The following is a 110945-nucleotide window of genomic DNA, read 5'->3' on the forward strand; positions in this document are numbered from 1 at the left end:
CCCTTTCACCCTTCCCTGCCCCGAGGGGCAGGCGGTTTGCTTTCTGTGGCGCTATCCCTCGGGTCGCCCCGGGCGGGAGTTACCCGCCGCCTTTTCACCGTGGAGCCCGGACTTTCCTCGACGAGGGCATAACCCCAGCCGCGACCGCCCGGCCGTCTGACGGGCGCTAGGTGGGCTTTTCGCCGTCCCACGTCAACGTCGCGGGATCCGCCGGGGCATAGCCGTAGATCCAGAACCCTCGCCCGTCCTCGCGCCACGGCAGGCGCAGGCGGACCAGCAGGTCGCGGAACTGATCACTGCAATCGACGATCTCGGGGGCGACCCGCATTCCGACATGCTTGCGCCAACGCGGGACAACGCGGAGCCATTCGATGCCAAGTACAGGTTCGAGGCTCTCGTCGCTCCAGTCGCCGTGGAAATCGACTTCGTCGCTCTCCCACAGGGCCTGACGGGGGGCCGTCACGTCCTGGAGCTGGTAGGGAGGCGGAAACGGCAGTTCCTCGGCCACGGCCTTGCGCAGCGCGTCCCATCGCGTGCGATTCATGAACGACGCGAGCCCACGGCGATCCAGCTCGGCCTGTATCTGCCGTTTTGCGGTCACTGCAGGACGCCCGTCACGCTTTCCGCCGTCGCCAGTTGCAGCACCCCCATGAGGGTGGCCCGGGTCTCGCCGTCGGCGATCCCGTCCACCTTCGACGGCCGCCAGTGCCTCTGGAACGCCTCGACCGTCAGCTTCGTCGCCTCGTCATAGTCCCCACCCGGCGTCAGGCCATAGCCCAGCCGGTGCAGGCCGGCGCGCAGCACCACCACGCCCAACCCCTCGTCGCCGACGCCCAGTGGCACGCCCAGCGCCGCCGTCCGCTCCGGCGCCGGCTCGAACCACAGGCCATGGCCCACCGAGGCCAGCCGCTTCCACGGGAAGCGCTCGCCGGGATCCTGCTTCCGCTCGGGCGCGAGGTCGGAATGGCCGATGATGCGTGCGTCGGGGATGGTCCAGCGGGTGCGGATGTCGCTGATCAGGCTGATCACCGCGTCGATCTGTGCGTCGGGGAAGTCGCGATAGCCGAACTCGTGCCCCGGATTGACGATCTCTATGCCGATGGAGGCGGCGTTGCAGTCGGTCTCGCCCTGCCAGACGCCCCTGCCCGCATGCCAGGCGCGATGCTCCTCGGCCACCAACCGCAGGATCGCGCCGTCTTCCTCGACGACATAGTGGGCCGAGACCTTGGCTCCGGGATCGAGCAGCCGGGCGACGGCCTCCTCAACCGTCGGCATGCCCGTGTAGTGCAACACCAGCATGTCGGGCGGAGCCCGTCGTTTGTCGAAATTGGGCGACGGCGCGTCCCGAACGACCAGCATCCTAGCGGCCCGGCCGCTCCCAGCCGTAAGCCACCCAGGTCCCGTCGACCTTGTGGGCCTCGATGACGTCGTCGCCGCGCCGGCGGCGAACGGACAGGGTGCGGCGCGCGCGCAGGGCGAGGCCGGCGAGGAAGACCAGCGCGCCGGCGAACAGGGCGATCACCGCCACAGCGGCGGCGGTGAATACGGCCAGCACAGCGCCCACCGCCATGGCGGCCAGGGTGGCGATCAGCCCGCCCAGCCACATCACGGACGCGACGAGCCCGTTGGCGGGTCGTCGGGCGGAGGGGCCGGGGCCGAAGATGAGGCGGTCGGACTGGGTCATGGCTTTACCTCTGTGGCGCTGCGAACAACGCCGAACCCGGAATGTCGGTCCATCGGCATGAACGGTCAATGACCCGCCGCTTCACAGGCGAGTGTCTGATTGTCGCTGATCACCAGGGCTGATCGGCCAGCACCGTGGCGCCTGACGCCCGGGCCCGCTCGGCCTGGAGCTGACGCACGGCGGCCTCGGCCTGGGGATCGTTCATGATCGCGCCGATGCCGACGAGCACCCGCGCCGCCTCGCCCGAGACCCCGAACAGTTCGGACAGGGCCGCGAACGGGGACTTGGATTCCGGGTAGCGTTTGAAGCGGACCGACTCGTCCGTCGGGATGCGGGCCAGCTGACGCGCCTTGGCGATCGCCTCTTCGAGGCCGCCGAGCTGGTCGACGAGGCCGAGCGACTTGGCCTGGGCGCCGGTCCAGACGCGGCCGCGGGCGATCTCGCGCACCCGGGCGACGGGCAGCTTCCGGCCGCGGGCGACCCGGGCGATGAACTCTTCGTAGGTGCGGTCGATAGAGGCCGCGAAGGCACTGCGGTCGGCGGCCTCGAACGGCTCGGACGGCGAGAAGGCGTCAGCATAGTCGCCGCCGACGGTCAGGTTGCGCATGTCGACGCCGAACCGGCCTAGCGCCTCGGCCAGCACCAGCTTGCCGCCGAACACGCCGATCGAGCCGGTCAGGGTCGAGGGCTGGGCCACGATCCAGTCCGCTTCCGAACTGACCCAGTAGCCGCCGGATGCGGCGTAATCGCCCATCGAAACCACCACCGGCTTGCCGGCCGCCCTGGCCGCGCGCACCGCCGCCAGAATCTGCTCCGAGGCGTCAGGCGAGCCGCCCGGCGACGAAACGCGGAACACGATGGCCTTGACCGAGTCGTCGTCGATGGCGTCGTAGATCGCCTCGGCGAGGTCATCGGACATGATCGAGGAGCCGCCGCCGAAGGGATCGGCGTTCCCGCCGGTTCCGGTCATGATGGCCCCTTCGCCGCCAACGATGGCGATGGCGTTGCGCCCCGAGCCGCGGCGTTCGCCGGCCGAGGACGCATAGTCGCCGAACTCGAGGATTTCGGCCCCGCGGCCCGCGCGGCGCTTCGCCTCGGCCTCGGCCTCCTCGACCTGACCAACCTTGTCGATCAGACGGCGCTGCAGCGCTTGCGCCGAGGAATACGGTCCCGCCTCAATGGTCGCGCGCAGGGCCTGCGGCGTCACCCGGCGATCCTGCGCCGCGTTGGCCAGGGCCGAGGTGTAGATCGATGTCATCCAGGCTGACATCGCCTCCCGGTGGGCGGGGGTGAAGTCGCTCTCGGTGAATTCGTTGACGGCGTTCTTGTATTCGTAGCGCTGCTCGAACTGGGCGTTGACGCCGTATTTCTCGAAGGCGCGGCCGAGGAAGATGGAATCGGCCGAGAAGCCCGCCAGCTGGAAGCTGGAGGTGTTCTGCATCCACAGCTCCGACGCCGAGGCCCCGATCATATAGCTGGAGGCGGCGGTCCCGACAGGCTGGAAGCCCTGGGCGTGGGCGATGACCACCTTGCCCGAGCGACGGAAGCGTCGCACGGCCTGACGGATCTCGTCGGCGGCGGCGGGGGTGATCCCGGCTTCCGGCAGCCGGATCAACAGCGCCTTGATCCGGCCGTCGTCCTCGGCCTGGGCCAGGGTGTCGACGATCTGCATGGTGGACAGGCCGCCGCCGCCGAACATGGCGAACGGATTTGTCGGGGCCTGGTCGGACACGCCCTCGCGCAGGTCCAGCTCCAGCACGGTGTGGGACGGCGTCGGCTCCTTCGACGAAGCCGAGCTGACCGCGATGGTGATCAGCACGACCGGCACGATGACGAAGAACACCAGCAAGCCGGCGAACACGCCGAGCATGGTCAGGAAGAACTGCTTCATGGAGAGGGTCGAGGTCCGCGCGGGGCCGGGCGTGGCCGCGTCCGACCATAGGGCGACGGGATTTGCCGTCAAATGAACGTCGCGTAACGGGCGAATGCGCCGCATGGTGCGCCGCAACAGAGACGATTGATGACAAGCGCGCCTGCCCCTATATCAACAGCCTGCGAGCGGGGGCCGATCGCCCCGCGTCATCCCGGACCGCACTCCCCATGCTGGTCACCCTGATGAAGGCCAAGCTGCACCGCGCGACGGTGACCCAGGCCGACCTCGACTACGAAGGCTCGATCGCGATCGATGCCGACCTGCTGGACGCCGCGGGCATCTTTCCGCACGAGCAGGTCGATGTGCTGAACATCACCAACGGCGCGCGTTTCACCACCTACGCCATTGAGGCCCCGCGCGGCTCGAAGGTCATCGGCGTCAACGGCGCCGCCGCCCGCCTGGTGCAGAAGAACGACAAGGTCATCGTCGTCACCTACGGCCAGCTGCCGCAGGAAGAAGCGCGCCAGTGGTCGCCGACCGTCGTGCTGCTGGACGATAACAACGAGATCAAGCGCGCGGCTTGACCCTCCCCCGCCACGATTTGAAAAAGGCCCGCCGTCGCCGGCGGGCCTTTCTTCGTGGATCTATCGGTTCAGATCATACACGCCGGTGATGTCGATCCGCACCGTCAGTTGCCCGGCGGCGACCGGCGTCGAGCCGGCGTCCATAGCCATTTCAGCACGGGCGTACATCGGCTGGGGCGGCTGGGGCGAGTAGCCGCCGCCCTCGGTCAGCGAGCGGATGCCGCCCAGCGGCACGCCGAGGGCTTGGGAATACAGCGCCGCCTTGGCCTGCAAGTTGCGCACCGCGATCTGGCGGGCCTGGTTCTCGGCCGCCGTGGGGTCCTTGAGGCCGAAGCCGATGCCGTCGATCTGGTTGACCCCGGCCGCGACCACGGCGTCGGCCGTCGATCCAACCTTCGTCAGATCGTTGATGATCACCGTGACCCGGTTGTTCGCCTGGTAGCCGCGCAGCCGGGGCGGCTCGTTCTGGACGTAGTCGTACAGGGCTGACAGGTTCAGACCCGAGGTCTGGACGTCTCGCGCCTCGATGCCGGCGCGGCGCAGGGCGGCCATGACCTGATTCATCCGCGCGGCGTTCTGGCTCATGGCTTCGGCGGCGGTGGCGGCCTCTGTGACGACGCCGAAACTGATCGTGGCCATGTCCGGCGCGGTCTTGACCTCGCCATAGGCCGACAGATTCAGCGACGGGCGCTCGGTCACCGCCTGGATGGTCAGCGGCGCGCCGCCGGCGGGCTGGCTCTGGGCGAAGGCGGCCGGCGCGGCGGCCAGGAGGGCGACAGCGGCCATGACGGCTCCACCCATCAGCAGGATGCGGTTCGGCACGGCCGGCAGGGCGGCGGCGCGGGCGATGGCGGCGGGGCGGTTCATGTCAGTAGTCTCCGTGGTGCGAAGGACGATCCATGCGGCGCCGATCGTGTCGGGCGTCCGTGGCCGAACCTTGGCCTTTAACGCCTGAACGGACGAGGGGGCTGCATTGGCAGAAACCGTTCATCGACGTGAAATCGACGACAGGCGACGCCGGCCGCATGACTTGGCAAGCCGTCGCGCCGCCTGCTAGGCCGTGCCCACGGCGGGCGCGTAGCTCAATGGTTAGAGCCGACCGCTCATAACGGTCTGGTTGGGGGTTCGAGTCCCTCCGCGCCTACCGCCGCCAGCCCCCGCCGCGGCTCCAGCGGTCCTCGCCCCGATAGCGGCCGTCCTCGATGTAGCGGCCGTCGCGGTCGTACCAGCCGACCCCGCCTTGGTACCGGTCATAGCCGTCCAGCGAATAGCCGTCGTCCTGGTATTCAAGGCCCAGCAGGCCGTCCTCGCTGTCCCACCAGTCGCGCGGATAGGAACCGAAGGCGCACTCCCAGCCTTGGCCAGGGCGCCAGTAGGGCTCATAGCGGCCACGGTAGCGATCGCGGAACTGCGGCCGGCAGACGTGCTGCGAATAGACCCGGTTGCCGCGCGCTTGAACATTGGCGCGGTCCTCGGCGTAGATCACCTCGCGCACCCCGGCGAACACATTGTTGATCACCACCGCGCTGCCCGAGGCGGCGGCGACGCCGACCGTGGCGGCGCGGATGCGGCTGTCAGTCAGCCGCAGTTCGCCATTGTACAGCACCACCCCCTTGTCGGAGCGGCCGACCCGGCTGCCGGAGATGTCGACCGACGCGCCCTCGATGGCCACCCCCTCGACATAGCCGACGATGGCGGTGTTCTGGATCTCGACCCGGCCATAGTCCCGGCCGGAGCGGACGATGATTCCGATCGAGCGCGGGCCAAAGGCGTTCGGCGCGCCGGTGCCCTTCAGGGTGGTCGAGGCGATGCGCGAGGTCTGGCCGGCTCCGGGGATCAGCTCGAGGCCCGACTGGGCCCCGGTCACGACCATCTCCCAGGCGTTCAGCACGGCGCCGTCGGCGACGATCGCAGGGGCGATGGTCTGGGCCTCAATCACGGCGTTACGCACATCCAGCAGGCCGCCGTCGACATAGATCGCCGCCTCGTCGCCGGCATGGCGGAAGCCGACGCGGTTCATGATGATCTCGGCCCCGTAGCCGACAATGCAGGCCGCGTCGCCGGCGCGCGGCGAGGCGAAGACCATGTCCCGGATCTCAACCCGCACGCCCGGAGCTACGGTGATGCATGGCAGGCCGTCGGGCGCCTGCAGCGTCGGAGTGCCGGTTCTGGCCCAGTCGCGCGGATCGAAGCCGTTCTCGCCGATCAGGGTCATCGGCTTGTCGATGTTCAGCCAGCCGACGCAGGCGCCGGCGCGTGCGCGGATGACCAGGGTCCCGCCGGGACGGACGCGGCGCACGGCGTCCTCGACCGCGCCGCTGCCCGGATTGCCGCCGCAGTCGACCAGCACGATCTCCTCGCCGCCGGGCCGGTAATGGTCCGGCCGCCAGTCGGGGCGATGACGGCGATAGTCATAGCGCCGCTGGTTCGAACCCCGGTTGCGATAGCTGCGCGTCGGCGGGTCCAGCAGGACGCCGAAATTCGGCCGCGTCTGGCTCTCGACCTTGGCGGCGACCTGGGCGTGGGCGGCGTGCCCCGGCGACAGGGAGACGCCGACCACGGCGGCGGCGATGATGGCTATGCCGGCGAGCGTTCCGCACATCCGGCCAAAGGGGAAACGGGTCGACATGGGTCCACGCCCTCCTTAGCGGCGCTGCTGCGAACGGGAGACCTGGGCCAGCACGGCCTGTAGGCGGGCGGCCGAGGGGCCGAAGCCGGACAGGGCCGAATCGATGCGTAGGGCGACCGCCTGGGCCTTGTCCTGATCGGCCACGCCCGCAACGCCGAGCGCGAAATAGCTCGACATCGCGAACTTGGCCTCAGGGCTGCCCTGCCGCGCCGCCTCGTCGAACCATTTGAAGGCGCGGGCGTAGTCGGCCGGCAGGCCGATGCCCTCGGCGTACATCACCGCCAGCACCAGCTGCGCCTCGGACGATCCGTTGACGGCGGCCAGCTGGATGGCCCGGACCCGCTCGAGGTGCGACAGCCGGCTCTCCATGGGATGGCCAAGCATGGCCTCAAGGGTCTCGATCTGGCGCTTGGACAGGTCCTCGGGCCGCATGACGGCGGTCTCGGTGATGCCGAGGTAGCGCAGGGCGCGGCCGACATGGATGAACGGCAGCTCCGTTCCCATCCGGGTCAGCGCGTATTCCCAGGCGTCGCCGCGCGGGCGGCTCTCGTCCGAGAAGGGCACGCCCGAGGCCGGCGCCTCATTGGGATAGAATTCGAACGGCGGCGTCCACTGACGCGCCTTGGCCTCGACGAAGCGGCTGTATTGGTCGCGACTGGGGGCGGACCTCTCAAAATCCTTCATCAGCACATAGGCGCCGACGTCGCCGGTCTGCACCGCCAGGTAGTTGTACAGATAGGCGTCGACGTCGTTCCGGGGGAACAGGCTGGTCGCGGCCCGATAGCCCCGCCGGCGCCGGTCGCGCTCGGCCGCCGGACCGCTGCCGTTGTTTCGGCCCCAGGCTTCGCGGGCCTCGCGATTGTCCTCGGGCTCGCCGAACGGGCCGTACAGACCGTCGTGCAGCCGCGCCAGGGTGCGGAAGCCCTCGGCGTCCTGGGTCGACAGGATGTAGACGACCCGGTCGCGCACCGACTCCTGCTCTTCCCGCGTCATCTGGCCCAGCTGACGGTCCAGCCGCTGATAGGCCATGTGCCGTTCGAAGGCCCGGCAATCGTCGTATTTCGACAGCGGCCGCCAGCCCCCGAACCCGCCGCGGTCGACGCGGTTGATCGGGGCGTAACCCTCGTCGTTTGACAGCGCCATGGCGTACCAGGTGGCGCTCTCGATCGGGTCCTCGATATTCTTGTCCGTGGCCCGGACCGCCGCGTAGCGCGACCCCAGCTCCAGCTGGGCGAAGAAATCCCCACGGAAGGCGGCGCGGCGCAGCGCGCGCAGGCCAGCCTCCTGGGCGTTGAACTCCGCGCCCGTCAGCGAAGCCGGGCGTGGGCAGGCGTTGGAGCTGACGTCGGCGCTTTGCCAGAAACGGACGCCGCTGACGCGATCGCCGCACGAGGCCATGCCGAAGGCAGCCACGGCGAGAACCCCGGCGACCGCCGCGATGGCGACGGGACCCCGCGACCGTTCGAACCGGCCGCGCCCGGTCTTCTTCGCCTCGCCCTCGCCCATGAGTCCTCGCACCACTGGAGCGGGCGTCCCCCCGGCTCGCCCGTTAAGCTTTGCGTTACAGGGACAGTCCGGTCCAGTTAACTGTCTGTCAAGGTTAACGCTGGTTTGCGACAAAGCGTTGCCGCAGCACGGCCATTTTATGTCGGGCCGGAAGTTGTCCACCAGAATCAGCAGTTTGGTATTCCCCTGAGAGGCGAAAACTCTTCGCCTCGCCTCCGGGGGCCAAGGCGCCTATATGGCTCCCGTTGCTCTGGAGCCTGCCCGATGTCCTACGTCGCCCGCGACGACCGCCCCGCCGACAAGGCCGCCCGCTATGCCGAGGTCGAGGAAGAAATTCTGGCTGTTCTGGATGGAGAGGCGAACCTGACGGCGCGGATGGCGACCGTCGCCTCCATGCTGGCCGACGCCTTCCCCGTCTTCTTCTGGACCGGCTTCTACGTCGTCGATCCTGACAAGCCCGGGGAACTGGTGGTCGGGCCGTATCAGGGCACCCTCGGCTGCCTGCGCATCCCCTTCGGCCGCGGTGTCTGCGGCGCGGCGGCCCGCGACCGGGCGACCCAGATCGTCGACGACGTCCACGCCTTCCCCGGCCACATCGCCTGCGACAGCCGCTCGGCGAGCGAGATCGTCGTACCGGTGTTCGACGCCTCGGGCGCCCTGATCGCCGTTTTCGACGTCGACGCTACTGAAACCGCAGCGTTCGACGCAGCCGACGCAGAGGCTCTGGAGCGGCTGATGGCCCGGGTGTTCGCGGCCTGAGCCGGGTCTGCTAAGCCGTCCGCCGAACAGGAGAAGCATCGATGTCGGAACGGGTGATCGCGATTACGGGCGGCCATGGCGCCCTGGGCCGGGCCGTGGTCGAGGCGGCGCTGGCCGATGGGCTCAAGGTCGCCGTCATTGATCACGCCGCCGGCCAGATCGCGTCCGAGGGCGTGCTGGAGCTGGCCGGCGTGGATTTGACCGATCCCGACTCTGCGACCCGCGCCATCAACGCGGTCGTCGCGCATTTCGGCCAGTTGGACGCCCTGCTGAACATCGCCGGCGGCTTCGTCTGGCAGACCGTCGATGACGCCGAGCCCGCGTGGGACCGGATGTTCGCCCTGAACCTGAAGACCGCGCTGCACGCCAGCCGGGCCGCCCTGCCCCATCTGAAGCGCTCTGATGAGGGCCGCATCGTCAATGTCGGGGCCAACGGCGCCTTGAAGAGCGCGGCCGGCATGGGCGCCTACGCCGCTTCGAAATCGGGCGTCCACCGCCTGACCGAAAGCCTCGCCGAAGAACTGAAATCGACCTCGGTGACGGTCAACGCCGTCCTGCCCTCCATTCTGGACACCGAACAGAACCGCAAGGACATGCCCGACGCCGATCCGGCGACGTGGGTCCGGCCCGCCGACCTCGCCCGGGTCATGCTGTTCCTCGCCTCGCCGGCCAGCCGGGCGATCACAGGGGCGCTGATTCCGGTGGTCGGGCGGGTCTGATGGATCTGTTCCGCTCCGTCCTCTACCTGCCAGCCAGCAATCCGCGCGCCATCGAGAAGGCGCGCGGCCTCGACTGCGACGCGGTGATCCTCGACCTCGAGGACGCCGTCGCCCCGGACGCCAAGGCGGAAGCCCGTCAGGCGGCGGTCGAGGCCCTGATTGCCGGTGGCTTCGGCCCCCGCGTGGGCGTCCGCGTCAACGGCCTCGACACGCCTTGGGGCGCGGATGACCTGACCGCCCTCTGCGTTCACAGGCCCGACTTCGTCGTCGCCCCCAAGATCGAGAGCCCCGAGGCCGTGCGCGAGGTCGCCGCGCGCCTGCCCGACGGCGTCGCCCTGTGGATCATGGTCGAGACCCCGCTCTCAGTTCTGCGCCTCGACAGCATCGCCGGGGCTGGCGCCCCGCTCGCGGCCCTTATGCTGGGGATCAATGATTTCGGCGAGCGGATGAACCTGGTGCTCGACGCCGACCGCGAGCCACTGAAGCCATGGCTGGCCGCCGTTGTCGCCGCCGCACGGGGGCACGGCCTTCTGGCCATCGATGGCGTGGTCAACGCTGTCGACGACGCCGACCGCCTCCGCGCCGAATGTCTTCAGGGCCGCGCCTTCGGATTCGACGGCAAGAGCCTGATCCACCCGAACCAGATCGCGGCCGCCAACGCCGCCTTCTCTCCCTCAGCCGGGGAGGTGGCGAAAGCCCGCGAGATCGTCGCCGCCTTCGCCGCCGCCGAAGCCGAAGGCAAGGGGGCGATCCGGGTCGGTTATCGCATGGTCGAGCGCCTGCACCTCGAGGCCGCCCATCGGCTGCTGGCCCGCCACGCCGCCGTCTCGACCTCGCCGCAAGACGGGCCTATCTAGTGCGTCCAGAAACAAGACGGGCGCCCTCCAGCAGCGACGCCGCGCGATAGGGAAAAGCCAGAGTGACCAAAGCCGTCATCGCCGCCACGGGACTGTTCACGCCGGAACAATCCATCTCCAACGAGGAACTGGTCGCCGCCTACAACACCTGGGCCCAGCGCTTCAACGAACAGCACGCAGCGGGCATCGCGGCCGGCGACCTCGAGGCCCTGACCCCCTCCTCGGTGGAATTCATCGAGAAGGCGTCGGGCATCAAGTCCCGCTTCGTGATCGACAAGGCCGGCGTGCTCGATCCTGACCGCATGGCCCCCAATATCCCGGAACGCGCCAATGAGGAGTTGTCGGTGCTGGCCGAGATGGCGGTCCACGCCGCTCGCGACGCCATCGCGGCGTGGGGCAGGCCGGCCAGCGAGATCGGCGCCGTCATCTGCGCCGCCTCGAACATGCAGCGCCCCTACCCCGCCATGGCCATCGAGGTGCAGCAGGCGCTGGGCATCGAGGGCTTCGCCTTCGACATGAACGTGGCCTGCAGCTCGGCCACCTTCGGCCTCAAGACCGCGGCGGACTTCATCACCTCCGGCTCGGTCAAGGCGGTGCTGATGGTCAATCCCGAGATCTGCTCGGCCCATCTCAACTTCAAGGATCGCGACAGCCACTTCATCTTCGGCGACGTCGCCACTGCGGTGATCATCGAGGCCGAGGACGAGGCCGTCGACGGCTGGGAGATCGTCGGGACCCGGCTGAAGACCGTCCTGTCCAACAACATCCGCAACAATTTCGGCTTCCTCAACAAGGCCGCCCTGCCCACGGGTGGGTCCGAACAGGCCTCCCAGACCGGCCAGACCGACAAGCTGTTCAACCAGCAGGGACGCAAGGTCTTCAAGGACGTGGTGCCGATGGTCTCCGACATGATCGTGGACCATGCCGCCGAACTGGGCCTCGACCCGCACGAACTGAAGCGGCTGTGGCTGCATCAGGCCAACATCAACATGAACCAGTTCATCGGCCGCAAGGTGCTGGGCCGCGAACCGACGCCCGAAGAGAACGTCATCATCCTCGACGACTACGCCAACACCTCCTCGGCCGGCTCGATCATCGCCTTCCACCTGCACCACGACGGCTTCCAGCCCGGCGACACCGGCCTGATCTGCAGCTTCGGCGCAGGCTATTCGGCCGGGACGGTGTTCGTGAGGAAGCGCGCCTGATCGACGGCCTCAGGCCGCCGCGACCGCCTCGATCTCGACCAGCCAGGACTCGTCGAAGATTCTGGTGACGATCACGGTCAGGGCCGGCTGCCGCCCGGCCAGCCGCCGCACCCGGACCTCCCGGTTCTCCAGCGCATGGGCCCGGTCGGACAGGAAGGTCGTCACCTTGACCAGATTGTCCAGGGTCATCCCGGCCGCAGCCAGCTGGGTCTCGATATTGTCCCAGACCTGCTCGCACTGGCCCTTGAAGTCAGGCGCCAGCGAGCCGTCCGGCGCGACCGGGATCTGACCGGACAAATAGAGCCAGCGGGTCGGTTCCGTGACCTCGACCGCCTGCGGATACGCGCCCTCGACCGGCGGCGAGGCGTCGCCGGTCAGGGGCCGTATGCCGACGCTCACTGGCGGGCGGCGTCCGAGCGGGCGCGCACTTGAGCGAACTCCGAGGTCGGCTTCCAGCCGGGCCAGTCCTCGCTGTTCGCGAGGCCCAGACCCAGATGGTACAGCAGGGTCAGGTTCTCGGTCGCCGAGGTCAGGTCCCAGTCCGCCGACCATTCGTCCGACGGCTTGTGATAGTCGGCCCCGAACTTGGCGCGCCAGGCGGCCTCGCCCGCCTCCCGACCGCCCTCGACCCAGTCCCAGCCGTGCCATGGCATGATGGCCGGCACGCCCGCCCGGGCGAACGGGAAATGGTCCGAGCGGTAGTAGAAGCCCTGTTCCGGCATGCCGTCGTCCGAGACGTAGCGGCCCAGCGGCTCGGCGAGGGCCTGCAGGCGATCCTCAAGGTCGTTCTGGCCCTTGCCGAAGATCGGCACGTCCCGGGTCGGCCCGGACAGCGGCAGCATGTCGATGTTGATGTCCGCTACGGTGGTCTCCAGCGGATAGACCGGGTCGGCCGCATAGCCGTAGGCGCCCATCAGCCCCATCTCCTCGGCCGCCATATGGGCGAAGACGATGGTGCGCTCGGGTCGTGGCGCCTGGCTGATCTGGCGCGCCATCTCGAGCACGCCAATCGTGCCCGATGCGTTGTCCCAGGCCCCGTTGAAGATCTTGTCGTCGCCGGGCGTCTCCGGATGCTGAGCCTCGCCGCCGACATGGTCCCAGTGGGCCGAATAGATGATCGTCTCGTCCGGTCGCTCGGTCCCGGGCAGGCGGGCAAGCAGGTTGTGGGTGACCAGGGTCTCGCTGGTCTCCTGCGCCTCGGCCGTCAGGGTCACGCCGTTCAGCGCCACGGCCTTGAAGGCCCCGGAGCCGATGCTGCCCAGCTTTTCGATGTCGAGCCCGGCCGCGGTCGCCCACTGCAGCGCCACATCGTGGTTGACGGCCATGGCGAATTCGAGATCTGCGGCGCCGGGCGTCAGAGTGCGCGTCCGCGTCGAAGACTGGGTCGCGCGGGTCCACATCGGCGAGGACGCAGGCTGCGGAATCAGGGTGACGAGGCCGACCGCCCCGCGCCGGAAGGCCTCATCCGCCTTGTAGGCGCCGGACTCGTAGTTGGTGCTGTATTCGCCGTTGAACAGCGCGCCCTCGGGCTCGCCCCCCATCACGATCACGACCTTGCCGCGCACGTCGATGTCGCCGTAGTCGTCCCAGTTCCGCTCGGGCGCGGTGATGCCGTAGCCGGCGAACACCAGCGGCGCGTTGCCGATCGAGGCGCGGCCGTCATTGGTGGCGGCCCGGAGGGTGACGTCGGTCCCGACGGCCAAGGGGTGGCTGACCCCGTCCGGTCCGGTCCAGCTGGCGCTGGCGGCGCCGGCGACGGGCGTGAACCGCTTCAGATGCACCGGCTGCAGCCACTGGCCGTCAGGCCCGCCCGGCTCCAGTCCCATCGCCTCGTACTGCGCCTGCAACCAGGCCAGGGTCATCCGCTCGCCCTCGGTTCCGGGATAGCGGCCCTGAAATTCATCGGCGCTGATGGTGCGGATGTCGTTGCTGATCCGCTCAGCCGAAAAGTCCTGCGACAGGGCCGACCCGGCGGCGAACAGCAGCGCCGCGGCGGCGACGCCGCTGGTGAATGCACGAAACATAGAGGAACGCTCCATCCCGATTTTGGGCGCAGTCTAGGGCGGCCCCGAAAGACCGCCCATTAAGTTTTCGTCATCTGGCTAGCGCCGCGCGCTCGCGCTTGGCGCCCGGGCCGGGCCGAACTCCGAGCCGGGCTTCCAGCCGGGCCAGTCGCGGCTGTTGGCTAGGTCGCGGCCGATCCACAGGGCGACCTCGAGGTCCTCGATCTGACCGGTCAGGTCCCAATCCGCCGACCATTCGTCGTCCGCCTGGTGGTAGCGTTTCGAGCCGTATTCGTCGCGGGCGGCCTCGCGCGGCGCGACCGGCGCATCGCGGAACGCGCCGCCGCCCTCGGCGTAGGCCATGGGAACGCCGCGCTTGGCCAGCGGGAAGTGGTCGCTGCGGAAATAGCTGCCGGCGGCCGGATTGGCGTCGGGAGCCACGGTCCGCCCCTGACGGGCGGCGGCGGCGGCCAGGCGCTCGTCCAGCTCCGACTGGCCGTAACCGATCACGCCCAGGTCGGCGACGCGGCCATAGACGTTCATGGCGTCCATGTTGAAGCCGGCCACCGTCGTCTCCAGCGGCCACACCGGATTGGCGGCGTAGTATTCCGAGCCCAGCAGGCCGCTCTCCTCGGCGGTGAAGCTGATCATCACGATCGACCGTTCCGGCCGCGGACCGGCGCCCCAGAGGCGGGCCAGCTCCAGCAGGCCGGCGGTGCCGGTGGCGTTGTCGACCGCGCCGTTGAAGATGGCGTCGCCGTTGGCGTCGGGCTCGCCCACGCCGATGTGGTCCCAGTGGGCGGTGTAGAGGATGGTCTCGTCCGGATGGGTCGTCCCCGGCAGGCGGGCGAGGACGTTCCTGGTTGTGATCTGGCTGGTGGCCACGTCAAACGACCCGCTGAACGTCGCGCCCGGCAATTCGACCGGGCGGAAGTCGCGGCTGCGCGCCTGGATCTTCAGGGCCTCGAAGTCGAGGCCGGCCCTGCGGAACAGATCAACGGCCACGTCGCGCTGGATCCAGCTCTCCATCTTGACCCGCTCGGCCGCCGCGTTCTGACGCACGATGTCGAACTGCGGTCCCGACCAGCTGTTGGTCACAGTGGGCCAGCCATAGGAAGCCGGGGCGGTCTCGTGGACGATGATGACGCCCGCCGCCCCTCGGCGCGCAGCTTCCTCGTATTTGTAGGTCCAGCGGCCGTAATAGGTCATGGCCCGGCCGTTGAAGGTGTTCAACTCGGGCTGTTCGAAGTCGGCGTCATTGACCAGCACGACGATGACCTTGCCGCGCACGTCGACGTCCTTGAAGTCATCCCAGTTCCGCTCCGGCGCCGTGATGCCGTAGCCGGCGAAGACCAGCGGCGCGTCGGCAAGCATCACATGGTCGCCCGGCAGCCGGGTCGAGACCACGATCTGCTGGCCCTGGGCCAGCGGAAGGGCGTCGCCGCTGACCTTGAAGCTGGCCTGCACGTTCGCGGCGGTGAAACGATTCAGCGTCACGGCCTGGGTCCAGCTCCCGTTCTCGCCGCCCGGCTGGAAGCCCGCCGCGGCGTACTGCTCGCTCAGATAGCGGACGGTCATCTCTTCGGCCGGCGTGCCGATGCCGCGCCCCTGGAAGCTGTCGTCCGACAGCACCCGCGCATGTTCGGACAACCGGGCGGCGTCAAAGGCGGGGGCGGGCGCCGGAGCCTCGCCCTGCACCGTGGCGCAGGCGGAGATCAGGGCGCCGGCGGCGAGCGCGGCGACAGTCGACAGGAGACGCATGAACGGAAACACCCTCAGCCGGAAAGAAACAGACCCGGGCGGACGTTAGGGAGTCAATTCGCCCCTGTCGATGCATCGCCGCGCCACGAAAAACCCGCCAGCGCTGGGCGCCGGCGGGTGGATCGGTCTCGAACAGACTGTTGGAAGCCTAGTGGGCGACGCCCTTCCAGATGCGGCGGTAGCTGACGTAGGTCACGCCGGCGAACAGGAACAGGAAGATCAGAACCCCGAGGCCCGACCGCTTGCGCTGGACCTGCTTGGGATCGGACGCCCAGGCGATGAAGGCGGCGACGTCCTTGGAATACTGATCGACCGTCTCGGCGGAGCCGTCGTCATAGGTCACCTGGCCGTCCATCAGGGGCGGCGGCATGGCGATGAAACCGCCGGGAGGCACGTGGCCCTCGCCGCTCCAGTAGGAGGTCAGGTCGCCCGCCATGTACGGGTTGTAGTACTGGGTCGGACCGATCTTCAGCCCGGCCGGCGCGGCGCGATAGCCCGACAGCAGGGAGTAGATGTAGTTGGCGCCGTCGTGGCGGGCCTTGGCCATGACCGACAGGTCCGGCGGGGCGGCCCCGCCGTTGGCCCCGGCGGCGGCCGTGGCGTTGAGATAGGGGCTCGGGAAACGGTCAGCCGGAACAGCGTCCCGCATCACCGGCTCGCCGGTCTCGGTGTCGATGTCCGGCACCTGCACCTCGGCGGCCAGCACCTTCACGAAGCGATTCTCGGCCGGGTTGACCTGATGGGCGTCGTAGAAGGGACCGCCCGGCTCAGCCAGGGTGCGGAAATGCATCAGGCTCATGCTGTGGCAGGACGCGCAGACCTCGCGGTAGACCTTGTAGCCCCGCTGCAGCTGGCCCTGATCGAAGGTCCCGAACGGGCCCTCGAAGCTGAAGCCGCCCTTGCGCGGGTGCTCGGCGCCCCCGGCCGCCAGGGTCGGCTGCGCCGCCATCGACAGGCCGGCCGCGAGGGCGATCAGGACCAGGGTCTTTTTCATCGACTGGATGTTCGTCTTGAGGGTCATGGTCGATCTCAGCCCTTCTTCTCGGGCGAGGCCGGAGCGGCTTCGGTCATGGCGTCCCCGCCCGAAAGCACCGGCTCGGAAATGGTCGCCGGGATCGGCCGGGGGGTCTCGCGCAGGCCGACCAGCGGCATCAGCACGAGGAAGAACAGGAAGTAGTAGGCCGTCAGCAGCCGGGTCAGCCACAGGTAGCTGTTCAGCTGGCCGTCGAAGAGGGTGAAGCTGGGCATCCCCGGCACCACCGCCGCGTCGGGCAGCTGGGCGCCGCACCACCCCAGGCCCATGCCGACGAGCACGAAGATGATGAAGAAGGTCCGCATCGCCGGGCGGTAGCGCATCGAGCGCACCTTGGACGTATCCAGCCACGGCAGGACGAACAGCACGCCGATGGCGCCGAACATCGCCAGCACGCCGCCGAACTTGTCGGGGATGGCGCGCAGGATCGCGTAGAACGGCAGCATGTACCACTCGGGCACGATGTGCGCCGGGGTCTGCAGGGCGTTGGCCGGGATGTAGTTGTCGGCGTGGCCCAGCGCGTTCGGCATGAAGAAGACGAACAGCGCGAACAGGATCAGGAACAGCACGATCGCGAAGCCGTCCTTGACCGTGAAATACGGATGGAACGGCACGGTGTCCTTGGCGGTCCGATCCTTCGGGATCAGGATGCCGACCGGGTTGTTCTGACCGGCGTGGTGCAGGGCCCACAGGTGCAGGACCACGCAGCCGGCGATCACGAACGGCAGCAGATAGTGCAGCGAGAAGAAGCGGTTCAGCGTGGCGTTGTCGATGGCCGGGCCGCCGCGCAGCCAGATCAGGACCGGCTCGCCGACGACCGGGATGGCCCCGATCAGATTGGTGATCACCTCGGCGCCCCAGAAGGACATCTGGCCCCACGGCAGGACGTAGCCGAGGAAGGCGGTGGCGATCATCAGGAAGAAGATCACGCAGCCGACGATCCAGATCATCTCGCGCGGCGCCTTGTACGAGCCGTAGTACAGCCCGCGCAGCATGTGCAGGTAGACCGCGATGAAGAACATCGAGGCCCCGTTGGCGTGGGTGTAGCGGATGATGTCGCCGCCGTTGACGTCACGCATGATGCGCTCGACCGAGGCGAAGGCCAGTTCGGTGTTCGGCACATAGTGCATGGCCAGGATCACGCCTGTGGCGATCTGGATCACCAGGCAGAGGGCCAGGATGCCGCCGAAGGTCCACCAATAGTTGAGGTTCTTCGGAGTCGGCAGCGACATGTAGTCGGCGCCGAAGCGGACGATCGGGAGACGGGTGTCGAGCCATTTCTCGACGCCGGTCTTGGGGACGTAGGTGGATTCGTGATCGCTCATCGTTTTCTCGCCCGTCCTCAGCCGATTTTCACGCGGGTGTCGGACACATAGTCATAGGTCGGCACGACCAGATTCTTCGGCGCCGGTCCTTTGCGGATGCGGCCCGAGGTGTCGTAGTGCGAGCCGTGGCAGGGGCAGAACCAGCCGCCGAAGTCGCCCGAACCGAACGTCGGCACGCAGCCCAGGTGTGTGCAGGAGCCGATGACGACCAGATATTGCTGGTGGCCCGGCTTGACCCGGTCGGCGTCGGTCTGGGGATCCTTCAGGCTGGCGCGGTCGTCGGCGCGAGCCTGCTCGATCTCCGCCGGGGTGCGATAGCGCACGAACACCGGCTTGCCCTGCCATTTGATGACGACCTGCTGGCCTTCCTGAACCTTGGTCAGGTCGAACTCGATGGTCGACAGCGCCAGGGTGTCGGCCGCCGGGTTCATCGAATTGACCAGCGGCCATGCCGCCATGACTCCGGCGCCCACCGCCGCGGCCCCGGCCGCGATGTGGATGAAGTCTCTACGATTGGGATCCTGATAGGTCAGGTCGCCCTGGTCTGCAGCCACCGATTCGTCTCCTGAGCCGTTGGCGGCGTCGCCTTGGGGCGCGCCGCTGCAACGCTGTCGTTCCTTTAGCGAAATCCCGGATGGCTGGCCCGGCCCGGCTTTGCGGCCCATCGCCGCAAGTCGCTGCCGCCTCTTGAGAAACGGTCGCAATTCGAGCCGCGACAAGCCCCCGGGCCACGCGTATGAGGGCTCTAGAATGCGTCTCGCCCTTTTTCAACCGGCCATTCCGCAGAACGTCGGCGCCTGCATCCGTCTGAGCGCCTGTTTCGGAGTGGAACTGCATATCATCGAGCCCACCGGTTTTCGTTTCGACGACCGGGCGATGAAGCGCGCCGCATTGGATTACGGGCCTTTGGGCCACATGATCCGCCATTCCGGCTGGGAGGCTTTCCAGCGTGATCGCGGTCCCGGCCGGCTGGTTCTGTTCACCACAAAGGGCGCGACGCCGCTCGACGAATTCGCGTTTCGACCGGACGACATCCTGCTTTTCGGCAGCGAGCCCTCGGGCGCCCCGGACTTCGTGCATGAAGCGGCGGACGCCCGGGTGGTGATTCCCCTCCAGCCCGGGGCGCGATCCCTGAACCTCTCGGTCAGCGCCGGCATCGCCTTGTGGGAAGGGCTGAGGCAGGTTCGATTCTGATCGCCTACTCCGGTGCGCCGTCGGCGGGCAGGGCCGCGAGGCTCGGGCGCTCGCCGCGCTTGCCGGCGGCGACCGCCTCGACCGCCCGCATGACCCGCAGCACATTCCCGCCGGCCAGCTTGCGGATGTCGGCCTCGCTCCAGCCCTCGGCCATCAGGGCGGCGAGGATGCGCGGATAGGCGTCCACGCCCTCGACCCCGTCGGGCAGGCTGCCGACGCCGTCGAAGTCGCCGCCGAGGCCGACATGATCAATGCCGGCCACGTCCCGGACATGCCGGATGTGGGCCACGACATCGGCGACCCCGGCGCGGGGGGCGGGGTTGGCCGCCATCCATGCCTGCATCCCGGCCGTCACGGCCCCCGGGTCGCCCGGGTTCAGGGACTTGAGCCGGGCGTCCTCGGCCGAGCGCGCCGCGCCCCAGGCCCGCACCGCCTCGTTGATGAAGCCCGGCACGAAGGTGACCATCACCACCCCGCCGTCCTCGGGCAGCAGCCGCAGCACGCTGTCCGGCACGTTGCGCGGATGCGCCGTCACGGCCCGCGCCGAGGAGTGGGAGAAGATCACCGGCGCCTCGCTGACTCGCATGGCGTCCATCATCGTCTCCTCGGAGACATGGCTCAGGTCGACCATCATGCCGAGACGGTTCATCTCGCGCACCACCGCCTCGCCGAACGGATTCAGCCCGCCCCACTTCGGGGCGTCAGTGGCGCTGTCGGCCCAGCTGGTGGTCGCCGAGTGGGTCAGGGTCATGTAGCGCGCCCCGGCGTCGTGGAATTCGCGCAGCAGGCCCAGGGAGTCGGCGATCGAATAGCCGCCCTCCATGCCGATCAGCGAGGCGATCCGGCCGCGGCGGTGGATGCGCTCGATGTCGTCGGAGGTGGTCGCCAGCTCGAACACATCGGGATGGGCGGCGACGAGGCGCTTGACCGTGTCGATCTGCTCGAAGGTGGCCTTGGCCGCCTCCACCGGGGTCAGACTGGCGGGGACATAGACAGACCAGAACTGGCCGCCCACGCCGCCGGCGCGCAGGCGCGGGATGTCGGTGTGGAGCTCTGTCGAGGCGTCGAGATTGGCCGTCAGATCGACCGCGTGCGGGTCGTTGCCGTGCTGCTGCCGAAGGGCCCAGGGAAGGTCATTGTGCCCGTCGATCAGCGGCGTCCGCTCGAGGATCCGCCGGGCGGCCGCCTCGTCCTGGGCCATGGCCGGAGCGGCGGCGGTCAGCAGGGCGGCGGTGGACAGCAGGACGGCGCGGATCATTACAGACTCCCTCGAAGCTGCCGGGACAGTGGCAGAGGATGGCGGGGCGTCAACCGACGGTGACAGGACGCTGCGGGAGAATCGCCGGAAGGCGGTTTTACCCGGGTAAAACCAAAAAGACAGTCCAAACAGTCCAAACAGTCCTCAGCATCCCGCGGCCGTGATTCAGTTGTCAAAGACCGGCGGCGATCCCGCGACGGGGACGCAAAGCAGCATGCGCCCCTTGTCTCCTCAGGCGGGAAGATAGCCTCGGGAAAAACCTACAGGTCTGATTCCACTACAGATTGTCGGCTGAAGCAGACTATAATTTCCGGGATTGCCACCACAGCGTCACGCGCAGCGTCCTTCTCCCTTCGCAGGGGACGGGATAGGAAGCGCCCCATGACCGACGCCGCCGACCCGCTCGCCCAACAGAAGACCGAAGCCCGCGCCTGGTTCGAGGCCCTGCGCGACCGCATCCAAGCGGCGTTCGAGGCGCTGGAGGATCAGGCCCCCGCCGAGCTGTTTCCCGGCGAGCCCGGCCGCTTCGTGCGCACCCCTTGGGATCGCCCCGAAGGCGGCGGCGGCGTCATGGGCATGATGCACGGCCGGCTGTTCGAGAAGGTCGGGGTCCATGTCTCGACCGTGCACGGGACCTTCCCGGCCGACTACGCCAAGGGCGTGCCGGGCGCGGCGGAGGACCCGCGCTTCTTCGCCACCGGAATCAGCCTGATCGCCCATCCGGCCAGCCCCCGTGTCCCGGCCGTGCACATGAACACCCGCTTCATCGCCACCACCAAGGGCTGGTTCGGCGGCGGCGGCGACCTGACGCCGGTGCTGGAGGCCGACCGACGCCAGGACCACCCGGACACCCTCGCCTTCCACGCCGCCATGAAAGCCGCCTGCGACGCCCACGATCCGGCCTGGCATGCGCAGTTCAAGGCCTGGTGCGACGAATATTTCTTCCTGCCCCACCGCAACGAGCCGCGCGGCACCGGCGGCATCTTCTACGACCACCTCGACAGCGGCGACCGCGCCCGCGACTTCGCCTTCACCCGGGACGTCGGCAAGGCCTTTCTGGACGTCTATCCGCGGATCGTCGCGGGACGGATGGCCGAGGCGTGGACGGCGGAGGAGCGCGAGGAGCAGCTGGTCCGGCGGGGGCGCTATGTCGAGTTCAACCTGCTCTACGACCGCGGCACCATGTTCGGGCTCAAGACCGGCGGCAATGTCGAGTCGATCCTGAGCTCGATGCCGCCCGTGGTGAAGTGGCCCTGAGGGCCGCGGGTCAGGCGAACTCGGCTTCCAGCGGCTGTTCCGGCTCCAACGCCGCGCCGATGGCTTCCAGCAGGCTGGTCATGGTCACCGGCTTGGTCAGGTGACCGTCGGCGCCCGCGGCCCGTCCGGCCTCGATATGCTCGGACATGGCGTTGGCTGTCAGCATCAGCACCGGGGTACGTTTCAGGCCGTGCCCGGCCTCGTGTCGCCGGATCTCGGCCGTCGCCGTCAGGCCGTCCATGACCGGCATCTGCATGTCCATCAGCACGAGGTCGAAGCCGCCCCCGACGAAGGCCTCGACCGCCTTCTGCCCGTCCTCGACGGCGACCAGCTCCATCTCGGTCGCGCCCAGCATGATCTCGACGACCTTGCGGTTGGCGGGGTGGTCGTCGGCCAGCAGGATCCGGAGTGCGGCGCCTTCGACATCGCGCGCCGGCTGGGCCGCCGCCGCGGCCTCGCCAGCGGTCTGTTCGACGCGCGGCAGCGGGATCTCGAACCAGAAGCTTGAGCCCTCGCCCGGCGTGCTTTCGCAATCCAGGGCGCCGCCCATCAGGTCGACCAGGGCGGTGGAGATGGCGAGGCCGAGGCCGGTGCCGCCGTACCGGCGCGTGATCGATCCGTCGGCCTGCTGGAAGCGCCGGAAGATGCGGCTTCGCTGCTCCCGGTCGAAGCCCACCCCGGTGTCGCTGACGCGGAACGTCACGCGGTCATCATCCGCCGCCGTCACGGCCAGCCGGACCGCGCCCGCACTGGTGAATTTCAGCGCATTGTTGACCAGGTTCGTCAGCACCTGACGGAGACGCACGGCGTCGCCCTCGACCAGGCCGGACAATGCCGGGTCGAACGCCACCTCCAGCGCCACGCCCTTGTCCTCGGCCTTGACGCGCCACAGGGCGCCGATGTCGCTGACCGTCTGCTCCAGGTCGAAGGGGGCCGGCTCTATCGCGACCTGACCCGACTCGATCCGGGCGCTGTCGAGGATGTCCGACAGCAGCCGCTCCAGCGTCACGCCGGAGGAGCGGATCAGTTCGACCATCTCCTTTTCCTGCTGGCCGAGCGGCCGCCGGGTCAGGGAATCCGCCATCGACACGACCCCGTTCAGAGGCGTGCGGATTTCGTGGCTCATATTGGCGAGGAATTCGCTCTTGGCCCGGTTCGCATCCTCCGCCCTCCGCTGCGCCATCCGCAGCCGGTCGGCCTGGCGCGATTGCCAAAAAACCATCGCGATGGAGAACAGCAGGAAGATCACGCCAATGGCGATGATCGCGCGCTGCAGGGTGGTGTTGGCCCGCGCCGTCTCCAGCTGCCGACGGCGCTCCGCCAGTTGCTGCTGCATGTCGCCCGTCACCTGGTGGATGCCGGCGCTGAAGCTCTGGGCCGAGGCGATCTCGCCCTCGGCCAGGTGCGCCCGGAGCGCGCGGAAGGCATCTTCCGACCGGCCCTCGGCGAACAGGACTTCGGCCTCGACATGGTCGACCTCGAGATCGACGCCGCCGGCCTCAAGGCGCCGAAGAACCTCAAGATCGCGACGCGCGGCGGCGGCCTGGCCGGTGCGAGCGCGGGCGATGGCCCGCAGCGGCAACACGTCACGAGCGAGGAAGGCCGCGGCTCCGAGCTCTTCGCCATACGGCTCCATGCACGCCAGAACTTCACGCGGGGCGCCCCGGGCGTTGGCCACGGTGGCGCACAGACTGGCGTCGTAGATCGCCAGCGTCGGCAGGTCCGAGCGCGCCGCGAGCCGGTGGTGGGCGGCGTAATATTCGGCGGCCCGGGCCTGGTCGCCGACCTTCACCGCCATCATGGCCAGGTTGTAGAGGCTGTCGAAGTCGGGCCGGGGATAGGCCGGATTGGAATAGTCGATCTCGAATTTGCGGAAGGCGGCGGCGGCGCCCCGGACGTCGTTCAGCTCCTTCAGCCCCATCCCCGCCACCTCCCAGATGCCGCCCTGGGCCGTCGCGGCGAAGGGGTCGCCTTCGGGGATGTCGGCCTGGGCCCGCGCCAGCAGTTCGAGGCCCTCGCCGACCCGGCCTTCGTCGACGCGGGCCAGCGCGGTGAGCCGGGCGGCGTGGGCCCGCACGAACCAGTCGCGGCCCTCGCGCGCGAAGCGGTCCATCTCGACGGCGACGCTCGTGTCCCCTTGGTCGTAGCGGACGGTGAGGTCGTTCAGATGGGCGATGTCGACATAGCGCGCGTCGTTCCGGCGCCGCGCGGCCTCGGCCAGGCGACGGTTCCACACGACCGCGCGCTCGAACTCGCCCTGGTTCAGGATCGTCCAGGTGACATGGTAGAGCCGGTTCAGGCCTTCGCGGTCGCGGCGCTGGAGCGCGGCCTCGCCGAAGGCTTCAAGGGCTGCGAAATTGGTCGACGCCGCCCGCCGCTCCACGAACCGGGCGAGGGCGCGAGAATCCGCAGGCCCCGCGGCGGCAGGCGTCATCCGGGCGACTCCGCTGGTCGCCGCTGCGGAGGCGACGAGCAGAACGAGACTCGCCGCGAAGATGCGAAGAAGCGACATGAGCTTTCCGACGTGGGTCCCCGGTCATCGCACACATATGTTGCGCAAGGTTTAGCGGCCCCCGGCGATGAAGCCCCCCGCATGGGAACCCGCGGATCCGGGATCGGCGTCAGGCGGGACCCGCGCCGGTCATCCACACCTCGGCCCGCGCCCCGGCCTCGCCGAGCCGGTCCGCCACCCAGCCGCAGACCTCGGCGGCGGCGGTCTCCGCCCCCGCCGGCGGGTTCAGCACCACCACGGCGCAACCGTTCATCTTCATCGGATTGGTCAGGGGCCGCAGCCGCGCCTCGGCCACGAGCACCCGCTTGACCCCCGCCTGATCGAGCCGGCGCAGGAAGCCGTCGAAGGTCTCCATGTCCTTCAGCGGGGTCCAGATGACGACCATGGCGCGCGGATCGGCGCGGACGATCGCCGCCCCCGTATCGGCGGCGCGCAGATAGTCGTCCGGACGCTCGAACGGCGGGTCGATCAGGACGAACGCCCCCTGGACATGCGCCGCCTCGGCCCGGGCCTGGTCATAGCCGTCTCCGCCGCGGGCGGTTGCGTGGGCAAAGGGTTCCAGCGCCTGCTGCAGCAGCTCGAGCACCGGGGGGTTCAGCTCGAACCCGAGATAGCGATCGGCCGCGCCCAGACGGTCGGCGATCAGCAGCGGCGAGCCCGGGTACAGATTGGCGCCGCCGTGCGGATTGAGCCGCGCGACCTCTCTCGCCAGGGCCTCGATCGTCGGAGGCCGGTCGGCGGCGGCCATCAGCCGGGCGACGCCCGCCTCGGCCTCCTTCGACCGGGCGCCCTCGCCGCTCAGGTCGTAGACGCCCGCTCCCGCGTGGGTGTCGATCACCGTCACCGGCCCCGAGGCCTGGCGCCGCTCCAGCAGCCACAGCACCAGGGCGTGCTTGACGAGATCGGCGAAATTTCCGGCGTGGAAGCTGTGGCGGTAGTTCATGCCCGGGCATCCCCCTCCCCGCCCCCGGGGTCAAGAGGAACCGTGTCCGGGCGGCGGCGTTGCCCCTCCCCGGCCCCCGAGAGGCCGATCACGGCCCTGCCCTTGGAGCCCGACCCGATGCCGAACGGCTCCGACGCCCCCGCCGCGGACTCCGCCATTCCCCAAGGCCTGACCTGGTGCAGCGACGACCGTCCGGGATTCCGCCGCAGTCCCGCGGGCGACGGCTTCCGCTATCACGACCAGAAGGGGCGGCGGATCACCGACGAGGCGGTGCTTGAGCGCATCCGCATGCTGGCGATCCCGCCCGCGTGGACGGACGTCTGGATCTGCCCCCGCGCATCGGGCCACATCCAGGCCACCGGCCGGGACGTGAAGGGACGGAAGCAGTACCGCTATCACGCCGACTGGCACGCCCACGCGGCCGAGACCAAGTTCGAGCGCCTGCCCGACTTCGCCCGCGCCCTGCCGAAGCTGCGCCGCCGGGTCGAGGCGGACCTCAATCGTCGCGGCGTGTCGCGCGAGAAGGTTCTGGCCACGGCGGTGCGCCTGCTCGAGATCACCCTGATCCGGGTCGGCAACGCCCAGTATGCGAAGCAGAACCGCTCCTACGGCCTGACCACCCTGCACAAACGGCATCTCGACGTCGACGGCGCGGCCCTGACCTTCGCCTTCAAGGGCAAGAGCGGGGTCGAGCACGAGGTGCGGGTCCGCGACCGCCGGCTGGCCGCCATGGTGCGAAACCTGCGCGAACTGCCGGGCCAGCAGCTGTTCAAATACCGCGATGCCAACGGCGACCTGTGCGTCCTCAGTTCGGACGATGTGAACGCCTATATCCGCGAGGCCATGGGCGAGCAGTTCTCGGCCAAGGACTTCCGGACCTGGGCCGGGACGGTGTCGGCGGCGCGGGCGCTGCGCGACGGGGAGCCGCCCGCCTCCCCGACCGAGGCGAAGCGCCGGATCACCGTCTGCGTCAAGGCGGTGGCCGGCCTGCTGGGCAATACGCCGACGGTGTGCCGGACCTCCTACGTCCATCCGCGGGTGTTCGAACTCTTCGAGGCCGGCCGCCTCGGCGAGGCGCTGCCGGGCCCCGAGGCGGCGAGCTTCGAACGCGCCCTGGCGAAGGCGCTCGCGGGCTGAGAACGACGCTGGTTCGACCGCCGCCGGGCGCCGGCCCCCATTGCGCCCGCAAGCTGACTGCGATGTAACTTGCACCCCTTGTGGAACGGCGGTTTACGAGCCGACCATTTCAAGTCGGAGGGACTTTCCAATGTTCGTAGCGAACAATTTTCTGCGCCTAGGCGTGTTGTCGGCCCTGGTCGGCATGACCCTGGGCGTCTGGATGGGCGCGAATCAGGACTTCGTGCTGAGGCCGGTGCACGCCCACATCAATCTGCTGGGCTTCGCCTCGATGATGCTGTTCGGCCTGTTCTACCGGGTCTTTCCGGCGGCCGGCCGCGGCTGGCTGCCGATGGCGCATTTCGCCCTGTCGGTGCTGGGCTTCCTGATCCTGATGCCGTCGCTGACGCTGATGCTCTTGCAGAAGCCGCTGTTCCTGCCGGCGATGATCGCTTCGGAAATCATGCTGGTGCTGTCGATGCTGCTGTTCGTCATCATCGTCTTCATGGCGACGATGAAGAAGGATCAGGCGGTCGCCCAGTAGCCGCGACTGCGGGCGCTGACCGGCGCCCGCGTCGCCTCGACCCGGGACAGGATGGCGGCCTTGAAGGCGTCGGCCGGAGCGTCGCCGGCCAGCAACCGCAACGACCGGATGATCCGCGTGATCCGCAGGTGGTTGTGGTCGTTGGGCATCAGCCAGTCGTGGGTCATCCGGTAGAAGGCCCCCATCCGGTCGGTCGCGGCGGCGAGGGCGATCTGGGCCATGGCCGAAGCGTGGATCGCGTCCACGTCGGCGTCCGTCAGCACCGGGGCGTCCGGCACGGCGCGCGACGGCTCCCGCAGGGGGAACAGCCACTGGATGAAATCGTGCGACCGTTCGAGGGCGTCGTTGTTCATCGCCAGGACGTCGAACAGGGTCCGACCCGCCGCGTCCGGCCCCTCGCCCTGCAGAAAGGCCACGACCGGGCCGACCGTCATGGTCCGCTCCTAGGCCGCCTTGTCCCAGTCCAGCACCACCTTGCCGGACTGGCCGGAGCGCATGGCCTCGAAGCCTTCCTCGAAGCGTTCGTAACCCATCTGGTGGGTGATCAGCGGCCGCAGGTCGAGACCGGCCTTGAGCAGGCCCAGCATCTTGCGCCAGGTGGTGAACATCTCGCGGCCGTAGACGCCCTTGATGGTCAGAGCCTTGAGGATGATGGCGCCCCAGTCGGTCTCCATCGGCTTCGACGGAATGCCGAGCATGGCCATGCCGCCGCCCATGATCAGGGTGTCGACGCACTGTTTGAAGGCGATCGGCGAGCCGGACATCTCCAGCGCCACGTCGAAGCCGACCTTCATGCCGAGTTCGTGGATGACGTCGTGGAGGTCTTCCTTCGTGGTGTTCACCGTCCGCACGCCCGGCGCGACCTTCTGCGCCAGCTCGAGCCGGAAGTCGTTGATGTCGGTCAGGACCACGGTCCGGGCGCCCGCCTGGCGGGCGACGGCGGCGGCCATCATGCCGATCGGCCCCGCGCCGGTAACCAGCACATCCTCGCCGAGCAGGTCGAACTGCTGGGCCGTATGCACGGCGTTGCCGAACGGATCGAGGATGGCCCCGATCTCATAGGGCACGTCGTCCGGCAGCTCGATGACGTTGAAGGCCGGGGCCACGACGAATTCGGCGAAGGCGCCCTGACGGTTCACGCCGATGCCGCGGGTGTCGGGGTCGAGATGGAAATGGCCGGCCCGGGCCGCTTCGGAGTTCAGGTCGATGACATGGCCCTCGGCCGAGACGCGCTGGCCGACCTTGAGACGGCGGTCGACGTCCTTGCCGATGGCGACGATCTCGCCCGAAAACTCATGGCCGGTGATCATCGGGACGGGGACGTTCTTCTGGCTCCACTCGTCCCAGTTCCAGATGTGGATGTCGGTGCCGCAGACGGCGGTGCGGTGAACCTTGATCAGCACATCCTCGTCGCCCGCGACGGGGATGGGAGCGTCGATCAGTTCGAGGCCGACGCCGGGCTTCGTCTTGGCCAGGGCCTTCATGGTGTCCGCCATCAGATAACTCCCAATTCCTTGCCGGCCGTCGTGAACGCCGCAACCGTTTGATCGATTTGTTCGAAGGTGTGGGCCGCCGACATCTGGGTGCGGATGCGGGCCTGGCCGCGCGGCACGACGGGGAACGAAAAGCCGATGACATAGACGCCGAGTTCCAGCGCCCGGGCCGCGAAGTCCTGGGCCAGTTTGGCGTCGCCGAGCATGACCGGGATGATCGGATGCTCGCCCGGCAGCAGGGTGAAGCCCGCCTCGGTCATGGCGGCGCGATAGCGGACGGCGTTGGCGAACAGCTGTTTGCGCAGGGCGTCGCCCTCGTCGCCGGCGGCGATGCGGATGGCCTCGAGGCTGGAGCCGCAGACGGCGGGCGCGAGGGCGTTGGAAAACAGATAGGGCCGGGCGCGCTGCTTCAGCAGGGCCACGACCCCGGAGGTGGCGCAGATGAAGCCGCCCATGGCCCCGCCCAAGGCCTTGCCGAAAGTGCCGGTCAGGAAGTCGATCTCGACGCCATGGTGAGCGTAGGAGCCCCGCCCCTGCGGACCAAGGAAGCCGGTCGCGTGGCAGTCGTCGACCATGATCAGGGCCGAGTATTTGTCGGCCAGGGCCCGGATGTCCTTCAGCTTGGCGATATAGCCGTCCATCGAGAAGGCGCCGTCGGTGGCGATGACGATCTCGCGCGCACCATCGGCCCGAGCCTGTTTCAGCTGGGTCTCGAGGTCGTCCATGTCGGAGTTGGCGAAGCGGTATCGTTTGGCCTTGCACAGCCGGACGCCGTCGATGATGGAGGCATGGTTCAGGCTGTCCGAGACGATGGCGTCCTCGGCTCCGAACAGGGGTTCGAAGATGCCGCCGTTGGCGTCGAAGGCGGCGGCGAACAGAATCGTGTCCTCGAAGCCGAGATAGTCGGCGACCGAGCGCTCCAGCTCCTTGTGGATCTCCAGCGTGCCGCAGATGAAGCGGACGGAAGCCGTCCCGGCTCCCCACTTTTCCTGCGCCCGGATTCCGGCCTGGGTCACCCGCTCGTCGCCGGCGAGGCCGAGATAGTTGTTGGCGCAGAAGTTCAGCACATCGCGGTCGCCGACCTTGATCACCGGGCCCTGCCGGGAGGCGATGACCCGCTCGGGCTTGGTCAGCCCTTGAGCGTCGATGTCGGCGAGTTCCGCGCGTACGCGGTCATAGAAGGTCGCTGTCATGCGCGCTCCGCTACGCCGTTTTGAAGGCGGTTTGAACCCCTAGTTGGTCGGCTGGCTGGAAGACGCCGTCAAAGAGCGGATCGGGCTGACCCGGACCCGGCCGCCGCAGGGGGTGAGGGGCATATCCAGCGAGACCGGCGAGGTGTCGCCAGGCGCCGTGACACGGATGCGGGCCGCCGACGGACAGGTGGTTTCGCCTTCTCCCTCGTGCGGCATCACGTTCCACGCCAGTTCGAACGCCGCCTTTTCGCGCGGTTTCAGGGTGACCGGCGCGGGAGCCTCGCCTTGGGTGAAATAGCTCGCCGTGCTCTGCTCGGCGCGGACGCCGGTCAGGGCGCGGCCCTGCCGATCCTGAACCGTCACGCCGGGATAGCCGGTCAGACTGCAGGCCTGGGCCCCGATGTTCTGGACCCCGATATTGGCGACGCGGTTGCCGGCCCCAGCGTCAGCGCCTTCGCTCGACAGCTTCAGCTGCGGCCCCTTGCAGGGCGGTGCTGCGGAGGCCGCCGGAGCGGGAGCCGCCGGCGCCGCTGCGCCCGGCGCCGGCGCGACGGCGGGCGCAGGTCGGCTGCATTGCTCAAGAACGACCGGCGCGTCTTCAGCCACCAGACGGCTGAGCGTGGCGTGCTCGACCCCGTCGCGCGTCAGCGACCGCCACTCGACCTCGGCGTTGACGAAACGGGCCCCCGAGGCGGCCGGGGCGCTGCGCAGGACCCAGGTTCTGTCCCGGTAGCTGACCTGCGCCGACTGTGGATCAGGGTAGGCCACGGCCACGGTCAGGCCGCTGTCGCAGACCCAGGTGGCGGAGACGGGAGCGGGCTCCGCGATCGGCGCCGTCGGTTCGGGCGGCGGCGTCACAGGTTCTTCGGGCTGGCCGCAGCCGGCGGATGCCGCCAGGGCGAGGGCCGCGAGGCCGAGGCCGACAATCTGATTCCGACGCATGGACGTCCCCCTGACACACGGCACCATCAACGTCAGCCAACGGCAAAGGCTCCCCCGGCGCAAGGACGGGAACCGGCCGTCAGGTCGTCAGCACGCGCGGCAGCTTGAAGGTGACGGTCTCGCGTTCGCCGGCGTCCTCGATCACCTCGGCGTCGAAACGGGCGCGAACGGCGTCGACCAGGGCCTCGATCAACGGTTCCGGCGCCGAGGCCCCCGCGGTGATCCCCAGCGTGGACACGCCATCGAGCCACGACCAGTCAACCTGGGTCGCGTCATCGACCAACCGGGCGTCGCGGGCCCCGGCCCGCAGCGCCACCTCGACCAGCCGCACCGAGTTGGAGGAATTCTTCGAGCCCACCACGAGGACGAGGTCGCACCCCTCGCCCAATCGTTTGACCGCCTCCTGGCGGTTGGTGGTCGCGTAGCAGATGTCTTCCTTGTGCGGGTCGGGCAGTTCGGGGAAGCGCCGCTTGAGGACCGACAGAATCTCACTGGTGTCGTCGACCGACAGCGTCGTTTGCGTCGCATAGGCCAGCGGCGCGTCGCCCGGCCGCTGGAAGACCTCGGCGTCCTCGACCGTCTCGACCAGACTGATCGCGCCCGGCGGCAGCTGGCCCATGGTGCCGACCACCTCGGGGTGGCCGGCGTGGCCGATCAGGATGATGTGGCGGCCGGCGGCGTGGTGGCGCTCGGCCTCGACATGGACCTTGGAGACCAGCGGGCAGGTGGCGTCGAGATACAGCATCTCGCGCGCCCGGGCGCCTTCGGGCACCGACTTGGGCACGCCATGGGCGGAGAAGACCACCGGCCGGTCGTCAGGGCATTCGTCTAATTCCCTGACGAAGACCGCGCCCATGGCCTTGAGCCGGTCGACCACGTGGCGGTTGTGAACGATCTCGTGGCGCACATAGACGGGCGCGCCGTATTTGCCGATCGCGCGTTCGACGATCTGGATGGCCCGGTCGACCCCGGCGCAGAAGCCGCGGGGCGTGGCCAGACGCACGGTTAGCGGACGCTTTTCGGGAGCCGGGATCGGCGCGTGCAGGGTCATGCGCGGAACCTAGTCGTTCAACCCCCGCGCCGCCACCTCGCTTTGCCCCAGCGCGCGTTTGCCGCGCCTCGCTTTAGCCGCTATCAGCAACGAGCGTGCGCCCGGCGTCGGGATATGGCGCGCCTCCTCGTTTGTGGAAGAGCTTTCGATGCGTCGCGTCTTCAAGATTTCTCTGGCCTCGGCCGCCGCGGCCGCCGCGCTTTCGGCCCTGCTTGTACCGCTCGCGGCCCAGGCGCAGGTGCGTCCGGGCCAGCAGCAGCCGGGAGGCTCCGAGCGCGGCGAGAACGCCGACGGTTCGCAGCAGAATGAGCGTGCCCGTGCGCCCCGCATCGCGCCGCTGCGCCGCAGCGCAGCAGCGGGTCCGTGCCCCTATGTGAAGATCCTCTATGACGCCGCCCGCTACGTCGAACTGACCGGCGACCGGGTCGCGGCCTCCAATGTCGGCTACACCGGCGAGATCGAGGGCCTGACTTCGGACTGCGCCTATCAGTCCGACGAGCCGATCACCGTGCACACCCGGGTTCTGTTCAACCTGGGCCGCGGGCCGCAGGCCCAGGGCGACGCTCGCACCTATCGCTACTGGATCGCGGTCACAGAGCGGAACAAGGCGGTGCTGGCCAAGGAGTATTTCGACCTTCCGGTCGATTTCGACGGCGCGTCGACCGCGTCGGTGAGCCAGGATCAGGTCGTCGTCATTCCCCGCGCCGATGCAACGACCAGCGGCGACAATTTCGAGATTCTCGTCGGCTTCGACGTGACCCCGCAGATGGCCGAGTTCAACCGCACGGGCAGCCGGTTCCGCGTCAATGCGGGGACCGCGGCTCCGACGACCAACCAGTAAATGACCGATCTCAGAACTGTCCTGGGCGAAGCGGTCGGGGCCGCCTTCGCCGCCGAAGGCGTGGACCCCGCCCTCGCCCGCGTGACCCCGTCCGACCGGCCCGACCTGGCCGACTTCCAGTCGAACGGCGCCCTGGCGGCGGCCAAGGCGCTGAAGGCCAATCCGCGCGACCTCGCGACCCGGGTGGCCGAGCGGCTGAAGGGCGATGACCGGCTGGCGTCGGTCGAGGTGGCCGGACCGGGGTTCATCAATCTCAAGGTCGCCGACGATGCATTGGCGGTCCGGGCGGCCGAAGTCGCGGGCGACGCGGAGCACGCGGGAGCCTCGACAGTCGCCGCGCCGCGCAAGGTGGTGATCGACTACGCCGGGCCGAACGTGGCCAAGCCGATGCACGTCGGCCACCTGCGCAGCTCGATCATCGGCGAGAGCCTGAAGCGGCTGTTCCGGTTCCGGGGCGATCAGGTGTGGGGCGACGCCCATTTCGGCGACTGGGGCTTCCAGATGGGGCTGCTGATCGTGGCCGTGGCCGAGGAGGGCGGGGCTGACGCCTTCATGGCCGGCGGCGACGGGCCGTTTCCTCCGGAAAGCCCGGTGACCCTCGAGGATCTCGAGCGGCTGTACCCGGCGGCCGCCGCCCGGGCCAAGGAAGACGCGGACTTCCGCGACCGCGCCCGCAGGGCGACGGCGGAGCTGCAGGCCGGGCGCGCCGGCTACCGCGCCCTGTGGCGTCACATGCATGACGTCTCGATGAGCGGGCTGCAGCGCGAGTTCGGGGCCCTGGGCGTGACCTTCGACCTGTGGAACGGCGAGAGCGACGCCGATCCCCTGATGCCCGAGATGATCGCCCATCTCGAACAGACCGGCCTGCTGGTCGAGGACGATGGCGCCCGGGTGGTCCACGTGGCCCGGCCCGGCGAGACGCGGAAGCGGAAACTGGCCGACGGCACCGTCATCGAGGCGCCGAGCCCGCCGCCGCTGCTGGTGATCTCGTCGGAAGGCTCGGCCATGTACGGCACGACCGACCTGGCGACCATTCTCGACCGGCGCAAGGCTATCGACCCCGATCTGATCCTGTACGTCGTGGACGAGCGGCAGGCCGAGCATTTCGAACAGGTGTTCCGGGCGGCCGTCCTGGCTGGATACGCCGCCGAGGGGTCGCTGGAGCATCTCGGCTTCGGCACCATGAACGGGCCGGACGGCAAGCCCTTCAAGACCCGCGCCGGCGGGGTGCTGAAGTTGCACGACCTGATCACCATGGCGGTCGACAAGGCGCGTGAGCGGCTGCGCGAGGCGAAGCTGGGGGCCGACCTGCCCGAGGCCGAGTTCGACGACATCGCCCGCAAGGTGGCCGTGGCGGCGCTGAAATTCGCCGACCTGTCGAACAGCCGGACGACCAGCTACATCTTCGACCTCGACCGCTTCATGAGCTTCGAGGGCAAGACCGGGCCGTATCTGCTGTACCAGGCGGTGCGGATCAAATCCCTGCTGCGCAAGGCGGCGGACCAGGGCGCGGCGGCGGGGCCGGTGGCCATCGCCGAGCCGGCCGAGCGCGATCTGGCCCTGACGCTGGACGCCTTCTCCCAGGCCGTGGCCGAGGCCTACGACAAGCGGATGCCGCACCTGATCTCGGAGCACGCCTACCGGCTGGCCCAGTCGTTCTCGAAATTCTACGCCGCCTGCCCGGTGCTGGTCGCGCCGGACGAGGCGACCAAGGGTTCGCGGCTGACGCTGTCGAAGGCGGTGCTGGACCAGCTGGAGCGGGCCCTGGACCTTCTGGGCATCGACACGCCGGAGCGGATGTAGGCTAGACTGGCGGGCCTCAGGAGGGAGCCCGTCCATGTCGCTCGACGCCTATATCGCCGGCCTGCCAAAGGCCGAACTGCACCTGCACATCGAGGGCTCGCTTGAGCCTGAGTTGATGTTCGAACTGGCGCAGCGCAACGGCGTGGCCATTCCGTTCGACAGCGTCGAGGCGGTGCGGGCGGCCTATGATTTTTCGAACCTGCAAGACTTCCTCGACATCTATTACGCCGGCGCCAACGTCCTGCTGACGCGCCGCGATTTCGAGGATCTGGCCTTCGCCTATTTCCAGCGGGCGGCGGCGGACAATGTGCGCCACGCCGAAATCTTCTTCGATCCGCAGACCCATACCGATCGGGGCGTGCCTTTCGCCGTGGTGGTGGAGGGGCTGATCGCCGGCATGGACCGGGCCAGGGCCGAACTGGGCGTGACCTCGGGCCTGATCCTGAGCTTCCTGCGCCACCTGTCGGAAGAGGCGGCCTTCGCCACACTGGAGATGGCGAAGCCGTACCTGCATCATTTCATCGGCGTTGGCCTCGACTCGTCCGAGGTCGGCCATCCGCCTTCGAAATTCGTGCGCGTGTTCGCCGCCGCCGGCGAGCTGGGCCTGAAGCTGTGCGCCCATGCCGGCGAGGAGGGCCCTCCGGAGTATGTCCGCGAGGCGCTGGACCTGCTGCATATCGACCGGATGGACCACGGCAACCGCTCGATGGAGGACGAGGCGCTGATCGAACGGCTGGCGGCGTCGCAGATGACGCTGACGGTGTGCCCACTGTCGAACCTGAAGCTCTGCGTGGTGAAGGACCTGAAGGACCATCCCGTGCCGGAAATGCTGCGCCGGGGCCTGCACGTGACGCTGAACTCGGACGACCCGGCCTATTTCGGCGGCTATGTGAACGACAACTACCGCCGGCTCGCCGCAGCGGTGGGCCTTACGCGCGAACAGGTGACGCAGATTGCGCGGAACAGCTTCGAGGGGTCGTTCCTCGGCGAGGCGGAGAAGGCGGCGCGGATCGCGGAAGTGGAGGCCTACGCCGCCCGCGCTTGACTTGGGCGCTGAGTCGGGGCCTAGGTCGCGGCGCTCTCGCGGGAGAGATCGGGGCCGTTTCGCCAAATCTGAAACGCACCCCGGAGCCGAAGGCGCAACCGCCCCGGAAACGCTCAGGCAAACGGACCGCGAAGGCATACGGACGCTGGAAAGTCGCTCCTTGCGAGCGCGCCGACGGAGCAAGACGCCGCACTATCGGCGCCGGAATCTCTCAGGCTTCAGGACAGCGGGGGCGCGAGGACGGCGGAGCTTTCCGCCCCGGAACGCGACTCTGAAGGCCGACATGACCGACGAAGCTTTGAAGACCACCCCTCTCAACGCCGCGCATCGCGCCCTGAGCGCCCGCATGGTTGGCTTCGGCGGCTATGACATGCCCGTGCAGTACGAGGGCGTGCTGGCCGAGCACCGCTGGACCCGCGAGCACGCCGGCCTGTTCGACGTGTCGCACATGGGCCAGTGCAAGATCACCGGCGCGGACGCCACCGCCCAGTTCGAACGCTTCGTGCCCGGCGACTATGCGGTCCTGAAGGCCGGGCGGCAGAAATACAGCCTGCTGCTGAACGCCGAGGGCGGGATCATGGACGACCTGATGGCGGGTCGTCCCGACCACGACGGCCTCTATGTCGTGGTCAACGCCGGCAACAAGGACGCCGACTTCGCCTTCCTGGAAGCCAACCTTCAGGGCGACGCCAAACTGACCGTGCTGGACGACCGCGCCCTGATCGCGATCCAGGGGCCGGAGGCGGCCGAGGTGATGGCGAAGCACGAGCCGGTGCTGGCCGAGTTCGGCTTCATGGACTGCGCCCGGCTGGTGCTGTTCGGGGTCGACTGCTTTGTGTCGCGCTCAGGCTACACGGGCGAGGACGGCTACGAGATCTCGGTTCCCGCCACCGACGCGGAGCGCATCTGGAACGAGATTCTGAAAGACGCCCGGGTCAAGCCGATCGGCCTCGGGGCCCGCGACAGCCTGCGGCTGGAGGCCGGCCTGCCGCTGCACGGCCACGACATCGACGCCACGACCAGCCCGGTCGAGGGCGCCCTGACCTTCGCCCTGTCGAAGTCGCGCAAGGAACGCGCCGACTTCAACGGCGCCGACCGCGTCCTGAAGGAACTGGCGGAAGGCCCGTCACGGGTGCGCGTCGGCCTCAGCGTCAAGGAAGGCGCCCCGGCCCGTGAAGGCGCGGAAATCGCTGACATGGACGGGACCGTCATCGGCAAGGTCACCTCGGGCGGCCCGTCGCCGACGCTGGGCCGCAACATCGCCATGGGCTATGTGCCGCCGAAGTTTTCCGAACTGGGTACGGAGCTGAAGGTCCTCGTGCGCGGCAAGCCCGCCGCCGCCGAGGTCGTCGCCACGCCCTTCGTCGCCCAACGCTACTATCGCAAACCCAAGGCCGTCTGAGCCTTTCGGAGAGAAACCGATGCATTTCACCAAGGATCACGAGTGGGTTCGCCTCGACGGCGACGTCGCCACCGTCGGCATCAGCAAGCACGCCGCGGAAGCCCTCGGCGACGTGGTGTTCGTCGAGACGCCGGAAGCCGGCAAGGCCGTCTCCAAGGGCGACAGCTTCGCCGTCGTCGAGAGCGTCAAGGCGGCCTCGGACGTCTACGCCCCGGTGTCGGGCGAAGTGATCGAGGGCAACGCCGCCCTCGCCTCGGCCCCCGAGACGGTCAACGCCGATCCCGAAGGCGAAGGCTGGTTCGCCAAGATCAAGGTGTCCGACGCCTCGCAGTTGGACGCCCTGATGGACCGCGCCGCCTACGACGCCTTCCTCTCCACGCTCTAAGCCCTTCCCTCCCGCACGGATCTCCCCGCCATGCGCTACCTCCCCCTGACGCCCGACGACCGGTCGGCCATGCTGGCCGCCATCGGGGCCAAGTCGATCGACGATCTGTTCGTGGACGTGCCGCAGGCGGCGCGCCGCGAGGGCTTCGTCGACCTGCCGCGCGTGGCCGGCGAGCTTGAGGTCGAGCGGGCGCTCGGCGCCATGGCGGCGAAGAACGCCTCGGCGGGAACGGTCCCCTTCTTCTGCGGCGCCGGGGCCTACAAGCACCACGTCCCGGCGACGGTGGACCATGTGATCCAGCGGTCGGAGTTCCTGACCAGCTACACGCCCTACCAGCCCGAGATCGCCCAGGGCACGCTGCAGTATCTGTACGAGTTCCAGACCCAGGTCGCGAACCTGACCGGCATGCCGGTGGCCAACGCCTCGCTCTATGACGGCTCGACCGCCATGGCCGAGGGCGTGCTGATGGCCACCCGCGTGACCCGCCGCAACAAGGCGGTGATCTCGGGCGGGGTGCATCCGCACTATGTCGCCGCGACCGAGACCGTGGTCCACGCCGTCGGCGTCGAGACCCAGGTGCTGGCCGCCGCGGTGGACGCCGAGGCGGACGTCATCGCGCAGATCGGGCCGGACACGGCCTGCGTCGTCGTCCAGACCCCGAACGTGTTCGGTACGGCCACGGACGTGACGAAGATCGCCGAGGCGGCCCACGCCGCCGGCGCCCTGCTCATCGTCGTGGTGACCGAGGCAGTGTCGATGGGTCTGCTGAAGTCGCCCGGCGAGATGGGGGCCGACATCGTCGCCGCCGAGGGCCAGTCGATTGGCAATGCGCTGAACTACGGCGGCCCTTACGTCGGCCTGTTCGCCTGCCGCGAAAAGCTGGTCCGCCAGATGCCGGGCCGCCTGACCGGCGAGACCGTCGACGCCGACGGAACGCGCGGCTTCGTCCTGACCCTGTCGACGCGCGAGCAGCACATCCGCCGCGACAAGGCGACGTCGAACATCTGCACCAACTCGGGCCTGTGCACCCTGGCCTTCACGATCCATCTGAGCCTGCTGGGCGAGACGGGGCTGCGCAAGCTGGCCCTGCTGAACCACGAGAAGGCGCTGGCAACCCGCGATGCGCTGGCCGCCATTCCCGGCGTGGAGGTGCTGACGCCGCGCTTCTTCAACGAGTTCGCCGTTCGCCTGCCGAAGCCCGCCGCCGAAGTGGTCGAGGCCCTGGCCGCCCATCGCATCCTCGCGGGCGTGCCCTACAGCCGACTGGCCCCCGAGGCGGGCATGGACGATGTGCTGCTGGTCGCGGCGACGGAGACCACGCTGGAGGCCGACATCAAGATCCTGGCGGGTTCGCTCGCCAAGGTTCTGGCGAACTGAGGAGCGGAACGATGAGCACCATGAACACAGTCGGCCGCCCGACCACCCCGAACGCCGTCGAGAGCAAGCCCGCCACCCTGACCGGCGGGCGCGGCCTGCTGCAGGACGAGCACCTGATTTTCGAGAGCGATGGCTGGGGCAAGACCGGCGTCGACTTGCCGGAGCCGAAGACCACGGGCTCCGCTCTGGGCGATCTGGTCCGCAAGGATCCGATCGGCCTGCCGGGGCTGAGCGAGCCCGAGGCCATGCGCCACTATGTGCGGCTGAGCCAGAAGAACCACGCCATCGACCTGGCCATCTATCCGCTGGGCTCGTGCACGATGAAGCACAATCCGCGCCTGAACGAGAAGATGGCGCGCCTGCCGGGCTTCGCCGACATCCACCCGCTGCAGCCCACCTCGACGGTGCAGGGCGCGCTGGAGCTGATGGATACGCTGGCGCACTGGCTGAAGACCCTGACCGGCATGCCCGCGGTGGCGATGAGCCCCAAGGCGGGCGCCCATGGCGAGCTGTGCGGCCTGATGGCCATCCGCGCGGCCCACGAAGCGTCGGGCGAGCACCTGAAGCGCCGCAAGGTGCTGGTGCCGACCTCGGCCCACGGCACCAACCCGGCCACCGCCGCCTTCGTCGGCTACACCGTCGTCGAGGTCGCCCAGACCGAAGACGGCCGCGTCGATGTCGCCGATCTGGCCGCCAAGCTGGGCGACGACGTCGCCGCCATCATGGTGACCAATCCCAACACCTGCGGCCTGTTCGAGCGCGACATCCTCGAGATCAGCCGGCTGACGCACGAGGCCGGGGCGTATTTCTACTGCGACGGGGCCAACTTCAACGCCATCGTCGGGCGGGTGCGGCCGGGCGACCTCGGCGTCGATGCGATGCACATCAACCTGCACAAGACCTTCTCGACGCCGCACGGCGGCGGCGGGCCGGGCGCGGGTCCGGTGGTGCTGTCGGAGGCCCTCGCCCCGTTCGCCCCGGCCCCGTGGGTCGTCTCGGACGGCGACGGCTTCAAGCTGATCGAGCGGCAGGAAGATGAGGCCGCGCAGGCCTTCGGCCGGCTGTGCGCCTTCCAGGGCCAGATGGGGATGTACACCCGGGCCCTCAGCTACATGATGAGCCACGGTTCGGACGGCCTGCGGCAGGTGGCCGAGGATGCGGTGCTGAACGCCAACTACATCAAGGCGCGGCTGCAGGACCTGATGAGCCCCGCCTTCCCGGAGGGGCCGTGCATGCACGAGGCCCTGTTCGACGACGAATGGCTGAAGGGCACGGACGTCACCACGCTCGACTTCGCCAAGGCGATGATCGACGAGGGCTTCCACCCGATGACCATGTATTTCCCGCTGGTCGTCCACGGCGCCATGCTGATCGAACCGACCGAGACGGAGTCGAAGCAGGAGCTGGATCGCTTCATCGAGGCGATGCGGGCCCTGGCCACGGCGGCGAAGGCCGGCGACGTCGACCGCTTCAAGGGCGCGCCCTTCCACGCGCCGCTGAAACGCCTCGACGAGACCCGGGCCGCGCGTCAGCCGGTGCTGCGCTGGACCGCCCCGGAAGGCTCGAACATCGCCGCCGAATAGGCGGCTCCCCTTCGCAACCGCGAAGCACGGCAATGTGAACCCCGCCTGTTGGAACAGGCGTATGCTCTCCCTTGCGTAATCTGAGCCACAGCAAGCGTTTGGGAGGCGCTAAGGTCATGATGTCACGCGTACAGAAGGGCCTGGTCGCGGGTTTGGCGGCCACGGTCGTGGTCTCGGTGATCGAGGCCATCAATGTCACGGTCGGCCACTGGGCGGTCGCATTCCCGCAGCTGCTGGCCGTCATCCTGCAGACGCCGGACGTCCCCGCCGTCGGCTGGGTCGCCCACCTTGTCGCCGGGCTGGGCCTCGGCGCGGCGTTCGGCGTCCTGTGCCCCCGGCTGCCGACGGACACGGCCGAGTCCAAAGGCATAGTGTTCGCCGTCGGGGCCTTCATCCTGATGGGCCTGGTTATCGCGCCGATCGGCGGTGCGGGCCTGTTCTTCATGCGGGCCGGCTTCGGCACCCTGGCGTGGATGATCGCCAGCCATGCGATCTTCGGCATCGTGCTGGGCAATGTCTATGGACGGCTGGTGGGTCGCGGCCGGGAAGCCCAGCACATGATCCACGGCAATCACATCCACCGTCACGGCCCCTATCACGCCTAGAAGACGGGACGAAAACGAAAGGGCCCCGCTGGCGACAGCGGGGCCCTTGTGCGTTTCGGCGATGCAGCCCGGTCAGTTCAGGCGCGCGCCGATCTGGGCGATGGCGGCGTCGAGCAGCGGATCGGTCGTCTGGCCGGCCAGACGGGCGGCGAGGATCTGTTCAGCGGCGCGGGCGGCGAGGTCGGCCGCGGCGGCCTTGACCTCGGCCGTGGCCTGGACCTCGGCCTGGGCGATGCGACGCTCGGCCAGGGCCTGACGGCGGGCCAGGGACTCTTCCAGCTTGACCTTGGCTTCGGCCTCCATGACGCGGGCGTCGGCCTCGGCGGCCTTCAGCATGGCGGCGGCCTGGGCTTCAGCCTCGGCCTTCTCGGCGCGGATCTGGGCCAGCAGGGCCTCGGCCTCAGCGCGCAGACGGGCGGCCTCGTCGAGCTCGGACTGGATCTTGGCGGCCTTGGCGTCGAGCGCCCCGCCGACCAGCTTGAAGGCGCCGGTGAACAGGCAGATGGCCAGGAACAGCACCAGGCCGACGCCGACCCACAGTTCGGCGCTTTCGAGGGCGAAGAAGCCCGGCTCGAAGAACATGTTCATGTCAGGCGGCTCCCTTGACGGCGGCGGCGGCCTCGGCGGCCGTCGGGGACTTGCCGGTCAGGCGCTCGACGATGGCGGCGGCCGTGTCGGAGGCGATGGCGGCGACATTGGTCATGGCGGCGTCACGCGTCTTGCCGATGGCGGTCTCGGCCTCGGCGATGCGGGCGTTGACCACGGCTTCCTCGGCGGCGGCGCGGGCGTTGGCCTCGTCGGCGACGCGGGCCTTGGCGGCGGCGGCGGTGGCGCGCGAGGAGGCGCGGGCGGCCTCGACCTCGGCCTTGGCCGCCTCGGCCTGGCCGGCGGCTTCGGACTGCACCTGGCGGGCGGTGGCGATCGCGGTGGCGATGGTCTGCTCACGCTCGTCGAACACCCGGCGCAGGCGCGGGGCGAAGACCTTCGCGATCAGGAAATACAGGATGGCGAACAGGAAGATCAGATAGACGATCTGCCCGAACCAGTGCTGGAACTCGAACTGCGGCAGGCCGCCGGACTCGTGTTCGCCGCCGTGGGCGGCTTCGGTCGTGGCGTGCGTGTCCTCGATCGCGACCGGGTGGGCCGCGTCTGCGGGCAGAACGGGATGGGCTGTCGTGGTCATCTGTCGCCTGGTCTAAAACGCTGGCCCATTTCCTGGAGCCCGGTCGCGGGACCGGAGGCGGAAATGGTCTGGAGCTGCGGCCGGTCCGTCAACCGACGACGGCGCGGTCCGCGCGAGGCGGGCCGCGCCGCAGCCGGAAGGACGAAATCAGGCCGAGTACAGCAGGATGCCGAGCACGAACGACAGAATGCCCAGGGCTTCGGCCAGAGCCGCGCCCACGAACAGGTTGCCGATCTGCGAGCCGGCGGCCGACGGGTTGCGCAGGGCGCCCGTCAGGAACGAGCCGAAGATGTTGCCGACGCCGATGCCGGCGCCGATCATGCCGGTCATCGCGAGGCCGGCGCCGATGAGCTTGGCGGCTTCTGCTTCCATGGTTCTCTAGTCCTAGTCTGGGGTTGGTTGGTTGTAGACGAAACTGGTCCCGGCCTAGTGGCCGTGGCCCAGGTTGACCACGTCGTTGAGATAGATCGTGGTCAGAACAGCGAAGACGAAGGCCTGCAGGAAGGCCACGAGGAACTCGAGCGCGGTCAGGCCGACCGTCATTCCGAGCGACAGGATGAACACCGGCACGCCGAGCCAGCCGATGGCGCCGCTGACGGCGACGACGACGAAGCCGGCGAAGACCTTGAGGGCCACGTGGCCGCCCATCATGTTGCCGAACAGACGAAGCGTCAGGGTGACCGGCCGCAGCAGGAAGGAGACGAACTCGATAATCACCACGAACGGCAGGACCAGCCACGGCACGCCCGACGGCACGAACAGGGTGAAGAATTTCAGGCCGTGCTTCACGAAGCCGATGGCCAGCACCATCAGGATGGTGATGACGCCGAAGGTGGCGGTGACGGCGATCTGCGAGGTGGCGGTGAAGCTGAGGAACAGCCCCAGGAAATTCATCGCCAGGATGAAGAGGAAGATGGTGAAGACGAACGGGAACAGCTTGCGGCCGTCATGACCGATGATCGAGTCGACGAGGCCGTCGATCATGCCGAACAGGGTCTCGCCCGCGGCCTGCATCCGGCCCGGAACGACCTTGGCGCTGGCGGTGACCAGCGTCAGGAACAGAACGACCATGCCGAAGGCCACGGTCATGGCCAGGTGCGAATTGGTGAACGAGATCGTCTGCTGCCCGATGAGCGGCAGGTTCACCACGACCTCGGGGGTCAGCGGCTGGATCTGGAACTGGTGTAGCGGATCGGCCATCGAGCCCTGGGTCCCTAGTCTTCTTCGTCGTCATCGAAGGGAGCCGACTTCGGCTCCACCCCGCTTGCCTTCGCCTGGGCCATCAGGCGTTGCGCCGTCCGCCAGGCCATGAATACCGAAACGGCGAAGCCCAGAAGGACGCCGCCGATCAAACCCCAGGGTCCCGTCCCGGCGAACCGGTCCACGATGAACCCGAGCGCCAGTCCGACGAACACCCCGCCGAACAGGTCGGCGAGGATACGCCACGCCTGCCCCGCCGCCGCCTGCCCCGCCGCCTCGTGAGAGAGCTCGCGCGCGTTGCGCGCCTCCATCGCGGATGCGCTTTCAGTGAGGCGTTTGATCGCCTCTTCGCGCGATTCCGGTTGAGTTGACATGGGCGGCCTCAGCGCTCCTTTGTCCGCCTGTGGGCGAACGCCGGAGGGGGTCTGAATTCGGCGCGGAACCTATAGGCGCACCCCCCGCAGGTCAAGGCGGTGCGGAACGGCATTAGTTGCTTGATTTCCCGCACGTTTGTTTCGCTCTAGTCGAGGCGTGGCGAACGGTCGCTGGCCCCGGGGCGGATTCCGGGCATGAGTCTGCGCCTTCCGGGCCTGCGCCCGGAAGGGTCGGGGAGGTGGCGGCGTGTGGCGATCAGCCCGAAACCGGGATGCGGCCCGTCGGGGAAGCGCAGGACGGATCAGCCGCCGGCGTTCTGCATGCAATCGCCGGCGATGTAGAGGCCGTTGAGGTAGTTCCAGCGATCCCGCAGCGCCTGGGCTTCAGCTTCGCGACGCTGGCGTTCGGGCTCGGTCACCGCATTGGCGCCCGCGATCACAAGGCCCGCGCCCGGGATCAGCATGGCGGCGCCGGCCTTGGCCACATCCACGGCGGCGCCGAGGCGGCCAGGCGTGTTCTCGCCCATCCGTTCGCTGAGCCCCGCCGCCTCATCAGCGATCTGGGTGCAGCTGAGATTGGCGTCGCCGGCCTGGACCACCGTCCCGGAGCCGGCGGTTCCGTCAGCGCCCGCGCCGGCCGGCTGCTGGGTGGCGCAGCCGCCGCAGATCAGGGCGACGGATATGAGGAAATGAGCTTTCACGATCGGCTACTCCACTTGTTCCCCGACAGAACGGGGGTGGAGGACCGAGGTTGCCTGCGGAGATGATCAGGCCCGGACGGCGCGGCTCGCCTCGACGCCCAGCGCCTGCAGGGCGGCGGCGGCGATGTGTTCGGCGTTCAGGCCCGCCGTGGCGTACATGGCGACCGGGTTGTCCTGGTCCTGGAACACGTCGGGCAGGTGCAGGGTGCGGACCTTGAGGCCGGCGTCGAGGGCGCCCTTTTCGGCCAGCATCTGCAGCACGAAGGCGCCGAAACCGCCCATGGCCCCCTCCTCCACCGTGATCAGACATTCGTGCTCGCGGGCCAGACGCAGGATCAGGTCGGCGTCCAGCGGCTTGGCGAAGCGGGCGTCGGCGACCGTGGCCGAGACGCCGCGGGCAGCCAGGGCGTCGGCGGCCTTAAGCGATTCCTGCAGGCGGGTGCCGAGCGACAGGATGGCGACGGTGGTCCCCTCGCGGACGATGCGGCCCTTGCCGATCTCCAGCGGGGCGGCGAGTTCCGGGATCTCGACGCCGACGCCGTCGCCGCGCGGATAGCGGAAGGCCGAGGGGCGGTCGTCGATCTCGAGGCTGGTGGCGATCATGGCGGCCAGATCGGCTTCGTCGGCCGCGGCCATCAGCACCATGCCGGGAAGCGCACCCATGAAGCCGATGTCGAAGCTGCCAGCATGGGTGGCCCCGTCGGCCCCGACCAGTCCGGCCCGGTCCATGGCGAAGCGGACCGGCAGGGACTGGATGGCGACGTCGTGGACGACCTGGTCGTAGCCGCGCTGGAGGAAGGTCGAATAGATGGCGCAGACCGGCTTCATGCCGTCGGCGGCGAGGCCGGCGGCGAAGGTGACGGCGTGCTGTTCGGCGATGCCGACGTCATAGGTCCGCTCGGGGAAGGCCTGGCCGAACAGGTCCAGCCCGGTGCCCGAGGGCATGGCCGCGGTGATGGCGACGATCGAGGGGTCGAGCGCGGCGCGCTTGATCAGCTCGGTTCCGAACACCTTGGTGTAGCTGGGAGCGTTGGAGACGCTCTTGGACTGTTTGCCGGAAACGACGTCGAACTTGACCACCGCGTGCAGCTTGTCGGCGCTGGACTCCGCCGGCGCGTAGCCCTTGCCCTTCTGCGTCACGACGTGGACGATCACCGGACGGTCGGTGATGGCGGCGGCGTTCTTCAGGATGGGGACGAGGTTGTCCATGTCGTGCCCGTCGACCGGGCCGATGTAGTAGAAGCCGAGCTCCTCGAAGAAGGTGCCGCCGACGATCATGCCCCGGGCGTACTCCTCGGCCTTGCGGGCGGCGTTGCGGAACGGGCGCGGCAGGTGTTCGGCGACCGATTTCCCGAAGCGGCGGAAATTGCGATAGGCGCCGCCCGAGACCTGTTTGGCCAGATAGGCGCTCATGCCGCCGACCGGCGGAGCGATCGACATGTCGTTGTCGTTGAGGATGACGACCAGCTGTTTGGTCGTCTCCGCGGCGTTGTTCATGGCCTCATAGGCCATGCCGGCGGACATGGAGCCGTCGCCGATAACGGCCACGACCTTGTTGGTCTCGCCCTTCTGGTCGCGGGCGGCGCAGAAGCCTAGGGCGGCGCTGATCGAGGTCGAGGCGTGGGCCGCGCCGAACGGGTCGTATTCGCTCTCGGAGCGTTTGGTGAAGCCGCTGAGGCCGCCCGGCTGGCGCAGGGTGCGGATGCGGTCGCGGCGCCCGGTCAGGATCTTGTGCGGATAGCACTGGTGGCCGACGTCCCAGATCAGGATGTCCTTCGGCGTCTCGAACACATGGTGCAGCGCGACGGTCAGCTCGACCACGCCGAGGCCGGCGCCGAGGTGACCGCCGGTCACGGAGACGGCGTCGATGGTCTCGGTCCGCAACTCGTCCGCCAACTGCTTCAGCTGCGGGATGTCGAGGCCGCGCGTGTCGGCGGGGAACTTGACCTGGTCGAGCAGCGGGGTGTCGGGCATGGAGCAAATAAACCTGGTGTCGACTTATAATCCGGCGGCGGGCCGGACGTTGCCTATCAGGACCGGCGCTTCAGCACAAAGTCCACGCTGGCCCTCAGCATCTCGGCGTCTGAGCCGAAGGGATCGAGATGGGCCCGGGCCTGGTCGGCGAGATGAGCGACGCGATGTCGCGCCGCCTCGATGCCCAGCAGGGTGACGAAATTGGTCTTGCCCTGGGCCGCGTCCTTGTTGGCGGCCTTGCCGAGGATGTCCTCGTCGCCCTCGACGTCGAGCAGGTCGTCGACGATCTGGTAGGCGAGGCCGATGTCGTGGGCGAAGCTGATCAGGGCCTGGCGATGCACCTCGCGGGCGTCGGCGATGATCAAGGGAATCTCGAAGGCGTAGGTGAACAGGGCCCCGGTCTTGAGCCGCTGCATGCGGGCGACGCCGCCGAGGTCGTCGCGTACGCCCAGCAGGTCGATCATCTGCCCGCCGGCCATGCCGCGCGCGCCGGAGGCCATGGACAGGCGGGCGGCCAGCTCGCAGCGCACGGCCGGATTCTCGTGGGTGTCCTCGTGCAGCAGAATGTCGAAAGCGGCGGTCTGCAGGGCGTCGCCGGCGAGGACGGCGGTGGCCTCGTCGTAGGCGCGGTGCACGGTGGGGCGGCCGCGGCGCATGTCGTCGTCGTCCATGCAGGGCAGGTCGTCATGAACGAGGCTGTAGGCGTGGACGCATTCGAGGGCGCAGGCGGCGCGCAGCACCGGCCGCTCCTCGATGTCGAACAGTGCGGCCGCCTCGAGGGCGAAGAAGGGCCGCAGCCGCTTGCCGGGACCGAGGGCGGCGTAGCGCATGGCTTCGGTCAGACGGGACTCCGGGCCGTCGGCGCGGGGCAGCAGTTCGTCGAGCGCGACAGTGACAAGGTCGGCGGTCTCGGCCACGCGGTCGATGACGCCCTGTTCCGGCGAATTGGCGGCGAGAAGGGTCAGAACAGCCTCCCGCCCACCGGAACCTCGCGGTCCACGCCGACGAGGACGACCTCGCCCGCCGCATCGGGGAAGCCCAGGGTCAGGACCTCGGACATGAAGGGGCCGATCTGGCGCGGCGGAAAGTTGACCACGGCGGCGACCTTGCGGCCGACCAGCTGGTCCGGCGTGTAGTGAGCGGTGATCTGGGCCGAGGACTTCTTCACTCCGATGTCGGGGCCGAAGTCGATGGCCAGTTTGAACGCGGGTTTGCGCGCCTCAGGGAAGGGATCGGCGGAGACCACCTGACCGACGCGGATATCGACCTTGAGGAAGTCGTCGAACGTGATCCGCCCGGGCGCGGAGGCGGACATCAGTCGAACCCGGCCGGTTCGACGCCCCTGGCCTGACCGTCGGGGCCGACGACGATCTTCTCGACGCGCAGCTGGGCGGCCTTGAGCCGGGTCTCGCAATGGGCCTTGAGGCGCGCGCCCTCCTCATAGAGGGCGATCGATTCCTCCAGCGGGGCCTGGCCGGACTCGAGGCGGGAGACGATCTGTTCGAGACGCTGCAGGGCGTCCTCGAAGCTGAGGTCGGCGGGAATGCCGGTTTGGGTGCTGGGGACGTCGGTCATCGGCGGCGACCCTAGAGGGGACGAATGCCCGCTTCAACGATGAAGCGTTCCCTGCCCCTAATCGACGATGAAAAGCTTGCAGCCCGTTCGGGTCGAGGAGCGGTGCGGCGCGTCGCCGGAGTCGGAGACCTGATAGCTCATGCCGGCGGTGAGCCTGAAGGTTCTCCCGTCCCTGAGTTCGGTGTCCAGTTCGCCTTCCAGCACCAGCAGGACATGGCCGCGATCGCACCAGTGATCGGCCAGATAGCCCGGGACATATTCGACCATTCTGACCCTCAGGTCACCGGCGGAGAATGTCCGCCAGACCGCGTTTCCGATTTCGCCCCCATGGGTGGACTTCGCCACCCCGTCCCAATCGGTCACTGTGAAAGGGAGCTCGGGAAGCTTCATGGCGCCCCTGTCAGTCTGCGCGTTCGTATCGGCGTTGCGACCAGTATTTGAAGCCTTGGTTGTGGACCAGTTTCCAGCCGTCCGCGCGCAGGCGGCGGCCGACCATGTGATTGAAGTAGCCGTGGGCCAGCACCAGCACGTCCTGGCCGGTCTCGGCGCGGGCGATCAGGGCCTGGGCGGCCTTCTCGGAACGGACCTCGGCCTCGCGCCGGGTTTCCTGCCCTTCGTGATGGTTGAAGGCGTGCCACCAGAAGCGGGCCACGGCGCCCCAGTATTTCGGCGGCAACTTGAACCACGAGGGGAAGTGCGGCGGCGGCAAGGGCGCCTCGATGAACAGGGCGTCCGACATGACCTCGCGGCCGGCGGCGATGGCGGCGGCGGTTTCCTGGGCGCGGGGACGGGTCGAGGCGTAGATGGCGCCGGCTCCCTCGGCCGTGGCCAGCAGTTCGGGCGGCGGGGTTTGCCCCGCGCGCAGGCCGCCGACTTCGTATTTGGCCCACCAGTCGCGGTACTGATCGGACGACAGCAGGCATTTGCGCGACAGGGCCGGCTCGCCGTGGCGTGCGAGGATGATGGCGCCGGGACGGACGGAGACCAGGGCCGCGCGGGGCGGCGTCGACGTCACGGGAAGCGGCGGGTCTGCCATTACTGAGTCTCGGGCGGGGGCGGGCATGATTTGCGGAGGATAAGCCGTTGGCGAACCGTCCTTATTCCTCCCCCAAGGCCTGAACGTGGGCGGCCGCCGAGCGACCGAGCCCCTCTAGGTCGTAACCGCCCTCGAGCGAGGAAACAACCTTGCCGGCGCAGCACGATCGCGCGACCTCGGCCACGGCCCGGGTGGCCCAGGCGAAATCTTCGGCCTCCAGGCTCTGGTGGGCGAGCGGATCGCGCCGGTGGGCGTCGAAGCCGGCGGAGATCAGGATCAGGTCCGGCCCAAAGGATTCGAGCGCCGGTATCAGGTCGCCGGAAAAGGCCGCGCGCCAGGCCTCGCGGGCGGCGTGGGGCGGCACCGGCACGTTGACGATGTTGCCAAGACCGGTCTCGGAGGCCGCGCCCGTGCCGGGATAGAGCGGCATCTGGTGGATCGAGCCCAGGAACAGACTGTCGTCGGCCTCGAAAGCCGCCTGGGTGCCGTTGCCATGGTGGACGTCGAAGTCGATCACGGCGACGCGGGCGAGGCCTTCAGACTGCGCAACCCGGGCGGCGACGGCGACGTTCGAGAACAGGCAGAAGCCCATGGCCCGGTCGGGTTCGGCGTGGTGGCCGGGCGGGCGGACGGCGGCGAAGGCGCGGGCGGTCTCGCCCCGGGCCACGGCGCGCACCGCGTCGATCACAGCGCCTGCGGCGAGACGGGCGGCGCGGACGCTGCCGGGCGACAGCAGGGTGTCGGCGTCGAGCGCATTCAGCCCCTCGGCCGGGGCGGCGTTCAGAATGCGGGCGACATAGTCGACCGGATGCAGGCGTTCGAGATCGGCGATGGCGGCCTCGCCGGCGGCGCGGCGGTCGCGCGACAGGCCGGCGTCGTCGAGCGCGTCGAGCACGGCCTGAAGCCGCTCGGGCCGTTCGGGGTGCCCGGCGCCGGGCCGATGCCCGATCATGTCCGGGTGGGTGAAGAGGGCGACGCTCACGCCGCTTCCCGGGTCGCACGGACGCGCAGATGGTCCTCGCCCCACGTCTTGAGCGCCGCAATCACCGGCGCCAGGGCCACGCCGCCGGCGGTCAGCCGGTATTCCACGCGTGGCGGCACCTCGGCGTAGACGGTGCGCGACACCAGCCCGTCGTCCTCGAGTTCGCGCAGCTGCTTGGTCAGCATGCGCTGGGTGATGTCGCCGACCTCGCGGCGCAGGGCGTTGAAGCGCAACGGCCCGGCGTCGAGCAGCTGGTAGACGATCATGCCCTTCCATTTGCCGCCGATGACGTCGAGGGCCGCGTCCACGACGCATTCGCCGCCCCGGACACGCCGCCGGATCGGGTTCTGATGGAGGCTGGATGCAGTATCCATTTGGGTACTACCTGCACAAAAATGGCGTACTTGTGGGTCGCGCAACGATGCATCAGCTGAGCGGGACCCGCAATGGAGTCACCGCATGAAAGCCATCGTAACCCCCGGTCCGCGCCCCGTCACCGACCCGTCCGCCCTTCTGGATATCGACGCCCCGGAGCCTGTCCTCGGCCCCCGCGACCTGCTGGTCGAAATCAGGGCGGTCGGCCTGAACCCCATCGACTTCAAGGTGCGGCGGATTCGCGAGCCCGGCGAAACCGCCCCCGACATCCTCGGCTACGACGCCGCCGGGGTCGTGACGGCGGTCGGCCCGGAGGTCATCCTGTTCAAGGCCGGGGACGAGGTCTTCCACGCCGGGCAGATCAACCGGCCCGGGTCGAACGCCGAACGGCAGGCGGTGGACGAGCGGATCGTGGGGCCGAAGCCGCGGACGCTGAACTTCGCCCAGGCGGCCGCCCTGCCGCTGACCTCGCTGACCGCGTGGGAGCTGCTGTTCGACCGGATGAGGGCGGATCCGGACGAGGAAGAGACGCTGCTGGTCGTCGGCGGCGCCGGCGGTGTCGGCTCGGCCCTGATCCAGATCGCCCGGGCGAAGACCCGGCTGCGCATCGTCGCCACCGCCTCGCGGCCGGAGACGCGGGAGTGGTGTCTCGACCTCGGCGCCCACGCCGTCATCGACCACTCGGGGCCGCTCGACGAGGCGCTGACCGCCGCCGGCGAGCGCGCCCCGAAATACATCGCCTCCCTGACCCAGACGCCCCGGCATTTCGAGGCGCTGGTCCGCGCCGTCGCACCGCAGGGCGTGATCGGCATGATCGACGATCTTCCGCCCGGCCCCTTTGACAGCCTGAAATCGAAGTCCGTCGGCCTGGCCCTCGAAAGCATGTTCACCCGCTCCGGGCAGGGCACGCCTGACATGATCCGCCAGCACGAAATCCTCGCGGAAGTGGCGGCCCTGGTCGACGCCGGCCGCATCCGCACCACCCTCACCGAAGTGTTGGGGCCGATGTCGGCGGCAACCTTGCGCGAGGGGCATCGGCGGCTGGAGAGCGGGACCACCATCGGCAAGCTCGCCCTAACGGGTTTCTGACGCTAAGGGGCGGATCATGACCGAGCCCGTGATCCGCCCCGCCCTGGACGCCGACGCCGCCGCCCTGGGCGTGCTGGGACGCCAGACCTTCATCGACACCTTCGTCGACGGGTTCGCCATCCCCTATCCGGCGGACGATCTGAAGGCCTTCCTCGACGCCAGCTTCAGCCCGGAGACGATCCGCTCGAAGCTGAAGGAGCCGGGCGCGGCCTGGTGGGTGGCCGAGCGCGAGGGCGCGTTGCTGGCCTTCGCCAACACCGGGCCGAACACCCTGCCCCATCCGGACGCGAGGCCGAGCCACGCCGAGCTGAGGCGGCTGTATGTGTCGAAGGCGGCACAGGGGCTGGGGCTGGGAACGAAGCTCCTCGCCGTGGCGCTGGAATGGATGGAGGCGCATTCCGACGGGCCCCTGTGGATCGGCGTGTGGAGCGGCAATCTGAAGGCGCAGAAGCTGTACGCCGCGTACGGGTTCGCGAAAGCCGGGGAGTATCAGTATCCGGTCGGGCGCTGGCTGGATGACGAGTTCATCTTGCGGCGGGGGTGAGCCGGGCCCAGTCTGACGGGATGCTCCTGCCCTTCTTCACCGCCCTGCGCGACGCGAAAGTGCCCGTGTCGATGAAGGAATGGCTCCATCTGATGGAGGCCATGGACAAGGACGTGGCCGGGCGGAAGGTCGACGACTTCTACCACCTGTCGCGGGCGGTGCTGGTCAAGGACGAGAAACACTACGACCGGTTCGACCAGGCGTTCGGCAAGGTGTTCGCCGGGATCGAGACCGTCGGCGCGGGCGACGAACCCTCGCTGGACGTGCCCGAGGACTGGCTGAAGCTGCTCAACGAGAAATATCTGACCGACGAGGAGAAGGCGCAGATCGAGGCGCTGGGCGGGTTCGAAAAGCTGATGGAGACGCTGAAGCAGCGTCTGGAGGAGCAGAAGGGCCGGCACGAGGGCGGCAGCAAATGGATCGGCACGGGCGGGACCAGCCCGTTCGGCCACGGCGGCTACAATCCCGAGGGGGTGCGCGTCGGCGGGCCGGGCAAGCACGGGCGCGCGGTCAAGGTCTGGGAAAAGCGCGAGTACCGGAACCTCGACGACCAGGTCGAGCTGGGCACCCGCAACATCAAGGTGGCCCTGCGCCGCCTGCGCCGGTTCGCGCGGCAGGGGGCCCTGGATGAGCTGGACATGGACGCCACCATCGACGGCACGGCGCGTCAGGGCTGGCTGGACATCCACATGCGGCCCGAGCGGCGCAATACGATCAAGGTGCTGCTGTTCCTCGACATCGGCGGCTCGATGGATGCCCATGTGAAGATGTGCGAGGAGCTGTTCTCGGCCGCGAAGACCGAGTTCAAGCATCTGGAATTCTTCTACTTCCACAACTGCCTCTACGAGGGGGTGTGGAAGGACAACCGGCGTCGGCATTCGGAGAAGATCCCGACCTGGGATCTGCTGCACAAATACCCCGCCGACTGGCGCGCCATCTTCGTCGGCGACGCCACCATGAGCCCCTATGAGGTCACCATGCCCGGCGGTTCGGTCGAGCACTGGAACGAGGAGGCCGGCGCCGTCTGGATGAAGCGGGCCACGCAGCAGTGGGACAAGGTCGCCTGGCTGAACCCGTCTCCGGAGCGGTACTGGAGCTATTCGGCCTCGGTGGGGATGATCCGGGAGCTGGTCGACGAGCGGATGTATCCGCTGACGCTGCAGGGGCTGGAGAAGGCCATGCGGGTGCTCGCCAAATAGGCTAGTCTGGCCGGGTCGCTTTCCGGAGGTCCGCCATGCTCGCCGCCGCCGCCGCCGTCGCCGCCGTCATCCTGCAACAGGCCGCGACCGGCCAGGTCGTCTGGCAAACCCCCGCGTCGCCCGAGCCGGCCGTCGTCGCGGCTCCGGTCGCCGCGCCGGCCATCCCCGACTGGGCGCGAGCCGATCCCTATGGCTACGAGCGGTCGGAGTGCAGCCCGCTGATGCGCAAGGCGAATGAAGGCCTCGAGGCCTGTCAGGCCCGGGTCCGCGCCGCCCTGGCGACGGATCTGGGCGACGACCTGCCCCCCGGCTTGGCCGGCGGGTCGGCAGCGGACCAGTGTCGGCAAGAGGCGGCGGGCGACCGCTACGCCCTGCAGTGCGCGGCGCCCGGCCGCAGCGCGCCGTCCGGCCCGGACCTGCGGGCCCGCGACTGCACGACGCGGCCAAGGGCCACCGCCGAGGGCAGGATGACGTTCGAGGAAACCTGCACCGTCGGCGGCGAGGAGGCCCGCGACGAGGGCCTGCGCATCCGGCTGGGCGGCGACGACGACTGACGGACACGCAAACGCCGCGCCCCCGACGGGAACGCGGCGTTGGAAGGTTCAGTGCAGGCTAGTGGCGCTTGTCGTCGCGCAGGGCGTCTTTGACGCCGCCGACGGCGTTCTGGACCTTGCCCTCGACCTGGTCGGCCCGGCCCTCGGCCTTCAGCTTTTCGTCGCCGGTGACGTTGCCGACCGCTTCCTTGGCCTTGCCGCCCATGTTCTTGGCGGCGCCTTCGACTCGATCATGATCGGGCATGTCTGAACTCCTTGCAGCTCGCGGCAGGGGCGCCGCGTGTGCAGAATCAACCATCAGACGGGCGGGACGTTCCGTTGCTGCGTCAATGGGTTCGTCACGATTCCGGCGCCGGGACGCAACCGGGGCCGGATCGACGTCCGCGTCGAAGCCAGACCGCGACGGCCCAGGCGTGGGCGTCGTGGCGCAGCTCGTTCAGCGCCGTGTGCGGGTGCAGCCAGACCAGTTCATGATCGGTCTCGACCTTGGCCGCGGGATCGAGCGACAGCTGCTCCGCGACCCAGAAGCCGCCGATATTGTTGATCGCCGACCCGTCCGACTTGCGGAAATACTGGGCGGCCTCGGCGATGCGCGCGACGGGGCGAACCGCCATGCCGGTCTCCTCGACGAACTCGCGGATCAGGGCCTGTTCGCCGGTCTCGTCGCCGTCGATGGCGCCGCCGGGCAGGTCGTAATAGCTGGCGTCGCCGCGATCGACGCGGACGCAGGCCAGCCGGCCCTCGTGGAAGACAAGGCCGAAAGCCGTCGGCCGGGGCGCGTAGTCGAGGGAGGGATCGGGTTCGCCGAATTGGAGCATGGAGCGACTCTAGCGCGACGACCGTCAGAGGTCGAAGGCGAGCCGGGCGCGCACGCCCTTGTGCGTCGGATCGTACTCGACCTTCGAGCGCAGGCCCGAAGCCATGGCCGAAACGATCCTGCCGCCCAGGCCCGTGCCCTTGGGCTGGCCGTCGCCGAGGCCGGGGCCGTCATCCTCGACCGTCAGCACGGCGCGGCCGTTGCCGGTTTCGAGTGCGAGGGTGACGCGGATCTCGCCGGTCCGGCCGGGGCCATAGGCGTATTTGACGGCGTTGGTGACCAGCTCCGTGACGATCACGCCGATCGACACCGCCTGGTCGGTGGAGACGTTCAGCGGATGGGCCCTGAGGGTCAGGGTCGGGGAGCCGGCGTCCGGGGCAAGGGAGTTGGCCAGCTCCGTGACCAGTCCCTCGAGGTATTCGTCCATGGCCACCGAGGTCATGTCGTCGGAGGTGTAGAGCCGGCGGTGGACGTGCGCCACGGCCTCGATCCGGGCCTGCGACTCCCTCAGCGCGGCGCGGGCGCCCTCATCGGCGAGATGGCGCAGCTGCAGCGACATGAAGCTGGACACCAGCTGCAGCGAATTGCCGACGCGGTGATTGACCTCGCGCAGCATCGCCTCGGCCCGGTCGCGGGAGCGGGTCAACTCGGCGGTGCGGTCCCGGACCTGGTTTTCGAGACCGGCGTTCATCCGATCCAGCGTGTCGCGCGCGGCCTCGATCTCGCCGACGTAGCGGCGGACCAGCCAGATCATGATCGCGGCCAGGACGACCACCAGCAGCCCCGCGAGGGCGTTGGCCCACAGCGTCAGGGTCGAACCATGCTCGGACTGCAGGGTGCGGGACGCGAGCCGCTCGTTCTCGATCTCGTCGATGGCGGCCATCTGCGCGCGGATCGTGGCCATCCGCGCCTGTCCCTCGCCCGAACGCACCAGCAGGAGGGCCTCGGCCGTCCGGCCGCTGCGCGACAGGGCGACGGTGCGCTCAAGCTCGGCGAATTTCTCGCGGGCGGCCTCGAGCAGGACGGCGACCTCCTCCTTGAGCAGCGGATCGCCGGCGGTCAGCTGCTCAAGGTCCTCCATCTGCTCCGGGACCGCGATCTCGGCGCGGCTGTAGGGTGCAAGGAACCCGGGCTGGCCGGACAGCAGGAAACCGCGCTGACCGGTCTCGGCGTCGACGAGCGACAGCATCAGGGCGCCGGCGGCGCGGCGGACCTGTTGGGACCGTTCGACCTGGTCGTTGAAGGCCGCGGTCCGCTGGATCATGACGAAGGTCGTCAAATTCGCCGCCAGCAGCAGCACGATGGCCCCCGCCAGCAGGGCGACGATCGAACGGCCGATGCTCGGCGTCCGCGCGAACCGGAGTAGGGCGGGCAGGGACGGGCTGAGGGCCGAAAACATCAGGCGCGAGCATTAGCGGCGCGTTTTCACCTGTCCAGTCGCGCGGGAAGGGAAACCGCGACGTCATACCCAATATTGGTTACAAACTATGGGATCGAAGGGGAAATTCGCATGGTTTGGTGGTGGTGGACCGCGCCAGCGGTGGTGGGAGCGCTGGGGCTGGCGCTGCTGGCCCGCGGCGTCGGAGCGATGTTCAAGGGACGCTTCTTCGGCGGCCTGGTCGGGGGCGTCGGCGGCGCCGGCTTCATCGCCGCCGCCTTGATGGCGGCCCTGCTGGGCCTGAACGTGCAGTCCTATACGCGCCTGACCTGGGAGCGCCCCGTGGCGACGGTGGAGACCCGCCAGCTGGGACCGCAGTATTTCGAGGCGACCGTTATGCAGCCCGGACGCGGCGAGAACGCGCCGGGAACCAGCAACCTGTATCCGCTGCACGGCGACGAGTGGCGGATCGAGGCCCAGGTGCTGAAGTGGAAGCCGTGGGCAAATGTGCTGGGGCTGGACACGCAATACCGGCTTGACCGGCTGTCCGGCCGCTACCGCTCGATCGACCAGGAAATCAACGCCACCCGCAGCGTGCATCCGCTGGCGGCGGACGAAGTGGGGCCAAAGTGGGTTCCCTGGAAAGTCAGCGCCTGGGATACGGCGCGGAGGTATCGCCGCTACGTCGATGCGGTCGACACCCTGTACGGCGGCGGGGCCTATATGCCGATGGCCGACGGGGCGCGCTACGAAGTGTGGATCACCCAGTCCGGGCTGGTGGCGCGGCCAACCAACGAGGCGGCGCGCGCCGCCTCGGCGGGGGGCTGGGCGGAGGTCAGCTAGACCGTCCCGATCGTCCTGAGCCGCGCCTTGGGATGGACCTCGTTCTGGCTCATGACGACGGTCTGGCCGCGGAAGCGTTCGATGATCGAGCGAACATAGGGCCGGACCTGGGGGCCAGTCAGCAGGACGGCGGTCTCGCCGGCCATGGCGGCCCGTTCGAACACGTCGCGGACGGCGCGGATGAAGTCCTGCAGCTTGGACGGCGCCATGGCCAGCTGCTTGTCCTCGCCCGAGCCGACCAGGGCCTCGGCGAAGGCCTGCTCCCAGTCGGGCGACAGGGTGACGATCGGCAGGGCGCCGTCGTCGCCCTTGTGCTGCCAGCACAGCTGACGCGCCAGGCGAGCGCGGACGTGCTCGACGAGGATGGTGACCGACGAGGTGTGCGGCGCCGCCTCGGCGAGGCCCTCGAGAATGGCGCCCAGATCGCGGATCGAAACCTTCTCCCGCAGAAGCGACTGCAGGACCCGCTGCAGGGTGGTGACGGTGACCACCGAGGGGATCAGCTCGTCGACCAGCTTCTTCTCTTCCGGGCCCAGCTCGCGCAGCAGCTTCTGCACCTCGGCGTAGGAGAGCAGCTCGGCCATGTTCTCCTTGAGGATTTCGGTCAGGTGGGTGGTCAGCACCGTGGAAGGATCGACGATGGTGTAGCCGCGGAAGGTGGCCTCCTCGCGCAGGCTCTCGTCGATCCAGGTGGCGGGCAGGCCGAAGGCGGGCTCGCGGGTGTGCTCGCCGGGCAGCTCGACCTGGCGGCCGGCCGGGTCCATGGCCATCAGTGAGCCGAGGCGGACCTCGCCGGCGCCGGCCTCCATCTCCTTGATGCGGATGGCGTAGCCCTGGGTGCCGAGGCGCATGTTGTCGAGGATGCGCACCGACGGCATGACGAAGCCGTACTCCTGGGCCAGCGACCGGCGCAGGGCGCGGACCTGATCGGTCAGGCGGCGGCCCTCCAGATCGTTGATCAGCGACAGCAGGGAATAGCCCAGCTCGATCTTGACCTCGTCGATGGTCAGGGCCGTGCCGATCGGCTCTTCGACATCCTCCTTGGGGCCCGTGGCGGTGGCGGCCATTTCGGCCTCGCTCGGCTTGGGCTTGAGCCGTTGACGGCCCAGGCGCCAGGCCATGAAGCCCGTACCGATGGCGAGGGCGGCGAAGGGCAGAAGCGGCATGCCGGGGATGAGGCCGATCAGGCCGGCGGCGCCGGAGACGACGCCGAGGCTGACCGGGTTGGTGGCCAGCTGGGCGACCAGGGCCTTGTCGGCCGTGCCCTCGACGCCGGCCTTGGACACCAGGAAGCCGGCGGCGATGGAGATGATGATGGCCGGGACCTGGGTCACCAGACCGTCGCCGATTGTCAGGGTCACATAGGAGTTGGCGGCCTCGCCGATCGGCAGCTGATGCTGGATCACGCCGATCAAAATGCCGCCGATGACGTTGATGAAGACGATGATCAGGCCGGCCACGGCGTCGCCGCGGACGAATTTCGAGGCGCCGTCCATGGCCCCGAAGAAGGTGGATTCCTGCTCCAGCTCCTTGCGGCGCAGCTTGGCCTGGTCCTCGGTGATCAGGCCGGAGGACAGGTCGGCGTCGATCGCCATCTGCTTGCCCGGCATGGAGTCCAGGGTGAAGCGGGCGCTGACCTCGGCGATGCGGGTCGAGCCCTTGGTGATGACCACGAAATTCACCACCAGGATGATGGCGAAGATGATGATGCCGATGATGAAGCTGCCGCCCATCATCAGGGCGCCGAAGGCCTCGATCACCTGACCGGCCCCGCCGGAGCCCTCGTGGCCATGGCTGAGCACCAGCCGGGTCGAGGCGAGGTTGAGACCGAGGCGGAACAGGGTCGAGACCAGCAGGACCGTCGGGAAGATGGCGAAGTCCAGCGGCTTCTTCATCATCACCGCGGTCATCAGGATCAGCACGCTGGAGACGAGCGACAGCGCCAGCAGCATGTCCATCAGGAATGCCGGGATCGGCAGGATCAGCAGCAGGATGACGCCGATCACGCCGACGGCCATACCGACCTCGCCGCGTGCGACCCAGCCCATGATGTCGCGACCGGTCGGACGGGCCATGCCGTCCTTCATCATGGTCGAAGCGGGGATGTCGGTCATGCGCTAGCCGGCTCGCCGGACCCGGTCAGGACGCTTCTGCGGTCCATGGCTCCGGTCATGATCAGGCGACCGCGTAGCCGGGCGCGGCGACGCCCGATTGCGGGGCCGGAATGCTGGTTCCCTCGTCGGCGTATTCGTTCAGCTTGTTGCGCAGGGTGCGGATCGAGATGCCGAGGATGTTGGCGGCATGGGTGCGGTTGCCGAGGCAGTGCGACAGGGTGTCGAGGATCAGGGTCTTCTCCATCTGCGCCACCGTCTGTCCGACATGCGCGCGGGTGACGGCGTCGGCGACATGGGCGGCGCGGCCGGCCACGCCGGCGTCCGACGCGGCGCCGTGGCTGCCCATCGCCAGCGGCTGGCCGTCGGGCAGGCGGATGGCGTCGACGTCGATCTCGGGCCCGACCGCCAGCAGGACGGCGCGGTGCATGGCGTTTTCAAGCTCGCGGACGTTGCCGTTCCAGCGGTGTGATACGAGGGCGCGGCGGGCGTCGACCGAGATCGGGCGGACCGGGACGCCGTTGGCGGCGGCGTATTTCTTGACGAAGTGGTCGGCCAGCACGGCGATGTCGCCCGGCCGCTCACGCAGGGCCGGCAGCCGCAGATTGACGACGTTCAGGCGGTACAGCAGGTCCTCGCGGAAGGTCCCCTCGGCGACGGATTTGGCAAGGTCGCGGTTCGAGGTGGCGATGATGCGGATGTTGACCGGCACCGGCTTCGTCCCGCCGACGCGGTCGATGACCCGTTCCTGGATGGCGCGCAGCAGCTTGGCCTGCAGGCGCACGTCCATCTCGGAGATTTCGTCCAGCAGCAGGGTTCCGCCGTCGGCCTCCTCGAACTTGCCGATGCGGCGGGCCATGGCGCCGGTGAAGGCCCCCTTCTCATGGCCGAACAGCTCGGATTCCAGCAGGTTGTCGGGGATGGCGGCGCAGTTGACGCTGATGAAGGGGCGGTCGGCGCGCTTCGATCCGGCGTGCAGGTAACGGGCCATGACCTCCTTGCCGACGCCGCTTTCGCCGGTGATCAGGATCGAGGCTTCCGAGCGGGCGACCTGGTCGGCCAGCTGGATGACGGCCTTCATCGACGGATCGGCCGAGATCAGCGGACGCTCGTCATCGGCGACGGCCGACAGGACAGCGGCGATCAGATCGGCCTCGGGCGGAAGCGGGATGAACTCCTTGGCCCCCGCGCGGATGGCGTTGGCCGCGTCGGTGGCGTCGGCGTCGACGCCGCAGGCCACCACCGGCACATGGATGCGTTCGGCCTCGTTGGCGGCGATCAGGGCGGCGATGTCGACGCGGTAGTCGACCATCAGCAGGTCGGCCCCCTGCCCTCGCCGCAGGTGTTCCGTCGCCTGATCGCCACGCTCGACGTGACTGACCTTGGCGCCGTGCGCCATGGCCATCTTCACCGCCGTCGCCAGCTGTCCGCTGAGCCTGCCAACCACCAGAAGCCGCATGGGTCTTCTCCTCTAATCTTTACGCGCGTCGCCGGGTCAGGCGCCGCTGTCTTCCGTCTTGATGATTTCCGTCATGGTCACGCCCAGCCGGTCCTCGACGACGACGACCTCGCCGCGGGCGACCAGCCGGTTGTTGACGAAGATGTCGATGGCCTCGCCGACCTTGCGGTCGAGTTCGAGCACCGAGCCGCGGTTCAGCTTCAGCAGCTGGGCCACCGACATGTGCGCCTTGCCCAGCACCGCCGAGATGTTGACGGGGACGTCGAAGACCGGGGCCAGGTCGCTGGCGGTCTTGTCGGTCGCGTCGTCGTGGACGGTGATCGCGGTGGAGTCGGCGAACTCCTCCAGGGCCATGGTGTCGGACGCCATTACGGCCTCCCTTCCATTGATGCAGCGGGGGTGATGGATTCAGCGTGACCAGCCTCGGCGGCGAGGGCGGAGGCGAGCGCCTCGCGCATGCGGGCGAAGGCGGCCTCGGGTTCGAAGGCGGCGCGGCCGTCGGCCCATTCAAGCTGGAAGGCGGCGGGCGGCAGATCCGCCCCCTCGCGGAAGGCCACCACGCCGGAGAAGCCGGCGTCGGCGCACAGCTGCTCGATGCGGGCGCGGTTGGCGTCGTCGAGATCGCCGGTGCGGATGACGAGGCGGGGCGAGCTGTCGATTTCCTGGCCGAGGGCCTCCAGCGCGGCCTGCAGCGGCCCGGCGGGAAAGCGGTCAAGCGCCGCCGCAGCGACCACGCGGGCGGCGGCGAGGGCCAGTTCGGCGGACTGCTCCCGGTGGGCGCGGGCGACCTGGGCGAGGGAGGGCGCGGCGGCGGCGAGGGCGTCGCCGATCGCCGACAGGGCCCTGGCCTGGAGGCTCTCGCTTTCGGCGAGGGCCTCGTCGCGGGCCTGCTGACGGGCCTCGGCCAGCAGTACGTTGACCTCGTCCGGCGTGAAGGCGCGCCGGGTCGGACGCCAGGCGGACGCCTGGACGACCGCGCCGGCGGCGTCGAACTCGGTGTCGAAGGCGAAGGGGGTGCTGGCGGGAGCGGTCATGTCAGTAGATCAGCTCGTCGTCTGCGCCCTGGCCGACCAGCATGATCTCGCCCTTGGCGGCGAGGTCCTTGGCGACCTGGACCATGGCCATCTGGGCCTGGTCGACGTCCTTGAGGCGGACCGGCCCCATCGATTCCATGTCCTCGCGCATGATCTTCGACGCCCGTTCGGACATGTTGGAGAAGAACAGCTCGCGCAGGGATTCCGAGGCCCCCTTCAGGGCCAGGCCGAGCGAATCCTTCTCGACCGCGCGCAGCAGGGTCTGGATGCCGCCGGGGTCCAGCTTGGCCAGGTCCTCGAACACGAACATCAGGGCGCGGATGCGTTCGGCCGCCTCGCGGTTGCGCTCTTCCAGCGCGCCGATGAAGCGGGCCTCGGTCTGACGGTCGAAGCTGTTGAAGATGTCGGCCATCATCTCGTGGCTGTCGCGCTTCGAGGTGCGGGCCAGGTTGGACATGAATTCGGTGCGCAGGGTCTGCTCGATCTTGTCGAGGATTTCGCGCTGTACGGGCTCCATGCGCAGCATCCGCTGGACGCATTCGAGGGCGAAGTCCTCGGGCAGGCTGGTCAGCACGCGGGCGGCGTGGTCGGCCTTGATCTTCGACAGGACCACGGCGACCGTCTGCGGGTATTCGTTCTTGAGATAGTTGGCGAGGACCGCCTCGTTCACATTGCCGAGCTTGTCCCACATGGTGCGGCCGGCGGGACCGCGAATCTCCTCCATAAGCGCGTCGACGCGATCGCTCGGCATGAAGGCGGCCAGCAGGCGCTGGGTCTGCTCATAGCTGCCCATGACCGCGCCCGAGCCGCTCATGCCCGAGACGAACTCGACCATCAGTTCCTCGACCACGGTGGCCGAAACGGTGCCCAGCGAGGCCATGGCCTGCGAGATCTCCTTGATCTCGTCCTCGTCGAGGCTCTGCCACAGGCGGGTGTGGTCCTCGCCCAGTGACAGCAGGATGACGGCGGCCTTCTCCGGACCCGTCAGTTTCCTGATGTCGTCCACCGCCGGCTTCTTGGTGACCATCCGGGCCGCCATCAGCCTTCGTGCACCCAGCTGCGGAGGATGGAGGTCGACTCGTCAGGATGCTTCTCGACGAAGTCGGCGACCTTCTTGACCGAGGAGGCCTTCACCTGTCCCTCGATGCGGGCGATGTCGAGCCGCTGCTCCATTTCGGACGGGCCGCCCGGGCCGGTCAACTGGGCCAACTGCCCGCCGCCGGTGGCCATCATGGTGGTCTGCAGCGGCGTCACCGACATGCCGCCGGGGCCGGCCAGCTGGGGTTGCCCCCCGCCGCCCGTGGCGGTCTTCAGCAGCGGACGCAGGACGAAGAAGATCAGCAGCACGCCGGTGATCAGCAGGACCAGCAATTCGACGCCGCGCATCAGGTCGTTCTTGGTGAAGTTGAACAGCGACGAGCCGGCCTCGACCCCGCCGACGGCGGCGATGTCGCGGTTGAAGCGCAGGGCGGTGACCTGGACGACGTCGCCGCGTTCGGCGTCGAAGCCCACGGCCGCCTTGACCAGGGATTCGATCTTGGCGCGGTCCTCTTCCGACACCGGGGTGTAGGTGGGTTCGCCGCCCCCCTGGGCGGGCGGGCCGTACTTGCCGTCGACGGCCACCGCCACCGCCAGCTTCTTGACCTCGCCGGCCTCCTTGATGGTGGTCGTGGTGGTGTTGGATATCTCGTAGTTGGTGGTCTCGGTGTTCTGCGTATCGCGCGAGCCGATCGGGGTCGCGCCGGGGGCCTCGCCGCCCGGGATATTGTTGGTCGCCGTGGCGCCGCCGTCATCGACGCCCGTGGTGTCGGCGCTCTCGGACCCGTTCATCGAGGTCGAGCGAACCACCTGGCCGTCGGGATCGAAGCGCTGTTCCTGGGTGGTCGAGCGGCTGTGATCGATATCGGCGGTGACCTGGACGCGGGCCGCGCCGACGCCGACGACACCCTCGACGATGTCCTTGATGCGCGCCTGCAGCTGGGCCTCGGTCGAGGACTTGGCCTCTTCCGCCGAGGCGGCGCTGAAGCCCGCGCTGTCCGAGCCGGCGGCGAGGGTGCGGTTGGCCGTGTCGGTCAGGGTGACCTTCTCCGGCTTCAGATTGGGCACCGAGGAGGCGACGACGTTGCGGATCGACTGGACCTGGGCGCCGCTGAGGGTCCCGCCGGTGACGCCGACGACCACGGCCGCGGTCGGATCGGCGGCGGCGGTCTGGAACAGCTGCCGCGACGGCAGGGCGATCATCACCCGGGCCGAGGTGATGCCGCGCATGCTCATGATGGTGCGCGCCAGCTCGCCCTCGAGGGCGCGCTTCTCGTTGAGGTTCTGCTGGAACTCGGTCTGCCCCAGCACCGACTGGTTGTCGAAGATCTCGTAGCCGACGCTGCCAGAAGTCACGAGGCCCTTGCCGGCCACCAGCAGGCGCGCCTCGCCGACCTGGTCGCGGCTGACGAAGATGGTCGAGCCGTCGCCCTTCGAGGAATATTTGATGCCGGCGCTGTCCAGAGCCGTGGTGATCTCGGAGGCCTCGCGCAGGTCGAGGTTGGAATACAGCAGGGCGTCGGGGGCCTGGCCGATGCGCAGCATAACGGCCACCAGCACCGCCGCGACGCCGGCGGCGACGCCCAGCACCACGGTCAGCCGACCGATCCCGAATCTCTGCAACGCCGCCGTGAAGCCGCCCACGCGTCCCCGCCCCGATACTCGCGGGAGACCGAACACGCCCGCCAGGCAGAAAATGCCGGGCGCGTGGTAAACGACCCGTTAAGGACGTTCAGACTTACAGCGCGCCCATGTCCATGAAGGCGCGGCCGGCTGCGAAATCGCCGGCTTCGAAGCGAGCGGCGGCCACGCTGCCGTCACGGAAATGGAACTCGACGAGGAAGGTCTCGCGCGGATCGAGCCGGGCGAGACGGTCGGAGGCCGAGGCAGGGAAGCGCCAGGCCTCGCCGGCGGTGCGGCCCTCGGCCAGCAAGGCGGGGGCGGCGGCGGAGACGCCGGTGGCCCAGACGCTGGCCCGTGTCGACGCCGGCGCCAGGCCGCCGCGGGACACCCATGCCCGGGGGGCCTTCGCCTCGTCGCGGAACACGAGGCGGACCGCGTTCGGGCGCGATCGGCCGACGAAAGACACGACCGCCGTCAAGGCCGCGGCCTCCCCCGCCTCGCCATAGCCGAAGGTCACGGGCGTGGCTCCAATCCGCGAAGCCTGCATCAGGCGCCAGCCCGGCCGCGACCAGGCGTTTCGGTCGGCGATCCACGGGCGGCGATCGCCCGGAAAAGTCATACGTGGGGTGCGCGCCCAGCCGGAAAAGGCGCCGTCGACCCGGTCGCGCACGACGGCCAGCTGCGGGTCCCTGCACGCCACGACGGCGGCGCGCGAACGGGCCCGGGCGGCGACGGCGTTGAGATCGGCTTCGGCCGCGCCGGAGCGCAGGGCGGCGCCCCGGGCCTGGGCCGTGGCCGCGGTCAGGGCGGCGCCGACCGGATCGTCGAACAGGCCGCAGCGGGCATCGGCGGCGACGACGAAGGCGCGCTCATAGTAGGTTTCGGCAGGGCCCGCCCATGCGTGCCCCGGCGTCGCCAGCACGGCGGCGGCGAGGAGGACGGCTTTGGCGGCGGAGGCGTTCTGCCCTATCGTCATGCCCCGCACCCTACGCATCACGCGTTCCGGTCCGGTTTCCGATCAGGGTTAGCGAATTGCTTCTTTCCACCGACCTGTGGGTGTCCGCCCTGATCCGCCGCGCCGAGCTGGCCGGCGCCTTCGCCACGGTCGCGCGCAAGGGCGACGCGCGGGCGGGCACGGTGATCGTCAAGGCGTTCGACACGTCGAACCGGAAGGCCAGACTTTATAGTGAGGCGTTCGGGCCGGACGGCGAGCGGCTTTGGATGCAGCCGGTTCAGAGCGAGTTCGAGAGCGATCTGGATGAGTATCTCCAGCGTCAGATCGGTTACGACCCGGACCTCTGGATCGTGGAGATCGAGGACCGCGAGGGGCGGCACTTCATCACCGAGAAGGTGGCGGAGCCCGAGAACAAACCCGGGAGTTAACGGCCCGGCGGCTGGTGCGAAATCCTTAACGACGTTCGGGAACGGAACCTCAAGCCAGGGCGCCTATGGTCATGCGTAACGGGTCGGAATGAGCCCGGTGTGATGGTGGGTGAGCCGAATGCTCTTTCTTCTGAACGACGTCGTGTTCGACCTGGACGAGGCCTGCCCGGTCACGCCCGGCGACGCGCGCCGTTTCGAGAAGCTGGACTTCGACTATGTCCTCTCGCTGGGCTGCGAACTGTTCGCCGAGGACCCGCTGCTGCACCACAACGATCCCGAGCGGGCCCGCCGTCTGGCGTGGTTGATCCATGACCGTTCGCCGGACGTCAACGCCGCCCTGTTCGCAGCCCCGGCGGCCGGCTGCGACCCGGACCTCGTCGAGCCGCAGTTCTGCGCCCTGCCCGATCCGGTGATGCGCCAGCTCAAGACCCGCGCCTCGAAAGGCAAGCTGGACGCGGTCGCCGCCGACAAGGCGGTGTGGATGCGGCTGGCGGCCTGATCCGCGCGGCTTGTGTGACGGCCGCAGCCAACGGTAGGTTGTCCCTCTGGATGGAGGGGGCTCCAATGTTCATCGGTTTCATCAGGACGCTGGCGTTGGGGCTGGCGCTGCTGGTCGCGTGCGCCGCCGGTCCGGTTCACGCCGAATGGCGCAAGGCCGAGACCGAACACTTCGTTGTCTACGGCGACACCCCGGAGCGGGACATCCGCGCCTTCGCCCAACGGATCGAGCGCTTCGACGCCCTGCTTCGCACCTATTATCCGATCAAGACCGACTACCAGTCGCCGAAGCTCGAGATCTACCTGGCGCAGGGCCAGCGCGACATGAACCGGGTCTATCCCGGCATCGGCGGTGGCGTCGCCGGCTTCTATTCCTCGAACAGCGGCCGAATCTACGCGGTGGTGAACACCACGGTGGTGACCGGCGACGTGGTCCTGTTCCACGAATACGCCCACCATTTCATGTTCCAGATGGGTTCGAACGCCTATCCGTCGTGGTTCGTCGAAGGGTTCGCGGAATATTACGCCACGGCCGAGGTCGAGCACGGCCGCATCCAGTTCGGACGCCACCACCCCGGCCGAATCCTGGCGCTCAATCAGGGTGCGAACAGCTGGGCGAAAATGGAGGACGTGCTGAAGTGGCGCTACACGCCCTCGGGCCGTTATCCGGCCTATCTGTATTACGCCCAGGCCTGGGGCATGACCCACTACTTCATGAGCACGCCGGAGCGGACGGAGATTCTGCGCCAGTACCTCGCCGCCGTCGTCCGGGGCGAGGATTCCGCCGCGGCGATGCAGGCCGCGTCCGGGCGTTCGCTCGAGGCCTTGCAGACCGATGTACGCCGTTATCTGTCCGGCGCGATCAACATCTGGACGCCGCAGATCACCCTGCCGACGCCGGAGGTGACCGTCGCCGCCCTGACTCCCGCCGAAGCGGACCTGGTCTGGCTCGACATCCGGCTCGACAACATCGACGTGATCGAACTGCCCGAGGAAGAGGACGGGCAGACGCGCAAGTCGGAGGCGCAGAAGGCGCGCGAGGCGCAGGAGCGGGCGGAGGAACGCGCGAAGCTGATCCGCGACGCCCACGCGGCCGCCGCGCGCCACCCCGGAGACCGGATGGCGATCCTCGTCGCCGCCCGGGCGCATCGCCTGTCGTTCGACCCAGCGGCGGCGCTGACGGCGCTGGAACCCCTGATCGGCCCGCAGTCGACCGACGGCGACGCCCTGAGAGTGGCCGCATGGGCCCTACTGGACCAGGCCGGCAAGGAGGCCGACCCCCAGGCCACCCTCGCGCTGAAACGTCAGGCCAGCGGCTATCTGGCGCGGTCCATGGACGCGGAGCCGCTGGATTTCCGCACCTACCTGGGCCTCAACGACGTGCGGCGCGGACTGGAGACCTATCCGAGCGACAATGACCTCGCGACCCTGCTGGCGGCAGTCGGACTGGCTCCCCAGTCCTTCGAGGCGCGGATGCGGCTGGGGACGGCCCTGATGTCGCGCGGGCGAAACGCCGAGGCCGTGGAGTTTCTGCTGCCGGTCTCCAACAGCCCGCACCGCAGCATCTACACCCGCCGCGCGCGGGAGATGATCGCCGCTGCTCGCCAGGCCATGGGCCAGACGGTCGAGACCTTCGACGCCCCGCCGGAGGAGGCGGCGACGGAGGGCGGGCCCGACAGCGCGAACTGATCCGGCGCCCTAGACCAGCACGTTGAAGACCACGTGCACCACGGTCGCGCCGAGCACGATCAGGCCGAAGCCGACGATCAGGCTGAGGGCGGGGTGCGGACCGCCCTCGGGCCGCGGGTCGACGGGATGGTTGAGCGCCATGGCCGTTCCTTCCGTTTCCACGGCGGCGACCGATTGCGTGACCGGTCGTCTCGCCTGAACGGACGATGACTCCAAAAACCCTGTCTGGCGAGGGGGTATTCACATCGGGTGACATCGGGCCGCGTCCGCGGTAACTCCCGCCGCCCAACGGATCGAACATGTCGAAGCTCACTCTCGAACAGGAGGCCCTGCGCCGCAGGACCTTCGCCATCATCGCGCACCCCGACGCCGGCAAGACCACGCTGACCGAGCACATCCTGCTGGCCGGCGGGGCCATCCGCGCGGCCGGCGCCGTGCGCGCGCGCGGCGAGAACCGGCGGACCCAGTCGGACTGGATGAAGATCGAGAAGGAGCGCGGCATCTCCGTCTCGGCGTCGGTCATGACGTTCGAGCACGACGGCAAGATGTTCAACCTGCTGGACACGCCCGGTCACGAGGACTTCTCGGAAGACACCTACCGCACCCTGACCGCGGCCGACTGCGCCATCATGGTGCTGGACGCCGCCAAGGGCATCGAGCCCCAGACGCTGAAGCTGTTCGAGGTCTGCCGCCTGCGCGACATCCCGATCATCACCTTCATCAACAAGCTGGACCGCGAGGCCCAGGACCCGATGGCCCTGCTGGATGAGATCGCCAGCCGCCTGCAGCTCGACCCGGCCCCGATCTGGTGGCCGGCGCAGAGCGGCAACCGCCTGCGCGGCATGGTCGAGATGGGCACCGGCCGGTTCCAGCCCTACGCCCGCAAGCCCGCCGGTTCGGCCGAGGACGTACCCCACCCCGAGGCCCTGCCGCTGGCCGAGGCCGCACAGTATTTCGAGGAAGGCGAGCACGACGCCCTGCTGGAGGCGCAGGAATTGGTCGAGGGCGGCTATCCGGCCTTCAATCGCCAGTCCTTCCTCGAGGGCCATCTGACCCCGGTGCTGTGGGGCTCGGCCCTGCGCCATTTCGGCATCGACGAGCTGCTGGCCGCGATCGGCGAGTGGGCTCCGCCGCCCAAGGTGATGAAGGCCCACAAGGCCGCCCCGGCCGGAACACGCAACGCCGCGGAGCCGGTGGCGATCACGGTGGCGCCGGGCGAGGCCGAGGTCACCGGCTTCGTCTTCAAGGTCCAGGCCAATATGGACCCCAACCACCGCGACCGCATCGCCATGTTCCGCATGGCTTCGGGCAGGTTCCAGCGCGGCATGAAGCTGAAGGTCCAGAACACCGGCAAGCAGCTGTCGGTGAACGCCCCCATCATGTTCTTCGCCAGCGACCGCGAGCTGGCCGAGGACGCCTATGCCGGCGACGTCATCGGCATTCCCAACCACGGCGTCCTGCGCGTCGGCGACAGCCTGTCGGAGAGCGGCCTGATCCGCTTCGCCGGCCTGCCCAACTTCGCCCCCGAGATCCTGCAGCGCGTCCGGGTCAAGGACCCGCTCAAGGCCAAGCACCTGAAGAAGGCGCTGGATGGCCTGGCCGAGGAAGGCGTGACCCAGCTGTTCCGCCCCGAGATGGGCAGCGACTTCATCGTCGGCGCCGTCGGCCAGCTGCAGTTCGAGGTCATGGCCGACCGCCTGGGCGAGGAATACGGCCTGGAGGTTCTGTTCGAGCCCTCGCCGTTCGCCGAGGCCCGCTGGATCGGCGGTTCGAAGGCCGACCTCGAGGACTTCATGGGCAAATATCGCGGCCAGATGGCCCGCGACATCGACGACGACCCGGTCTTCCTCGCCAAGTCGAGCTGGGAGACCGGCTATGTGATGGAGCGCTTCCCGAACGTGGCCTTCACGAAGACGAAGGAGCGGGGCTAGCCCGTTCCTGCCTTCAGGGCCGCGTCGCCTTCGGCTCGTCCGGCGCATAGCGCTGGCCAATCGGACTGTCGGCATACCAGCGCGTCTCGGGTCCATCGGCGAGGGCGCGAACCAGATCGTGGGCCAACCGGGCAAAGCGCGCCCCCGCCTCCCAGTTGAACGGCAGGGTCAGGTCATCGTTGGGCTGGTGATAGCGGCCGCGGTAGCGCGCCTGGGCCTCCTCGTCGCCGCCGCTGCTCATGACGAGATAGACCGCGGGGACGCCGCGCCGGACGAAGCTGAAATGGTCCGTCCGGTCAAAAATCTGGGTCGGCGGCATGTCGTCCCGACCGGCCCTGATGCCGTTGGCGGCGGCGACAGCCTCAAAGGCAGGGCCGATCGTCGAATGCCAGCCGCCGTAGGCGACGGCCTCGGGAAGGTCGTGCAGCGGAATTCCGCCGTCGATGTTCACGACTCCCGCGACGCGGTCGCAGACCGGAAGGCCCTGCGCCGCCAGATAGTCCGAGCCGAGCAGCCCGAGTTCCTCTCCCGTCGTGGCCACGAATAACACGGGACGCCGGGGCCGCACGGCCGCCATGGCCCGGGCCATCTCGATCATGACGGCGACCCCCGAGGCGTTGTCGAGAGCCCCGTTGAAGATCCCGTCGTCGCCGGCCACGGACGCATCGACGCCGAGATGGTCGAGATGGGAGGTCACCAGAATGCATTCGCGCGCCACGGCCCGATCAGTTCCGCTGACCATGCCGACGACGTTCGGGCTGGAGAAGCGTCGCCAGCGATTTTCGGATTCGATCGTCATGCGTGAGGCCAGCGGGAAGGCCGGCAACGGCTCGCCCCGGGCGGCGAGGGCTTCGATTCCGGCGAAATCGACCAAGGCGCCGTCGAGGGCGTGGGCGGCGGCCACGCTGTCGAGCATAGCCGAAAAGCGCATCGGGACCGGTCGGTAGGGCTCGCCGTCGTCCTGGAGCCAGTTGAAGAAGGGCTGGGCGAAGGCCGACCGCCAGTCCCCCCAAGTCATGCCGTCCGCCGCATCGCCGGGCCGGATGGGGACAAGCCCGGCCGCCCCGCGGGCCCGCGCCGCCTCCCCCCGGGCTTGCGAAAGGCGGTCGGCCTGATCCGGCGTAAGGCTCCCGGGCGCCGCATCATAGTAGAGGACCGCCTTTCCGCGAACGTCGAGGCCCCGATAGTCGTCGATGCCGAGGTCCGGATCGGCCAGGCCATAGCCGACGAACACGGCCCCGCCGCTCCAGGTCTGGACGCCTTCTCCCGAAATCGCCGCCAAGGCGTGCTCCCCCAGCGGAAATCGCCGCTCGCCGATGGTCAGCCGGGGCTCGGGGGCGACGTTTGGCGTGCGCTCGACCAGCGGCGCCGGCTGATACCAGCCAGCCGGAGCGGCGGGCACGAGCCCGGCGGCGTGAAACTGCGTGGCGACGTAATGCGCAGCAAGGTCGAAGCCCCGTGTCCCTGTTCCCCGCCCCTCGAGCCGATCGTCGGCGAGGAACTCAAGGTGCGCCCGGATGGAGTCCGCCGAGAAGTGGCGATCCTCCGGCGAGGCCGGAACGGGGCCGGCCGAAAGCAGTGGGACGGCGAAGGCGGCGGAGACGACGAGATCGAGCATGCAGGTTCGCTCCTGTGCGGACGTCGGCAGTCATCCGGCATTTCCGGCGGCTTGCAACTGAAACCGGTGCGCGCGGGCGCCCGGCGGACCTGGTTCAAAACACCTCAGCGCCAAGCCGAACCACCGTCGCGGCGCTGCGTTTGCAATGGCAGCGAGAGGGACGGCTGTCAGTCCCGAAGCGGGACGGAGCGCGGGTCACCCCATGTTCGAATTCGGCCGGGACCTGAGGAAGCTGTTCGACAAGGCGCGCGAAAGCGACGACCTCGGCTGGCTGGAGCTGATCGGCGCCGATCTGGTCGAGGCCGAGGCGCGCCGCGAGGCCATCGACGCCGGCCGGGTGTCGTGCCTCCGTCCGTTCGAAAGCTGGCTGCGCGCCTCGGCCCTGTGGCGCGAGCACGCGCGGCGCACCGGCCGGCGCGAAAGTCTCGATCGGGCGGCGAAATGCGCCTCGGATGCGGCCCGACACACCAGCACCCCGGACCAGACCGCCGCGGCGGCCATCGAATCCGGTGAAATTCACCTGCTGCGGTTCGACCTGTTCGGCGGCCCGGCGACCCTGACGGCGGCGCTGTCCGACGCCCAGTCCCTGACCGCCGAACGGCCGGCCACCCGCGCGGCGGCGGCGGCGCTGCACGCCCGGCTGTGCGCCCGGCGGGCCCGGTTGTCGGGCCAGCCCTCGAACCTTCTGGACGCGGCGGCCCTGCTGGATGCGGCCCTGCACGGCGCCCGGGTCCTTCCGCCCGCCGCCGGGGACGAGCTGCGTCTGGACCGGGCGGCGCTGGCGCTCGAAGCGGGCGTGGCCCGGCGCGACGCACGGCTGCTGGACCAGGCCGGCCGGGATCTGCGCGCCCTCGTCGAGAGCGCCTCGCCCGACTACCGGCCCCTGACCCGGGCGCGGGCCCTCGCCCTCGCCGGCGCCGGGCTGATGGCGCTGGCGGAGCTGGCCGGGAATGACGCGGCCCGGATGCAGGGGCGCGAGCTGTTCGACGCCGCCGCCGACCAATTCACGCCCGACCACAGCCCGCTGGACTGGGTGGCCGTGCGGCTCGCCCAGGCGCGCGACGACACCCCCTTGCTGCAATTGTCCGAGGTCGAGGCGCTGAGCCGCGAGCCCGGCCTGATCGTCGGCGCGCTCGCCCGGGAGCGCCGGCTGGCGGCCGAGGCAGGCCTGGCGGAGGCCATGGCCGACATCAGAGCCCTGACGGGTCTGGAAGCGACCATTCGCCGCCGTCTGGCGAACGCGGTCCGGACCGAGCCGCTCGATTGGGCCGCCGACCAGATCGGCATGGCCCGCGTGGCCATGGCTCGGGGACGGTTGACCGGGACCGAGCCGCGCGCCGTCGGACTGATGCTGGCCGAGGCGCTGGAGACGGCCCGCGAATGGGGCGCCCCGGCGCTGATGCAGAGGGCGGTGCTGGCGACCCCTGAGCCGATCACCCGGCCCTGAGCGCCTAGCCCCCGAGCGCCACAAAGCCGCCGTTGGCGAAGCACGACTTGCCATAGCGCAGCGGCTGGCCGTCCTCGGCCATGACGCGGCCGCCGGCGGCCTCGAGCACGGCCTGCCCCGCCGCCGTGTCCCATTCCGAGGTCGGGCCGGTACGCGGATAGGCGTCGAAGCGCCCCTCGGCGATGAGGCAGAATTTCAGCGACGAATCGGTGCCCTGCCACTGAACGCAGCCGTGGCGCGAGGCGAGACGCTCGGCCTCCACGTCGGTCATGGAGTGGCTCATCACGGCCATCGGAGAGGCCGGCCGGTTGCGCACCTTGATCGCCTGCCAGCCCTCGCCGAAGCGACGGCGGAAGGCGCCCGCGCCGGGCTTGCCGCTGCGCCAGGTGGTAGCCGTCGCCGGCGCGGTGACGACGCCGGCGACCACCGATCCCTTGTGCACCAGGGCGATGTTGACGGTGAAGCTCTCGCGGCCCTCGATGAAGCCGCGGGTGCCGTCCAGCGGATCGATCAGCCAGAACCAGTCGGCCGCCTCGGCCGGGACGCCGTCGGCGGCTACGGCCTCCTCGGCCACAGTCTGGATGCCGGGATACAGCGCCTCCAGCCGATCCAGAATCAGGGCCTCGGCCTCCTGGTCGGCGCGCGTGACGGGGCTGTCGTCGGCCTTGGCCTCGACCGTCACCCCGTTGCGCCAGTAGGGAAGGATGACGCGGGCGGCGTCCTCGGCGATGTCGGCCAGCGCCTCGGTCAAGGCGCCCGAGGCCAGGTCGGCGGTCAATCGTTTGCTCATGGGCGCTCCGATAGCCCATCGCGACGGTTTGAAGAACCGGCAAATCAGGGCAGCGTCCGCGCGACCGATCACCTGTTGTTTTCGAGCCCGATGACCGACACCGCCCCCGCCTCCCCCCTTCCCGACGGCCAGGCCCTGGCGGCGCTGATCGCCGGCAAGCTGTGCCACGACTTCATCAGCCCGGCCGGAGCCATCAGTTCCGGCCTGGACCTGCTCAAGGACCCGACCGCCCAGGACATGCGCGACGACGCCATGGGCCTGATCGAGGCCAGCGCGAGGAAGATGGTCGCCCTGGTGGCCTTCGCCCGGGTCGCCTTCGGAGCCTCGACCTCGGCGGAGCGATTCTCCGGCGCCGAACTGGGCGAACTGGTCGCCGGCCTGACCGAAGGCGGGCGGGCGACCCTGGAATGGCGGGCCGATAGCGGCGACTATTCGAAGGCGCAGGCCCGGACATTGGTGAACCTGGCTTACCTGACCGCGGCGGCCCTGCCGTCGGGGGGGGCGGCGGTGATTTCGACCCGGCGGAGCGAGACGCTGGAGATCAGCGGCGTGGCCGAGGGCGCGCGGGCCCGGCTCAAGCCGGAAGCCGTTGCAGGCCTCGCCGGCCGCCCGTTGGCCGAGGGCCTGCCCGGGCAATGGATCCAGCCTTACTGGCTGTGGCTGACGGCGCGGGACGCCGGCGGATCGCTGGCTGTCGAGACCGACGAGGGCCGCGTCGCCCTGACTGTCCACATGCCTAACTGAGCCTTAAGCCGCTTTCCCAAGGACTCATTAACCGGCGCGCGGCGATGATAGGAACAACGCACACGCGGGCGTTGTACGTCTGTTCCGGAACCCAGGCCTTGACCCCCAGAACCTGCCTGATCGTCGACGACAGCCGGATCATCCGCAAGGTCGCCCGCCGCATCGTCGAGGGCCTCGGATTCGAGGTCGACGAGGCCGCCGACGGCTCCGAGGCCCTGACCTTCTGCGCCGGCGTCATGCCCGAGGTCATTCTGCTGGACTGGTCGATGCCGGTGATGGACGGGCTGACCTTCCTGCGCCGTCTGCGGACCCTGCCGGGCGGGACCGGACCCAAGGTCCTGTTCTGCACCATCGAGACACGCGCAGAACGCATTGCCGAGGCCCTGTCCGCCGGGGCGGACGATTATGTGATGAAGCCGTTCGACGGCGAGATTCTGACATCGAAATTCGCCGAGGTGGGGGCCGTCTGAACCCATGTCGCCGGAAGCCTTCGACCGCCTCCAGTCGCTGATGGCGTCGCGCGCCGGGTTCCGGCTGACGCGCGACCGGATGAAGCTGGCCGAGCATCGTCTGGGCCCCCTGGCCCGGCGTGAGGGGTATGAAACCGTCGACGCCCTGCTGGCCTCGCTGTGGGCCAAACCGGTGGCGGCCCTGGGCTGGGCGGTGATCGAGGCCCTGTTGAACCCCGAGACCTGGTTCCGCCGCGACCGCGCCACCTTCGACACCTTCGCCGGCGAGCTGCTGCCCGCCCTGTCGGCCGCGCGCAGCGGCGCCCCGGTCAAGGTGTGGTCGGCGGGCTGTTCGACCGGCCAGGAGGCCTGGTCGCTGGCCATCGGCGCACTCGACGCCGGCTTCCCGGTCGAGATCATCGGCACCGACCTGTCGCAGCGGGCGCTCGAGAAGGCCCGCTCCGGCGCCTATACCGGCTTCGAGATCCAACGCGGCCTCAAGGCCGGCGTCATGCTGGCCTGGTTTGACCAGCACGAGGACAGCTGGATCGCCCGGCCCGAGCTGCGCGCCGCGGTCCACTTCGCCCGCGCCAACCTGCTGGACCCCCCAGCCGACGACCACCGCTTTGACGTCATCTTCTGCCGCCACGTGCTAGGGGACATGGAGCCGGCGCGGCGCGGCCAGGCGCTGGACAACCTTGAGCGGCGGCTGGTCGACGACGGCTGTCTGTTCCTTGCGCCGGACGAACGTCCCGACGGCGACAGCCTGGCCTTCCGCCCGGTGGCCGGCCGCCCGGGACTCTACGTCAAGACGCCTGCGGCCCTGAAGCGGGCGGCCTGACCTCTACCGTCCACGCGAACGGTCGACCGGCGCCTGACGGCGGGCCTTGCACAGGCCGCACCATTCGCCGCCGGGACGACGCCGGTCCGGTCGCCAGCGATGACGGCGACAACGCCACTGTCTGATCAGCGCCTTCAGTGTGTCGAACATCGACCGCCTCCCGCCCGGGCCGATAGCGGTCAGGGCTTAACGAAATCCTGCGCAAGGCGATGACCGGGCGGCGCCCCTGCGCAGGTGACGGGCCCGCCGCCCCCGTCTAGGGTTCCCCGGTCATCGGGGAGGATGTCTCATGCGGCTGTTGTGGCTGATTGGGTCGCTGGCGCTGGCGCTGCTGATCGGGGTCGTGTCGCTGCAGGTTCCGGCGCCCATCGGCAGCGACGCGCCGGCGACCGCCTTTTCGGCGGGGCGGGCCATGGCCGATGTGCGCGAGATGGCCCGCCGGCCGCATCCGGTCGGTTCCGCCGACCACGCCCGGGTCCAGGCCCTGCTGCTTCAGAGAATGGCCGATCTGGGGCTCCAGACCTCGACCCAGACAGGGCCGATCTCGCGCGGGTCGGCGCGCTATCTGCGGCGCATGGGCGGCGATCCCGAGGCCGCGAACTTCACCGCGACCAATCTGATCGGCGTGTTGCCGGGTCGCGACCCGGCCCTGCCCGCCGTGGCCCTGATGGCCCACTATGACACCGTGCCGACGTCGGCCGGGGCGGCGGACGATTCGACCGGTGTGGCGGCGGTGCTGGAGACCGTGCGGGCGATCCGGGCGCGCGGCCGGGCGGACCGGACGCTGGTGGTGCTGTTCACCGACGCCGAGGAGATCGGACTGGACGGCGCCCGGGTCTTCTGGGGCGGCCATCCCCTTCGCGATCGCATCGGCGCAGTGATCAATCTGGAGGCGCGCGGCGGCGGCGGCCGGGCCATGATGTTCGAGACCGGGCGGGGCAACGCCGAAACCATCGCCCTGTTCGGCCGCGCCGGCGTGCGCGCCGACGGCGGCGTCACCTCCAACTCGCTGGCGGTCTTCGTCTATGAGCGGATGCCGAACGGCACCGACTTCACCATCCCGCGCGACCGCGGCGTCCAGGGCCTGAACCTGGCCTTCATCGGGCGGCCGGCGCAGTACCACGGCGACTCGCCCCCCGAGGCCCTCGATCGCGGCGCCGTCCAGCACATCGGCTCGCAGACGCTGGAGAGCGCGGACGCCCTGTTGCGGGCGCAGGCCCTGCCGGCCCGGACCGTCAACACCGTCTACGCCGACCTGTTCGGACGGGTGATCCTCAGCCATCCGCCGGCCGCGGGCTGGGGCCTGCTGGCGCTGGCGGCCGGACTGCTCTCGGCGGCGGCGTGGCGCGCCCGGAGCCGGGCGGGGTTGACCCTGGCCGAGGTCGGCCGGGGCGCGGTCGACGGTCTCTGGTTCACGGCGGCCGGTCTGGTCCTGACCCAGGCGGTGCGGACGCTGGCCGGCCGTGCCGACGGCGCCGAGGGCTATTACACCCTCCTGGCCCGCCTGCCGTGGATGGAGGCCGGCGCGGCCCTGACGGTCCTCGCCCTGATCATGGCCGTGCTGGGCGGCCGCGCGCGTCCCGACCGGCGCGTGACCGCCTTGGCCCTTGCGGCCGCCGCTGTCGCGGCCCTCGCCCTTGGCGGCTTCGACAACCCGATCGTCATCGGGGCCTCGCTCGTCGCCATCGGCCTGTCGCTGGCGCCGGGGCTGGCGGCGCGGACGACATGGGGCGGCTGGATCGGCCTGATCGCCCTGGTGCTGGTCGTCGGACTGGCGGCCCAGGCGGTCGCGCCCGAGGCCGCCTTCCTGTTCCTGTGGCCCGGCCTGGTCGCGGCGTTTGCAGCGGCGCTGACGGCCTTCCTCGACCCCGGCCTGACCCGGGCCAGGTCGCTGGCGCCCATCGCGATTGCGGCGACACTCGGCGGCGGCTGGCTGATCGGCCTGTCGCACCCTGTGTTCCTCGGCGTCGGCCTCGATCTGCCGGGCGTGCTGGTGCTGATGGGCCTGCTGGCGCTGATGCTGCTTCGCCCCCTGTCGCCGGAGCGCGGCGTGGCGAGGCCGTGGTTGATGGCGGCCCTGGCCGTGCTGATCCTCGGCGCCGCCGTCTCCGGCTGGTCCCAAATCGCCAGACCTGCGTCGGTCGAGCCGCCCGCCGCAGAAGGAGCCCGAAGATGACCGGCAAGCTCTACTTCGAGGACCTTCACCTCGGTCAGACCTTCACGACCGGGTCCGTCAGCGTGACCGCGGACGCGATCAAGGCCTTCGCCCGCGACTTCGACCCCCAGCCCTTCCATCTCGACGAGGACGCCGCCCGCGACAGCCTGTTCGGCGGACTGGCGGCCAGCGGGTGGCATACAGCGGCGCTGAGCATGCGGATGCTGGTCGACGGCCTGCCCATCGCCGGCGGCCTGATCGGGGTGGGCGGCGAGACCACCTGGCCGCGCCCGACCCGGCCCGGCGACACGCTGACGGTTCACATCGAGGTGCTGGAGATCACCCCGTCGAAGTCGCGCCCCGACCGCGGCATGGTCCGCACCCGCAACGAGACCCGCAATCAGAACGGCGAACCGGTGCAGATCTCCACCCTCGGCATCGTCGTCTGGCGCCGCCCTGCCGCAGGCTGAGTCCGGGGCGTCAGCCGCCGTCGGTCCACACCGTCTTGTACAGGTCGAAGCGACGGTCGCGCAGGTTGCGCACCGTGCCCTGCGACTTGGCCCAGGCCAGATCCGACAGGTCGAGGTCCGCCACCGTCACCGTCTCGACGTTCTCGCTGGCCTCGGCCGCCACGCCATCTCTCGCGAAGGGGAAGTCGCACGGCGTCAGGATGCAGGACTGGGCGTACTGGATGTCCATGTTCTCGACGTTCGGCAGATTGCCGACATTGCCCGAAAGGGTGACGTAACACTGGTTCTCGATGGCCCGCGCCTGCGAGCAGTAGCGGACCCGCAGATAGCCCTGACGGTTGTCGGTGCAGAAGGGCACGAACAGCAGCCGCGCGCCCTCGTCGACCAGACGTCGGGCCAGCTCCGGGAACTCGGAATCATAGCAGATCAGCACCCCGATCGGCCCGCAGTCGGTGGGGATGGCCTGGACCCGATCGCCGCCCTTGATGTTCCACCAGTGCCGCTCGTTGGGGGTCGGGTGAATCTTCTCCTGTTCGTGCACCGAGCCGTCGCGCAGGAACACATAGGCGACGTTCTGGATGTCCCCATCCTCGGTCTGCGTCGGATGCGAGCCGCCGATGATGTTGATGTTGTACTCGACCGCCATCTTCCTCAGCGCCTCGACGAAGCGCGGCGTGTAGCGGGTCAGGGCCTCGATCGACTCCACCGGGGTCAGCTTCTTCGACTCCAGCGACAGCAGCTGCAGGGTGAACAGTTCGGGGAAGACCACGAAGTCCGAGCGGTAGTCGGAGGTCACATCGACAAAATATTCGATGTTGGAGATGAACTCCTCGAAGCTGGCGACCTTGCGGGCCTGCAGCTGGACCGTCGCCACACGCACCGTCTCCTTGACCGCGAAGGCTGCGCCGCGACCATGCGTCTCCGCATAGTAGGGATTGCGCCACACCATGTGCGCCGCATGGCCCATCGAGGCGGTGTCGGAGGTCAGATAGTTCTCCAGCACCCCGATCGGCTCGAAGCCCGAGCGCATGTGAAAGCCGATCACCGGGTCGTTCAGCTTGCGCGCCGTGACCGCGTCCAGATAGTCGCGCGCGTCCGGGTAGGCCGCCTTGCGCCGCGCCAGTCCCGGCATCCGTCCGCCGAAGACGATGCCGCGCAGGTTCTGGGCCTCGCACAGGTCGCGGCGGGCGTCATACAGGCGCTGGCCGATGCGCAGTCGGCGCCGGTCGGGATCGACGCACACCTCCATGCCGTAGAACCAGTCGCCCAGCGGATCGTGCCGCGCCGCATAGCCGCCGCCGGTGATCTGGGTCCAGGTGTGCGGCGACATGGCCGTCTTCTCGTCGATGCGGAAGCCGGCGGCGTAGCCGACGATCTCGTCGTCGAACTCGACCACGAACTGGCCGTCCGGATAGGCCGCGATCTGGCCGCGCAGCATGCCCGGCGTATAGGCCGGCATGTCCTTGTAGACCTTGGCCACCAGGGCCACGATCGCCGGCACGTCTCCGAGCCGGGCGTTGCGGATGTTGAGGACGGCGGGCTTGGAGGGTTTTGTCATGGGCCCTGAACGCACGGCGACGGTTGGGGATCAACCCCGAAGGGCGCCGAGGCGCTTCATCTCCGCGCCGCCTGGGACGACCGCGCGTGTACCGCTGCGCCGTCCGAAATCGACTGCCCCGGATGGAGCACCACCCGTTCCCCCGGCCCGAGTCCTGAGCGGACCTCGGCGAATTCCCCATTGTTCTGACCGATCTCGACCCGCCGCAGGCGGGCTCGGCGGCCTTCCACCCTGAATACCGCCCAATGGCCCTCGTCGCGGAACAGGGCCGACACGGGCACCCGGACAACCCTTTCGGCCTGCCAGACCGTGATCGCCACCTCGACCCGATAGCCATGCCCGACCGCCGCCCAGGCCGCGGGAGGGTTGACGGGATCGATCACCACATTGACCCGCTGTTCCTCGACCCCCAGGGCCGACACCTTGAGGAAGCCGTAGGGCTCCACCTGCCGGACGCCGCCCTGAAGCGCCGGGCCGCCTCCCCAGGCGTCGATCACTGCCGGCGCGCCCGCCGAAATCCGGGCCGCATCGCTCGACAGCAGTTCTGCGACCACTTCCAGATCCCCGGGATCGCCGATCTCGATCACTGGCGCGCCCTGCGCGACGACGCTCTCGCTCTCCTGCAGAACCCTCAGGACCCGCCCGGAGACGGGCGCCCTAATGGCCACGGTGCGGGCGCCTGAGCCTGTCGCCGCCGGCTCCGCCAGACGCGCGCGCGCCGCCTCGAGCGCCGCCTGCCGCACGCCCACGCCCGCCCGGGCGTTCCCGACGGCCGCCGCGGCGGTGCGGACGTCAAGGCGGGCGCGGTCAACGGCGCTCTGCGACGCGATCTGCGCAGCGAACAGGGTTTCCGCCCGGTCAGCCTCGATCCGGGCATACGACAGCCGGGCTTCGGCGCCGTCCAGCTCGGCCCGCGCCAGCGCAAGGGCGGCTTCCGCCGAGCGCACCCCGGCCTGAATCTCCTGGCGGGACCGCTCGTCGACGAAAACCGCGGGAGCCGGCTGGAGGACTGCGATCACCGCCCCGGCCTCGACCCGCTCCCCCGCGCGGTTGCCGATCCGGAGCAGCCGGCCCGAGACGGGCGCGGACACCACATAGACGTCCCGCGCCCGCGTCCGCGCCTCGTCGCGAACCGCGACCGTGAGAGGGCCCCGGGTGATCTCGCCGATGTCCACCTGGACCGGCTGCGGGCGGAAGGCGACGACCAGCAGCGCCGCCAGCGCCAATACGACGCCAACCCAGAACAGCGTCCGGAATTTGGGTTTGAACCGGCTTGTGTTCACGACGCTATTCTCCGGTCTTCAAGGCTTCGGCCAGGTCGAGCCGGTCGATCTGAAGTCGCACCATCAGACTCGCCGCGACGGTGATGGCCAGCACCACCGCCCCGGCGATGCCGAAGGTCGCGGGCGCGACGGCGAAGGGCAGTCGGAACAGGTCCGAACTCATGGCGCGGGACAGATACCAGGCGAGGGCCGCCCCCGCCGCCGCGCCCAGCGGCAGGGCGAGCAGCGTCAGGAACGCGACCTCGCCGAGCAGTATGTAGGACACGTCGGCCCGCGAGAAGCCGAGCACCCTCAACGAGGCCAGTTCCCGCTGGCGCTCGGCGAAGGAGATGCGCACCGTGTTGTAGACCACGCCCGAGGCGATCAGGCCGGCGAAGAAGAAGAAGGTCAGGACGGATCGGCCGAGATTTTCGTCGAGCATGGCGGCCAGGCGTTTGACGGCGTCCGCCTGCAGACCGACGCCGACCACAGAGGGGGTCTCCTTCAGGCGGTCGTAAAGGCTCCCGGTCCGGTCGGCGTCGACCGTCAGCCAGGCTCCCGACACCAGCGCCCCTTCTTCCAGAGCCCTGTTCAGGTCCTCGATCCGCATCCGCGCCCCGGAGCCGACATAGCTGGCGGGGACGGCCGAAACAGGCAGCACCAGCAGCGGCCGACGGCCTTCCGTAACCTGCGCCTCAACAATGTCGCCGGGCTCGACCTGAAGCTTCGCGGCCAGATCGCCGGACAGGACCAGGCCGCCGGGATGCGGCTGGACCGGCCGGTTTTCCGTGTCGACCATTCTCGACAGGGTCCCGTCCAGCGGCGCGCCGGTGATCACCGCCCGCTCCTCGCGCGCCCCGTGGCGAAATCGAACCGGCACGACGCGAAAAGGCTCGGCCGCCAGCACGCCGCCCTCGCGGGCGAGGCTGAACAGGGCGGCGCGGGACCGGGGCTCGACGAAGCTCACCGACACATCGTGGGGGTTCGACACGGTGAAACTGGAATCGATCATCACCCTGATCCCGTCCATCATCGACAGGGTGCCGATCAGGAGGGCTCCGGAGGCCGCGATCCCCGCCACGGTCAGGGCCGCGCGCCAGGGCCAGCGGGCGATCTGGCGCAGGATCATGCGCGATTGCTGGTCCAGCACCTTCATCCGGGTGATCCACGCCCCGGCGGCCCTGGAATAGTCAGGCGGGGGCGCGGGAGTCATCGCTTCCGCCGGGTTCAGGGCGGCGGCCCGCCTCACGGCCAGCGCCGCCCCGCCGATCACCGTCAGCATGGCCACACCGACCACGGTGGCGTAGTCGGCCGGGTCCGCCTGGAAGAGCAGAAAGGGGAAGCGGTAGTATTCCATGTATAGCCGGGCCATGGCCTGGCCGAGCCAGATTCCCGCCGCGCCGCCGATCAGAACCCCAGTGGCTGCGATCACGGCGACGAGCTTCAGATAGTGGCCGATGATGTCGCGATCCCGGTAGCCGAAGGCTTTCAATAGCCCGATGCCCGAGCGCTGAACGGCGATCAGCCGCGAGATCACGACGTTGACCAGAAAGGCGGCCACCAGCAGGAAGACCGGCGGCAGCACCCGTCCCATGGTCGCCAGCTGGTCGATCTCGCTGGACAGGAAGGCGTCCGAGATCTGGTCCGCGCGACCGTAGGCGCCCGGAGCCCCGTAGGGCTCCAGCAGCCGGTCCAACCGGTCGATCACCGCCGGCTCCGACGCGTCGCGCGACAGACGCACCACCGCCTCGTTGAAGGCCTCGTCCTGGTTGACGGCCTGCGCCAGGGCGCTGCGTCGCATCCACAGAACGCCGAACAGCCGGTCGTCGGGCACGAACTGGCCCGGACCGATGGCGTAGACATGCTCCGGCGACAGGGCGATCCCGACCACCACCAGGCGCCGACGACCGCCGTAGAGGGTCACCGGAACCGTGTCGCCGATCCCGAGCCGGTGGGCGTCGGCGAAGGCCTGGAGAACCACCGCCTCGTCCCTCTGTCCCGCGAGCGGAAGTCGGCCGCGAACCAGATGGAGCCGGTTGACCGCAGCCTGGCCGGTGTCCGGCAGGGATAGAACTTCGCCCGAAGCGGGCGCGCTCATCCCCTCCATGGCGAAGAGCGCCGGGACCCGGATCCGGGTCGCCGCGGCCTGGACGCCCTCGATCGCCCGAATGTCCTCGATAAGTCGCTGCGGCGCCCGCACCGTCGGCGCCCAGACGTCGGCGAACAGGTTGCGTTCGTAGTAGGCGCGGCGGGTTTCCTCCAGCGAGCTCAGCATGCCGGCGGCGAGCAGATGGACGGCGACGCCTCCGGCGATGACGAAGGCGATGGCGAGGGCCTGGGTCTTCATGCGCCAGAGTTCGCGCGCCAGCTTGCGGTCCAGCGCGCCCATCCAGGCCGGCAGGCGGTTCACCAGGAAATCTCCCCGGGAGGCCGCTTGTCGGCGTTCTCCCGGACCTCGCGCACCCGCCCGTCGGCGAAAATCACCACCCGGTCGGCGATGCCGGCGATGGCGGCGTTGTGGGTGATCAGCAGGGTCGTGGCGCCAAGGGTGTCGTTGACCGTCTTCAGCGCCTCCAGCACCCGCACTCCGGTGGCGGAGTCCAGCGCGCCCGTCGGCTCGTCACAGAGCAGGACGGACGGTTGCTTGGCCACGGCGCGCGCGATCGCGACGCGCTGCTGCTCGCCGCCGGACAGCTGGGCGGGGAAGTGATCGAGACGGTTCTCCAGCCCGACCATGGCCAGGGCCTCTTCGGGACGCAGCGGCGCCTCGGCGATCTCGGTGACGAGGGCGACGTTCTCGCGCGCGGTCAGGCTCGGCATCAGGTTGTAGAACTGGAAGACGAAGCCGACATGTCGGCGGCGGTACTCGGTCAGCTGCCGCTGGTCCGCCCGGCTGATGTCGTCGCCCCGGAACAGCACCTGTCCGCTGGTCGGCGTGTCGAGCCCGCCGAGGATGTTCAGGAAGGTCGACTTGCCGCTGCCCGAAGCGCCCAGCACCACGACGATTTCCCCGTCCGGCAGATCGAGGTCAACGCCGCGCAAGGCGTGAACCGCCGCCGGGCCGGAGCCGTAAACCCGGGTCACGGCGCGCGCGCGGAAGCATGGCGGATCCCCTGATGCCGCACGCGTCTCGCCCGAGCCTGTCATCGGCGGGGCCGGCGCCCACGGTCGCCTGACGCGCGTGATTGTCTCGTCGACTTTGACATGAGGGAAGGCATCCGCAGCGGTCTTCGCACCATGGCGGCGAAAGAGGCGAGTGCCTGTGATCTGGATCAAGCCCGGCTGTAATGCGGAGCCTCGGGGCGCCGCCTTAGTCCTAAGACGGGCCGCTTACGTCAAAATCGGACGTACCCCGACGCTCTCCCGAAAAGAACATATTGGCAACCGGAACAAACCATGCACATATCCCTGCTCACAGGGAGCGGGTCACGGTCATTGGGCCGAAGGCGGGCCTCTCCCCCGGGTACCGAACGGGAATCATGGCAAGGGAGAGTGGCAAGGTGGCGGCACAGGCGAATCTGAAATTGGTCAGCAGGGACGACGGCGACAAGCAGCGGGCTCTTGAGGCGGCGATCGCCCAGATCGACCGCGCCTTCGGCAAGGGCTCGGTGATGAAGCTCGGCAAGAACGGCCTGACCGAAGCCATTCCGTCGGTCTCGACCGGCTCGCTGGGCCTCGACATGGCGCTCGGCATCGGCGGCCTGCCGCGCGGCCGGGTCATCGAGGTGTTCGGCCCCGAAAGCTCGGGCAAGACGACCCTGGCTCTCCACACCGTGGCCGAGATTCAGAAATCGGGCGGCACCGCCGCCTTCGTCGACGCCGAGCACGCGCTGGATCCGGGCTACGCCCAGAAGCTGGGCGTCAACCTCGACGACCTGCTGGTGTCCCAGCCCGACACGGGCGAACAGGCGCTTGAGATCGTCGACACCCTGGTGCGCTCGGGCGCCGTGGACATCGTGGTGGTCGACTCCGTCGCCGCCCTGACGCCGCGGGCCGAGATCGAGGGCGAAATGGGCGACAGCCTGCCCGGCCTGCAGGCCCGTCTGATGAGCCAGGCGCTGCGCAAGCTGACCGCCTCGATCAACAAGTCGCAGTGCATCGTCCTGTTCATCAACCAGATCCGCCACAAGATCGGCGTCATGTACGGCTCGCCGGAAACGACGACGGGCGGCAATGCGCTGAAATTCTACGCCTCGGTCCGCCTCGACATCCGCCGCACCGGCGCGATCAAGGACCGCGACGAGGTCGTCGGCAACACCACCCGGGTCAAGGTGGTCAAGAACAAGGTCGCCCCGCCGTTCCGGGAAGTCATCTTCGACATCATGTACGGCGAGGGCATCTCCAAACTGGGCGAGATCATCGACCTGGGCGTCAAGGCCGGCATCGTCGAGAAGTCGGGCAGCTGGTTCTCCTACGACAGCCAGCGCATCGGCCAGGGCCGCGAGAATGTGCGCGCCTTCCTCAAGGCCAATCCCGACGTCGCCGACTCGATCGAAAAGGCCGTGCGCGCCTCGACCAACAAGATCGCCGAGGAACTGCTGGGCACGCCCGAACCGGACGAGGGCCAGGACCTCGAGGGTTAGGACATCCGAGCGGACGGTCCGGACGGTTCGGACGGTTCGGACGGTGTTTTCGGGTTTTACCCGGACGAAATCCCCCCTTCTCCGGCCGGGTCCGCCGACCCGCCACCGACCCCGACGGGCCGGGCCGGACGGAGCGGCCGCTCGACCCCCACCCGGGTCGGGCGGCCTTTTTTCGTCAGGGGCCGATCACGGCCGGGTGATGCTTTCGGGCCGAAAGCCCTATATGACGCCCGTTCCTTTTCGCCTTCCCGATTGACCGCGCGCCATGTCCAGCCTGAACCAGATCCGCTCGACCTTCCTCGACTATTTCGCGGCCGATGGCCACGAGAAGGTCCAGTCGGCTCCGCTCGTGCCGCAGAACGACCCGACCCTGCTGTTCGTCAACGCCGGCATGGTGCCCTTCAAGAACGTCTTCACCGGTCAGGAGACGCGGGCGATCAAGCGCGCCACCAGCTCGCAGAAATGCGTCCGCGCCGGCGGCAAGCACAACGACCTCGACAACGTCGGCTATACCGCGCGCCACCACACCTTCTTCGAGATGCTGGGCAATTTCTCCTTCGGCGACTACTTCAAGGAGCACGCCATCGAGATGGCGTGGAACCTCGTCACGAAAGAGTTCGGCATCCCCGCCGACCGGCTGATGGCCACCGTCTATATAGACGACGACGAGGCCTTCGACCTGTGGAAGAAGATCGCCGGCCTGCCCGAGAGCCGCATCACCCGCATCGCCGGCTCGGACAATTTCTGGTCGATGGGCGACACCGGCCCCTGCGGTCCCTGCACCGAAATCTTCTACGACCACGGCGACCACATCTGGGGCGGCCCTCCCGGCACGCCGGAAGAGGACGGCGACCGCTGGGTCGAGATCTGGAACCTCGTCTTCATGCAGTTCGACCAGGCCGCCGACGGCAGCCGTAGCCTGCTGCCGAAGCCGTCGATCGACACCGGCGCGGGTCTTGAGCGGGTAGCCGCCGTGCTGCAGGGCGTGCATTCCAACTATGAGACCGACCTCTTCCGCACCCTGATCGCGGCCTCGGAGCACGAGACCAACACGGCCGCCGAGGGCGACCGCGCCCCCAGCCACCGGGTCATCGCCGACCACCTGCGCTCGTCGTCCTTCCTGATCGCCGACGGCGTCACTCCCTCGAACGAGGGCCGGGGCTACGTGCTGCGTCGGATCATGCGCCGGGCCATGCGCCACGCCCACCTGCTGGGCGCCGCCGACCCGCTGATGCACCGGCTGGTGCCGACCCTCGTGCAGGAAATGGGCGAGGCCTATCCCGAACTGCGCCGCGCCCAGGCCTTTATCGAGGACACGCTGAAGCAGGAAGAGATTCGTTTCCGCACCACCCTGGGCCGCGGCATGGGCCTGCTGGAGGACGCCTCGCGCGACCTCGGCGAGGGCGGCGTGCTGTCCGGCCAGACGGCCTTCACCCTGTACGACACCTACGGCTTCCCGCTGGACCTCACCCAGGACGAGGCCCGCCGGCGCGGCTTCACCGTCGACACCGAGGGCTTCGACGCAGCCATGGAAGAGCAGCGCAGCCGCTCGCGCGAGCACTGGACCGGTTCGGGCCAGACCGCCTCGGCCGGCGAATGGCTGGCCCTGCGCGACCGCCTCGGGCCCACCGTCTTCACCGGCTATGACGCCGTCGAGGGCTCGGGCGAGGTGCTGGCGATCGTGGAAAGCGGCCAGTCGGTCGATCAACTGGGCGCCGGCGAGACCGCCGAGGTGCTGTTCGACCAGACTCCCTTCTATGGCGAGGGCGGCGGCCAGGCCGGCGACAAGGGCGAGATCGAATGGACCGACGCCACCGGCCAGCAGGGCTCGGGCGTGGTCCTCGACGTCCAGAAGCACGCCGGCGACCTGTTCGCCCACCGTATCGAGATCAGCTCGGGAACCCTGGCGATCGGCGCCCGGGTACAGCTGCGCGTGACGGCCGACGCCCGCCTGACCACCCGCGCCAACCACTCCGCCGCCCACCTGCTCCACAAGGCCCTGGCCAATGTGCTGGGCGGCCATGTGGCCCAGAAGGGCCAGATGGTCGACGCCGAACGGCTGCGCTTCGACTTCAGTCACAACGCTCCCGTCACCGAGGACGAGCTGGCCCGGATGGAGGACGAGGTGAATGCCGTCATCCGCCAGAACCTTCCGGCCGAGACGAAGATGATGGCGCCGCAGGAGGCCATCGAAGCCGGCGCCGTGGCCCTGTTCGGCGAGAAATACGGCGATGAGGTCCGCGTTCTGACGCTGGGCCGGTCGCTGACTGAGGCGGACAAGCCCTATTCGGTCGAACTGTGCGGCGGCACCCACGTCGCCCGCACCGGCGACATCGCCCTGTTCAAGATCGTGTCCGAGAGCGGCATCGCCGCCGGGGTGCGCCGCATCGAGGCCCTGACCGGCGAGGCCGCGCGCCAGTATCTGCTGGCCCAGGCCGGCGTGACGAAAAAGCTGGCCCAAGGCTTCAAGGTTCAGCCCGCTGATGTCCCCGCGCGGGTCGAGGCCCTGACCGGCTCGGTGCGCACGCTGGAGAAGCAGGTCGCTGACCTGAAGAAGCAGTTGGCCCTCGGCGGCGGCTCCGGGGGGAACGCCGCACCGGAAGAAGTCAACGGCGTCAAGCTGATCGCCCGGGTGCTGGACGGCGTCGACGGCAAGGGCTTGCGCGGCGTCGCCGAGGACTTCCGCAAACAGGTCGGCTCAGGCGTCGTCGCCCTGATCGGCGTCACTGAGGGCAAGGCGGCGGTCACCGTCGCCGTGACCTCGGACATGGCCGGCAAGGTCAATGCGGCGGACCTCGCCCGTGCGGCCGTGCTGGCGATGGGCGGCCAGGGGGCGGGCGGCAAGCCCGATTTCGCCCAGGGCGGGGCTCCGGATGGGTCGAAGGCCGAGGACGGCCTGTCGGCGGTCAGGGCGGCGTTGGGCGGCTGATCAGGCCGTCTCGCCACTCTGGATGTCGACGGCGGCCAGCTTCCACGCGAACAGGCCTCGGCGTTCGAGGATCAGCGCCAGCCGCTGGTCCGGATGGTCGCGGTCGGTCAGGGTGACGGCGAAGGCGTTCAGGTCACGATAGCCCCAGGCCTGATGGATGTCGTCGTCATCACGGGCATCGCCCGGCTCCGGCTGGTCGCGCACCGTGGGATCAGGAGCCTCGGCCGTAGTGACCATCTGGGCCACCACCTCGGGCGTGACCGCGGCGTCGACAGCGCCCGACAGGAGCATCGGGGCGAGCATCATTCCCAGCCCGCCGAGACTGCTCTCCGCCACGCGCGGGTCGCGCCGCATGTGGGCGGCCAGCTCCGCGGTCAACTCGTCCTTCAGGCTCTGGCGCAGGGCCGGGAAGTCTACCAGCTGTTCGATCCGGTCGGCGTCGCCGGCCTTTGCGGCCCGGATCAGCGCCTGGGCTGCGAACACGGGGGCGGCGGCCCAGGCGATGGCGAATATGGCGACAGCCGCGACGGCGAAGCCGACGACGAGTTTCTTGATCATGATACCCTCTGGCGTCGAAACGCCTCCCCACGGCTACGGTTGCCGCGAGTCGAGGAGACTGGCTAGCGGGGTGCGACGGGTGCGGACGGCTCTGCGTCAGGAAGGCCAATGTGGACCAGCTTCCATTCGAACGGGCCCCTGCGCTCGAACGTGAAGATGGTGCGCGAACCGCCCTCGCCCTTGACGGCCAGGCGGACCCGGTTCACCCCCCAGAACACCGGTGCGGGCATAGGGTTTTCAGCGGCGGCGCCGACGGGAAGGGTGGACCGATGCGAGGCGGAGCGGCCCTCGCCGCGCGTCAGGCCTCCCAGCGCAGCCGGGGTCAGATAGGCGTCGGCGTCGCCGGCCGTGGCTACGTCGGTCGTCCCGAACTGGCGACGAACGGCGCCGATCGGATCCTCGAGGAAGGTCGGGGCCGGGGCCATCGCCGCCGGGTTCCCCGACAGTTGCGGCCGCAGGGACTGGCGGACGGCGGAGAAGTCGACCAGCCGGGACAGGCCGGCGACATCATTCGCGTCCGCCGCCGAGCGTATGCCGAAGAAGGCCACAGCCGGCGCGGCGAAGAAGCTCACCGTCGCGCCAATGACGACCAGCAACAGCAGATTGCCGAACAGCTTCTTCATGACGGCGTCCAGAGTTCGGATCATCAATGCACGAACGCGGGTCCGGCTCAAACGAAAGGCCCGCCGGACGCGAATCCGGCGGGCCTCCGTTTGTGGGCCGCGGTAGAGCCCCCTTAGGACGCCATCGCCGCGGTGAGGTTCTCGGCGACCTTGTCGAGGAAGCCCTCGGTGGTCAGCCAGCCCTGCTGGTCGCCGACGAGGAGCGCGAGGTCCTTGGTCATGTGACCGGACTCGACCGTCTCGACCACGACCCGCTCGAGGGTGGCGGCGAATTTGGCCAGTTCGTCGTTGCCGTCCAGCTTGGCCCGGTGCGAGAAGCCGCGCGTCCAGGCGAAGATCGAGGCGATGGAGTTGGTCGAGGTCGCCTCGCCCTTCTGGTGCTGACGATAGTGGCGGGTGACGGTGCCGTGGGCGGCCTCCGACTCCAGCACCTTGCCGTCCGGCGTCATCAGCACCGATGTCATCAGGCCCAGCGAGCCGAAACCCTGCGCCACGACGTCGGATTGCACGTCGCCGTCATAGTTCTTGCAGGCCCAGACGAAGCCGCCCGACCACTTGATGGCCGCGGCCACCATGTCGTCGATCAGCCGGTGCTCGTAGGTCAGGCCCTTTTCCTTGAACTGCGCCGCGAATTCCTCGTCGAACACCTTCTGGAAGATGTCCTTGAAGCGCCCGTCATAGGCTTTGAGGATGGTGTTCTTGGTCGACAGATAGACCGGGAAATTGCGCTGCAGGCCGAAGGCGAAGCTGGCGCGGGCGAACTCGGTGATCGAGTCGTCGAGATTATACATGCCCATGGCGACGCCGGCGGAGGGGAAGTCGAACACCTCATGCTCGATGACCTGACCGTCCTCACCCTGGAACTTGATCGTCAGCTTGCCGGGGCCGGGAACCAGGAAGTCGGTGGCCTTGTACTGGTCGCCGAAGGCGTGACGGCCGACCACGATGGGCTGGGTCCAGCCGGGCACCAGACGCGGCACGTTCGAGCAGATGATCGGCTCGCGGAAGACCACGCCGCCGAGGATGTTGCGGATGGTGCCGTTGGGCGACTTCCACATCTTCTTGAGGCCGAACTCCTTCACCCGGGCCTCGTCCGGGGTGATGGTCGCGCACTTCACGCCGACGCCATGCTTCTGGATGGCGTGGGCCGCATCCACCGTGACCTTGTCGTCGGTGGCGTCACGGTTCTCCATCGACAGGTCGTAGTAGTCGAGCTCGAGGTCGAGGAAGGGGAAGACCAGCTTGTCCTTGATCATCTGCCAGATGATCCGGGTCATCTCGTCGCCGTCGATGTCCACGATGGGATTGGCGACCTTGATCCTGGTCATGCGGGTTCGCGCCTCTGATTGGGAATGGGATTGAGGCGGCGGTATAGCGGTGGCGGCGCGCGGGCGCAAAGGGCGGAACCGAACGGCTGTCCGGCCCGCTGTCGATGAACCGGATGCGCCAGGATCTGGACGATGGAGATGGGGCGAGGATGATGTGGCGATCAGGTCTGGCGACGGTGATATTGCTTGCCGCCTGTGGTGACGGGGCCGCGACCGACCGGGCCGGGGCAGCCGTCGTCCCTGGCGCCGCGGGGGCGACAGAACAGAGCGCCGCCGACCCGACGGCCCGGCCGGAGATCCGCGAGTTCCGCGATTGGCGGGCGATCTGCGACAACGGCAACGCCTGCGTCGCATGGACAGGGTCCGACGAGGGCGGATGGCTCCGCATCGGAATGGAAGCGGGCCCGGACGCCCGCCCGACTGTGCAGGCGAGCGGAGGGTTCGATCATGACGGCGCGCCCGCCGACGTGCGGCTGAAGATCGACGGCCGCGATTACGCCGTGTCTGGCGGCGCCGGGAGCGACGCGCGCCATCGGTCGGTCGTCGGCGCTTTGGCCAGCGCGCAGACCGTGACGCTCGAGACCGGTGACCGCGCCATTGAACTGCCCGCCTCCGGGGTTTCCGCCGCCCTGCTGTGGATCGACGAGCGGCAGGGACGGCTGGAGACGATAACCGCCCTGCTGCGCCCGGGCGACCGGCCCGCGAGCACCGTTCCTTCCGCCCCCGCCCTGCCTATGGTGCAGTCCGCGCCGCCGATCGACCAGGGCGCTTTCGCGGCGGCCAATGCGCCGATGGGGGACGATCCGCCGCCCCAACTGCGCGTGCCCGCCGCCATCGAGGCCCGCCCGGAAGTGAAGGCTTGCCGGGCGGAGAACAACGAATACCTCGACAAGGCCGTGCTCGCGGCGCGACTGGACGGGTCGACCGTGCTGTGGGGCGTTCCCTGCGGCAGCGGGGCCTACAACGCCACCTATGTCCTCTATCTGGCGCGGCCGGACGGCTCGGGCGTACGCCCCGCCGAATTGCCGACTCGGGAGCCGGTGGGCGGCGAGGATGACCTGTGGCTGGTCAACCCGCAGTACGACCCGGAGGGCCAGACCTTGACCGTCTTCCCGCGCGGCCGGGGCCTCGGCGACTGCGGCACGATCCAGACCTGGACCTGGACGGCCGCGGGTTTCGCCCTGACCCGGGAGCGCTTCATGGGTGACTGCCAAGGCATGTCGCCCGACTACTGGCCGACGACGTGGCGCGCCGATGTCCGACCCTGAAGTCCTTGTCATCGGAGCCGGCCCGGCGGGCCTGGTTGCGGCGACCTATCTGGCGCGCTTTCGGCGGCGGGTGCTGGTCGCCGACGGCGGCGCTCCCCGTGCCCGCTGGATTCCGGTCAGTCACAACCTGCCCGGCTTTCCGCAGGGCATCACTGGCGAGGCGATCCTCAGGCGGATGACCGAACAGGCGCTTGAGTACGACGCGGTGATAGAGCGGGGCCGCGTCGAACGTCTCCAGCCCGAGGGCGATGATTTCAGGGCATCTCTGAACGGGCGCGAGATCAGGGTGCGCGCTGTGCTGCTGGCGACCGGGGTCGTGGACCACCATCCTGACCTGCCCGGCGTCGACCGGGCCATCGAGCGGTCGCTGGTCCGCATCTGCCCGATCTGCGACGGCTATGAGGCTAGCGGCAAGGCGGTGGCGATTGTCGGCCAGGATGACCGGGGCGTCAGAGAGGCCGCCTTTCTGCGGACCTATTCCGACCGCGTCACCCTGATCCACACCGGCTCGGCCGAAGCGCTGACCCGGGAGGACGAACTGCGCCGCATGGGGGTGGAGCTGATCCGGGCCCCGATCGACAATGTCCGGCTGGAGGGCGACCGGGTGACTGCGCTGAGCTGGGGCGGAAACTTCCGGGTATTCGACCTGGTTTATTCGGCGCTCGGAACGTCGCCAAATGCGGACCTGGCGCGTGCCTTGGGCGCAAAGGTCGGGGACGACGGCTGTCTGGTGGTCGACGCTCATCAGAGAAGCAGCGTTCCGGGCTTTTACGCCGCCGGAGACGTGGTGCGGGGGCTGAACCAGATCGCCGTGGCCGGGGCCGAGGCCGCTATTGCGGCGACCGCCATTCACAACGCGCTGCGGGAGGCGGACGGCTGGACGGTGCGCTAGCCCGACGCAAGCGGCCCGGAGCCGCGAGAGCAGGAGGCTCCCTACGGGTCCGGGCCGAAGCCCTTGCGGGCCCCGATCGCGGCGGCGTGCGGGGATTGGGCCCCGCCTCCGCGATCGATGGTCTGGCGGATCAGCGGCTGGAGGGCGTCACGATCCGCTGCGGTTTGCGAAGCCGCGCGCGGGCGCGGCTTCGCCGCCAGTCGTTCAGCACCGAAATCCAGCCCCATGCGGGCTCCTTATGCGTATGGTGAATTTCTTCCATGACGACCTCCTGACGATCCTGCTGTGAGGGCAACAACAGAATGGGCTTGACAGGACGGCTCCACAAACCAGATTGGCGGCGCGCTGCATAAGGCAAGCTTATGTCCGATCCCCTCGCTGGAATTCCCCTCGCCTCCATTCGCGTGTTCGAGGCCGCGGCTCGCCTGAACAGTTTCACGCGCGCGGCCGAGGAGCTGGGCATGACCCAGGCCGCCGTGAGCTGGCAGATCAAGGCGCTGGAAGGGCGGCTGGGGCAGAGCCTGTTCCGGCGTCTGCCGCGCGAGGTCGTCCCGACGGAACCGGGGGAGAGGCTGTCGCGAGCGGCCACAGAGGCGATGAGCTTGCTGCGACGGGCGGTGTCGGACCTGACCGAGGCGGATCAGGCGGTGCTGTCGATCACCACCCTGGCGACTCTGGCGACGCAGTGGCTGGCGCCGCGACTGGGCGAGTTCCAGCTGGCGAACCCGGAGCTGGCGGTGCGGCTCGATACGGCGGCGCACCTGGTCGACCTGTCACGGGAAGGCTTCGACGTGGGCATCCGGTCGGGGACGGGCGACTGGCCCGGGCTGGAGAGCGTCGAGGTCATGCCGAGCGTGTTCACGCCGCTGTGCAGCCCGCGCCTGCGGGACCGGCTGGGACTGCAGACGGCCGAGGACCTGCTGAAGGCGCCGCGGATCGGGCTGGAGAAGGAATGGGCGGTCTGGTTCGCGGCGGCGGGCGTCGCGGCGGACGGTCAGACGCCCTCGCGGCTGCGGGCCGACTACCAGGCGCTGGAGGTGGCCTCGGCGATGGGCGATCAGGGCGTGGCCTTGGCCTCGCCGGTGCTGTTCGCGCGCGAGCTGGCGGCCGGCCTTCTGGTCCAACCGGTTGCCCTGTCGGTCAGGCTGATCCCGGATTACGCCTACTGGCTGGTCTGGCCCGAGGGTCGCCGGCGCTCGCCCAAGATCGCCCGCTTCCGCGACTGGATTCTGGCGGCGGCGGCGGCCGATCCCGCCGTCCGGGCCACGCGGGAGGCGGTCGCGGCGGGCTGACGGCCGTCAGGTTCCGTGGGTTGCGGGACGACCGCCCCGCCCGCACGGTCGGTCCGGGAGGCAGGATCATGATGCGACCGGGACAGAGACTGAGGCTGGGCCTGATCGCCGGGGCCGCGCTGGCGACCACGGCCTGCAGCAGCGATCCGGCCATGTGGGAGGCCCTCGCCCTGGGCCTGGACCAGGCCGCGGCCGACCTCCAATACGAGAACGCCAACTGCTATTGGGCGACGCCGCCGGGCCTGCCCTACGGGGCCAACCAGCGCTACTGCCCCGGCGACTACGGCTACCGGGACTTCTGGATCCCGCCCGAGTCCCCCTACTGGCGCGACCGCTCCCGGGACCATCGCCGGGACCGGCATGACGACCGCGGCCACAGGCGCCGGAAATAGGCTCTAGGCGGCCCGCAGCTCCTGCTTGACCCGCTCCGCCAGGGTCTTGATGTCAAGCGGCTTGGGCAGGAAGGAGACGCCGACCTCGTCCTGCAGCAGGTCCGAGAAGTCGCTTTCGGCATAGCCCGAGATGAACAGGACCGGGGCGTCGCCGAGGTACTGGCGAGCCTTCTTGAGCAGGGCGGGCCCGTCGAGGCCGGGCATGATGACGTCGGAGATCATCATGTCGATGGTGCCGGCATGCTGTTCGGCCAGCTCGAGGGCCTGTTCGCCGTCCTCGGCCTCAATGACGTCGTAGCCGCGCTGGCGCAGCAGGCGGGCGGCGATGCCGCGCACGGCGGCCTCGTCCTCGACGAACAGGATGCGGCCGGCGCCGGACAGGTCGCGCGGGGTCTTCAGCTTGATCTCGACAACGGGAGTCTCGGCCAGCTCGGCCTCGTCCGCCTCGGGCAGGAAGATGCGGAAGGCCGCGCCGGCCCCCTCCAGGTTGGAGACGTTGATGTGGCCGCCGGCCTGTTCGACGATGCCGTAGACGGTGGCCAGGCCCATGCCGGTGCCCTCGTTCACCGCCTTGGTGGTGAAGAAGGGCTCGAAGATCTTGCCGAGGATGTCGGGCGGCACGCCGGGGCCGGTGTCGCTGACCTCGATCAGGGCGACCACGTCGGTGGATGGATGGCTCCAGCCGAGGGCGCGGGCCTCTGCGGCCGTCAGGCGGGCGGTGCGGATGGTGACCACGCCGGCCCCCGGCTCGACCACGCCGCGCATGGCGTCGCGGGCGTTGACGGCGAGGTTCATGACGGCCGTCTCGAGCTGGCTCTTGTCGGCGAGGACCACCGGCAGGTCGCGGCCGTAGTCGGTTTCGAGCCGGACGTCCTCGCGCAGCAGGCGGCGCAGCAGGACGGCGAATTCGCCGACCAGTTCGCCGAGATCGAGCCGCTCGCGGCGGACGGTGGACTTGCGCGAGAAGGCCAGCAGCTTGCGGACCAGATCGGCGGCGCGGATGGCGGTCTGGCGGATCTCGTTGAGGCCCTCGTAGGAGGGGTCGCCGACCGGGTGACGCTCCAGCAGGCCCGACAGCTGCAGCTGGATGGCAGTCAGCAGGTTGTTGAAGTCGTGGGCCACGCCGCCGGCCAGCTGGCCCACGGCCTGCATCTTCTGGGCCTGGGCCAGCTGCAGTTCCATCGACTTCTGGGCCGAGACGTCGAACAGCCAGATGCGGCGCTTGTCGCCTTCCGGGGCGACATAGAGGTGCAGCATCTTGTCGGGGAAGGCGCGGGCGACCAGCTCGATCGGACCGGAGGAGCCGGCGGCCAGTTTGCCCCGGGCCTCGGCCACGCCGGCGGGGTCGAACAGATGGCCGAAAGCGGCGTCGCGAGCGGCGGCCGGGCCGGTCAGCACCGACAGGGCGGCGTTGGCCTCCTCGACCTTGCCGCCGAACAGATCGTCGGCGGCGATGACGGCCGAGCCGAACGGCGCGCCGGCGGCCATGGCCCGGCTCTCGGCGGCGTTGGAGGCGGCGACGGGGGCGGCGCCGGTGAGGACCGGAAGGGCGGCGTCGGGCGCGGCGCGGACGAGAAAGCGCCCCTCCCCCGCCTGGCCGATCAGCACCTCCTGCTCGCGGTCGCCGATGACGACGATGGCGCGGCCCTGCTGGCCGGCGCGGGCCTGGGCGAAGGCCATGTAGAGGGCGGAGGCCGAGCGGCCCTTGGGCAGGCTGTTGGTCGCGCCGTTGCTCTCGGCCCAGGCGGCGTTGAAGGCCAGCACCTGACCGGAAGCCCAGACCAGGGCGGCGGGCTCGGCCATGGCGTCGAGCAGGTCGACGGTCGCATCCCCCACCGGCTTGCGGGCCTCGCCGCGGGCGAAGGCGAACAGGCCGATCAGGGCCACGGCCCCCACAGTGAAGATCAGCACCAGTCCCGGCGCGCTCATCGGGTCGGCCCGGAAGGCCGGATAGGCTAGGGCCCCGACGGCCACCACGAAGCCGATCGCCATGACGATGAGCAGCGGATCGAAGCCCTTGCGGTCGGTTGCGGTCATGTCGCCTCGGCCCGAATCAATGGGGCGTTTCCGGCGATAGTGGTCCGTAAGCGCGACGGGCGCGAATCCGGCGGCGCCGGGGTCCGGATTTCACCCGGTTAAAACTCAAAAGCACCGTCCGAACCGTCCGAATCGTCCGAACCGTGCGGATGTGATTGTCAAAGACCGGAGCCTGCCGGGAGACAGGACGCGGCATTGTGCACCCGCCGTTTCCTCAGGCGGGAAGACAGGCTTGAGAAAAGCGGATGTGGCTGGAAAGGCGGGCGTTTTTCTGCCCAGTCCGACTATAATTTCGCGGACTGCCGGCACAGCGACGGGCGATTTCCTTCTCCCCCAAGGGGAGAAGGATCACGGGTGCGCCGCGTCAGGCCGCCTTGCGCTGCTCGGCCTTGGCGTCGCGGGCGGCGTTGATGCGGGCTTCGGCGATGGCGTCGGCGATCTGGTGGGTCGGGCGCTTCTCGACGGCGGAGCGTTCGAGGATCTCTTCCAGCGTTTCCATCAGCCGCGACAGCTTGCCCTCGACCCACTGCGGGTCGTAGGCGCCGCCGGTCTGGCGGGCGGTCATCTCGGAGGCGACGTTGATGATGCCGCCGCCGTTGACGACATAGTCGGGGGCGTAAAGGACGCCGCGCTCGAACAGGATCTGGCCGATCTCGGGGGTGGCCAGCTGGTTGTTGGCGGCGCCGACGACGGCCTTGCAGGACAGGCGGTCCAGGGTCTCGGGGTTCAGCGTCGCGCCGAGGGCGCAGGGGGCGTAGATGTCGGCCTTGACGTCATAGATGGCGTCGGGGGCGACGATCTCGGCATTGGTTCGGGCCGCGACCTCGGACAGCAAGGCGGTGTTGACGTCGGTCATCACCAGTTTCGCGCCGGCGGCGTGCAGCTTGTCGGCCAGATAGCCGCCGACGTGGCCGATGCCCTGCAGGGCGATGGTCAGGCCGGTCAGGTCGTCCTGCTTCCACAGGCGGCGGGCCACGGTCAGGGTCGAGCGGAACACGCCCTCGGCGGTGACCGGGCTGGGGTCGCCCGAGGCCTCGGGGCCGTCCTTCAGGCCGAGGACATAGGGGGTGACCTTGCGGGCCTCGGCGATGTCGGCGACCGACACGCCGACGTCCTCGGCGGCGTAATAGATGCCGCCCAGGGTGTCGACGGCGCGGCCGAAGGCGCGGAACAGCTCGGGGGTCTTCTGGGTGCGGCTGTCGCCGATGATGACCGACTTGCCGCCGCCCATCTCGAGATCGGCCACCGCGTTCTTGTAGCTCATGCCCTTCGACAGGCGCAGCACGTCCTCGAGCGCCTCGGCGCTGGAGGCGTAGTTCCACATCCGTGTGCCGCCGACGGCGGGGCCGCGGGCGGTGGAGTGAACAGCGATAATCGCACGCAGGCCGGTCTTTTCGTCAAAGACAGCGTGGACGCCTTCGTGGTTCGCGAAGGACGGAGAATCGAACAGCGTCTTGCCCATAACCTGGGTCTCCCGGGGTGTTTTTTTGTTGCGCGGCTGATACGCCGGGACGCTCAACAGGGCAAGCATGGCGGTTTGGGGGCGGCAAGGACCGGGTGCGAGCCGTTGCGGCTTCGCCGCGGGGTCGCCAAGTTCGGTTCCCGGACGGAGACGCTTCCCCATGACCAGACAGGCCATCAGCGCCGGCGTGGTGCATGATCTTCCCGCGGACCTGGAGGCGATGCTGGCGGCCGAGCCGGCGGCGCTGGCGATGTGGGAGAGCATCACCCCACTCGCCCGCAATGAATGGATCTGCTGGGTCCAGTCGGTGAAGAGGCCGGAGACGCGGCTCAAGCACGTGGAGCAGGCGCGTTCGAACCTGAGCGACGGCAAGCGCCGGCCATGCTGCTGGCCGGGGTGTCCGCATCGGGAAAAAACCGGGAGAGCGCGGGGCTGAGGAGGTGGAGGGCACTTCCGACCCGGTGCGGACCTTGGACGGTTACCCTTCGACGATGCGGATCGGCTTCCGTTTGCCGTAGAGCCATAGCCCAAGGACGGCCAATCCGCCCAACATGACGGCCTGAATGGCAAGGATCAACGGCACCATCATCAACGGCAGGATAGCGACGACAATGCCTCCGCTGCCTTCTACTGGCTCACCATTCAGAGTCGGCGGAACTCCCGAGGCCAGAGAGATCATGGTCACGAGCGCGAACAGGGGGAGGACGATCACTCCAGCCCCCAGAAAATAGCCCATCGCTACCAGCTTGAACGCTCCGCCCGGCTTTAGCCGCCCGCCCGTTGTTCTCAGTTCCACGATTTCCCCCTGTCGATCTACAATGAAGAGGTAGCTCAGGTTGGGTCCGCTTCCCACCCATCAGACCTTCACAGTGTCGGCTTCCCGCGCCTTGTCTCCTATTTCTCCCGCCGTTATCGGGCTTGAGCCGGGGATCAGAGGCAGGCGGCGGGCTCTGCGGCGTAAAGGCCCCCGACCGCGACCGCGGGTGTTCGACGGAGCACCGGACGGCCTGATCTTCGGGTCAAGCCGAGGATGACGGGTGGGGAAGCGGACGGGGCGGCTGTTTCGGGGTCTGCCTACCGTCCCGCCAGAGCCGGCCCCACCGCCCCCGCCCCGGACGGCAGCGGCGCCGCCGCGTCGCGCAGCCACGCCGCCACGTCACGGTAGACCCTCTCCGCCTGCAGGTCCCGGTTCAGGATGTGCCAGCCTTCGGGATAGTATGCGGTGCGCAGGCCGGGGCGGTCGCCAGCCCGTTCGAGGGCAGCCCGCATGGCGTCCTCGCGGATGACGTTGTCGTTGGCGCCGTACAGCAGCAGGGTCGGGGCGCGGATGTCGCCCAGCCGGTGCGAGGCGCTGTCCATCAGATCGACGAGGCCATACAGGGCGTCGAAGCGGGTGGTGATCAGGCTGTTGGGGTCGCGGTAGTTGCGGAACAGCTCCAGCCGGTTGTCCGAGGCGGGCCGGTCGCGGACCGCCCATTGCGGCGGCTCGACGGCGCGGTCGCCCATGGCGCGGGCGGCGATCCACAGGCCGGCGCTGTTCAGCGGCCCCTGGGCCGACCAGCCCCAGACGGCGGGGGCCAGCAGGATGACGCGGTCGGCGTCAGGCGGGCGGTCCGAGGCGAAGGCGACGATGGCCACGGCCCCGCCCATGCTCTCGCCCGCGACGGCGATGACGGCGTTCGGATGCCGGGCGCGGGCCAGGGCGACGGCGGTGCGCAGGTCGTCGGCCATACGGGCCTCGCCGGCCCAGACGCCGCGGCCGGGGGCCTCGCCGAAGCCGCGCTGGTCGATCGCCCAGGTCTCGATGCCCTGTTCGGCCCACCACGGACCGGCGAGACGGAAGGAGGCGCGGCTGTCGTTCATGCCGTGCAGGGCGACGATCACCGCCCACGGCTCGCCGCTCACCGGGGCCCAGCGGGCCAGCGGCAGGCGGGCGCCGTCGTCCATGACGAGGGCGCGATCCTCGACGGCCGGGCCGGCGAAGCCCGGCGGCGGGGTCCGGGGCGGCTGGACGGCGGGCGTGGCGCAGGCGGCGAGTGTGAGGGCGAGGAGCAGGGCGGCGCCCCCTCTCCCGATGGGAGAGGGCTTGAGCGCCCGGGAGCGAAGCGAGCGGTCTTGCGCGAAAGGGTGAGGGTCGGCTGACAGCCGTGACACACCGAGCGACGGCTTACGCCGACTGGACCGGACGACCCTCATCCGGCGCTGCGCGCCACCTTCTCCCATCGGGAGAAGGAATGGTGATGCGTGACGTTCATCACCCCAGAATGCCCCGAACCCTCTGGCGAAGATACGGCAGCACCTCTTCCTCGAACCACGGGTTCTTCCGCAGCCAGGCGGTGTTGCGCCACGACGGGTGCGGCAGGGGCAGGATGGCGGGAGCGTAATCGCGCCACGCCCGCACCGTCTCCGTCATGTTGGCCTTCGCGCGCTCGCCGAGGGCCCAGACCTGGGCGTAGCCGCCGACCAGAAGGGTCAGCTCGACCTGGGGCAGTTCGGCGAGGAGTTGGGGCCGCCACAGTTCGGCGCAGCGGCGCGGGGGCGGATAGTCGCCGCCCTTCGGCGCGGTGCCCGGATAGCAGAAGGCCTGGGCCGCGACGCCGAGGCGGCGGTCGGCGTAGAAGGTCTGGTAGTCGACGCCCATCCAGTCGCGCAGGCGATCTCCGGACGGGTCGGTGAACGGCAGACCGCTTTCATGGACGCGCCGGCCCGGAGCCTGGCCGCAGATCAGCAGCCGGGTCTCGGGGAAGACATGCACCACCGGGCGCGGCGTGTGCGGCAGCTGACCGAGACAGGCCCGGCAGGCGCGGATGTCGGCGAGGACTGTCTCCAGTCCGGTCGGATCAGCCGAAGTCGTCATCGCTTTCGACGGCGGGCGGCCGGGCCGCGAGGGCGGCGGCGGTTTCGGCCTCGGTCGGCAGGCGCAGGCGGATGACGCCCTTGAAGGCGTTGGGATCGACCGGCTTGCCCTTCTTGGTGATGGTCAGCTTGCCCTGACGCATCAGGCCGAGGGCGCAGGCGCGGACCTTGGGCAGCATGCGCTGCCACTGCTCGGGCTGCAGTTCCTTGGCCACGTCGGCGGGCTCAATGCTCTTGCCGCCGACGCCTTTCGGGTCGGCCTTCGCCAGTTTTTCGAAGATGGCGGTTTCGATGGGGTCGCTCATCGCGCCTGTATGGTGCATTGCGGGATCAGAAAGAAGGCGGAGTTTTTCCCATGGTCGCGAAAGTCACGGTGTCGGAGGGCGAGTTCGCCGGCTGGCAGATGTACGACCTGCACGGCACCTTCGATCAGGTGGTGGGGCCGTTCTACTTCAAGCCGGATCCGGACGGGCGCATGCGCTGCGCCTTCCGGGCCGAGCAGAAGCATATGAACGCGGGCGACCGGATGCACGGCGGCTGCCTGATGACCTTCGCCGACATCGCCCTGTTCCAGACCGCCTATCAGGAGATGGAGGGGGCGTCGGGGGTGACGGTGTCGCTGGATTCGACCTTCATCGACGGGGCCTATGTCGGCGAGCTGGTCGAGGCCACCGGCGAGGTGGTGCGGGCCGGCAAGAGCCTGATCTTCGTGCGCGGCCAGATCAACGCCGGCGCCCGCATCCTGATGACCTTCTCGGGCGTGATCCGGAAATTCACTCCGCGCGGCTGAGGCTCAGCCGTCGATGATGTCCTGCAGGATGGCGGCCATGCGGTCGCGCATCCGCTCGCATTCGGGTGGCTGGAGACCGAAGCCGCCGGTGATCTCGCGGCTGACGGCCATGCCCATGACGAAGGCGGCCGCGAGCCGGGCGCGAACGGCGGCGTCGGGGCCTCCGACCCATTCGGCGAAGGGATTGAAGAAGCGCTCGTTGCCGGTGCGCTGGACCAGCTCCATGGCCTTGGTGGAGCCGACCGAGCGCAGCAGGATCAGCAGGCCCTTGAGCTTGCTCTCGCTCTTGCCCTCGAAAATGGCCTCGTGGGCGATGCGTCGACCGAAGGTGGCGCGGTCGCCCTGCATCAGCTCGGCGCCGTTCTCGCAGCTGTCGAGCACAGCGGTGAACAGATCTTCCTTGGAGCCGAAATAGCGGGACACCAGGGCGGCGTCGACGCCGACGTCGCGGGCGATGTCGCGCATGCCGACGTCGTCATAGCTCTCGCGCGCGAACCGTTCGCGAGCGGCGTCCAGGATGGCGGCGCGGGTCGCCTCAGCATTTCTTGGCCGAGGCGCGACATGACAAAACAACAGGTTACTCCTGAACAAGGCCCCACGATGTATATGGCTTTGTCATCACCCGTTGACAAGCGATGAGTCGATCACCATTAAGTCACCGGGCGTTGACTAGCGGCCTCCTCCCCGATCGCCGCCGTCAACTGAGACAGGGATAATCTCCCTACGGAGACCAACACACATGCGCACGGTGAAGATCGTGGCCGCGTCCGCCCTGATGGCGGCCGCGCTCTATGGCTGTTCCTCGAAGAGCGAGGCGCAGGCCCCGCCGGCGCCGTCCGTAACGGTCGCCACGCCGCTGGTGCAGGCGGTTCAGGACTGGGACGAATTCACGGGCCGCTTCGAGGCGACCCAGTCGGTCGAGGTGCGCGCGCGCGTCGGCGGCTACATCTCCGGGGTCCATTTCCGCGACGGCGACTATGTGCGCCGGGGGCAGCTGCTGTTCAGCCTCGACCCGCGTCCGGCGCAGGCGGCGCTGGCCTCGGCCCGCGCGCAACTGTCGCAGGCGCAGGCCCAGCTGACTCTCGCGCAGAGCGAACTGGCCCGGGCCGAAACCCTGCTCGAATCGCAGGCCGTCTCCCAGGCCGAGGTCGACACCCGGCGCGGGGCGCTGCAGACGGCGCAGGCCGCGATCGCCGCCGCCAACGCCAATGTGCGGGCGCGGCAGCTGGATCTCGAATTCACCCGCGTCACCGCGCCGATTTCGGGACGGGTGTCGGATCGCCGGGTCGACGCGGGCAACCTCGTGGCGGGCGGATCGTCCGCCGCCGACGTGCTGACCACGGTGGTCTCGAGCGCCCCGATCCATTTCGTCTTCGACGGTTCGGAAGCCGTGCTGCTGAAGTACCAGCGGCAGGCGCGCCGGGGCGCCGCGCCGATCCAGGTGCGGCTGCAGGATGAAACCGGTTTCAGCCGGTCTGGCACGCTCGACTTCACTGACAACGCGGTGGACACCGCCTCGGGCGTCATCCGGCTGCGGGCGCTGATCCCCAACGCGGACGGCTTCCTGAAGCCCGGCATGTTCGGTCAGGCCCGCCTCGCCGGGGCCGGGACCTACAACGCCATGCTGGTGCCCGACGCCGCGATCGCCACCGATCAGGCCCGGCGCATCGTCTATGTCGTCGCCGCCGACGGCTCGGTCGCGCCCAAGCCGGTGCAGCTGGGACCGCTGGTCGACGGCCTGCGGGTGGTCCGCTCGGGTCTGCAGCGCACCGACCGCGTCATCATCAACGGCGTCCAGCGCATCCAGGCGCCCGGCATGAAGGTGCAGGCCCGCAACGGCCAGATCCGCCCCGTCGCCCGCGAGGCCCAGGTCCCGGTGACCCAGGCGGCGCCGGCCTCGACCGCCACCTTCGCCAACAGCCTGTCCTCGGGCGACTGAGCCGGACATGAACATCTCACGCTTCTTCATCGACCGGCCGATCTTTGCGGCCGTGATCTCGGTGTTCATCACGCTGCTCGGCGTGTTCGCCTATCCGCTGCTGCCGCTGTCGCAGTATCCGGAGATCGCCCCGCCGACGATCGCGGTCACGGCCGTCTATCCGGGCGCCTCGGCCGAGACCATGGCCGAGACCGTGGCCGCGCCCATCGAGCAGGAGGTCAACGGCGTCGAGCGCATGCTCTACATCTCGTCGTCCTCGACCTCGGACGGGGTGGCCACGATCACCGTCACCTTCGAGCCGGGGACGGACCTCGATTCCGCGCAGGTGCTGGTCCAGAACCGGGTCTCCCTGGCCGAGCCGCGCCTGCCCGAACCGGTGCGCCAGATCGGCGTCACGGTGAACAAGCAGCAGCAGGACTTCCTGCTGATCGTCGGCCTGACCTCGCCCGACCGCAGTCTGGCCAACGACTATATCGGCAACTACGCCAACTCGACCCTGCGCGACCGCTTCCTGCGTCTCGACGGCGTCGGCGCGGTGCAGGTGTTCGGCGGCGGCAACTATTCGATGCGGGTCTGGATCGACCCGAACAAGGCCGCCGCCCGCAATCTGACGGCCCAGGAAATCGTCGGCGCCCTGCGCGGACAGAACACCTCGGCCGCCGCGGGCGCCATCGGCCAGCCGCCCTTCCCCACCAACGCCGCGGCCTTCCAGCTGCCGGTGCAGGTGCAGTCGCGCCTGAGCAGCCCGGACGAGTTCGGCGATATCGTCATCAAGACCGACGCCCAGGGCCGGACGACGCGGGTGCGCGACGTGGCGCGGGTCGAGCTGGGCTCCCAGGACTACGGCATCCGCGGCTATTTCGACGGCCAGCCCGGCGTCGCCCTCGCCATCCAGCAGCAGCCCGGCGCCAATGCGCTGGAGACCGCCGAAAGGGTCATGGCAGAGATCGAGGCCGCCCGCGCCGAACTGCCGCCCGGCATGGCCATTTCGGTCCCCTACAACCCGACCGAATTCGTCGCCGAGTCGGTCGAGGCGGTGCAGCACACCGTGTTCGAGGCGATGATCCTGGTGGTGCTGGTGGTCATCGTCTTCCTGCAGACCTGGCGCGCCGCCATCATCCCGATCGTGGCCATCCCCGTGTCGCTGGTCGGCACCTTCGCGGTGCTGCTGGGGCTGGGCTATTCGATCAACTCGCTGTCGCTGTTCGGCCTCGTGCTGGCCATCGGCATCGTGGTCGACGACGCCATCGTCGTGGTCGAGAACGTCGAGCGCTACATCCGTCAGGGCCTGACGCCCAAGGAGGCGGCCTACCGATCGATGAGGGAGGTCTCGGGGGCGCTGATCGCCATCGGCCTGGTGCTGGTGGCGGTGTTCGTGCCGACCGCCTTCGTGCCCGGCATTCCCGGCATCTTCTATCAGCAGTTCGCGGTGACCATCGCCTCGGCTTCGGTGATCTCGCTGCTGGTCTCGCTGACCCTGTCGCCGGCCATGGCCTCCGTGCTGCTGAGGCCGCACGACCTGAGCCACGCCCCGGTCCGCAAGCCCGGAGCGCTGGGCACCGTCGCCTATTACGGCGGCTGGGCCGGACGCCGGTTCAACGAGGGCTTCGACTGGCTGTCGGACAAGTACGGCCGACTGACCGCCCGGCTGGTGCGAACCGTCGGCGTGGTGCTGGCCGTCTATGTCGCCCTGCTGGCCCTCACCGCATGGCGTGTGGTCGAGACTCCGACCGGCTTCATCCCGGACCAGGACCAGGGCTATCTGATCGGGGTCATCCAGCTGCCTGCGGGCGCCTCGCTGGAACGCACCGAGGCGGTGATGACCGAGGCCCGGAACATCATCGAGAAGACCGAGGGCGTCGATGGCACAGTGGCCTTCGCCGGTCTCGACGGCTCGAGCTTCTCGTTCGGATCCAATGCGGCGACGATCTTCGTCCGCCTTGATGAATTCGACGAGCGCAAGACCAAGGAGCAGGCCGCCGCGGCGCTGGCGGGCGCCATCACCGGCGCCACCTTCGGCATCGAGGACGCCAACATCTTCGTCATCGCCCCGCCGTCGGTGCAGGGCCTCGGCAACGGCAACGGCTTCAAGATGATGGTGCAGGACCGCGGCGGCCAGGGCTATCGCGCCCTGGAAGGCGCCACCTTCGCCATGATGGGCGGCGCCGCCCAGCAGGCTGACCGCGTGCAGCAGGTGTTCTCGCTCTACAACACCGGCTCGCCGCGCATTTCCGCCGACGTGGATCGCGACCGCGCCCTGATGATGGGCGTCCAGCCCGACGACGTGTTCGACACGCTCGGCATCTATCTCGGCTCGGCCTACATCAACGACTTCAACTTCCTGGGCCGCACCTTCCGGGTCACGGCCCAGGCGGAACCGGCCTATCGCGACGACGTCGCCGACATCGCCAATCTGCAGACCCGCTCGGCCTCCGGCGCCATGGTGCCGATCGGCTCGGTGGCGACGCTGAGGGACGATTCCGGTCCGGCGCGGGTCGTGCGCTACAACCTGTTCCCGGCCTCCGAACTGCAGGGACAGGCGGCGCCCGGCGTGTCGTCCGGCCAGGCGCTGGACACCATGGAACAGCTGGCCGCGGCCACCCTGCCGCCCGGCTTCTCCTACGAGTGGACCGAACTGGCGTTGCAGGAGAAGCTGTCGTCCGGCGGCACCACCCTGGTCTTCCTGATGGCCGTGGTGTTCGTCTTCCTGGTGCTCGCGGCCCAGTACGAGGCCTTCACCCTGCCGCTGGCCATCGTGCTGATCGTGCCGATGTGCGTGCTGGCGGCGATGATCGGGGTCGGCCTGCGCGGTCTGGACAACAACATCCTGGTCCAGATCGGGCTGGTGGTGCTGATCGCGCTGGCGGCCAAGAACGCCATCCTGATCGTGGAGTTCGCCAAACAGGCCGAGGAAGAAGGACTGAACCGCCTGGACGCCGCCGTGCGCGCCGCGCGGACCCGTCTGCGGCCGATCCTGATGACGTCCTTCGCCTTCATCTTCGGCGTCGTGCCGCTGATGCTGGCGACCGGGCCGGGCGCCGAGATGCGCCAGTCGCTGGGCACCGCGGTGTTCTCGGGGATGCTGGGCGTGACCCTGTTCGGCCTGATCTTCACCCCGGTCTTCTACGTCGCCAGCCGCTGGCTGGCCTCGAAGATGCCGCGCCGGCCGGAGAAGCCGACGCCCGTTCCCACCACCCATGGCCTGCCGCCGCATGACGCCGACCCCGCGCCGGCCACGCCCCGGCCGGGAGACGCCTGATGATCACCCTTTCCCTTCCCCGGATCCTGACCGCAACCGCCGGCGCCAGCCTTCTGCTGGCCTCGTGCGCGGTCGGGCCGAAGGCGCCTGACGCAACCCTTCCCCCCCTCGCGTCGGGCGCCTTCATCGGGGCCGCGGCGCCCGGCGTCACGGCCGAGGCGGCGCGCGACGACTGGTGGCGGCTGTACGACGACCCGATCCTCGACGGCCTGATCGGCCAGGCCCTGACCGAGAACAACGAGCTGGAGGCCGCCGCCGCCAATCTGCGACGCGTCCGCGCCGCGCTGGGCGAGGCCCGCGTCGGCCGCTTCCCGACCACGACGACCTCGGCCGGCTTCAGCACGGGCCGGCCCTCGGCCGCCACGGTCCAGGGCCTGCCGCCCGCGACCGAGGCGCCGGAGACGGACACCTATGACGCCGGTCTGGACGTGGCCTATGAGATCGATCTGTTCGGCCGGGTGGAGTCGACCATCCGCGCGGCCCGGGCCGACGCCGCGGCCGCTGAGGCGGCGCTGGACATCGTCCGCGTCACCGTCGCCGCCGAGACCGCCCGCGCCTATGCCGACGCCTGTTCGGCCAATGCGCAGATCGCGGTGGCCGAACGGACCATCGAACTGCAGTCGAACAGCGTCGATCTGACCCAGCGCCTGCTGGACGCCGGCTCGGGCAACGGGCTGGACACCGCCCGCGCCCGCTCGGCGCTGGAAAGCAGCCGCGCCGGCCTGCCGCCGCTGCGGGCCCAGCGCGACGGCGCCCTGTTCCGGCTCGCCACCCTGACCGGGCGTACGCCGGCCGAGGCCAGCGCAGCGGCCCGCGCCTGCCAGCGTCCGCCGCAGCTGTCGCGGCCCATCCCCGTGGGCGACGGCGCGGCCCTGCTGGCCCGCCGCCCCGACGTGCGTCAGGCCGAACGCAACCTCGCCGCCGCCGCGGCGCGGGTGAACGTGGCCACGGCCGACCTGTATCCGCGCATCAGCCTCGGCGGCTCTCTCGGCGCCACCGCCCTGGAGACCGACGGCCTCGGCGACAGCGAGAATTTCCGCTTTTCGGTCGGGCCGCTGATCAGCTGGTCGTTCCCGAACGTGTTCGCGGCGCGCGCGCGGATCGAACAGGCCGGCGCCGGCTCGGACGCCGCCCTCGCGACCTTCGACCAGACGGTGCTGGTCGCGCTGCAGGAAACCGAGACCGCCCTGACCAACTACGCCAACGAGCTGGACCGGCGGTCGGCGCTGGAGTCGGCGCGGGATCAGGCCGCCACGGCCGCCCGACTGTCGCGCCTGCGCTTCGACGCCGGCGCCGACAGCTTCCTGGCCGTGCTGGACGCGGAGCGGACCCTGGCCGCCGCGGACGCCCAGCTGGCGGCGTCGGACGCCCTGGTCACCACCTACCAGATCGCCCTGTTCAAGGCGCTGGCGGGGGGCTGGAGCGAAGGCTGACGGGGCCGACTTCGCACCTGCAACAAGGGGATTGACGCCGCGGGAACTGTTCGCCACCGTAAGGGCACTCATCAAGACCGGCTGAGGGATAGGCCCTTTGACGCCGGGGCAACCTTCCAGGATCCACCCGATCCTGGAGATGGTGCCAACTCCTGCGAGGCCTCTTCGGAAGCCGCGAGAGATGAGTGGAGCGACGGCCCCTCCACGTCCGGGGTCCGGCTGACTTCACGGGTCTGTCACCGCACGAATTGGTTCGCCCCACCGGTTTCGCTGAGCGAGAGCGGAGCGGACCGTGGCGTCCCCAAACTGGCCCATCGACGAAGCGCCCGGACGCGATGTCCGCGCCGCCATCCCTGAGGATTTCCGGCTGGAGTCCGGCGAGCGGCTGGCCGCCGCCGAGGTGATCGGCCGGCTGCACGGCCCGGACCACGGGCCGCTGATCGTCATCGCCGGCGGCATCTCCAGCGACCGGTTCGCGGGGCGCTGGTGGTCGTGGGCGGTGCGGGCCGGCGGTCCGGTGGACCTGAACCGTGCCCGGGCGCTCGGCTTCGACCTGCTGCCGGGGCGGGACGATCCAGGCGTCACCATCACCACCGCCGATCAGGCCCGGCTGCTGGCCCTGCTGCTCGACGAGCTCGAAGAGCCGATCGTCGACGCCTTCGTCGGCGCCTCCTATGGCGGCTGCATCGGCCTGGCCTTCGCGGCCGCCTTTCCGGAGCGGATCGGCGCGCTCGTGGCGATCTCGGCCGCCCACCGGAGCCATCCCGCCGCCACCGCATGGCGCGGGGTGCAGCGGCGCCTGCTGGCCTTCGCCCGCGACTGCGGCCGCGAGGCGGAGGGCGTGGCCCTGGCCCGCGAACTGGCCATGACCTCCTATCGCACGGCTGAGGAGTTCGGCCTGCGCTTCGGCCCGACGCCGCCTCGCGCGGCCGGCGAGCCCTACCCGGTCTGCGACTATCTGATCGCCCGCGGCGCGGCCTATGCGGAGGCGACCTCGGCGGCGCGGTGGATCGCCCTGTCGGACTCCCTGGACCGACACGCCGTGGCGCCGGGCGCGATCCGCTGTCCCCTGACCGTGGTCGGCTTCACCTCGGACCGCCTCGTGCCGATCGAGGACAGCCGTGAACTGGCCGAGCGCGCGCCGAACCTGCGGGCCTTCTTCGAGGCCCCGTCGATCTTCGGCCACGACGCCTTCCTGAAGGAGCGCGAGCAGGTCGGCCGCGCCCTGCACGACGCCCTCACCCCCCTCTACGCCACCCCCCAACGCGAGATCGCCGCATGACCGCCCTCCACGACGTCCACCCCTGTACGACCGCCGCGCGTCACGGCGTCAACACCGACCCGACGCACGGCGCGGTGATGCCGCCGATCTATCTGTCGTCGAACTACAGTTTCGACGGGCTCGAGGGAAAGCGGCGCTACGACTACACGCGGTCGGGCAATCCGACCCGGGACGTGCTGGCCGGGACCCTGGCGCAGCTGGAGGGCGGATGCGGCGCCGTGGTGACGGCGACCGGGATGGCGGCGGTCGATCTGGCGCTGTGCTCGCTGGAACCCGGCGACCTGCTGATCGCGCCTCACGATCTCTATGGCGGCACCCACCGTCTGCTGTGCGCCCGGGCCAGGCGCGGGCATTTCGAGGTCGTCTTCGTCGACCAGAACGATCGCGCCGCGCTGGACGCGGCCTTCGCGCGGGGGCCGAAACTGATCCTGATCGAGACCCCGTCGAACCCGCTGATGCGGGTGGTGGACGTCGCCGATCTGTGCGCCCGCGCCCATGCCGTCGGCTGCAAGGCGGCGGTGGACAACACCTTCCTGTCGCCGGCCCTTCAGAACCCGATCGCTCTCGGCGCCGACCTGGTGATCCATTCGACGACCAAATACATCAACGGCCATTCCGACGTGGTCGGCGGCTGCGTGGTGGCGAAGGAAGCGGCGGATCTCGAACAGCTGACCTGGTGGGCCAACTGCCTGGGCGTGACGGGGGCGCCGTTCGACGCCTGGCTGACCCTGCGCGGGGTCCGCACCCTGTTCGCGCGGATCGAACGGCAGCAAGCCACGGCGGGCCGAATCGCCGATTGGTTGGCCGCTCACCCGGCGGTGAAGGCGGTCCACTATCCGGGCCTGAAGAACCACCCCGGCCACGCCGTCGCGGCGCGCCAGCAGAAGGGCTTCGGCGCCATGCTGAGTTTCGAGCTGGCCGACATCGCCTCGGTGCGGGCGCTGGTGGACGGGCTGAAGGTCTTCACCCTCGCCGAGTCGCTGGGCGGGGTGGAGAGTCTGATCGCCCATCCGGCCCTGATGACCCATGCCGCCATGACGCCGGACGCGCGGGTCACGGCCGGGATCACCGACGGCCTGCTGCGCCTGTCGATCGGGTTGGAGCATCCCGAGGACCTGCTCGCCGACCTGTCCGCGGCGCTGGGCGCCGTGCCGGTTCCGCTGGCCGCCGAAGCCGCCTGAAGGAGGATGCCGACATGACCGCGCTTTCCCGCCCCCATCCCCTCCCGGCCGCCGACGGCGTCTCCTCCCCCGTCGTCGACGAACCGGTGGCCCTGCTGCAGCTCGACCTGGCCGACCCGGCCGGGGCGGCCTCCGCCGTCTACCGCGAGGTACGGCGAGGACGGCGCGTCGTCGCCGTCGCCTGCGGCGGGGCCGAGGCTTCCGCCCGCCTCGCCCGCGCCCTCGACGCCATCGGCGTGGAGGCCGCCCTGCCCGCCGTGGGCGAAGGCCTGCTGGGTCGCGGCGTGGCCATCGTCGCAGGCCCGGAGACGGCGCCGGTTCGGCCGAGGCCGGCTCTGGCCCGACCGCTGCGCGTCGCCCTGGCCGGTTGCGGCGTGGTCGGCGGCGGGGTGGCCGGGCGGCTGCTGGCCGACCCCCGGTTCGAACTGGTCGGCG

109 protein-coding genes, 1 tRNA gene, 1 other RNA gene and 3 riboswitches (1 of these 114 running past the window's edge) are annotated in these 110945 nt (G+C 69.4%); of the genes, 47 read left to right on the top strand and 64 right to left on the bottom strand.

Annotated elements, in window-relative coordinates:
* From rnpB to sppA, 5 genes are all read right to left on the bottom strand, one after another.
* Positions 1-160, bottom strand: an RNA gene (gene rnpB / locus V6M45_RS02250) — RNase P RNA component class A; the annotation flags it as partial.
* A 6-nt stretch (positions 161-166) separates the two neighbouring features.
* On the bottom strand, positions 167-601 hold the full coding sequence (locus V6M45_RS02255; protein ID WP_332653716.1) for a DUF6678 family protein: 435 nt from the start codon (positions 599-601) through the stop codon (positions 167-169).
* A complete protein-coding gene (locus V6M45_RS02260) occupies positions 598-1359 on the bottom strand; it encodes an N-acetylmuramoyl-L-alanine amidase (protein ID WP_332653717.1) in 762 nt (253 codons plus the stop codon). The genes V6M45_RS02255 and V6M45_RS02260 overlap by 4 nt, the downstream gene beginning before the upstream one ends.
* A 1-nt stretch (position 1360) precedes the next feature.
* The gene (locus V6M45_RS02265; protein ID WP_332653718.1) at positions 1361-1684 is read right to left on the bottom strand and encodes a hypothetical protein; all 324 of its coding nucleotides are present in this window, start codon (positions 1682-1684) and stop codon (positions 1361-1363) included.
* A 109-nt stretch (positions 1685-1793) separates the two neighbouring features.
* The gene (gene sppA, locus V6M45_RS02270; RefSeq protein WP_332653919.1) at positions 1794-3575 is read right to left on the bottom strand and encodes a signal peptide peptidase SppA; all 1782 of its coding nucleotides are present in this window, start codon (positions 3573-3575) and stop codon (positions 1794-1796) included.
* A gap of 209 nt (positions 3576-3784) precedes the next feature.
* Here sppA and panD point away from each other — a divergent pair, with 209 nt between their 5' ends.
* Positions 3785-4141: an aspartate 1-decarboxylase gene (gene panD, locus V6M45_RS02275; RefSeq protein ID WP_332653719.1), complete on the top strand. Its 357-nt coding sequence runs from the start codon at positions 3785-3787 to the stop codon at positions 4139-4141.
* Between the two features lie 60 nt (positions 4142-4201).
* Here panD and V6M45_RS02280 read toward each other — a convergent pair whose 3' ends face one another.
* Complete coding sequence (locus tag V6M45_RS02280) at positions 4202-5008, bottom strand: SIMPL domain-containing protein (RefSeq protein ID WP_332653720.1); 807 nt, start codon at positions 5006-5008, stop codon at positions 4202-4204.
* A 204-nt stretch (positions 5009-5212) separates the two neighbouring features.
* On the opposite strand from V6M45_RS02280, the gene V6M45_RS02285 reads away from it, so the two are divergent.
* Positions 5213-5285: transfer RNA gene (locus tag V6M45_RS02285), tRNA-Ile, on the top strand.
* On the opposite strand, the gene V6M45_RS02290 is transcribed toward V6M45_RS02285, so the two are convergent.
* Both V6M45_RS02290 and V6M45_RS02295 read right to left on the bottom strand, forming a co-directional pair.
* Complete coding sequence (locus tag V6M45_RS02290) at positions 5283-6770, bottom strand: hypothetical protein (RefSeq protein ID WP_332653721.1); 1488 nt, start codon at positions 6768-6770, stop codon at positions 5283-5285. The genes V6M45_RS02285 and V6M45_RS02290 overlap by 3 nt on opposite strands.
* Positions 6771-6785: 15 nt before the next feature.
* Positions 6786-8291: a tetratricopeptide repeat protein gene (locus tag V6M45_RS02295; RefSeq protein ID WP_442880520.1), complete on the bottom strand. Its 1506-nt coding sequence runs from the start codon at positions 8289-8291 to the stop codon at positions 6786-6788.
* Positions 8292-8540: 249 nt separating this feature from the next.
* Between V6M45_RS02295 and V6M45_RS02300 the strand changes: the two genes are divergently transcribed.
* The 4 genes from V6M45_RS02300 to V6M45_RS02315 all read left to right on the top strand — a co-directional run bounded on the left by V6M45_RS02300 (position 8541) and on the right by V6M45_RS02315 (position 11816).
* Positions 8541-9035 carry a GAF domain-containing protein gene (locus V6M45_RS02300; protein ID WP_332653723.1) on the top strand — a complete coding sequence of 165 codons (495 nt, stop codon included), beginning with the start codon at positions 8541-8543 and terminating at the stop codon, positions 9033-9035.
* A gap of 41 nt (positions 9036-9076) precedes the next feature.
* Entirely contained in the window at positions 9077-9754 is a 678-nt protein-coding gene (locus V6M45_RS02305; protein ID WP_332653724.1) for an SDR family NAD(P)-dependent oxidoreductase, read from the top strand.
* Entirely contained in the window at positions 9754-10611 is an 858-nt protein-coding gene (locus tag V6M45_RS02310) for an HpcH/HpaI aldolase/citrate lyase family protein (protein WP_332653726.1), read from the top strand. The genes V6M45_RS02305 and V6M45_RS02310 overlap by 1 nt, the downstream gene beginning before the upstream one ends.
* A gap of 62 nt (positions 10612-10673) precedes the next feature.
* Positions 10674-11816, top strand: a complete 1143-nt coding sequence (locus tag V6M45_RS02315; RefSeq protein ID WP_332653727.1) for a beta-ketoacyl-ACP synthase III — start codon at positions 10674-10676, stop codon at positions 11814-11816.
* Positions 11817-11825: 9 nt separating this feature from the next.
* Here V6M45_RS02315 and V6M45_RS02320 read toward each other — a convergent pair whose 3' ends face one another.
* The 6 genes from V6M45_RS02320 to petA form a co-directional block, all read right to left on the bottom strand.
* The gene (locus V6M45_RS02320; RefSeq protein WP_332653728.1) at positions 11826-12215 is read right to left on the bottom strand and encodes a RidA family protein; all 390 of its coding nucleotides are present in this window, start codon (positions 12213-12215) and stop codon (positions 11826-11828) included.
* A complete protein-coding gene (locus V6M45_RS02325) occupies positions 12212-13840 on the bottom strand; it encodes a M28 family peptidase (RefSeq protein ID WP_332653729.1) in 1629 nt (542 codons plus the stop codon). Before V6M45_RS02325 ends, V6M45_RS02320 begins: the two co-directional genes overlap by 4 nt.
* A gap of 78 nt (positions 13841-13918) precedes the next feature.
* Complete coding sequence (locus tag V6M45_RS02330; protein WP_332653730.1) at positions 13919-15580, bottom strand: M28 family metallopeptidase; 1662 nt, start codon at positions 15578-15580, stop codon at positions 13919-13921.
* Between the two features lie 148 nt (positions 15581-15728).
* Complete coding sequence (locus V6M45_RS02335; protein ID WP_332653731.1) at positions 15729-16601, bottom strand: cytochrome c1; 873 nt, start codon at positions 16599-16601, stop codon at positions 15729-15731.
* An 8-nt stretch (positions 16602-16609) separates the two neighbouring features.
* A complete protein-coding gene (locus tag V6M45_RS02340) occupies positions 16610-17938 on the bottom strand; it encodes a cytochrome b (RefSeq protein ID WP_332653732.1) in 1329 nt (442 codons plus the stop codon).
* Between the two features lie 17 nt (positions 17939-17955).
* Entirely contained in the window at positions 17956-18492 is a 537-nt protein-coding gene (gene petA, locus V6M45_RS02345) for a ubiquinol-cytochrome c reductase iron-sulfur subunit (RefSeq protein ID WP_332653733.1), read from the bottom strand.
* A 196-nt stretch (positions 18493-18688) separates the two neighbouring features.
* Between petA and V6M45_RS02350 the strand changes: the two genes are divergently transcribed.
* Positions 18689-19132, top strand: a complete 444-nt coding sequence (locus V6M45_RS02350) for a tRNA (cytidine(34)-2'-O)-methyltransferase (protein WP_332653734.1) — start codon at positions 18689-18691, stop codon at positions 19130-19132.
* A 4-nt stretch (positions 19133-19136) separates the two neighbouring features.
* Here V6M45_RS02350 and V6M45_RS02355 read toward each other — a convergent pair whose 3' ends face one another.
* Positions 19137-20390, bottom strand: coding sequence for a dipeptidase (locus V6M45_RS02355; protein WP_332653735.1), 1254 nt, complete (start codon positions 20388-20390; stop codon positions 19137-19139).
* A 381-nt stretch (positions 20391-20771) separates the two neighbouring features.
* Here V6M45_RS02355 and hemF point away from each other — a divergent pair, with 381 nt between their 5' ends.
* Entirely contained in the window at positions 20772-21647 is an 876-nt protein-coding gene (gene hemF / locus V6M45_RS02360) for an oxygen-dependent coproporphyrinogen oxidase (protein WP_332653736.1), read from the top strand.
* A 10-nt stretch (positions 21648-21657) separates the two neighbouring features.
* On the opposite strand, the gene V6M45_RS02365 is transcribed toward hemF, so the two are convergent.
* Together V6M45_RS02365 and rlmJ are read right to left on the bottom strand one after the other, a co-directional pair.
* A complete protein-coding gene (locus V6M45_RS02365) occupies positions 21658-24159 on the bottom strand; it encodes an ATP-binding protein (protein WP_332653737.1) in 2502 nt (833 codons plus the stop codon).
* A 109-nt stretch (positions 24160-24268) separates the two neighbouring features.
* On the bottom strand, positions 24269-25102 hold the full coding sequence (gene rlmJ, locus V6M45_RS02370) for a 23S rRNA (adenine(2030)-N(6))-methyltransferase RlmJ (protein ID WP_332653738.1): 834 nt from the start codon (positions 25100-25102) through the stop codon (positions 24269-24271).
* 117 nt (positions 25103-25219) lie between these two features.
* Between rlmJ and V6M45_RS02375 the strand changes: the two genes are divergently transcribed.
* Positions 25220-26239 (top strand): DNA topoisomerase IB, encoded by a 1020-nt coding sequence (locus V6M45_RS02375; protein WP_332653739.1) that lies wholly within the window; start codon positions 25220-25222, stop codon positions 26237-26239.
* A 130-nt stretch (positions 26240-26369) separates the two neighbouring features.
* A complete protein-coding gene (locus V6M45_RS02380; RefSeq protein WP_332653740.1) occupies positions 26370-26762 on the top strand; it encodes a hypothetical protein in 393 nt (130 codons plus the stop codon).
* Here V6M45_RS02380 and V6M45_RS02385 read toward each other — a convergent pair.
* The 5 genes from V6M45_RS02385 to ispH all read right to left on the bottom strand — a co-directional run bounded on the left by V6M45_RS02385 (position 26744) and on the right by ispH (position 31441).
* Positions 26744-27196: an opioid growth factor receptor-related protein gene (locus V6M45_RS02385; RefSeq protein ID WP_332653742.1), complete on the bottom strand. Its 453-nt coding sequence runs from the start codon at positions 27194-27196 to the stop codon at positions 26744-26746. The genes V6M45_RS02380 and V6M45_RS02385 overlap by 19 nt on opposite strands.
* Positions 27197-27205: 9 nt before the next feature.
* Positions 27206-28258 (bottom strand): L-threonine 3-dehydrogenase, encoded by a 1053-nt coding sequence (gene tdh / locus V6M45_RS02390; protein ID WP_332653743.1) that lies wholly within the window; start codon positions 28256-28258, stop codon positions 27206-27208.
* The gene (locus V6M45_RS02395; RefSeq protein WP_332653744.1) at positions 28258-29448 is read right to left on the bottom strand and encodes a glycine C-acetyltransferase; all 1191 of its coding nucleotides are present in this window, start codon (positions 29446-29448) and stop codon (positions 28258-28260) included. The genes tdh and V6M45_RS02395 overlap by 1 nt, the downstream gene beginning before the upstream one ends.
* A 39-nt stretch (positions 29449-29487) precedes the next feature.
* Positions 29488-30390: a DUF4232 domain-containing protein gene (locus V6M45_RS02400; RefSeq protein WP_332653745.1), complete on the bottom strand. Its 903-nt coding sequence runs from the start codon at positions 30388-30390 to the stop codon at positions 29488-29490.
* Positions 30391-30469: 79 nt separating this feature from the next.
* Positions 30470-31441, bottom strand: coding sequence for a 4-hydroxy-3-methylbut-2-enyl diphosphate reductase (ispH, locus tag V6M45_RS02405; RefSeq protein WP_332653746.1), 972 nt, complete (start codon positions 31439-31441; stop codon positions 30470-30472).
* 148 nt (positions 31442-31589) lie between these two features.
* Here ispH and V6M45_RS02410 point away from each other — a divergent pair, with 148 nt between their 5' ends.
* The 8 genes from V6M45_RS02410 (at position 31590) to V6M45_RS02445 (ending at position 40482) form a co-directional block, all read left to right on the top strand.
* Complete coding sequence (locus V6M45_RS02410; protein ID WP_332653748.1) at positions 31590-32282, top strand: Tat pathway signal sequence domain protein; 693 nt, start codon at positions 31590-31592, stop codon at positions 32280-32282.
* A complete protein-coding gene (gene argS / locus V6M45_RS02415; RefSeq protein ID WP_332653750.1) occupies positions 32283-34085 on the top strand; it encodes an arginine--tRNA ligase in 1803 nt (600 codons plus the stop codon). It abuts the gene before it with no gap.
* A 34-nt stretch (positions 34086-34119) separates the two neighbouring features.
* Entirely contained in the window at positions 34120-35130 is a 1011-nt protein-coding gene (locus V6M45_RS02420) for an adenosine deaminase (protein ID WP_332653752.1), read from the top strand.
* A gap of 29 nt (positions 35131-35159) precedes the next feature.
* Positions 35160-35269: riboswitch (glycine riboswitch) on the top strand.
* Positions 35270-35273: 4 nt separating this feature from the next.
* A riboswitch (glycine riboswitch) is annotated at positions 35274-35359 on the top strand.
* A gap of 54 nt (positions 35360-35413) precedes the next feature.
* Entirely contained in the window at positions 35414-36532 is a 1119-nt protein-coding gene (gene gcvT / locus V6M45_RS02425; RefSeq protein WP_332653753.1) for a glycine cleavage system aminomethyltransferase GcvT, read from the top strand.
* 19 nt (positions 36533-36551) lie between these two features.
* Positions 36552-36917 carry a glycine cleavage system protein GcvH gene (gcvH, locus tag V6M45_RS02430; protein ID WP_332653755.1) on the top strand — a complete coding sequence of 122 codons (366 nt, stop codon included), beginning with the start codon at positions 36552-36554 and terminating at the stop codon, positions 36915-36917.
* A gap of 30 nt (positions 36918-36947) precedes the next feature.
* Positions 36948-38294, top strand: a complete 1347-nt coding sequence (gene gcvPA, locus V6M45_RS02435) for an aminomethyl-transferring glycine dehydrogenase subunit GcvPA (RefSeq protein ID WP_332653756.1) — start codon at positions 36948-36950, stop codon at positions 38292-38294.
* A gap of 11 nt (positions 38295-38305) precedes the next feature.
* Positions 38306-39877, top strand: a complete 1572-nt coding sequence (gcvPB, locus tag V6M45_RS02440) for an aminomethyl-transferring glycine dehydrogenase subunit GcvPB (protein WP_442880522.1) — start codon at positions 38306-38308, stop codon at positions 39875-39877.
* A 116-nt stretch (positions 39878-39993) separates the two neighbouring features.
* On the top strand, positions 39994-40482 hold the full coding sequence (locus V6M45_RS02445) for a DUF6789 family protein (protein ID WP_332653757.1): 489 nt from the start codon (positions 39994-39996) through the stop codon (positions 40480-40482).
* Positions 40483-40554: 72 nt separating this feature from the next.
* On the opposite strand, the gene V6M45_RS02450 is transcribed toward V6M45_RS02445, so the two are convergent.
* The 14 genes from V6M45_RS02450 to V6M45_RS02515 all read right to left on the bottom strand — a co-directional run bounded on the left by V6M45_RS02450 (position 40555) and on the right by V6M45_RS02515 (position 49881).
* Positions 40555-41070: a F0F1 ATP synthase subunit B gene (locus V6M45_RS02450; protein WP_332653758.1), complete on the bottom strand. Its 516-nt coding sequence runs from the start codon at positions 41068-41070 to the stop codon at positions 40555-40557.
* A 1-nt stretch (position 41071) separates the two neighbouring features.
* Positions 41072-41665 (bottom strand): F0F1 ATP synthase subunit B family protein, encoded by a 594-nt coding sequence (locus V6M45_RS02455; RefSeq protein ID WP_332653759.1) that lies wholly within the window; start codon positions 41663-41665, stop codon positions 41072-41074.
* A gap of 147 nt (positions 41666-41812) precedes the next feature.
* Complete coding sequence (locus V6M45_RS02460) at positions 41813-42037, bottom strand: F0F1 ATP synthase subunit C (protein ID WP_168045007.1); 225 nt, start codon at positions 42035-42037, stop codon at positions 41813-41815.
* Positions 42038-42091: 54 nt separating this feature from the next.
* A complete protein-coding gene (locus V6M45_RS02465; RefSeq protein ID WP_332653760.1) occupies positions 42092-42865 on the bottom strand; it encodes a F0F1 ATP synthase subunit A in 774 nt (257 codons plus the stop codon).
* Between the two features lie 14 nt (positions 42866-42879).
* Entirely contained in the window at positions 42880-43239 is a 360-nt protein-coding gene (locus V6M45_RS02470) for an AtpZ/AtpI family protein (protein WP_332653761.1), read from the bottom strand.
* A gap of 302 nt (positions 43240-43541) precedes the next feature.
* Positions 43542-43940: a hypothetical protein gene (locus V6M45_RS02475; RefSeq protein ID WP_332653762.1), complete on the bottom strand. Its 399-nt coding sequence runs from the start codon at positions 43938-43940 to the stop codon at positions 43542-43544.
* A gap of 66 nt (positions 43941-44006) precedes the next feature.
* Complete coding sequence (gene dxs / locus V6M45_RS02480; RefSeq protein ID WP_332653763.1) at positions 44007-45914, bottom strand: 1-deoxy-D-xylulose-5-phosphate synthase; 1908 nt, start codon at positions 45912-45914, stop codon at positions 44007-44009.
* A 56-nt stretch (positions 45915-45970) separates the two neighbouring features.
* Positions 45971-46840, bottom strand: coding sequence for a polyprenyl synthetase family protein (locus tag V6M45_RS02485; protein WP_332653922.1), 870 nt, complete (start codon positions 46838-46840; stop codon positions 45971-45973).
* Positions 46841-46875: 35 nt separating this feature from the next.
* A complete protein-coding gene (locus V6M45_RS02490) occupies positions 46876-47229 on the bottom strand; it encodes a tRNA-binding protein (protein ID WP_332653764.1) in 354 nt (117 codons plus the stop codon).
* Positions 47229-47489: an exodeoxyribonuclease VII small subunit gene (locus tag V6M45_RS02495; protein WP_332653765.1), complete on the bottom strand. Its 261-nt coding sequence runs from the start codon at positions 47487-47489 to the stop codon at positions 47229-47231. Before V6M45_RS02495 ends, V6M45_RS02490 begins: the two co-directional genes overlap by 1 nt.
* Before the next feature lie 57 nt (positions 47490-47546).
* The gene (locus tag V6M45_RS02500; protein ID WP_332653766.1) at positions 47547-47879 is read right to left on the bottom strand and encodes a DHCW motif cupin fold protein; all 333 of its coding nucleotides are present in this window, start codon (positions 47877-47879) and stop codon (positions 47547-47549) included.
* A 10-nt stretch (positions 47880-47889) separates the two neighbouring features.
* Positions 47890-48525 (bottom strand): histidine phosphatase family protein, encoded by a 636-nt coding sequence (locus tag V6M45_RS02505; RefSeq protein WP_332653767.1) that lies wholly within the window; start codon positions 48523-48525, stop codon positions 47890-47892.
* Positions 48526-48586: 61 nt separating this feature from the next.
* Positions 48587-49507 (bottom strand): histone deacetylase family protein, encoded by a 921-nt coding sequence (locus V6M45_RS02510; RefSeq protein ID WP_332653768.1) that lies wholly within the window; start codon positions 49505-49507, stop codon positions 48587-48589.
* Positions 49504-49881, bottom strand: coding sequence for a winged helix-turn-helix transcriptional regulator (locus V6M45_RS02515; RefSeq protein ID WP_332653769.1), 378 nt, complete (start codon positions 49879-49881; stop codon positions 49504-49506). Before V6M45_RS02515 ends, V6M45_RS02510 begins: the two co-directional genes overlap by 4 nt.
* Positions 49882-49966: 85 nt before the next feature.
* Here V6M45_RS02515 and V6M45_RS02520 point away from each other — a divergent pair, with 85 nt between their 5' ends.
* The 4 genes from V6M45_RS02520 to V6M45_RS02535 are packed head-to-tail and all read left to right on the top strand — an operon-like array spanning position 49967 to position 53268.
* Positions 49967-50971 carry a zinc-binding alcohol dehydrogenase family protein gene (locus V6M45_RS02520; RefSeq protein WP_332653770.1) on the top strand — a complete coding sequence of 335 codons (1005 nt, stop codon included), beginning with the start codon at positions 49967-49969 and terminating at the stop codon, positions 50969-50971.
* A gap of 16 nt (positions 50972-50987) precedes the next feature.
* Complete coding sequence (locus V6M45_RS02525; RefSeq protein WP_332653771.1) at positions 50988-51515, top strand: GNAT family N-acetyltransferase; 528 nt, start codon at positions 50988-50990, stop codon at positions 51513-51515.
* Positions 51516-51535: 20 nt separating this feature from the next.
* Complete coding sequence (locus tag V6M45_RS02530; RefSeq protein WP_332653772.1) at positions 51536-52714, top strand: vWA domain-containing protein; 1179 nt, start codon at positions 51536-51538, stop codon at positions 52712-52714.
* 35 nt (positions 52715-52749) lie between these two features.
* Positions 52750-53268: a hypothetical protein gene (locus tag V6M45_RS02535; RefSeq protein WP_332653774.1), complete on the top strand. Its 519-nt coding sequence runs from the start codon at positions 52750-52752 to the stop codon at positions 53266-53268.
* Between the two features lie 58 nt (positions 53269-53326).
* On the opposite strand, the gene V6M45_RS02540 is transcribed toward V6M45_RS02535, so the two are convergent.
* The 3 genes from V6M45_RS02540 to V6M45_RS02550 all read right to left on the bottom strand — a co-directional run bounded on the left by V6M45_RS02540 (position 53327) and on the right by V6M45_RS02550 (position 55484).
* A complete protein-coding gene (locus tag V6M45_RS02540) occupies positions 53327-53512 on the bottom strand; it encodes a CsbD family protein (RefSeq protein WP_332653775.1) in 186 nt (61 codons plus the stop codon).
* Between the two features lie 94 nt (positions 53513-53606).
* Positions 53607-54086 (bottom strand): NUDIX domain-containing protein, encoded by a 480-nt coding sequence (locus V6M45_RS02545; protein ID WP_332653777.1) that lies wholly within the window; start codon positions 54084-54086, stop codon positions 53607-53609.
* A 24-nt stretch (positions 54087-54110) separates the two neighbouring features.
* Entirely contained in the window at positions 54111-55484 is a 1374-nt protein-coding gene (locus V6M45_RS02550) for a sensor histidine kinase (RefSeq protein ID WP_332653778.1), read from the bottom strand.
* A gap of 111 nt (positions 55485-55595) precedes the next feature.
* Between V6M45_RS02550 and V6M45_RS02555 the strand changes: the two genes are divergently transcribed.
* Entirely contained in the window at positions 55596-56306 is a 711-nt protein-coding gene (locus V6M45_RS02555; RefSeq protein WP_332653779.1) for a hypothetical protein, read from the top strand.
* Here V6M45_RS02555 and flhA read toward each other — a convergent pair.
* The 7 genes from flhA to V6M45_RS02590 form a co-directional block, all read right to left on the bottom strand.
* Positions 56303-58396: a flagellar biosynthesis protein FlhA gene (gene flhA / locus V6M45_RS02560; RefSeq protein ID WP_332653924.1), complete on the bottom strand. Its 2094-nt coding sequence runs from the start codon at positions 58394-58396 to the stop codon at positions 56303-56305. The two genes, V6M45_RS02555 and flhA, sit on opposite strands and share 4 nt — an antisense overlap.
* An 85-nt stretch (positions 58397-58481) precedes the next feature.
* The gene (gene flbD / locus V6M45_RS02565; protein ID WP_332653781.1) at positions 58482-59876 is read right to left on the bottom strand and encodes a sigma-54-dependent transcriptional regulator FlbD; all 1395 of its coding nucleotides are present in this window, start codon (positions 59874-59876) and stop codon (positions 58482-58484) included.
* 36 nt (positions 59877-59912) lie between these two features.
* Entirely contained in the window at positions 59913-60245 is a 333-nt protein-coding gene (fliN, locus tag V6M45_RS02570; RefSeq protein ID WP_332653783.1) for a flagellar motor switch protein FliN, read from the bottom strand.
* Positions 60245-60910: a flagellar assembly protein FlbE gene (locus V6M45_RS02575; protein ID WP_332653785.1), complete on the bottom strand. Its 666-nt coding sequence runs from the start codon at positions 60908-60910 to the stop codon at positions 60245-60247. Before V6M45_RS02575 ends, fliN begins: the two co-directional genes overlap by 1 nt.
* Before the next feature lies 1 nt (position 60911).
* Positions 60912-61937: a flagellar motor switch protein FliG gene (gene fliG / locus V6M45_RS02580; RefSeq protein ID WP_332653925.1), complete on the bottom strand. Its 1026-nt coding sequence runs from the start codon at positions 61935-61937 to the stop codon at positions 60912-60914.
* Positions 61938-61948: 11 nt separating this feature from the next.
* Positions 61949-63592: a flagellar basal-body MS-ring/collar protein FliF gene (gene fliF / locus V6M45_RS02585; RefSeq protein ID WP_332653786.1), complete on the bottom strand. Its 1644-nt coding sequence runs from the start codon at positions 63590-63592 to the stop codon at positions 61949-61951.
* A gap of 94 nt (positions 63593-63686) precedes the next feature.
* Positions 63687-64547: a hypothetical protein gene (locus V6M45_RS02590; RefSeq protein ID WP_332653787.1), complete on the bottom strand. Its 861-nt coding sequence runs from the start codon at positions 64545-64547 to the stop codon at positions 63687-63689.
* 56 nt (positions 64548-64603) lie between these two features.
* On the opposite strand from V6M45_RS02590, the gene V6M45_RS02595 reads away from it, so the two are divergent.
* From V6M45_RS02595 to V6M45_RS02605, 3 genes are all read left to right on the top strand, one after another.
* On the top strand, positions 64604-64954 hold the full coding sequence (locus V6M45_RS02595) for a DUF1491 family protein (protein ID WP_332653788.1): 351 nt from the start codon (positions 64604-64606) through the stop codon (positions 64952-64954).
* 118 nt (positions 64955-65072) lie between these two features.
* Positions 65073-65453 (top strand): hypothetical protein, encoded by a 381-nt coding sequence (locus V6M45_RS02600; RefSeq protein ID WP_332653789.1) that lies wholly within the window; start codon positions 65073-65075, stop codon positions 65451-65453.
* Between the two features lie 65 nt (positions 65454-65518).
* Complete coding sequence (locus V6M45_RS02605; protein ID WP_332653791.1) at positions 65519-67141, top strand: DUF1570 domain-containing protein; 1623 nt, start codon at positions 65519-65521, stop codon at positions 67139-67141.
* 9 nt (positions 67142-67150) lie between these two features.
* Here V6M45_RS02605 and V6M45_RS02610 read toward each other — a convergent pair whose 3' ends face one another.
* Positions 67151-67282 (bottom strand): hypothetical protein, encoded by a 132-nt coding sequence (locus V6M45_RS02610; protein ID WP_332653792.1) that lies wholly within the window; start codon positions 67280-67282, stop codon positions 67151-67153.
* Between the two features lie 158 nt (positions 67283-67440).
* Here V6M45_RS02610 and V6M45_RS02615 point away from each other — a divergent pair, with 158 nt between their 5' ends.
* Positions 67441-69072, top strand: coding sequence for a peptide chain release factor 3 (locus V6M45_RS02615; RefSeq protein WP_332653793.1), 1632 nt, complete (start codon positions 67441-67443; stop codon positions 69070-69072).
* 13 nt (positions 69073-69085) lie between these two features.
* Here the strand turns inward: V6M45_RS02615 and V6M45_RS02620 are convergent, their stop codons facing one another.
* The gene (locus V6M45_RS02620) at positions 69086-70690 is read right to left on the bottom strand and encodes a M28 family peptidase (RefSeq protein ID WP_332653794.1); all 1605 of its coding nucleotides are present in this window, start codon (positions 70688-70690) and stop codon (positions 69086-69088) included.
* Between the two features lie 202 nt (positions 70691-70892).
* On the opposite strand from V6M45_RS02620, the gene V6M45_RS02625 reads away from it, so the two are divergent.
* A complete protein-coding gene (locus tag V6M45_RS02625; RefSeq protein WP_332653796.1) occupies positions 70893-72137 on the top strand; it encodes a hypothetical protein in 1245 nt (414 codons plus the stop codon).
* A gap of 4 nt (positions 72138-72141) precedes the next feature.
* Here V6M45_RS02625 and cysQ read toward each other — a convergent pair whose 3' ends face one another.
* Positions 72142-72927 carry a 3'(2'),5'-bisphosphate nucleotidase CysQ gene (gene cysQ, locus V6M45_RS02630; RefSeq protein ID WP_332653798.1) on the bottom strand — a complete coding sequence of 262 codons (786 nt, stop codon included), beginning with the start codon at positions 72925-72927 and terminating at the stop codon, positions 72142-72144.
* A 90-nt stretch (positions 72928-73017) separates the two neighbouring features.
* On the opposite strand from cysQ, the gene chpT reads away from it, so the two are divergent.
* The 5 genes from chpT (at position 73018) to V6M45_RS02655 (ending at position 77586) form a co-directional block, all read left to right on the top strand.
* Positions 73018-73671: a histidine phosphotransferase ChpT gene (gene chpT, locus V6M45_RS02635; RefSeq protein ID WP_332653799.1), complete on the top strand. Its 654-nt coding sequence runs from the start codon at positions 73018-73020 to the stop codon at positions 73669-73671.
* A gap of 98 nt (positions 73672-73769) precedes the next feature.
* Complete coding sequence (locus tag V6M45_RS02640; RefSeq protein ID WP_332653800.1) at positions 73770-74141, top strand: response regulator; 372 nt, start codon at positions 73770-73772, stop codon at positions 74139-74141.
* A gap of 4 nt (positions 74142-74145) precedes the next feature.
* Positions 74146-74961 carry a CheR family methyltransferase gene (locus V6M45_RS02645; protein WP_332653801.1) on the top strand — a complete coding sequence of 272 codons (816 nt, stop codon included), beginning with the start codon at positions 74146-74148 and terminating at the stop codon, positions 74959-74961.
* A 289-nt stretch (positions 74962-75250) separates the two neighbouring features.
* Positions 75251-77137 carry a M20/M25/M40 family metallo-hydrolase gene (locus V6M45_RS02650; protein ID WP_332653802.1) on the top strand — a complete coding sequence of 629 codons (1887 nt, stop codon included), beginning with the start codon at positions 75251-75253 and terminating at the stop codon, positions 77135-77137.
* Positions 77134-77586, top strand: coding sequence for a MaoC family dehydratase (locus V6M45_RS02655; protein ID WP_332653804.1), 453 nt, complete (start codon positions 77134-77136; stop codon positions 77584-77586). Before V6M45_RS02650 ends, V6M45_RS02655 begins: the two co-directional genes overlap by 4 nt.
* A gap of 10 nt (positions 77587-77596) precedes the next feature.
* Here the strand turns inward: V6M45_RS02655 and V6M45_RS02660 are convergent, their stop codons facing one another.
* Genes V6M45_RS02660 through V6M45_RS02675 form a run of 4 tightly spaced genes read right to left on the bottom strand, consistent with a single transcriptional unit; the run spans position 77597 to position 83490 of the window.
* A complete protein-coding gene (locus V6M45_RS02660; RefSeq protein ID WP_332653805.1) occupies positions 77597-79144 on the bottom strand; it encodes a GNAT family N-acetyltransferase in 1548 nt (515 codons plus the stop codon).
* Between the two features lie 56 nt (positions 79145-79200).
* Positions 79201-80427, bottom strand: a complete 1227-nt coding sequence (locus tag V6M45_RS02665) for an efflux RND transporter periplasmic adaptor subunit (protein WP_332653807.1) — start codon at positions 80425-80427, stop codon at positions 79201-79203.
* A 4-nt stretch (positions 80428-80431) separates the two neighbouring features.
* Entirely contained in the window at positions 80432-82816 is a 2385-nt protein-coding gene (locus V6M45_RS02670; RefSeq protein ID WP_332653808.1) for an ABC transporter permease, read from the bottom strand.
* Positions 82813-83490, bottom strand: a complete 678-nt coding sequence (locus V6M45_RS02675; RefSeq protein ID WP_332653810.1) for an ABC transporter ATP-binding protein — start codon at positions 83488-83490, stop codon at positions 82813-82815. The genes V6M45_RS02670 and V6M45_RS02675 overlap by 4 nt, the downstream gene beginning before the upstream one ends.
* Positions 83491-83906: 416 nt before the next feature.
* On the opposite strand from V6M45_RS02675, the gene recA reads away from it, so the two are divergent.
* Positions 83907-84989, top strand: coding sequence for a recombinase RecA (gene recA / locus V6M45_RS02680; protein WP_332653812.1), 1083 nt, complete (start codon positions 83907-83909; stop codon positions 84987-84989).
* 265 nt (positions 84990-85254) lie between these two features.
* The gene (gene alaS / locus V6M45_RS02685) at positions 85255-87918 is read left to right on the top strand and encodes an alanine--tRNA ligase (protein WP_332653813.1); all 2664 of its coding nucleotides are present in this window, start codon (positions 85255-85257) and stop codon (positions 87916-87918) included.
* Here alaS and V6M45_RS02690 read toward each other — a convergent pair whose 3' ends face one another.
* From V6M45_RS02690 to V6M45_RS02700, 3 genes are all read right to left on the bottom strand, one after another.
* Positions 87919-88476, bottom strand: coding sequence for a DUF2939 domain-containing protein (locus tag V6M45_RS02690; protein ID WP_332653815.1), 558 nt, complete (start codon positions 88474-88476; stop codon positions 87919-87921). It lies immediately after the preceding gene.
* Positions 88477-88538: 62 nt separating this feature from the next.
* A complete protein-coding gene (locus V6M45_RS02695; RefSeq protein ID WP_332653816.1) occupies positions 88539-89099 on the bottom strand; it encodes a DUF2939 domain-containing protein in 561 nt (186 codons plus the stop codon).
* A gap of 113 nt (positions 89100-89212) precedes the next feature.
* Positions 89213-90427 (bottom strand): NADP-dependent isocitrate dehydrogenase, encoded by a 1215-nt coding sequence (locus tag V6M45_RS02700; RefSeq protein WP_332653817.1) that lies wholly within the window; start codon positions 90425-90427, stop codon positions 89213-89215.
* 113 nt (positions 90428-90540) lie between these two features.
* Between V6M45_RS02700 and V6M45_RS02705 the strand changes: the two genes are divergently transcribed.
* Entirely contained in the window at positions 90541-91695 is a 1155-nt protein-coding gene (locus V6M45_RS02705; protein WP_332653819.1) for a DUF1176 domain-containing protein, read from the top strand.
* Positions 91682-92587 (top strand): NAD(P)/FAD-dependent oxidoreductase, encoded by a 906-nt coding sequence (locus V6M45_RS02710; RefSeq protein WP_332653821.1) that lies wholly within the window; start codon positions 91682-91684, stop codon positions 92585-92587. The genes V6M45_RS02705 and V6M45_RS02710 overlap by 14 nt, the downstream gene beginning before the upstream one ends.
* Before the next feature lie 41 nt (positions 92588-92628).
* Here V6M45_RS02710 and V6M45_RS02715 read toward each other — a convergent pair whose 3' ends face one another.
* Positions 92629-92814: a hypothetical protein gene (locus V6M45_RS02715; RefSeq protein WP_332653823.1), complete on the bottom strand. Its 186-nt coding sequence runs from the start codon at positions 92812-92814 to the stop codon at positions 92629-92631.
* A 135-nt stretch (positions 92815-92949) separates the two neighbouring features.
* Here V6M45_RS02715 and V6M45_RS02720 point away from each other — a divergent pair, with 135 nt between their 5' ends.
* Both V6M45_RS02720 and V6M45_RS02725 read left to right on the top strand, forming a co-directional pair.
* Positions 92950-93879 (top strand): LysR substrate-binding domain-containing protein, encoded by a 930-nt coding sequence (locus tag V6M45_RS02720; RefSeq protein ID WP_332653825.1) that lies wholly within the window; start codon positions 92950-92952, stop codon positions 93877-93879.
* 68 nt (positions 93880-93947) lie between these two features.
* A complete protein-coding gene (locus V6M45_RS02725; protein ID WP_332653826.1) occupies positions 93948-94271 on the top strand; it encodes a hypothetical protein in 324 nt (107 codons plus the stop codon).
* Positions 94272-94274: 3 nt separating this feature from the next.
* Here the strand turns inward: V6M45_RS02725 and cckA are convergent, their stop codons facing one another.
* Together cckA and V6M45_RS02735 are read right to left on the bottom strand one after the other, a co-directional pair.
* A complete protein-coding gene (gene cckA, locus V6M45_RS02730; protein ID WP_332653828.1) occupies positions 94275-96308 on the bottom strand; it encodes a cell cycle histidine kinase CckA in 2034 nt (677 codons plus the stop codon).
* Positions 96309-96672: 364 nt separating this feature from the next.
* Entirely contained in the window at positions 96673-97770 is a 1098-nt protein-coding gene (locus tag V6M45_RS02735; protein ID WP_332653830.1) for a Glu/Leu/Phe/Val family dehydrogenase, read from the bottom strand.
* A gap of 160 nt (positions 97771-97930) precedes the next feature.
* On the opposite strand from V6M45_RS02735, the gene V6M45_RS02740 reads away from it, so the two are divergent.
* Positions 97931-98206, top strand: a complete 276-nt coding sequence (locus tag V6M45_RS02740) for a YdeI/OmpD-associated family protein (protein ID WP_332653831.1) — start codon at positions 97931-97933, stop codon at positions 98204-98206.
* Between the two features lie 42 nt (positions 98207-98248).
* Here the strand turns inward: V6M45_RS02740 and V6M45_RS02745 are convergent, their stop codons facing one another.
* The 4 genes from V6M45_RS02745 to V6M45_RS02760 form a co-directional block, all read right to left on the bottom strand.
* Complete coding sequence (locus V6M45_RS02745; protein WP_332653833.1) at positions 98249-98566, bottom strand: hypothetical protein; 318 nt, start codon at positions 98564-98566, stop codon at positions 98249-98251.
* A 278-nt stretch (positions 98567-98844) separates the two neighbouring features.
* Entirely contained in the window at positions 98845-99717 is an 873-nt protein-coding gene (locus V6M45_RS02750) for an alpha/beta fold hydrolase (protein ID WP_332653835.1), read from the bottom strand.
* Between the two features lie 307 nt (positions 99718-100024).
* Entirely contained in the window at positions 100025-100627 is a 603-nt protein-coding gene (locus V6M45_RS02755) for a uracil-DNA glycosylase family protein (protein WP_332653837.1), read from the bottom strand.
* A complete protein-coding gene (locus V6M45_RS02760; protein WP_332653839.1) occupies positions 100611-100949 on the bottom strand; it encodes a DUF3253 domain-containing protein in 339 nt (112 codons plus the stop codon). Before V6M45_RS02760 ends, V6M45_RS02755 begins: the two co-directional genes overlap by 17 nt.
* 32 nt (positions 100950-100981) lie before the next feature.
* Here V6M45_RS02760 and V6M45_RS02765 point away from each other — a divergent pair, with 32 nt between their 5' ends.
* A complete protein-coding gene (locus V6M45_RS02765) occupies positions 100982-101416 on the top strand; it encodes a PaaI family thioesterase (RefSeq protein ID WP_332653840.1) in 435 nt (144 codons plus the stop codon).
* 3 nt (positions 101417-101419) lie between these two features.
* On the opposite strand, the gene V6M45_RS02770 is transcribed toward V6M45_RS02765, so the two are convergent.
* A complete protein-coding gene (locus tag V6M45_RS02770) occupies positions 101420-101989 on the bottom strand; it encodes a TetR/AcrR family transcriptional regulator (RefSeq protein WP_332653842.1) in 570 nt (189 codons plus the stop codon).
* 166 nt (positions 101990-102155) lie between these two features.
* On the opposite strand from V6M45_RS02770, the gene V6M45_RS02775 reads away from it, so the two are divergent.
* The 6 genes from V6M45_RS02775 to V6M45_RS02800 form a co-directional block, all read left to right on the top strand.
* Positions 102156-103355: an efflux RND transporter periplasmic adaptor subunit gene (locus tag V6M45_RS02775; protein ID WP_332653843.1), complete on the top strand. Its 1200-nt coding sequence runs from the start codon at positions 102156-102158 to the stop codon at positions 103353-103355.
* A gap of 7 nt (positions 103356-103362) precedes the next feature.
* Positions 103363-106614, top strand: coding sequence for an efflux RND transporter permease subunit (locus V6M45_RS02780; protein WP_332653845.1), 3252 nt, complete (start codon positions 103363-103365; stop codon positions 106612-106614).
* Positions 106614-108047 carry a TolC family protein gene (locus tag V6M45_RS02785; RefSeq protein WP_332653847.1) on the top strand — a complete coding sequence of 478 codons (1434 nt, stop codon included), beginning with the start codon at positions 106614-106616 and terminating at the stop codon, positions 108045-108047. Before V6M45_RS02780 ends, V6M45_RS02785 begins: the two co-directional genes overlap by 1 nt.
* Positions 108048-108112: 65 nt before the next feature.
* Positions 108113-108235, top strand: a riboswitch (SAM riboswitch).
* Positions 108236-108339: 104 nt separating this feature from the next.
* Positions 108340-109329, top strand: a complete 990-nt coding sequence (gene metX, locus V6M45_RS02790) for a homoserine O-succinyltransferase MetX (protein WP_332653848.1) — start codon at positions 108340-108342, stop codon at positions 109327-109329.
* The gene (gene metB / locus V6M45_RS02795) at positions 109326-110510 is read left to right on the top strand and encodes a cystathionine gamma-synthase (RefSeq protein ID WP_332653850.1); all 1185 of its coding nucleotides are present in this window, start codon (positions 109326-109328) and stop codon (positions 110508-110510) included. The genes metX and metB overlap by 4 nt, the downstream gene beginning before the upstream one ends.
* A gap of 14 nt (positions 110511-110524) precedes the next feature.
* Positions 110525-110945 carry the beginning of a homoserine dehydrogenase gene (locus V6M45_RS02800; protein WP_332653852.1) on the top strand. Its footprint extends 812 nt past the window's final position, so the window shows 421 of its 1233 coding nt (coding positions 1-421); the start codon lies at positions 110525-110527; the stop codon falls past the right edge of the window.

The sequence above is a fragment of the Brevundimonas sp. genome (assembly GCF_036676055.1).
GTDB lineage: Bacteria > Pseudomonadota > Alphaproteobacteria > Caulobacterales > Caulobacteraceae > Brevundimonas.

What these genes read in the sequence shown, in the direction of transcription:
- V6M45_RS02260 (WP_332653717.1), bottom strand. Translation starts at nt 1,359, where the DNA reads ATGCTGGTCGTTCGGGACGCGCCGTCGCCCAATTTCGACAAACGACGG.
- V6M45_RS02265 (WP_332653718.1), bottom strand. Translation starts at nt 1,684, where the DNA reads ATGACCCAGTCCGACCGCCTCATCTTCGGCCCCGGCCCCTCCGCCCGA.
- sppA (WP_332653919.1), bottom strand. Translation starts at nt 3,575, where the DNA reads ATGAAGCAGTTCTTCCTGACCATGCTCGGCGTGTTCGCCGGCTTGCTG.
- panD (WP_332653719.1), top strand. Translation starts at nt 3,785, where the DNA reads ATGCTGGTCACCCTGATGAAGGCCAAGCTGCACCGCGCGACGGTGACC.
- V6M45_RS02280 (WP_332653720.1), bottom strand. Translation starts at nt 5,008, where the DNA reads ATGAACCGCCCCGCCGCCATCGCCCGCGCCGCCGCCCTGCCGGCCGTG.
- V6M45_RS02290 (WP_332653721.1), bottom strand. Translation starts at nt 6,770, where the DNA reads ATGTCGACCCGTTTCCCCTTTGGCCGGATGTGCGGAACGCTCGCCGGC.
- V6M45_RS02300 (WP_332653723.1), top strand. Translation starts at nt 8,541, where the DNA reads ATGTCCTACGTCGCCCGCGACGACCGCCCCGCCGACAAGGCCGCCCGC.
- V6M45_RS02305 (WP_332653724.1), top strand. Translation starts at nt 9,077, where the DNA reads ATGTCGGAACGGGTGATCGCGATTACGGGCGGCCATGGCGCCCTGGGC.
- V6M45_RS02310 (WP_332653726.1), top strand. Translation starts at nt 9,754, where the DNA reads ATGGATCTGTTCCGCTCCGTCCTCTACCTGCCAGCCAGCAATCCGCGC.
- V6M45_RS02325 (WP_332653729.1), bottom strand. Translation starts at nt 13,840, where the DNA reads ATGTTTCGTGCATTCACCAGCGGCGTCGCCGCCGCGGCGCTGCTGTTC.
- V6M45_RS02330 (WP_332653730.1), bottom strand. Translation starts at nt 15,580, where the DNA reads ATGCGTCTCCTGTCGACTGTCGCCGCGCTCGCCGCCGGCGCCCTGATC.
- V6M45_RS02335 (WP_332653731.1), bottom strand. Translation starts at nt 16,601, where the DNA reads ATGACCCTCAAGACGAACATCCAGTCGATGAAAAAGACCCTGGTCCTG.
- V6M45_RS02340 (WP_332653732.1), bottom strand. Translation starts at nt 17,938, where the DNA reads ATGAGCGATCACGAATCCACCTACGTCCCCAAGACCGGCGTCGAGAAA.
- V6M45_RS02350 (WP_332653734.1), top strand. Translation starts at nt 18,689, where the DNA reads ATGCGTCTCGCCCTTTTTCAACCGGCCATTCCGCAGAACGTCGGCGCC.
- V6M45_RS02355 (WP_332653735.1), bottom strand. Translation starts at nt 20,390, where the DNA reads ATGATCCGCGCCGTCCTGCTGTCCACCGCCGCCCTGCTGACCGCCGCC.
- hemF (WP_332653736.1), top strand. Translation starts at nt 20,772, where the DNA reads ATGACCGACGCCGCCGACCCGCTCGCCCAACAGAAGACCGAAGCCCGC.
- V6M45_RS02365 (WP_332653737.1), bottom strand. Translation starts at nt 24,159, where the DNA reads ATGTCGCTTCTTCGCATCTTCGCGGCGAGTCTCGTTCTGCTCGTCGCC.
- rlmJ (WP_332653738.1), bottom strand. Translation starts at nt 25,102, where the DNA reads ATGAACTACCGCCACAGCTTCCACGCCGGAAATTTCGCCGATCTCGTC.
- V6M45_RS02375 (WP_332653739.1), top strand. Translation starts at nt 25,220, where the DNA reads ATGCCGAACGGCTCCGACGCCCCCGCCGCGGACTCCGCCATTCCCCAA.
- V6M45_RS02380 (WP_332653740.1), top strand. Translation starts at nt 26,370, where the DNA reads ATGTTCGTAGCGAACAATTTTCTGCGCCTAGGCGTGTTGTCGGCCCTG.
- V6M45_RS02385 (WP_332653742.1), bottom strand. Translation starts at nt 27,196, where the DNA reads ATGACGGTCGGCCCGGTCGTGGCCTTTCTGCAGGGCGAGGGGCCGGAC.
- tdh (WP_332653743.1), bottom strand. Translation starts at nt 28,258, where the DNA reads ATGGCGGACACCATGAAGGCCCTGGCCAAGACGAAGCCCGGCGTCGGC.
- V6M45_RS02395 (WP_332653744.1), bottom strand. Translation starts at nt 29,448, where the DNA reads ATGACAGCGACCTTCTATGACCGCGTACGCGCGGAACTCGCCGACATC.
- V6M45_RS02400 (WP_332653745.1), bottom strand. Translation starts at nt 30,390, where the DNA reads ATGCGTCGGAATCAGATTGTCGGCCTCGGCCTCGCGGCCCTCGCCCTG.
- ispH (WP_332653746.1), bottom strand. Translation starts at nt 31,441, where the DNA reads ATGACCCTGCACGCGCCGATCCCGGCTCCCGAAAAGCGTCCGCTAACC.
- V6M45_RS02410 (WP_332653748.1), top strand. Translation starts at nt 31,590, where the DNA reads ATGCGTCGCGTCTTCAAGATTTCTCTGGCCTCGGCCGCCGCGGCCGCC.
- argS (WP_332653750.1), top strand. Translation starts at nt 32,283, where the DNA reads ATGACCGATCTCAGAACTGTCCTGGGCGAAGCGGTCGGGGCCGCCTTC.
- V6M45_RS02420 (WP_332653752.1), top strand. Translation starts at nt 34,120, where the DNA reads ATGTCGCTCGACGCCTATATCGCCGGCCTGCCAAAGGCCGAACTGCAC.
- gcvT (WP_332653753.1), top strand. Translation starts at nt 35,414, where the DNA reads ATGACCGACGAAGCTTTGAAGACCACCCCTCTCAACGCCGCGCATCGC.
- gcvH (WP_332653755.1), top strand. Translation starts at nt 36,552, where the DNA reads ATGCATTTCACCAAGGATCACGAGTGGGTTCGCCTCGACGGCGACGTC.
- gcvPA (WP_332653756.1), top strand. Translation starts at nt 36,948, where the DNA reads ATGCGCTACCTCCCCCTGACGCCCGACGACCGGTCGGCCATGCTGGCC.
- gcvPB (WP_442880522.1), top strand. Translation starts at nt 38,306, where the DNA reads ATGAGCACCATGAACACAGTCGGCCGCCCGACCACCCCGAACGCCGTC.
- V6M45_RS02445 (WP_332653757.1), top strand. Translation starts at nt 39,994, where the DNA reads ATGATGTCACGCGTACAGAAGGGCCTGGTCGCGGGTTTGGCGGCCACG.
- V6M45_RS02450 (WP_332653758.1), bottom strand. Translation starts at nt 41,070, where the DNA reads ATGAACATGTTCTTCGAGCCGGGCTTCTTCGCCCTCGAAAGCGCCGAA.
- V6M45_RS02455 (WP_332653759.1), bottom strand. Translation starts at nt 41,665, where the DNA reads ATGACCACGACAGCCCATCCCGTTCTGCCCGCAGACGCGGCCCACCCG.
- V6M45_RS02460 (WP_168045007.1), bottom strand. Translation starts at nt 42,037, where the DNA reads ATGGAAGCAGAAGCCGCCAAGCTCATCGGCGCCGGCCTCGCGATGACC.
- V6M45_RS02465 (WP_332653760.1), bottom strand. Translation starts at nt 42,865, where the DNA reads ATGGCCGATCCGCTACACCAGTTCCAGATCCAGCCGCTGACCCCCGAG.
- V6M45_RS02470 (WP_332653761.1), bottom strand. Translation starts at nt 43,239, where the DNA reads ATGTCAACTCAACCGGAATCGCGCGAAGAGGCGATCAAACGCCTCACT.
- dxs (WP_332653763.1), bottom strand. Translation starts at nt 45,914, where the DNA reads ATGCCCGACACCCCGCTGCTCGACCAGGTCAAGTTCCCCGCCGACACG.
- V6M45_RS02490 (WP_332653764.1), bottom strand. Translation starts at nt 47,229, where the DNA reads ATGTCCGCCTCCGCGCCCGGGCGGATCACGTTCGACGACTTCCTCAAG.
- V6M45_RS02495 (WP_332653765.1), bottom strand. Translation starts at nt 47,489, where the DNA reads ATGACCGACGTCCCCAGCACCCAAACCGGCATTCCCGCCGACCTCAGC.
- V6M45_RS02500 (WP_332653766.1), bottom strand. Translation starts at nt 47,879, where the DNA reads ATGAAGCTTCCCGAGCTCCCTTTCACAGTGACCGATTGGGACGGGGTG.
- V6M45_RS02505 (WP_332653767.1), bottom strand. Translation starts at nt 48,525, where the DNA reads ATGGCAGACCCGCCGCTTCCCGTGACGTCGACGCCGCCCCGCGCGGCC.
- V6M45_RS02515 (WP_332653769.1), bottom strand. Translation starts at nt 49,881, where the DNA reads ATGGATACTGCATCCAGCCTCCATCAGAACCCGATCCGGCGGCGTGTC.
- V6M45_RS02520 (WP_332653770.1), top strand. Translation starts at nt 49,967, where the DNA reads ATGAAAGCCATCGTAACCCCCGGTCCGCGCCCCGTCACCGACCCGTCC.
- V6M45_RS02525 (WP_332653771.1), top strand. Translation starts at nt 50,988, where the DNA reads ATGACCGAGCCCGTGATCCGCCCCGCCCTGGACGCCGACGCCGCCGCC.
- V6M45_RS02530 (WP_332653772.1), top strand. Translation starts at nt 51,536, where the DNA reads ATGCTCCTGCCCTTCTTCACCGCCCTGCGCGACGCGAAAGTGCCCGTG.
- V6M45_RS02535 (WP_332653774.1), top strand. Translation starts at nt 52,750, where the DNA reads ATGCTCGCCGCCGCCGCCGCCGTCGCCGCCGTCATCCTGCAACAGGCC.
- V6M45_RS02540 (WP_332653775.1), bottom strand. Translation starts at nt 53,512, where the DNA reads ATGCCCGATCATGATCGAGTCGAAGGCGCCGCCAAGAACATGGGCGGC.
- V6M45_RS02545 (WP_332653777.1), bottom strand. Translation starts at nt 54,086, where the DNA reads ATGCTCCAATTCGGCGAACCCGATCCCTCCCTCGACTACGCGCCCCGG.
- V6M45_RS02550 (WP_332653778.1), bottom strand. Translation starts at nt 55,484, where the DNA reads ATGTTTTCGGCCCTCAGCCCGTCCCTGCCCGCCCTACTCCGGTTCGCG.
- V6M45_RS02555 (WP_332653779.1), top strand. Translation starts at nt 55,596, where the DNA reads ATGGTTTGGTGGTGGTGGACCGCGCCAGCGGTGGTGGGAGCGCTGGGG.
- flhA (WP_332653924.1), bottom strand. Translation starts at nt 58,396, where the DNA reads ATGATGAAGGACGGCATGGCCCGTCCGACCGGTCGCGACATCATGGGC.
- flbD (WP_332653781.1), bottom strand. Translation starts at nt 59,876, where the DNA reads ATGCGGCTTCTGGTGGTTGGCAGGCTCAGCGGACAGCTGGCGACGGCG.
- fliN (WP_332653783.1), bottom strand. Translation starts at nt 60,245, where the DNA reads ATGGCGTCCGACACCATGGCCCTGGAGGAGTTCGCCGACTCCACCGCG.
- V6M45_RS02575 (WP_332653785.1), bottom strand. Translation starts at nt 60,910, where the DNA reads ATGACCGCTCCCGCCAGCACCCCCTTCGCCTTCGACACCGAGTTCGAC.
- fliG (WP_332653925.1), bottom strand. Translation starts at nt 61,937, where the DNA reads ATGGTCACCAAGAAGCCGGCGGTGGACGACATCAGGAAACTGACGGGT.
- V6M45_RS02590 (WP_332653787.1), bottom strand. Translation starts at nt 64,547, where the DNA reads ATGACGATAGGGCAGAACGCCTCCGCCGCCAAAGCCGTCCTCCTCGCC.
- V6M45_RS02600 (WP_332653789.1), top strand. Translation starts at nt 65,073, where the DNA reads ATGCTCTTTCTTCTGAACGACGTCGTGTTCGACCTGGACGAGGCCTGC.
- V6M45_RS02605 (WP_332653791.1), top strand. Translation starts at nt 65,519, where the DNA reads ATGTTCATCGGTTTCATCAGGACGCTGGCGTTGGGGCTGGCGCTGCTG.
- V6M45_RS02610 (WP_332653792.1), bottom strand. Translation starts at nt 67,282, where the DNA reads ATGGCGCTCAACCATCCCGTCGACCCGCGGCCCGAGGGCGGTCCGCAC.
- V6M45_RS02615 (WP_332653793.1), top strand. Translation starts at nt 67,441, where the DNA reads ATGTCGAAGCTCACTCTCGAACAGGAGGCCCTGCGCCGCAGGACCTTC.
- V6M45_RS02620 (WP_332653794.1), bottom strand. Translation starts at nt 70,690, where the DNA reads ATGCTCGATCTCGTCGTCTCCGCCGCCTTCGCCGTCCCACTGCTTTCG.
- V6M45_RS02625 (WP_332653796.1), top strand. Translation starts at nt 70,893, where the DNA reads ATGTTCGAATTCGGCCGGGACCTGAGGAAGCTGTTCGACAAGGCGCGC.
- cysQ (WP_332653798.1), bottom strand. Translation starts at nt 72,927, where the DNA reads ATGAGCAAACGATTGACCGCCGACCTGGCCTCGGGCGCCTTGACCGAG.
- chpT (WP_332653799.1), top strand. Translation starts at nt 73,018, where the DNA reads ATGACCGACACCGCCCCCGCCTCCCCCCTTCCCGACGGCCAGGCCCTG.
- V6M45_RS02645 (WP_332653801.1), top strand. Translation starts at nt 74,146, where the DNA reads ATGTCGCCGGAAGCCTTCGACCGCCTCCAGTCGCTGATGGCGTCGCGC.
- V6M45_RS02650 (WP_332653802.1), top strand. Translation starts at nt 75,251, where the DNA reads ATGCGGCTGTTGTGGCTGATTGGGTCGCTGGCGCTGGCGCTGCTGATC.
- V6M45_RS02655 (WP_332653804.1), top strand. Translation starts at nt 77,134, where the DNA reads ATGACCGGCAAGCTCTACTTCGAGGACCTTCACCTCGGTCAGACCTTC.
- V6M45_RS02660 (WP_332653805.1), bottom strand. Translation starts at nt 79,144, where the DNA reads ATGACAAAACCCTCCAAGCCCGCCGTCCTCAACATCCGCAACGCCCGG.
- alaS (WP_332653813.1), top strand. Translation starts at nt 85,255, where the DNA reads ATGTCCAGCCTGAACCAGATCCGCTCGACCTTCCTCGACTATTTCGCG.
- V6M45_RS02690 (WP_332653815.1), bottom strand. Translation starts at nt 88,476, where the DNA reads ATGATCAAGAAACTCGTCGTCGGCTTCGCCGTCGCGGCTGTCGCCATA.
- V6M45_RS02695 (WP_332653816.1), bottom strand. Translation starts at nt 89,099, where the DNA reads ATGAAGAAGCTGTTCGGCAATCTGCTGTTGCTGGTCGTCATTGGCGCG.
- V6M45_RS02700 (WP_332653817.1), bottom strand. Translation starts at nt 90,427, where the DNA reads ATGACCAGGATCAAGGTCGCCAATCCCATCGTGGACATCGACGGCGAC.
- V6M45_RS02705 (WP_332653819.1), top strand. Translation starts at nt 90,541, where the DNA reads ATGCGCCAGGATCTGGACGATGGAGATGGGGCGAGGATGATGTGGCGA.
- V6M45_RS02710 (WP_332653821.1), top strand. Translation starts at nt 91,682, where the DNA reads ATGTCCGACCCTGAAGTCCTTGTCATCGGAGCCGGCCCGGCGGGCCTG.
- V6M45_RS02715 (WP_332653823.1), bottom strand. Translation starts at nt 92,814, where the DNA reads ATGGGGCTGGATTTCGGTGCTGAACGACTGGCGGCGAAGCCGCGCCCG.
- V6M45_RS02720 (WP_332653825.1), top strand. Translation starts at nt 92,950, where the DNA reads ATGTCCGATCCCCTCGCTGGAATTCCCCTCGCCTCCATTCGCGTGTTC.
- V6M45_RS02725 (WP_332653826.1), top strand. Translation starts at nt 93,948, where the DNA reads ATGATGCGACCGGGACAGAGACTGAGGCTGGGCCTGATCGCCGGGGCC.
- cckA (WP_332653828.1), bottom strand. Translation starts at nt 96,308, where the DNA reads ATGACCGCAACCGACCGCAAGGGCTTCGATCCGCTGCTCATCGTCATG.
- V6M45_RS02735 (WP_332653830.1), bottom strand. Translation starts at nt 97,770, where the DNA reads ATGGGCAAGACGCTGTTCGATTCTCCGTCCTTCGCGAACCACGAAGGC.
- V6M45_RS02740 (WP_332653831.1), top strand. Translation starts at nt 97,931, where the DNA reads ATGACCAGACAGGCCATCAGCGCCGGCGTGGTGCATGATCTTCCCGCG.
- V6M45_RS02750 (WP_332653835.1), bottom strand. Translation starts at nt 99,717, where the DNA reads ATGGACGACGGCGCCCGCCTGCCGCTGGCCCGCTGGGCCCCGGTGAGC.
- V6M45_RS02755 (WP_332653837.1), bottom strand. Translation starts at nt 100,627, where the DNA reads ATGACGACTTCGGCTGATCCGACCGGACTGGAGACAGTCCTCGCCGAC.
- V6M45_RS02760 (WP_332653839.1), bottom strand. Translation starts at nt 100,949, where the DNA reads ATGCACCATACAGGCGCGATGAGCGACCCCATCGAAACCGCCATCTTC.
- V6M45_RS02765 (WP_332653840.1), top strand. Translation starts at nt 100,982, where the DNA reads ATGGTCGCGAAAGTCACGGTGTCGGAGGGCGAGTTCGCCGGCTGGCAG.
- V6M45_RS02775 (WP_332653843.1), top strand. Translation starts at nt 102,156, where the DNA reads ATGCGCACGGTGAAGATCGTGGCCGCGTCCGCCCTGATGGCGGCCGCG.
- V6M45_RS02780 (WP_332653845.1), top strand. Translation starts at nt 103,363, where the DNA reads ATGAACATCTCACGCTTCTTCATCGACCGGCCGATCTTTGCGGCCGTG.
- V6M45_RS02785 (WP_332653847.1), top strand. Translation starts at nt 106,614, where the DNA reads ATGATCACCCTTTCCCTTCCCCGGATCCTGACCGCAACCGCCGGCGCC.
- metB (WP_332653850.1), top strand. Translation starts at nt 109,326, where the DNA reads ATGACCGCCCTCCACGACGTCCACCCCTGTACGACCGCCGCGCGTCAC.